A 115,343-nucleotide genomic window follows, 5' to 3' on the forward strand; every position below is an offset into this window, starting at 1 on the left:
ACCGCGTCTTCGGCGTGAACGCCTCCGGGTGCTGGCGCAGCGCGTGCCCGAGGTGGCCGACGGCCACCTCCCAGCTCGGCTGCGGCACCCCGACGTGCTCGGCCAGCGCCAGCGCGCACCGCAGGCTCTGGTGGACGCTGGAGCTGCCCGACAGCAGAGCCTCCCCGGTGGGGCCGGCTTCGCCGATGCCCCAGTCGATCTCGCCCCGCGGGTGCTGCGCGGTGAGCACGAAGTCGACGGCGTCGCGCACCACCGGCCACATCCGCTCGGCGAACGAGTCGTCACCGGTGATCAGCACGTGGTGCCACACGCCCACGGCCGGGTAGGCGCAGTAGTTGGTGTCGGCACCGGCGTCCTCCACGACGCCGTCGCGCACCTGCAGCGGCCAGGAACCGTCGGCGCGCTGGGTGCGGCGCAGCCACTCGTAGGCGCGTTCGGCTTCGGTGAGCTGGCCGACCACGGACAACGCCATCGCGCACTCGACGTGGTCCCACGGGTCGGTGTGACCGCCCGGGAACCACGGGATCTCCCCGGAAGGGAGCTGCACGGAGGCGATGGCCTTGCCGGTCTGGACGAGCGCTTCAGCGGAGACGACACCCGGCAGCTCAGGCGCGGGCACTGGCCGCTCCCGGCTTGCCCAGGTAGATCGCGATGCTCTTGCCCGCGACGGGGTTGAGCAGCTTCTCGGCGGTCCGCGAGATCCACGGCGCCTTCATCATGTCCCACACCAGGAACGCGTGGTAGGCCTTGGCCAACGGGTGGTCGTCGTTGTCGGTTCCCACCGCGCACTTGATCCACCAGTACGGCGAGTGCAGCGCGTGCGCGTAGTCGCGGAAGGCGTAGCGCAGCCCGGCGTCGGTGAGCTTGCCGATGAGCTCCTGGGCGGAGTAGATCCGCACGTGCCCGCCCTCGACCTGGTGGTACTCGTCCGACAGCGCCCAGCAGATCCGCTCCGGCCAGGCGCGCGGGACGGTGACCACGACGCGCCCGCCGGGCTTGACCACCCGGACGAGCTCGCGCATCGCCTTCTCGTCCTCGGGGATGTGCTCCAGGATCTCCGAGGCGATGACGACGTCGAACTCGCCGTCGGCGAACGGCAGGGCCAGCGCGTCACCGGAGACGGTCTGGGCCTTGGCGCCCTCGGGCACCTCGCCCTCGTCCTTCATGGCGGCGAACATCGCAGCCACGTTCTCCAGCTCCTCGACGTCCTGGTCGAAGGCGGTGACGTCGGTGCCGCGCCGGTACAGCTCGAAAGCGTGCCGACCGCCGCCGCAGCCGAGGTCCAGCACCCGCTGTCCCGGCCCCACACCGAGCCTGTCGAAGTCCACCGTCAGCAACGCGTTGCTCCCTTCCCAGCGCGCGAGCTGCGCGCGATCGCTTCGGCGTAGCAGTCGACGGTCGCCGCTGCCACGGATTTCCAGCTGTAGCGCGCGAGCACCCGCTCGCGCCCGTTGGCGCCGAGCCGCGCGCGGCGCTCCGGCGAGTCCAGCAGCCGCACCAGCGCGTCGGCCAGCGCTTCGGCATCACCTGGCGGCACCAGGTCGGCGCACTCCCCGTCCGGCCCGGCGACCTCGGGGATGGCTCCGGCACGGCTGGCGACCAGCGGGGTGCCGCAAGCCATCGCCTCCACCGTCGGGAGCGAGAACCCTTCGTAGAGCGAGGGAACGCAGGCGACCTCGGCGGACCCGAACAGCTCGGCCAGCTCCTCGTCGCTGATGCCCTTGACGGTGCGCACCACGTCGCCGATGGCCAGTTCCTCGATGCGCTGCTCGGTCGGTCCACCGGGGGTCAGCTTGCTGACGAGCACCAGCTCGACCTCGCGCTCGGTGCGCAGCTTCGCGACCGCCTCCAGCAGCGTCCCGACACCCTTCATCGGGGTGTCGGCGCTGGCCATGGCCACGATCCGGCCGGGAACCCGCGGCTTCGCGGGCGGGGTGAACACCTCGGCGTCCACGCCCAGCGGCACCACGCGCAGCTGCTCGGGGCTGACGCCGAAGTCGTCACGGATGTCGTCGGCGGAGTTCTGCGAGACCGTCAGCAGCTGCGGGATCTGCCGGGCGACCCTGGCCTGCATGCGGGTGAAGCCGTACCAGCGGCGCACGGTCAGCTTGCGCCACCCCGTGGCGTCGGCGAGGTCCACGCGGCGGTCGTGGGTGATCGGGTGGTGGACGGTCGCGACGAGTGGGACCCCGGCGCGCTGCAACGAGAGCAGGCCGGTGCCCAGGCACTGGTTGTCGTGGACGACGTCGAACTCGTGCGCCCGGGCCTTGAGCAGCCGCGCCGCGCGCATGCTGAAGGTCCTCGGCTCGGGGAAGCCCGCGGTCCACATGGTTCCGACCTCCAGCAGGTCGATGTGGTCGCGCAGCTCGCGCCAGTGCGGGGTGCGGAACGGGTCGTCGTCGTTGTAGAGGTCGAGGCTGTCGATCTTCGTGAGGTCGACCCCGGCGTCCAGGTCCGGGTAGGGCTGCCCGGAGAAGACCTCGACGTGGTGTCCCAGCTCGGCGAGGCCGCGGCTGAGGTAGCGCACGTAGACGCCCTGTCCACCGCAATGCGGTTTGCTCCGATAGGAAAGCAGCGCGATCCGCACGATTCACCTCACACTGCCCGGGGGCCGCGGGCTGGGTAGACTGGAACATGTTTCGGTCGAGGTAACCCGCTTACCTTAACCCGTGAGTAGCCCCGGACGAGGAGTCGCGTGGCGACGAACACGCTTCGCCGCCACCTGATGTCCGTCGAGTGTTCAAGGAGAGCCCGCCCCATGGATAGCCCGCAGAACGTGCTGGAGGCACTCCGGGGCAACGCCACCGGCACCACGGCGCAGGCGGAACGCCGCAAGCGCATCATCGACGCCACCCTCGCGCTGGCGAGCAAGGGCGGCTACGACGCCGTCCAGATGCGCGCGGTCGCGGAGAAGGCCGACGTCGCGCTGGGAACGTTGTACCGGTACTTCCCGTCGAAGATCCACCTGCTGGTGGTCGGCTTGGCGCGGGAGTTCGCCCGCGAGCAGGAGAAGCTGGACCGGTCGAAGATCCCGGGCGACACCGCCTACGAGCGGGTGCTGCACGTGCTCAACCGCACGACCCGCCAGCTGCAGCGCAACCCCGAGCTGACCGAGGCGATGACGAGGGCGTTCATGTTCGCCGACACCTCGGTGGCCAACGAGGTCGACACCGTGGCGCTGCTGATGGAGCACCTGTTCACCCGGGCCATGACGCCCGACGAACCCACCGAGGAGCAGAAGGCGATCGCCCGGGTGATCGGCGACGTCTGGCTGTCCAACCTGGTCGCGTGGGTGACCCGGCGGGCCTCGGCGAGCGACGTGTCCAACCGGCTCGAGCTGACCGTCCGGCTACTGCTGGCGTGAGTACTCCACCGCGTCGCCGTTCTGGGTGGCGGTGAGCTCGCCCCGCCGCACCAGCAGGTCGAGGTGCGCGCTGGTCTCGCCGACGGCCAGCACCTGGTTGAACAGGTCGAGCTCGGTGAAGTGCTTGCCGCGCCGGGTCCAGCTCAGCTTCAGCGCGGCTTCGTAGGCGGTTCCGGCGCCGTCGCGGACGACCTCGGCGGTCTGCATCAGGCGTTCCTCGTGGTGGTCCAGCAGTTCCGCGATGCGCTGGTGCGAGCTCCCGCCGACGGGCCCGTGCGCCGGCAGCAGGCGCAGGTCGGGGTAGGTCTGCATGAGCCGCAGCGAGTCCAGGAAGTCCCCGAGCGGCAGCTCCGGGCGGGCCGATTCGACGCCGATCGAGGGCGTGATGTGCGGCAGGACGTGGTCGCCGGAGAACAGCACCTGCGAGTCGGCGTCGACGAAGACGACGTGCCCGCGGGTGTGCCCGGGAGTGGGCACGGCCAGCAGGGTGCGGGAGCCGAGCGGGATCTCGACCTTGCCGTGCAGCCACTCGTCCGGCGGCTCGTAGGGGTTCTCGCCCCGGGGCTCCGGCGGTTTCCCGCCGTAGGCCTCGGCGAGCTTGCCGATCAGCTCGTCGGCGCCCCAGCGCTGCAATCGCCGCAGCTCGGCGAGTTCGGTGCCCCCGGCGAGGATCGCCTCCATCGTGGGCTGCTCGCCCGCCCCGAGGCTGATCTTGGAGCCGAAGGTGCGGCGCAGCTGCACGGCGAGCGTGTAGTGGTCGCGGTGCACGTGCGTGACCAGGAACCGCTGCACGTCGGCGAAGTCGTGGCCGATCTCGCCGAGCCCCTTCTCCAGTTGGGTGCGGGCCTCCTCCAGCGCCCACCCGGAGTCGATGAGCACCAGCCCGTCGGAGTCCTCGATGGCGTAGACGTTGACCGCGCGCAGCCCGTCGTTGGGCAGCGGCAGCGGGATCCGGTGCACGCCGAGACCTACCTGCTCGACCCCAGGCTCGATCCACGCGTGCCGATCGCTCACCGCTGTCCTCCGAGGCTCGACGTAACTCCGAAGAAGAGGTGTACCACCCCGCTCGATCAGGTGCCGTGCACGGGGTCCGGAACCGGAGCCTTGGCCAGCAGTTCGGAGACGACGGGTCCGAGTTCCCCGGCCTCCCACCGCCGGCCCGCGTCGCGGGAAGGCCCGCGGGTCCAGCCCGTGGCGAGGGTGATGTCCCCGCCGGCGACCTCGAAGACCCGGCCGGTGACCTCGCCGGACTCGACGCTGCCGAGCCAGGCGACCAGCGGCGACACGTTCTCCGGCGCCATCTCGTCGAAGCCCTGCTCGGGCTGGGCCATCATGTCGGCGAAGACGGTCTCGGTCATGCGGGTGCGCGCCGAGGGGGCGATGGCGTTGACGGTGACCCCGTAGCGGGCGAGTTCGGCGGCGGTGTTGAGGGTGAGCGCGATGATGCCCGCCTTGGCCGCCGCGTAGTTGCTCTGCCCGACGCTGCCCAGCAGCCCCGCCCCGGACGTCGTGTTGATGATCCGCGCCTGCACGGGCTCGCCCGCCTTCGACCGGTCCCGCCAGTGCTGCGCGGCGTGCCGCATCGTCGCGGCGTGGCCCTTCAGGTGCACCCGGATGACTTGGTCCCACTCCTCCTCGGCGAGGTTGACGAACATCCGGTCGCGCACGAACCCGGCGTTGTTCACCAGCACGTCGAGGCGGCCGAACCGCTGCACGGCGAACTGCACGAGCTCCTGCGCCTGCTCCCAGTCGGCGACGTCGGCGCCGTGCACCTCGGCCTGACCGCCCAGCTCCCGGATCTCGGCCGCGACCTCCGCGGCCGCGGACCCGTCGCCACCGCTGCCGTCCAGCTGCACCCCGATGTCGTTGACGACGACGGCCGCCCCTTGCCGCGCGAACTCCCACGCGTGCGCCCGCCCGAGCCCGCGCGCACCTCCGGTCACGATCACGACCCGGTCTTCACAAATCACGTGCTACCTCCTGGAAGTACTTGCGGACACCCGAGTCCGCTGGCCCCTGCACCCCCGGAACCCGAACCGCAGGCCATGACTCGGTTCGGAGCTCGATCACCGCGGTCTTCCGAGTCGCGTTGCGACTACCGGAGTTGTCCGGGCTCTCGGGTGAGGAACGGCAGGGGTGGCCGGGTGGACGTTCGATCACGAGCGGACTGCGTTGAGGTAAGCCGTTCGCTCGCCGCCACCGTCGACGGTGAGCGTCGAGCCGCTGACGTAGGACGCCAGTGGCGAGGCCAGGAAGAGGCTGGCGTTGCCCACGTCGGACGGTTCGGCCAAGCGCCCCAAGGGGACGATCGAGGACAGGTCGGCGTCGCCGTAGTGGTCGGCCTGGTCGTCCGAGCGCACCAGGCCGACGACGACGCCGTTGACGCGGACGTCCGGGGCGAACTCCTGGGCCAGCGTGGCGGTGAGGTTGTCCAACCCCGCCTTGGCCGCGCCGTAAGCCGCGGTGCCCGGTGAGGGACGGTGTCCGGAGACGCTGCTGATGTTGACGATCGAGCCGCGCGAGGCCGCCAGCGCTTCCCGCGCGTGCTGGGCCAGCAGCAGCGGCGCGAGTAGGTTGAGCTCGAGGACCTTGCGGTGCAACCGGATCGACGCGCTCGCCGTGTCGGCGACGGGCGTGCCGCCGGCGTTGTTGACCAGCACGTCCAGCCGCCCGGAACGCTGCAGGACACCACTGACGAGGTCGGCGACCTGGTCGTTCTCGCGGACGTCGACCTGCGTGAAGTGCGCCGTGGCCGGACCGTGCGCGGGCAGCACCTCGACCGATTTCCGGGCGCAGACGTGAACTTCCGCGCCTGCGCGCAGGAACGTCTCGGCGATGCCCGCGCCGATGCCGCGCGTTCCGCCGGTCACCAGCACGACCTTGCCGGTCAGGTCGATCTCGATGCCCATCCGCCGCTCCCTGCGTGTTCGCCCCTGGCGGGGTGTCCTGCGGTGTTGCTACGGTAACAACCCAACCAAACAAGTGCTAGGTTTGGCAGGTGGCATGGGCACGCACATCGAACGGCGGGGCGGCGGGATCGTCGTCCTCACCGTCGACCACCCCCCGGTGAACGCACTGCCGGTCGAGGGTTGGTTCGAGCTCGCCGAGGCGCTGCGCGACAGCGGTGCCGATCCGCAGACCCGGGTCGTGGTGCTGCGCGCCGAAGGGCGCGGCTTCAACGCGGGTGTCGACATCAAGGAACTGGCCGCCGATCCCGGCCACGACAAGCTCGTCGCCGTCAACAACGGTTGCTACGAGGCGTTCAAGGCCGTCTACGAGTGCCCGGTGCCGGTGATCAGCGCGGTGCACGGCTTCTGCGTCGGCGGCGGCATCGGGTTGGTCGGCAACTCCGACGTGATCGTCGCCAGCGACGACGCCACCTTCGGCCTGCCCGAGGTCGACCGGGGCGCGCTGGGGGCGGCCACGCACCTGTCCCGGCTGGTGCCGCAGCACATGATGCGCGCGATGTTCTACACCGGGCAGACCGCCACCGCGCAGCAGCTGGCCGAGTTCGGCTCGGTGCACGACGTCGTTGCGCGCGAAGGACTCCTGGACGCGGCGCTGGCGGTGGCCGCCGACATCGCGGCGAAGGACCCGCTGGTGATCCGCAAGGCCAAGGCCGCGCTCAACGGCATCGACCCGGTCGACGTCAACCGCAGCTACCGGTTCGAGCAGGGCTTCACCTTCGAGCTCAACCTCACCGGGGTGTCGGACGCGATCCGCGCCGAGTTCGGCCGCGAGAAGGAGGCGTAGGTGCAGGACAAGCAGCTGACCGTCGACGAGGTGGTCTCCCACCTGCGCGACGGCATGACGATCGGCATCGGTGGCTGGGGCTCCCGGCGCAAACCGATGGCCCTGGTGCGCGCGATCCTTCGCTCGGACGTGAAGGACCTGACGCTGGTGTCCTACGGCGGGCCCGACGTCGGACTGCTGTGCGCCGCGGGCAAGCTCCGCAAGCTCGTGCACGGGTTCGTCTCGCTCGACTCGGTCCCGCTCGACCCGCACTTCCGCGCGGCCCGCCAGCGGGGTGAGCTCGAGGTCGCCGAGTACGACGAGGGGATGGTGCTCGCCGGGTTGCGCGCCGCAGCGGCGCGCCTGCCGTTCCTGCCCACCCGCGCGGGGCTCGGTTCCGACGTGATGGCGCTCAACCCCGGTCTGCGCACCGTCCGATCCCCCTACGCCGACGGTGAAGAGCTGGTCGCGATGCCAGCGCTGCACCTCGACGTCGCGCTGGTGCACATGAACCGCGCGGACCGCTACGGCAACGGCCAGTACCTCGGGCCCGACCCGTTCTTCGACGACCTGATGTGCGCGGCCGCTGAGCGCAGCTTCCTCAGCTGCGAGCGGCTCGTGCCCACTGAAGAGCTCACCGAGACCGCTCCCCCGCAGTCGCTGCTGATCAACCGGCTCTACCCGCAGGGTGTGGTGGAAACGCCGAACGGCGCCCACTTCACCAGCTGCACGCCGGACTACGGCCGCGACGAGGCGTTCCAGCGCCACTACGTCGCCAGCGCGAAACCCGGCCAGTGGGACGCGTTCCGCGCCGAGTTCCTCGACGGCGACGAGGCGGACTACCAGGCGGCGGTCGAGAAGTTCCACGCGCGCGCGGAGGTGCCGGCATGACGATCACCAGGGCCGAGGTCTGCGCGGTGGCCTGCGCGGACAGCTTCGCCGACGCCGGGACGGTCATCGCCTCCCCGTTCGGCACGATCCCCTCGATCGGAGCCAGGCTGGCGAGGCTGACCAGCGCGCCGGAGCTGCTGCTCACCGACGGCGAAGCGATGCTCATGGCCGAAACCCCGCCGCTGGGCGAGGAATCCACCGCCACGGTCGAGGGATGGCTGCCCTACGGCAGGGTCCTCGACCTGCTCGCCGGTGGCAAGCGCCGGGTGATGATGGGCGCGTCGCAAGTGGACCGGTTCGGCAACCAGAACATCTCCCGCATCGGCGACTGGGCGCAGCCCAAGGTGCAGCTGATCGGCGTGCGCGGGGCGCCGGGCAACTCGGTCAACCACACCACGAACTACTGGATCCCCAACCACAGCACCAAGATCTTCGTGGAAACCGTCGACCTGGTGGCCGGTGTTGGCCACGACCGGGCGCGCCAGTCCGGAGCGAAGTACCACGACGTGCAGGTGGTGGTGACCGACCTGGCCGTGCTGGACTTCCAGGGGCCCGAGGGCGCGATGCGGCTGCGCTCGGTGCACCCGGGGGTGAGCGTGGCGGAGGTCCAGGAGAAGACCGGCTTCGAGCTCGTCGTCGAGGAGGTCGCCGAAACCCGGCTGCCCACCGACGAGGAACTGGCCCTGGTCCGCGACCGGATCGACCCGAAGTCGTTGCGGGACAAGGAGGTCCCGGCGTGATCGAGCAACAGCTGCGCACGCCGCTGTGCGACCTGACCGGCGTGCGCCACCCGGTCGTGCAGACCGGCATGGGCTGGGTCGCCGGGCCGAGCCTGGTCTCGGCGACCGCCAACGCGGGCGGGCTCGGTGTGCTCGCCTCGGCGACGATGACGCTGGAGCAGCTCACCGACGCGGTCCGCGAGGTCAAGGAGCGCACCGGCGAGCCGTTCGGGGTGAACCTGCGCGCCGACGCCGGTGACGCCGAGGAGCGTGTCGACCTGCTCATCCGCGAGGGCGTGAAGGTGGCCTCGTTCGCCCTGGCACCCTCGCAACGGCTGATCGGCAAGCTCAAGGACGCCGGAGTCGTGGTGGTGCCGTCCATCGGCGCTCGACGGCACGCCGAGAAGGTCGCCGCGTGGGGTGCCGACGCGGTGCTGGTGCAGGGCGGCGAGGGCGGTGGGCACACCGGGGCGGTAGCGACCACGTTGCTGGTCCCGCAGGTGGTGGACGCGGTGGACATCCCGGTGATCGCCGCGGGCGGCTTCTTCGACGGCCGCGGGCTGGCCGCCGCGCTGTGCTACGGCGCGGCCGGCGTGGCGATGGGCACCCGCTTCCTGCTCACCACCGACAGCCGCGTTCCCGACGAGGTCAAGCAGTCCTACCTGCGCGCGCAGGTCGGCGACACGGTCGTGACGTCCAAGGTGGACGGTCTTCCGCACCGGATGCTGCGCACCGAGCTCACCGAGTCCACCGAGTCCCAGGGCCTGCTCCGGCGGCTTCCCCAGGCGCTGCGGCGAGCGGTCGCGTTCAAGGCGCTCACCGGGATGAGCTGGCGGCAGCTCATCGCCGACGGCCTCGCCATGCGCAAGGCGCAGCAGCTCCCGCTCCACCGGGTCCTGCTGGCCGCCAACACCCCGATGCTCATCAAGTCGGCCCTCGTCGAAGGCCACCCCGAGGCGGGCGTCCTCCCGGCGGGCCAGGTCGTCGGCATGATCGACGAGCTCCCGAGCTGCGAGAAGCTCATCGACACCCTCGTCACCGAAGCCCGCGACACCCTCCGCAGAACAAGCTCCCTCACACCCTGACCCCAACTCCGCGCGAAGTCCGACCCCCGAGCCCCGAGCCCCCGGCCGAGAGGCGCGAGGTTTCGGGCCGGGGGCTCTCGGCCGGCTGCGAGGCGAGGCCCAGCCCCGCGACAAGGCCGGCCCGAGGCCCACCCGAGCACCAGGCTCGTCATGAAGGCGAGCACGCCGAGCCCGCTCGGAGGCACCTTCCCACTTCGCGCGAAGTTCAACGCTCGAGGTTCAGGCTCCCACTTCGCGCGAAGTTCGACGTGCGAAGTGGGGGCGTGGACTTCGGACTCGAACCTCGCGCGGAGTTCGAGGCACCCCCCGCCAGGGCGATCACGGAGCACACCCGCCCGACCGGAGCGGGCACAGCACGCTCGGGTGAAGAATTCGAACTTCGCGCGAGATTCGACCTCCGAAGTCTCCCCTCGAACCTCGCGCGACATGGGAACTCCTCCCACCCAGCCCGGCGAGTCGGGACTCCCGTCACCTGGGGGGAAGCGTCGGGGCTCTCCTCGCCTGGCGGCTCGGCGCGTCGGAACTGCCCCATGTCGCGGGGGCGAGCTGGGAGTCCCGCGGCCTCACCCGTTGAGTCGGAACTCCCCATGTGACCCGGGGTCTCGTTTCCGAGGCGGCCAGGTGCGTGTGGGACTGGTTCAGGTGAGCGGGTGTGCCCACGTGGTTCCCGAGGGGACGGGGTGGTGAACGCTTCAGGCGCCGGGTGCTCGTCGAACTCCCCGCCGCAGGCGGGGGCGGGTCAGCGGGTGACGATGCCGTCGCAGAGGATGTTGATGTACTGGTCCGCGATGGACTTGATGCTGAGCTTCCCGTTCGGGTTGTACCAGTGGACGGTCGTCCAGACCGTGTCGCGGATGAAGCGGTAGGTGAGCTTGAGGTTGAGGTCCTCGCGGAACACCCCGGTCTTCTGCCCTTCCTGCAGCACGCGCAACCACGTCTTCTCGAACTCGTCGGCCACGCCGGGCAGGTAGTCGAAGCGTTCGAACTGGGCCAGGTAGTTGGCCTCGTTCTGGAAGATCGCGATCGCGGCCGGGTGCTTGCGCAGTGCCGCGTACGAGCGCTTGATCAGTTCGGTGAGCGCGGTGCGCGGGTCCGGAGCCTCCTCGATGATCTTGGCGTTGGCCTGCCGCTGGTCGTCGAGGAACTCGCGCAGGATCTCGTCCACCATCGCCTCCTTGGAGTCGAAGTGGTGGTAGAGGCTGCCCGAGAGGATGCCGGCCGCCTCGGCGATGTCGCGGACCGTGGTCGCCAGGAACCCACGGGTGGCGAACAGCTCACCGGCGATGGCGAGCAGTTCGGCACGGCGTTCGGAGCCGTTCTCCCGCGGCGAGCGGGTGCGTGCGGACAAGCGCTTGGTCGAGACCACGGGGCCATCCTCTCAAAGCCGCTCCGGCGGCGCGCGCCGGAGGGTTCACGGGTGCTGGTTGGAGACCGAGATGACCTCGCCGGTGAGGTACGTCGAGTAGTCCGAGGCCAGGAAGACGATCACGTTGGCGATCTCCCACGGCTCGGCGGAGCGGCCGAACGCCTCGCGTTCGGTGAGGGTGGCCAGCAGGTCGTCGGAGGTGACCTTGGCCAGGTTCTCGTGCATCACCAGGCTCGGGGCCACGGCGTTGATCCGGACACCGAGCTCAGCGGCGTCCATCGCGGCGCACCGGGTCAACGCCATGACGCCGGCCTTGGCCGCGGCGTAGTGGGACTGCCCGGCCTGGGCCCGCCAGCCCACCACGGAGGCGTTGTTGACCACGACGCCCGGGTTGCCCTGCTCGCGGAAGAGCCGGGTGGCGGCGCGGGTGCAGCGGAAGGTGCCGCCGAGGGTGACGTCGACGACCTTGTCCCACTGCTCGTCGGTCATCTCCAAGATCGAGGCCGTGCCGCCCAGGCCCGCGTTATTGACCACCACGTCGACCTGACCGAAGGTGCTGGTGGCGGTGTCGAACATCCGCTGCACCTGGGACTCGTCGGTCACGTCGCAGGCCACCGAGGCGACCTCGGCACCGGGCAGCTCGGCGAGTTCGGCGCGGGTCTCGCCGAGCCGGCGCTCGTGCCGGTCGCTGATGAGCACCCGGGCGCCTTCCTCGAGCATCCGGCGCGCCACGGCGGAGCCGATCCCGGTTCCCGCGGCCGCGGTGACGACCGCGGTCTTGCCGTTGAGCAGTCCGTGCGCGGGCGGTGCCTGGGTCATCGGGAGCCCTCCTGGGGTCGGGGTTCGCGCGGCAGGCCGAGCACCCGCTCGGCGATGATGTTGCGCTGGATCTCGTTGGAGCCGCCGTAGATCGTGTCGGCGCGGGTGAACAGGAACAGCCGCTGCCGGCTGTCGAGGTCGTAGGGCTCGCCCTGGGCGACGAGGCCGTCGGCACCGGCCACCGCCATGGCGAGCTCGCCGAGGTCGCGGTGGAAGTTCGACCACAGCAGCTTGACCACGGAGGACTCGGGACCGGGCGGGCCGTCGGCGCCGAGCAGCCGGAAGACGGTGCAGCGCAGCGCTTCCAGGTCGGTCCACGCGCGGGCGATGCGATCGCGCAGCAGCGGGTCGTCGATCGCGCCGTTGGCGCGGGCCTGCTCGGTGATCTCGGCGAGTTCCCGGCGGAAGACGACCTGCTGGTCGACGGTGCCGATGCCGCGCTCGAAGCCGAGCGTGCCCATCGCGACCTTCCAGCCCTGCCCGACCTCACCGACGACGTGCCCGGTCGCGGTGCGGGCGTCGTCGAAGAACACCTCGTTGAACTCCGAGGTGCCGGTGAGCTGCGTGATCGGCCGCACCCGGACGCCGGGCTGGTCCATCGGCACCAGGAAGTAGGACAACCCCTGGTGGCGACGCTGGTCGGGGTCGGTGCGGGCGAGCACGAAGCACCAGTCGGCGACGTGCGCCATCGACGTCCACACCTTCTGCCCGTTGAGCACCCACTCGTCGCCCTCCAGGCGCGCGGTGGTGGCGACGTTGGCGAGGTCGGAACCGGCTCCGGGTTCGGAGTAGCCCTGGCACCACAGCTCGCGCGCGCCGACGATCTCGGGCAGGAACCGCTTCTGCTGCTCGGGAGTGCCGAACGCCATCAGGGTCGGCCCGAGCAGTTCCTCGCCGATGTGGCCGACCCGTACCGGGGCCTGGGCGCGGGCGTACTCCTCGTGGAAGACGACCTGCTGCTGGACGGAGGCGTCGCGCCCGCCGAACTCCGCAGGCCACCCGAGGCAGGTCCAGCCGTGCTCGGCGAGCAACCTGTCCCAGGCCAGCCGCACGTCGAAGCCCTCGTGCTCCCGTCCCGGCCCGCCGAGCCCCCGAGCTTCGGCGAACTCGCCGGTCAGGTGCTCGGACAACCACTGCCGGACTTCGCGGCGGAAGGCCGCTTCCTCGGCGCTGTCGGTGAGGTCCACAACCGCCTCCTCGGCGTCGTTCCCGCGCGCTCACTCTACCAAGCACTTGCTTGTTCGGCTAACCTCGACGTGCCGTGATCGCAAGGCCGAGCTAGGAGCGCCCGATGGCAGCAGAACGAGCGGTCGTCACCTACGAAGTCCAGGACCAGGTCGCCGTGGTGACGATGAACCGGCCCGACTACCGCAACGCCCAGAACTCGGTGATGACCTACGCGCTCGACGACGCGTTCTACCGCGCGTGCGAGGACGGCCAGGTCAAGGTCATCGTGCTGGCGGGCGAGGGCAAGCACTTCTCCGCCGGGCACGACATCGGCTCCCCCGAGCGCGACATCGACGTCAGCTACCCGCGCCGGGCGGGGTTGTGGTGGGACCACACCAAGCACGCCGGCGGCGAGTCCCGCTTCGCCCGCGAGCAGGAGGTCTACCTGGGCATGTGCCGCCGGTGGCGGGAGATGCCCAAGCCCGTGATCGCCTCGGTGCAGGGCGCCTGCGTGGCCGGTGGCCTGATGCTGGCCTGGGTGTGCGACCTGATCGTGGCCAGCGAGGACGCGTTCTTCGCCGACCCCGTGGTGAAGATGGGCATCCCGGGCGTGGAGTACTTCGCGCACCCGTGGGTGCTGGGTCCCCGCATCGCCAAGGAGTTCCTGTTCACCGGCAAGCGGATGAGCGCCCAGCGCGCCTACGAGATCGGCATGGTCAACCAGGTCGTGCCACGCGAGGACCTCTCCGAAGCCACCACGCAGCTGGCCCGCAGCGTGGCGGAGATGCCGCTGTTCGGGCTGTCGCTGACCAAGAAGGCCATCAACCAGGCCGAGGACCTGATGGGCATGCAGAGCGGGATGGATTCGGCTTTCGGCCTGCACCACTTCGCCCACGCCCACAACGCCGAGGTCGGGAAGGACTCGTTGGCGGGCATGGACGCACGCAGCATGAAGAAGTCCAACGAGGAGCGTGGGTGAGCCGTGGATCTGTCGTTCTCGGACTCCGACCTGGCCTTCCGCGACGAGGTGAGGGCGTGGCTGCGCGAGCACGTGCCCGCTGAACCGCTGCCGTCGCTGGAGACCGCGGAGGGTTTCGCCGCACACCGGGAGTGGGAGGCGCTGCTGCACTCGGCCGGGCTGTCGGTGGTGTCGTGGCCGGAGGAGTTCGGCGGTCGCGGTGCCTCGCTGCTGCAGTGGGTCCTCTTCGAGGAGGAGTACTACGCGGCCGGCGCACCGGGCCGGGTCAGCCAGAACGGCATCTTCCTGCTGGCACCCACGCTCTTCGAGCACGGCACGCCCGAGCAGAAGCAGCGCTACCTGCCGAGGATGGCCGCCGCCGAGGACATCTGGGCGCAGGCGTGGTCCGAACCCGAAGCGGGCAGCGACCTCGCGAGCATCCGCTCGACCGCGCGGCGGGTCGACGGCGGCTGGCTGCTCAGCGGGAACAAGACGTGGAGCTCGCGCGCGGCGTTCGCCGACCTCGCCTTCGGCCTGTTCCGCAGCGACCCCGACGCGCCCCGGCACAAGGGGCTGACCTACTTCCTGTTCCCGCTGGACGCGCCCGGTGTGACGGTGCGGCCGATCCAGCGCATCGACGGCAAACCGGCGTTCGCGGAGCTGTTCCTCGACGAGGTCTTCGTGCCCGACGAGGACGTGCTGGGCGGTGTCGGCGACGGCTGGCGGGTCGCGATGAGCACCGCCAGCAACGAACGCGGCCTCACGCTGCGCAGCCCCGGCCGCTTCCTGGCCACCGCACGGCGGCTCCTCGACGTCCCCGGGGCGCTGGAGGACGACCGGGTGGTGGACTCCTGGGTGTCCGCGCAGGCCTACCGGCTGGCGACCTTCGAGACGGTCACGAAGGTCCTCGACGGCGCAGGACTGGGCGCGGAGGCGAGCCTGAACAAGGTCTTCTGGTCCGAACTGGACACCACCCTGCACGAAACCGCTTGGGACCTGCTGGGCCCGGCGGCGGAGAGCAGTGCGTGGGTCGAGGGCTACTTGTTCTCGCTGGCCGGGCCGATCTACGCCGGGACCAACGAGATCCAGCGCAACATCGCCGCCGAGCGCGTGCTCGGCCTGCCGAGGGGGTCGCGATGAGGTTCGTCCTCGAAGCCGAGCAGCAGGACATGGCCGACACGCTGCGCTCGCTGCTCACCACCGCCGACGTGCCGGCCATCGCCCGCTCCTGGGTCGACGGCGACGGCGAGGAGTGGCGGAAGCTGTGGCAGAGCCTGGGCGACCTCGGCGTCACCGGCCTCACCCTGCCCGAGGAACGCGGCGGTCTCGGGCTCGGCACCGTGGAGCTGACCGTCTGCCTCCAGGAGTTCGGCTACGCCGGGCTGCCGGGTCCGGTGGTCGAGTCGCTCGCACTGCTGCCCGCGCTGCTGCCCGACCTCACCGCCGACACGGTGGTGCGCACGGCCGTGGTGGAGCCGCACGTGCCCTGCGCGCTCGACGCCGACCTCGCCGACGAGGTCTACGCCTGCGGGCCAGGGGCGAGCCGACGGCTCACCGGGCTCTCGTTGCAGCGCACGGACTCCTTCGACCCCGCGCGGCGGCTGTTCGAGGTGGCGGCCGCCGGAGGCGAAGACGTCCCCGGCGCAGACTTCGAGCGGGGCTTCGACCTCGCGGTGCTGGGATGCGCGGCGTACCTGCTCGGGCTCGGACACCGGATGCTCGACCTGGCCACCGAGCACGTCACGCACCGGCAGCAGTTCGGCCGACCGGTCGGTGAGTTCCAGGCGGTCAAGCACCACCTCGCCAACGCCCTGCTCAAGCTGGAGTTCGCGCGGCCCCTCATCCGGGGCGCGGCGCTGGCGGCCGACACCGCCCACGCCGGCCGGGACGCCTCGGCGGCCAAGCTCGCCGCGGGTGAAGCGGCCCACCTCACCGCCCGCACCGCGCTGCAGGTCCACGGCGCCATCGGCTACACCGCCGAGCACGACCTGCACCGCTTCTTGACCAAGACCGCCGCCCTGCGCCAGTCCTGGGGCACTCCCGCCTGGCACCGCCGGCGGATCGCGGCAGCCCTGTCCACCGACCCGGAGACGCCCATCGGAAGCCCCTGACCGCGCGCACGTCAACGGGTGGTACTTCGGCACTGGGAGGTTGTTGTGCGGTTCGCGTTCACCGAGGAGCAGGAAGAGCTCCGCAGCGTCGTGCGGCGGTTGGTCGATCGTCGCGGTGGGCCCGAGGTCCACGAGCCCGACGCCGTGCTGGAGGGGTTCGACCGGCAGGTGTGGTCGCAGCTCGCCGAGCAGGTGGGGGCGCACTCGCTGGGCATCCCCGAGGAGTGCGGCGGCGGCGGGTTCAGCCTGCTCGAGACGTTGATCGTGGTGGAGGAGCTCGGTCGGCGGCTGTCGGACATCCCCTTCCTGGGCAGCGTGGTCCTCGCCGCCGAGGCGGTGCTGGCCGCCGGCGACCGGGCGGCGTCCGAACGGCTCCTCCCGGGCATCGCCTCCGGCGAGCGGGTGGTCTCGCTCGCGTGGGCCGAGCCGGAGATCGGGTGGGAGTGCGGCGATCTGCGCACCACCGCCCGCCGCGACGGTGACGCGTGGTCGCTCAACGGCCGCAAGGTGCACGTGCTCGACGGCGCCCAGGCCGACGCGGTGCTGGTGCTGGCCACCGCGGAGGGGCGGCCAGCCCTGTTCGAGGTGGAGGCACCCGAGGTCGTCCCGGCCGCACCGCTGGACTTGACCCGGCGGATGGCCGAGGTCCGCCTGGACCGCACCCCCGCGCGGCTGCTGGGCACGCCGTCGGTGCAGCGCATCGTCGACGTCGCCGCGGCCGCGGTGGCGGCAGAGTCGGTGGGCGCCGCGCAGCGGTGGCTGCACGAGACGGTGGAGTACACCAAGGTGCGCACCCAGTTCGGCCGCCCGATCGGCTCGTTCCAAGCGCTCAAGCACCGGCTGGCCGACTGCTACGTGGCCGTGGAAGCCGCCCGCTCGCTGTCCTACGCCGCATCCTGGGCGGTGTCCACTCAGGACGAGCGGGCGAGCGGACTTGCGGCGATGGCGAAATCGGCGTGCACCGAGGCCTACCGCGCGATCGCCGCCGAAGGGATCCAGCTGCACGGTGGCATCGGGATCACCTGGGAGCACGAAGCGCACCTGCACCTCAAACGCGCCCACGCCAACACCCAGCTGTTCGGCACCCCCAGGAACCACCGCGCGACGCTCCTGACCGCCTAGGCAGCCGCTCCGCACGCAGCGGGGAACGAGCGGCACCTCGTGCACCGCTCGTGGCGCACGCCTAGCGCACGGCACCCCGAGTCACCCGATCAGGCGGGGGCTGACATGTCGCGCGACATGTCAGCCCCCGCCTGATCGGGTGAGAAGGCCGGCTGAACTCCCCTGCCGCACACGGCGCCGGATCCTGGGCTTTTTCCCTCGACAGCGCGGAAGAAGACGCAGCGGCGCAGCCGAGGTCCTGCGCGGGACCTCGCCTGCGCCGCTGGACGTCGACGAGCTCTAGGACAGCCTGACGACTGCCCTTGCTTGCGCCAGGACGTCTGCGCCGGCGGAGGTGGCCGAGAGTTCCACGACCGCGCGGTGGTCGTCGAGCTTCTCGGTGACCCGGCCGGCGACCTCGACCTCGACGCCGGTGTCGTCGTCAGGCACGACGACCGGTTTCGCGAACCGCACGCCGTACTCCTCGACCGCACCGGGGTCACCGACCCAGTCGGTGACCAGCCGAGCGGCTTCGGCCATGGTGAGCATGCCGTGCGCGATGACGTCCGGCAGCCCCGCGGACTTGGCGATCCGCTCGTTCCAGTGGATCTGGTTGAAATCGCCCGACGCCCCGCAGTAGCGCACCAGCGTCAAGCGCTGGATCGGATAGCGCTGCGCGGGGATCTCGGTGCCCACCTCGACCTGGTCGAACGCCACGCTCGCGGCCACGATCACTGCCCTCCCTCTGCGGTCCCGCGCGAGATGATCGTGTTCACCGCGGTCCCGACCAGGTCACCGTCGGCGTCGACGATCTCGGTCTCGATGCGCACCAGCTCGTTGCGCCCGGCGTCGCGGATCTCCACGATCCGGCCCTTGGTGCTGAGCACGTCCCCGGCGCGGATCGGGCGCCGGTAGCTGAACTTCTGCTCGCCGTGCACCACCATCCGGTAGTTCAGCCCGAAGTCCGGGCGCAGGATCGGGTTCTTCTCCGACGCGGCTCCGGTGGCCACGATGGCGAAGGTCGGCGGCGCGATCACGTCCGGGTGCCCGAGCTCGCGAGCCGCGGCCGGGTCCCGGTACGCGGGGTTCGGATCACCGACGGCGTCGGCGAACTCCCGGATCTTGCCGCGGCTGACCTCGTAGGCCTCGTCGGAGGTGAACTCGAAACCGGTGTAGTCCCTGTTGATCGCCACGTCGCCTCCACCTAGAGCCGCTCGATGATCGTCACGTTGGCGGTGCCGCCGCCTTCGCACATGGTCTGCAGGCCGTAACGGCCGCCGGTGCGCTCGAGCTCGTTGAGCATCGTGGTCATCAGCTTGGCTCCGGTGGCGCCCAGCGGGTGACCGAGGGCGATGGCGCCGCCGTTGGGGTTGACCCTGGCCGGGTCGATGTCGACCTCCTTCTGCCAGGACAGGACGACGCTGGCGAAGGCCTCGTTGATCTCCACGACGTCGATGTCGGAGGACTTGAGACCGGTCTTGTCCAAGGCGTGCTTGGTCGCAGGGATCGGCGCGGTCAGCATCTTCACCGGGTCGTCGCCGCGCACGCTCATGTGGTGCACGCGGGCGCGCGGCGTGAGGCCGAGCCGCTGGACCGCCTGCTCGGAGGCGACCAGCAGCGCCGCCGACCCGTCGGAGATCTGGCTGGCGACACCCGCGGTGAGCCGTCCGCCGTCGCTGAGCGTCTTGAGCGAGGCGAGCTTGTCCCTGTCGGTGTCGCGCCGCGGGCCTTCGTCGTGCTCAACGCCCGCGAGGGGCGCGACCTCCCGGTCGAAGTGCCCGCCGTCGATGGCGGCGATCGCGCGGAGGTGGCTGGCGAGCGCGAACTCCTCCATCTCGGCGCGGGAGATGTCCCACTGCTCGGCGATGAGCTCCGCTCCCCGGAACTGCGTGACGACCTCGTCGCCGTAGCGCTTGGCCCAGCCCTCCGATCCGCATCCCGGCCCGTAGGCGCGGGGGAACCCGAGGTCGTCGGAGCCGCGCAACGAGCTCCCGATCGGGATCGCGGACATGTTCTGCACGCCGCCGGCGACGACCAGGTCGTTGGTCCCGGACATCACCGCTTGGGCGGCGAAGTGCACGGCCTGCTGCGAAGAACCGCACTGCCGGTCCACGGTGACACCCGGGACGTGCTCGGGGTAGCCGGCGGCGAGCCAGCCGGTGCGGCCGATGTTGCCGGCTTGCCCGCCGACGGTGTCGACGCAGCCCCAGACCACGTCGTCGACCTCCGCCGGGTCGATTCCGGTGCGGTCCACCAGGTTCTGCAGCACGTGCGCGGACAGGTCCGCGGGGTGGATCCCGCTGAGCCCGCCGCCGCGCTTGCCGACCGGCGTGCGCACCGCGTCGATGATGTAAGCCTCCGCCATGAGGAGTCCCTTCCGTCGCCACCAGTGGCCGGTCCAGAGTAGTCCCGGCGGCAGGCCTGAAACAAGCAAGCGTTTGGTCAGATCGAGCCGAAAAACGTTCGCAGGGCGAACGCCTCATGCACTCACTCGCTGTGATCGACTGGTTGCTCTCCGCTGTGCTAAGGTCTGGCCCCTGCACGTGCAGGTGCCGATGATCTGCGACGGAAGAATCTGGGGGGCTGCAGATGCTCTCGTCAGAAAACGCGGGTGAACCCGACCCGAGCATGTGGCTGCGCAAGCTGGTGCTGCGGGGCTTCCAACTCATGCCGCCGGTGCGCGACGGCGCCGGTGAGCTGGAGGCGCTGATCTACGTGCGCCCGCACGGCGATGTCATCGACATCGTCGAAGTCCTGGCCGAGGACACCGTTCGCGCCGCGCGCGTTCCCCGCCGCGGCGAGATCCGCACCGACACGCACGCAGCCTACTGGCGCATCACCGGCGGCGTCATCGACGTCGTCGACCAGGTCCTGGCTCTGCCGGAGACCTTGATCCGAGCCTGAATCAGCGCGTTTCCCGGCTCACCACCGGAGTTTCGTCCGCGCGCAGCGCGTCGAGCCGGTAGTGCGCTCGGGCCGCGAGGTGGTCTTCGGCGCCCAGCACGCGTTCGTACGCCTGGCGGGCACCGGCGAGATCACCTCGCCGGTGCAGCGCCTCACCCAGCGACAGCACCGCCTCCGGGCCGGGTTCGGGCGCGCCGATCTCCACCGCGCAGCGCAGGTACACCAGCGCCGATTCCACGTCGTCCGCGGCCAGCAAGGCCGAACCCGCCTCCTGCGCCCACTCGGCGACGTGTTCCTCGGGCACCACCGCGGTCATCCGGCGCAGCGTGTCGGTGGCCTCCAGGTGATCGCCGTGACCGCGCTGCTCGTCGAGGACGACGCGCACGTTGTTCAGCGCGTCCTCCCCCAGCTCCTCTTCGGGCACGTGCCCGGCGGCCCTGACGAACGCGGACACCGCGCCTGGCAGGTCACCGGCTTCGTAGCGGATCAGGCCGATGCCGAACTCGCCGCGCGCGGCGATCCCCGGGTCCTCGCAGCTGCTCACCCGCTCGAAGTGGCGCCGCGCGGCGTCCTCGTCACCGTCCTCGAGCAACAGCTCGCCCAGTCGGCTGCGGGCGAAGTCGGAGCCCACCGGAACGCCCAGCTCGACCGCGCTCTCCAACCAGCGCACCCGCTCGGCGCGTTCCTCGGCCCGGTCGGCGAGCAGCAGGTACGCCTGGACCGCGGCCGAGGTGTCAGCCGATCCGGCCGCGCGCAGCAGCATGTCCGCTGACTCCGGTGCGTTCTCGCCGACCGCCCTGATCCGCCGCCACAACGCCGCGCCGAAGTCCTCGGCGGACCCGGCGGCCTGCTCCGTCTCGTCCCAGGTCTGCGCAGCCGCAGCGGCTTCGCCGATCCAGTGCTGCAGGTGCCCCAGCAGCACGCCGGCCTCCACCGCGGCGGGCCCGGCCCCCTCGACCCGGGCGTGGCGGGCGACGGCGATGGCGCCGTTGAGGTCGTGCACCCGGACCAGGAGCTGGGCCATGAGCACCCCGGCGCGCGCGGTGGCCGTCGGCTCGCCGGTGCGGATCGCACGGCGGTACCAGCTCAGAGCGAGGGCGTTCTCGCCTCGCTCGTCGGCGAGCTCGCCCAGCGCGGTCCGTGCCTCGGCCAGCGTGGTGCGGTGACCGTGGTCGGCGACCAGGCGGAAGAAGGCGGGTGCGTCCGGGCTGCCGGCGGCTCGTGCGCGGCGGCCGAACTCCAGGCCCAGCCGGGAGCAGGTCCGGGCGTCCTCCTCGGACGCACCGGTCAGCACGCGGGCGGCGACCGACAGGTCCGTCCAGGCCGCGACCCAGAAGTCGGCGACCGGCTCGGAGCAGTGGTGCTCGGCGATCACGGCCCGTGTGCCCTCGAGGTCGCCCTGGCGCAGCAACCGGTGCGCGCGCTCGTCGGGTGACTCCTCCTGCGCCGCAGGGGTTTCCTCCTCTGGCGCGGCGGGTCGGACCTCGGCGAGGCGGGCGGCGGCCCGCTCCGAGCTGCCGACTCCCGCAGCCGCGACCTCGGCGAAGAGCTCCGCCGCGTGCTCGGCACGGTCGAGGCGCAGCAGCAGCTCGGCTGTGCTGACCTTGGCGGTGGCGGCGTCCTCGGCATCGGCGCCCTCGGCCGCACCGCGCCAGGCCTCCAGCGCACCGTCGGTGTCACCGTGCTCCTCGCGCGTGGCCCCCAGGAGCAGCAGCCCCTGCTGGCGGAGTTCGGCGTGCCCGGCCTCGGCGACCAGCCGCAGCGCCCAGTCGGTGAACGCCGGGACTCCGCGCCGCAGGTAGCGGTGCGCGAGCGTGAGGCACAGCTGGGTGGCCGTGAAGTGGTCGTCGGCCTCGTCGGCCAGCAGCAGGAAGCTGGCGCGCGCCGGTTCGAGCTCCTGGCGCAGCGCGCGCATCGCGAACACCGCGACCGACGCGGCGCTCGACGACGATCCGGCCGCGCGGGTGAACAGCTCCAGAGCTTGGTCGAGGCGGTCCTCGTCGACGTGGTGCTCACCCAGCAAGAAGGCCGCCCGCGGCCCGTGCTCCGGGTGTCCGCTGGCAGCGGTGCGCTGGTAGAGGTCGATCAACGCCTCGTCGCGTCCGATCGTGCGGTAGATCAGCGAGAGCTTGCCGAAGACCTCGCCGACGACGGCCGGGTGCCGCGTGGCCAGCGCGGTCTCGTACGCGGCGATGGTCCCGTCCGGCTCCCCGCGCTCCATGAGCAGCTCGCCGATCCTGCAGGCGGTCCACGGCCGCAGCACGGGGTGGCCTTCCGCGACGACGCGCTGCAACAGCCTGCGCGCCTCCTCGGGCTCGTCGCGGCGCAGCAGGTCTTCGGCCAGTTCGGCGCGCGCGGCCGTGGCGACGAGGGAGTTCGGCGACTCGGCGAGCCGGGTGAGGTCGGCGGCCGGTGCTTGACCGGTGCGCACGGCGCGGGCGGCTTCGGCGAGTTCGCGCGCCGCGGGCTCGGCGCCGGCGAGCACCGCCTCCACTTCGGACTCGTCGTCGCGCTGCATCCGCAGCAGCACCGGCAGCGCGCCGCGCGCGGCCGGTTCGTCGAGCAGCGCGTCGAGGAACTGGGCGCAGCGGGCGTCCGGTCCGGCCTCGGCGGCAGTGCCGCGCAGCAGTTGCCGGGCGCGAGCGGGGTCGCCGAGCGCGGCCTCGGCGAGGGCGAGGGAGATCTGCGTGCGCGCGCGGGAGTCGGGTTCGGACTCGATGAGCGCCTGGTACGCCTCGCGCGTCACCGCGATGTCACCGGAGGCGGCGGCCTGCTGAGCGCGGCGCCGCAGTTCGTCGGGGTGGGGCGGTTCGGCCTGCTCGGCAGGTTCAGCGGGTGCGGCCGGTTCAGCGTGCTCGGGTTCGACGGGCTGAACGGACAGCTGCGCGGTGTCCTCCACGCCGGGCGCCTCGACGTCCATCGTGGACAGCGCTAACTCGGCCTCGTGCGCGACGTTGGTGTCTTCGGCCTGCGCGGCCAGCCGGAACGCCTCCGCGGCGGCGACTTGGTCGCCCTGCTCGTAGCGCAGGACGCCGACGTGGTAGGCGGCGCGCGGCGCCTTGTCGGGATGTCCGGAGCCCACCACCAGGCCGAACGTGGCGATCGCGGCCTCGACGTCACCGGTGTCGCGTTGCAGCTCGGCGAGCACGCCCAGCGCTTCCAGGCTGAAGCGCGGGTGGCGGCTGTCGATGACGCGTTGCAGCGTCGCGCGGGCCTGCGGGACCTGGTCCATCCGGCGCTGCTGCAGGCTCAGCTGGATGAGCGCGTGCAGCCGCACGCTGGGGCGCGGGTCCTGCGCGGCGCGCTCGTAGGCCTGCGCGGCCGCGGCCGGGTCGCCCAGCGCGACCTGGACGCCGCCGAAGAGCACGTGCCCCCAGGCGAGGTGCTCGGGGTGGCCCAGCTCGATGATCTGCTCGGCCAGGCTCCGGGTGACGTCGGTGTCGTCGATGTGCAGCGCGTAGAGCTTGCCCGCGCCGAGCGAGCCGTAGTGCGGGTGCCCGCTGTCGAGGAGCTTGCGCAGCAGCGGTTCGGCGTCGTGGTCGCGCCCCTGCTCCAGCATGGCCAGCGCTCGCTGGTAGGCGATCTGCAGGAACTCGGTGCCCTCGGTGCGCTCGGGCGGCAGGGTCAGCTGTTGCGCGGCTTCGACGACGGCGGGGTCGCCGCAGCTCAGCGCGCGGGTGCGGGCCTCGCGGGCGCCACCGGCGTCGCCGAGCTGCTGGAGCACCTGGGCCAGCAGGACGTCGGCGCGTCCGGCCTCGTCGGGTTCGGCGCCTTCGGTGGCGAAGCGCAGCAGCACCTGGGCGGTGGGCAGTTCCCCGGTGTTGAGCAGCAGGTGACCGAGGGCGAGGGCGGCGGCTTGGGCGTGCACGGGGTGACCGGAGTCGATCACCCGCTGGTAGACGTCGCGGGCCGCGACGAGGTCGTCGTTCTCGGTGAGGATCGCGCCGAGCATGAGGCCGGCCTGGGCGGCGGCTTCGTAGTCGCCTTCGTCCAGCACGGTGCGTAACAGCTGGGCCGCAGCATCGTGATCACTGTCGAGCAGCAACTGCCTCGCTCGGGTGACCTCTTGCTCCCACCGTGACATTCCGCTGCGCCCTCCGATCGGGTGATCGCCGACGACGAGAATATCGTCATCGAGGCGCGTGCAGACCGGCCGCGGCCACCTTTCCCCCGCACGCGCGAAGGAGCGGGCCGCCCATGCGATGGACGACCCGCTCCTCGAGGTGCAGCTCTCGGTCAGCTGGCGAGCTGCTTGAGGCGCTCGAAGCCTTCCCGGAACTGGTTGATGTCGGTGCTCCCGCTGATGCCGGGAACCTTGCCCTTGTCGGTGTACTGCCAGAAGTCCCAGTCCTGGAAGCCCTTGGGCACCGTGGGGCTGTCGACCTCGTAGGCGGCCAGCCACAGCTCGTGGTCCTTGAAGGCGTCAGTGCCGCCCATGCACTGCTTCCAGAAGGACGGGTTGGCGTAGATGATCGGGTCCTTGCCGGTCCGCTGCTTGACCGTGTCGTTGAACGACTTGGTCCACTGGTTCATCTCGTTGACGCTCTTGCCGTAGCAGCTACCGCCGCTGGGGTCGACCTCGAGGTCGAGGACCGGGGGCAGGGTCTTGCCGTCGTTCTTGTAGTCGATGATGTCCAGGAAGCGGTTGGCCTGGGTCGCGCCGTCCGACTCGTCGGGCCGTGCGAAGTGGTAGGCGCCGGCGATCAGACCCGCGTCCTTGGCACCGTGGTACTGCTCGGAGTACTTCGGGCTCTTGAAGTTGGTGCCGTCACTGGCCAGCACGAAGGTGAACTTCTTGCCGTCGGCGGCGACCTTCTTCCAGTCGACGTTGCCGTTGTGGTTGGACACATCGATGCCCTCGACGGGCGGGCCCACCGGAGCCTCCTGCTTCGGCTGCTCACCCTTGGCTTCGGTCTTGGTCTCCGCACGGGTCTGCGGCGGGTCGGCCTTCTTGTGCTCGCCCTGCGAGGCGGCCATCGGGGCGGCCACGGCGGCTTCCGCGACGTCGTGCTCGTCGTCACCGCCGGCGACGCCGCCGATGATCAGGCCGACGACGCCCACGGCGGCCAGCCCGGCACCCACCTGCACCGAGCGCTGCCGGGAGGCACTCCGGACGGACTCGGGGACGTGCGGCGCGACCCTCTCCCGGACGCGCCGAACCATCGGGGACAGCCACTGCTCGACACGCCCCGACGCCGTGCGGGGAGCGTCGGCCTGGGCGTGCCACCCACGCTCGGTGGACTCGTGCTTCGGGGTCGAGACGGAATCGTTGTTCTCGGGGAACTTGCTGTGGTCGGGGGTTTCGGGTTTCACGAGCCCCACACTCCGCGACGGAGCGTGCTCTGCCATCGAGGTTTATACGTAGGCGACTACCTAGTTTAACCCCATCGGGTATCGAGATCCTCATGTTCGCTCACGCAGCGTGAAACCACCCGGTGGCTCGGGGAATCCTAACGGCGCTTCCACGCCATCGTCACCGCCCCACTCCCCTGCTGGGCCGGAGCGGCCGCCCGCGTCAGGGCGTTCGCGCCGGTGCGCGGCTCCCCCGGCGACGCAGCGGAGCGGCGACGGCCAGCAGCAGCGCCACCACCGCCACGGACCAGAGGGTGGTGCTGAGCGGACCGGAGACGAGGATCGAGAGGTCGCCCTCGGAGATCGTCAGAGCGCGACGGAGCTGCTGCTCGGCGATCGGCCCGAGGATGAGCCCGACCACGGCCGGGGCCACCGGGATGTCCGCCTGGCGCATCAGCAGCCCCACCAGCCCCAGCACGCACAGGACCACCAGGTCTCCGGTCGTGCCGCCGGCGGCGTAGGTGCCCAGCGCCGCGAAGACCAGCACCCCGGCGTAGATGCTGTGCGCGGGCATCGTCAGCAGCTTGGCCCACATCCGCACCAGCGGGAGGTTGAGCACCAGCAGCACCAGGTTGCCGATGTAGAGGCTGGCGATGAGCGTCCACACCAGCGGCCCGGACTCCTCGAACAGCTCGGGGCCGGGCTGCAGCCCGTAGGACTGGAACGCCGTGAGGATGACCGCGGCCGTCGCCGAGGTCGGCAGGCCGAGGGTCAGCAGCGGCACCAGCACGCCCGCCGAGGCCGCGTTGTTGGCCGCCTCCGGCCCGGCGACCCCCTCGATCGCGCCGTGCCCGAACTCCTCCGGGTGCTTGGTGAGCTTGCGCTCGACGCTGTAGCTCAGGAACGTCGGCACCTCGGCCCCACCGGCGGGCAGGCTGCCGATCGGGAACCCCAGCAGCGTCCCCCGCAGCCACGCCGGCCAGGAGCGCCGCAGGTCGGAGCGCGAGAGCACGACGCGCTCGCGCAGCGGCTGCACGGTCGAGGCGCCGGTGCCACTGAGCAGGTGTCCGAAGGACTCGGTGAGCGCGAACAGCGCGATCACCACGATGACCACGTCGATGCCGTCCAGCAGCGAGTCCACGCCGAAGGTCAGCCGGGGCTGCCCCGTCTGCGAGTCGATGCCCACCAGACCGACGGCGACTCCGACCAGCAGGCTCGCGACACCTTTGAGCAGGTCGGGGCCGAGCAGGGCGCTGACGGTCACGAACGCCACCGCCATCAGCGCCACGTACTCGGGCGGACCGAAGCTGGTGGCGAAGCCGGCCACCACCGGCGCGAGGAACGTCAGCCCGAGCGTGCCGATGGTCCCGGCCACGAAGCTGCCGAGCGCTGCCGTGGCCAGGGCGGCCGCGGCCCGCCCCGCCCGCGCCATCTTGTTGCCCTCCAGCGCCGAGACCATCGAGGCGCTCTCACCAGGGGTGTTGAGCAGGATCGAGGTCGTCGACCCGCCGTACATGCCGCCGTAGTAGATGCCGGCGAACATGATCAGCGCGCTGGAAGCGTCCAGCCGGAAGGTGATCGGCAGCAGCAGCGCCACGGTCAGCGCGGGCCCGATGCCGGGCAGCACGCCGACGGCGGTGCCGATGGTCACGCCCACCAGCGCCCACAGCAGGTGGGCCGGCGTGAGGGCCGCGGCGAAGCCGTCGAGCAGCAGTCCTACCTGTTCCACTAGAAACCCCACGGTCCGCTGGGCAGGCTCAGCCCGATGAGCCGGTCGAAGACGAAGAACACCGCCGTGGCCAACGCCCACCCGTAGGCGAGCAGCACCCAGCGGCGAGGAGCGCCGAGCAGCAGCGCGGCCGCCACGAACAACCCGGTGGCGGTGGCGACGTAGCCGAGCAGCGGCAGCAGCACGGCGAAGGCCAGCAGGGCACCGACCAGCGCGGCCACCCGCCACGCGGCCCCGGAGCGCGGGACTGCCTCCGCTGTGCGGAGCCGGAGGCCGGACTGCACCAGCAGCCCGAGGCCGACCCCGCCGAGCAGCACGGCGACGAGCACCGGCATCACGGCGGGTCCCATCGCCGAGCCCAGGCCGGGCAACCGCATCGCGTCGGCGACGATCACCACCGCACCCAGCAGCATCAACGCCCCGAACAGCCCGGTGGCGAGCGCGGTTCGACGGTCGTGCACGGAGCTCACCCCAACCCGATCTTGCCGAGCACGTCGGACACCCGGTCCTGCTCGCGTCGCAGGAACGCCTCGAACTCCGGGCCGCCCGAGGTCGCGTCGCCCCAGCCCTGCTCGGCCAGGGTCTCCCGCCACTGGGGCGACCGGGTCATCTCCAGCAGTGCCTGCTCCAGAGCGCTCTCCTGCTCCGGGGAAATCCCGGCGGGAGCGACGACACCGCGCCAGTTGTCCAGCTCGACGTCGAGGCCGCTCTCCTCGAGCGTGGGCACCTCGGGCAGCGTCGGCGCCCGCTGCGCGCTGGAGACCGCCAGCGCCCGCATCTGCCCGGCGGTGATCTGCGGTTCGAGCTCGGAGACCCCGGAGATCGCGATGGTGGCCCGCCCGGACAGCGCGGTGCTGAGCAGTTCGCCGCCTCCGGAGTGCGCGACGTAGGAGAGCTGCGCGGGGTCGGCACCGACGGCTTGGGCGAGCAGCCCGGCCAGGATGTGCTCGGCGCCGCCGGCGGACCCACCGGCGATGGACACCGCGCGCAGGTCCTGCCGCATCCGGGCGTTGAGGTCCGAGAGCGAGCGGATCGGCGAATCCGCAGGCACCGCGATGACCTCGGCGTCGGTCGTCAACCGGATCAACGGGGTGGTGTCGTCGAGCGAGACCGGTGAGTCGTTCGCCCGGACAGCCCCGACCATGATCAGCCCGGTGACCATCAGCTGCGTCGGGTCACCCTGGTAGCGGACGAACTGGCTGAGCCCGATGGTCCCGCCGGCGCCGGTCACGTTGTAGACCTCGGTGCGCCCGGCCTTGTCCTGCAGCGCGTTCTGCATCTCGCGGGCGGTCTGGTCCCAGCCGCCGCCGGGCGCTGCCGGTGCCATCAGCCGCAGTTGCCGGTCGCCGAGCACCTGCGCGACCGGGCTGCCCTGCCGCTGGTCGTCGGGAGCGGTGGCGACGACGGCGCCCGTGAGCAGCACCGCCACCACCCAGGGGATCGCTTTCACCGGAGCACGCCGCATGGATCGCCTCGTTCCGCGCTGACGGACTGTCCACAGCTGTGTACAGTCCCGCACTCCGCTGAGACAAGGGTCACAGCGCCCCGAACTCGGCCCGCACCAACGGATCGCCGAGGCCCCCGGCCGCGCCGACACGCCGAGCCGACTGGCACGGTTGCGCTGGTGACCCGTCGGGCACAATGCTCGACCGGATCTGGCGAAGATCGCAGAGAAGGCGGAACCAGGAAACGTGACGACTGTTCATCAGAAGATCGCCGAGGAGCTCGGGGTCCGCGAAGGTCAGGTGGCCTCTGCCGTCGAGTTGCTCGACGGTGGGTCGACGGTGCCCTTCATCGCGCGCTACCGGAAGGAAGTGACCGGGGCTCTCGACGACGCCCAGCTGCGCACGCTCGAAGAACGGCTGCGCTACCTGCGCGAGCTGGAAGAGCGGCGCGCCACGGTGCTGGAGTCGATCCGCTCGCAGGGCAAGCTCACCGACGAGCTGGAAACCCAGATCCACGCCGCCGATTCCAAGGCGCGCCTGGAGGACATCTACCTCCCGTACAAGCCCAAGCGGCGCACCAAGGCCCAGATCGCCATCGAGGCCGGGCTGGAACCGCTCGCTGACCAGCTGCTCTCCGATCCCACCCACGATCCCCAGACGACCGCCGAAGGTTTCGTGGACACCGAGAAGGGCGTCGCCGACACCCAGGCCGCGCTGGAAGGCGCCCGCTCGATCCTCGTGGAGCGCTTCTCCGAGGACGCCGACCTCATCGGCGAGCTGCGCGAGCAGGTGTGGACGCGTGGCCGGGTGGTTTCCAAGGTCCGCGAGGGCAAGGAGGAGGACGGCGCGAAGTTCGCCGACTACTTCGAGTTCGACGAGCCCTTCACCGCGCTGCCCTCGCACCGGATCCTCGCGCTGTTCCGCGGTGAGAACGAAGAGGTCCTGGAGCTCTCGCTGGAGCCCGACGACGGCACCCCGGTCGAGGGCCCGACCTCCTACGAGCTGCGGATCGCCCAGCAGTTCGGCATCTCCGCGCAAGGCCGCCCGGCCGACAAGTGGCTGACCGACGTCGTCCGCTGGGCCTGGCGCACCCGCATCCTGACCCGGCTGAGCGTCGACCTGCGGCTGCGGCTGCGCCAGCACGCCGAGGACGAGGCCGTCCGGGTGTTCGCGGCGAACCTGCGCGACCTGCTGCTCGCCGCCCCGGCCGGATCGCGGGCCACCATGGGCCTGGACCCCGGCTACCGCACCGGTGTGAAGGTCGCGATCGTCGACGGCACCGGCAAGGTCGTGGCCACCGACACGATCTACCCGCACCAGCCGCAGCGCCAGTGGGACAAGGCCATCGCCACGTTGGCCACGCTCGCGCAGCAGCACCAGGTCGAGCTGGTCGCGATCGGCAACGGCACGGCCTCGCGCGAGACCGACAAGCTGGCCGCCGAGCTGATCAGCAAGCACCCGGAGCTCAAGCTCGACAAGGTCTCGGTCTCCGAGGCCGGCGCCTCGGTCTACTCCGCTTCCGCCTACGCCTCACGGGAACTGCCGGAGCTGGACGTGTCGCTGCGCGGCGCGGTGTCCATCGCTCGTCGGCTGCAGGACCCGCTGGCCGAACTGGTCAAGATCGACCCGAAGTCGATCGGTGTGGGCCAGTACCAGCACGACGTGTCGGAGTCGAAGCTGTCGCGCTCGCTGGACGCGGTGGTCGAGGACTGCGTCAACGCCGTCGGCGTGGACGTCAACACCGCCTCGGCGCCGCTGCTGACCAGGGTGTCGGGCATCAGCGAGTCGCTGGCCGAGAACATCGTGGGCCACCGCGACAGCAACGGCCCGTTCCGGAACCGCAGGACGCTCAAGGACGTCGCCCGGCTGGGACCGAAGGCCTTCGAGCAGTGCGCGGGCTTCCTGCGGATCCCCGACGGCGACGACCCGCTGGACTCCTCCGCGGTGCACCCCGAGGCTTACCCGGTCGTGCACCGGATCCTGCAGAGCACCCAGAGCGAGATCGACTCGCTGATCGGCAACGCGAAGCTGCTCGGGCAGTTGAACCCGCAGGACTTCGTGGGCGAGCGGTTCGGTCTGCCGACGGTCACCGACATCCTCGCCGAACTCGACAAGCCGGGCCGCGACCCGCGTCCGGAGTTCAAGACCGCGACCTTCGCCGAGGGCGTCGAGAAGATCGCCGACCTGCAGCAAGGCATGACGCTGGAAGGCGTGGTCACCAACGTCGCCGCGTTCGGCGCGTTCGTCGACGTGGGCGTGCACCAGGACGGCTTGGTGCACGTGTCGGCGATGTCGAAGAACTTCGTCAACGACCCGCACGACGTGGTGAAGTCCGGTGACATCGTCCGCGTGAAGGTCCTCGACGTCGACATCCCGCGCAAGCGGATCTCCCTCACGCTGCGGCTCGACGACGAGCCGGGCAAGGGCGGCAAGCCCGAGCGCGCCGAGCAGGGCGCCCGCGCCGGTGGCGGTCGTGGCGGTTCCGGCCGTGGTGGTGGCAACCGCGGCGGCGGCAACCGCGGTGGGGGCAAGCAGAACCGCGGCGGCGGGCGTCAGCGCAACGACGCTCCCACTGGTGCGATGGCAGAAGCCCTGCGCCGCGCCGGGTTCGGCAAGAACTGAGCTGAAGCAAGCGAAGGGCTCCTCCGGTTCACCCACCGGAGGAGCCCTTCGCGTTCCCTCACCGGTCGAACCGTCCGGTCTTGACCACAGCCACGAACGCCTGCCACTGCTCGGCGGAAGTGGTGATGCAGCTTCGACGGGACACGTCCCGCACGATGGCTCCGCTCCTCGAGGGGAGCACCTCGATGCGGGAACCCGACTCCCGAGACCGCGACGGGGTTCGCCCTCCGGCCGGTTCCGCTGTCATCTCCTCGCACCTCCTGGGTCTGGAGGACGTCCGCGAGCACTCTCGCCTCCAGGGACTGTCCAAAATCGGCGCACCGCATCCTCATCGACCGCGTGAGGCGCTGGCCCGCCGCGGGCTCTGAACGCTTTCGTGGCGAGTACGCCGGGACGCCGTGCACGGACATACATCGGAGCGGCGCACGGAGTCCACGGAGGCGCTGCGCTCGCCCGTCGGGAGTCTCCGCTACCCGCACCGCCAAGCGGATCGATCCTTCAGCAGCTCCTGGCAGACGACCACTCCTCCCGTCGGCCGGACGTCCTGCGGTTCAGCGCACTCCAGCACTCCCTCGCACCGGTCGACCCGGACCATGCTCGGAGGGAGAACGAGTGCCGGACAACGACTTCAGAGTGTGCTCCGCAGAGCAGGTTCCCTCCGGTCAACGAGCGAACACGTGCAGGCGCGCGTCCACACAGGACGGAGAAGAGTGACCTCCTTGCCGGTGCGCTCGGAGTGCTCCTCCGCGAGCTCGACGTAGATCAGCGCGTGCACGTCGATCAGGTCGGCAGTTCGACGAAGAGCGGCTGCACATCCCGTTCACCGAGCTCCGCACTGGCCGAGGTCCTCGGCGGTCGCCCATCACTGAGAACGCGAAGCCGGTTCGCAGCGGGGGTCCGGCTCAGCTGTTGGCCTTCTCCCGGCCGCCGTCCGGAGCCTCCCTCTGGGACATGACCTCTGCCATGCGCTCGCCGACGACCGAGGGGATGAGGCGTTCGGCGGAGCGGATCGCGGCCGCCTGCAACGCGTTGAACACCAGCGGACGCATCCGGTCGATGACGTCGGCCAGGAACGGGGTGACGTCCTCCGCGCACGAGGTGCGGGTGACCACGTGCTGCTTCACCAGGTCCGCGAGGTCGTCGCCGAGCGAGTCGACCTTCTGCAGCAGCTCTTCGGCGATCGTCAGCGTGTCGCTGAGCGGGATGCCGAGAGCGACCATCTCCACGGCCGCGTCGTAGAGCAGCGGAGACGTGGTCACGAAACCACGTCCGCGACGTTCCAGGACCCCCAGGTCGATGACGCGCTTGATCGTTCCCGGGGTGACCTGCGCGCCGAAGTTCTCCCGCAACTCCCCGAGCGTCACCGCGCGTGGGGATTCCACGGCCCACGTGCGGTCGGCGACGGTTTCCTCCAGACCGAGCACGTCCCCGAGGCTGCGGCCCGACTCCCAGGCACCGATCATCTCCTTGATCTGCGCGAACGCGTACCCGCGCTCCAACATGCTGATGATCAGCTTGAGCCGCGTCAGGTGCGCGTCGGAGTAGATCGCCGCACGGCCTTCCTTGCGCGGTGGCGGCAAGAGCTCGCGGTCCTGGTAGACGCGCACGTTGCGCACAGTCGTCCCCGCGGCCCGGGCAAGGTCGTCGATCCGGTAGTCCACCACTCGGAACAGTGTAGTTTCCCCGCGCAAGGCGCGCCGATCATGTGCGCTGCTCACGTTTTCGGCCCCGCAGCGCGAAAACGCCCGCCGCGCAGGGAAGCGGCCCGGTCGGACAGGGGCTTCGACCGGGCCGCTTCGACGGGTGGACGCTCCGGGGCTCAGGCGTCCACCCGCTCCCCCTCCTGGGGGTCTTCCTGCTCGGCCTTGCGGCCGCGCAGCAGCACGGCCAGCAGCGGCCACACCAGGATCAGCGCAACGACGCAGTACACGGTGAGGGAGAACGGCGTGTTGACCAGCCCGCTCAGACTGCCGTCGCTGATCTGCAGGGCGCGGCGCATCTGCTGCTCCGACGTCGGCCCGAGGATCACCGCGATGATCGCCGGCAGGATCGGCAACCCGTAGCGGCGCATGGCGAAACCGATGACGCCGATCACGAACAGCAGCACCAGGTCCAGCGGCTCACCGCCGACCGCGTACGCACCGACGCTGGCGAAGAACAGGATGCCCGCGTACAGGTACGGCCGCGGGATCTGCAGCAGCTTGGCCCACACCGGCGCCAGCGGCAGGTTCAGCACCAGCAGCAGCACCGAGCCGATGAACATGCTGGCGATCAACGCCCACACCATCTCGGACTCGCGCGCGAACAGCAGCGGACCGGGCTGGATGCCGTACTGCTGGAACGCCGCGAGCATCACCGCGGCGACCGCCGTGGTCGGCAGGCCCAGCGTCAGCATCGACACCATGGTGCCCGCTGCCGACGCGCTCGCCGCCGCCTCCGGGCCGGCCACGCCTTCGATGGCGCCCTTGCCGAACTCCTCGCGGTGCCGGGACAACCGGCGCTCGGTCACGTAGGACAGGAACGTGGGGATCTCCGCGCCACCGGCGGGAACCGCGCCGAAGGGGAATCCGATGAACGGCCCCCGCAGCCACGGCTTCCAGGTGCGGCGCACGTCGGACCCGCTCAACAGCGCGCGGCCGACCGGGATCGGCTCGGCCTTGCTGCGCCGCAGGTGCGCGGCGACCCACAGCGACTCGCCGATGGCGAAGAGCCCGACCGCCACGATGACGACGTCGACGCCGTCGGACAGGTGCAGCAGGCCGAACGTCAGCCGCTGCTGACCGGTCATCTCGTCCAGGCCGATGATCCCGATGGTCAGGCCGATCAGCAGCGAGGCGAAGCCGCGGACCCGGGACTTGCCGAGCACGGAGGTGATCGCGATGAACGCCAGGACGGTGATCGCCAGGTAGTCCGGCGCTCCGATGTCCACGGCCAGCGACGCCACCGTCGGCGCCAGCAGCACCAGCAGGGTCAACCCGATGATCGCGCCGATGAAGTGCCCGACCGCCGCGGTCGCCAGCGCCTGCGCGCCACGACCCTTGCGGGCCATCGGGTTCCCCTCCAGCGCGGCGATCACCGAGAAGCTCTCCCCCGGCGTGTTCAGCAGGATCGACGTCGTCGACCCGCCGAACATGCCGCCGAAGTAGATGCCGGCGAACATGATGAACGCGCTGGTGGGCTCGAGCGCGTAGGTGACGGGCAGCAGCAGTGCCACCGCCATCGCCGGCCCGATGCCGGGAAGCACGCCGATCGCGGTGCCCAGCAGCACGCCGAGCGCCGCCCACACCAGGTTCATCGGTGTCAGCGCGGTGGCGAAACCGTCGAGCAGCAGGTTCAGCGATTCCATCTGTTACAGCACCCCCATCAGCGGGCCGCCGGGCAGGGGGACACCGAGCAGGTTGTTGAACACGAAGTACGTCAGCACCGACAGCACCGCCGCCAGCAGCGGGTCCCGCACGGTGTGGCGGCTGCCCAGCGCGTAGGCGCAGCCCCAGAAGAGGATCATCCCGGACAGCGGGAACCCGACGATGCCGATGAGCACCGCGTTGGCCAGGAACGAGGCCGACAGCAGCAGCACCGTGCGCCAGTCGCTGGGTGCCGAGAGGTCGACGTCCTCGCCCGTCTCGGACTCACCGTGCCCGCCGCGCAGCACGTCGCGGGCCAGCAGCACCGAGACGAGCAGCAGCAGACCTCCCACGAGGAACGGCACGGTCTTGGGTCCGACCGGACCGCGCTGGGTGAAGTCGGTCGAGATCGCCGCGGCGTCGCTGAGCACCAAGACGCCCAGCAGCGCCAGCAGCGCGCAGATGCCGAGCTCGGAGTGCTCGCGCAGCCAACTGCGCTGGGGCTCGGGGTTTTCCGGCGCCCGTGTCGTGGTTTCGGTCATGCCAGCCCCAACTCCTCGAGAACCGTGGCCACGCGGTCGTTCTCCTGCGCCAGGAACTCACCGAACTGCGGACCCGGCTGGAACGCTTCGGTCCAGCCGTTGCGCTGCAGCGCTTCCCGCCACTCCGGGGAACCGTTGAGGCGCTCGAACAGCGACACGAGCTTGGCGCGGTCGCGCTCGTCCATCCCCGGCGGGGCGACGACGCCGCGCCAGTTGGTGAAGTTGACGTCCACACCGGACTCGAGCAGCGTCGGCGCGTCCACACCGGGCAGCCGCTCCGGACCGGTCACGGCCAGGACCCGCAGCTCCCCCGCCTCGATCTGGTCCCGGTACTCGCCGATGCCGGAGACGCCGAAGGCGACCTTGCCGCCGAGCACCGAGGCGAGCAGTTCGCCACCGCCGTCGAAGGGCACGTAGTTGACCTGCTTGGGCGAGAGCCCGATGGCCTTGGCCATGAGCATCGGTGCCAGGTGGTCGGGTCCGCCCGGGGAGGAACCGCCGCCGACCGGAACGTCACCGGGGCGGGCCTTCCAGTCGGCGATGAGCTGGTCGAGGTCCTGGTAGGGCGAATCCTTGCCGACCACGATGACGTCGGACTCCTCGACGAGCTTGGCGATCGGCGTGGTGTCCTGCAGGGAGACCGGCGAGTGGTTGGTGTAGACGCTGCCGACGACGCCCAGGCCCATCGACATGGCCAGCTTGCCGTTGCCGCGCTCGTTGACCACGCGTCCCAGGCCGACGGTGCCGCCGGCTCCGGGGAGGTTGAACACCTCGGTGCCGCTCTGCAGCCCGGCGTCCTCCATCGCCTTGACCGCGGTGCGCGCGGTGATGTCGTACCCGCCACCGGGCGAGTTGGGAACCAGCACCCGCAGGCCCCGGATCTGCGCTTCGGCACTGCTGTCACTGCTGGTGCTGATCAGTGGTGGCACCAGGAGCACCAGCAGCACGGCTGCGATCACAGCCATCGTGCTGCGTAGCCGCACGGGCGATCCCGCCTCTCCATCGTGGTCGGAACGTGAGCCGGCTCATGCTGCACTCCCGCACTGCGACGTGTCTCGCTTAGACACGTAACGACACTTCCGGAACTTCTGTAACCGGTGCCCCGTTCCGGGCCGAGGCGGGACGACCAGGTGCTTCACCGACGCGGGGCGGCTGCGGGTTAACGTTCCCGGCGAGGAGGTGCGCGGTGTTGCGTGTGCAGGGGAGCCTGTCGCGGCAGCTGCTGAGCTGGCAGCTGCTGATCATCCTCGTGCTCCTCGGCACGGTCGCCGTGTACTCGGTGGTGCAGAGCGACGCCGCGTTCCGCGCGACCGAGGGGCGCAAGGTGCTCTCGGTCGCCGAGGACCTCGCCGCCACCGAAACCGTGCGCGCGAACCTGCAGGACCCGTACCGGCGGGACGCGCTGCCGATCCTCGCCGAGAGCGCGCGCAGCCTCTCCGGTGCCGACCAGGTGATCATCGCTGACGCCCGGGGTGTCGTGCTGACCTCCCCCGACCCCGGGCAGCGGGGTCAACCGCTGCCGCTGGGCGACTCCACGGTGCTGCGCGGCAGGGCGTGGGTGGGTGAGGTCGACTCCGACGGCACCGACACGCTGGTCGCCCACGTGCCGGTGATCGCCAGCGACGCGCGGATCGTCGGCGTGGTCTCGGCCGGCCGCGACACCCCCGACCTGCTGCAGGGTCTGCGGGCCTCGCCGGAGAGCCCGCTGGCGTTGCTGGCCTTCGCCGCGTTCCTGGGCATCGCCGGGTCCGTGCTGCTGGCCCGCCGGGTCAAGCGCCAGACGCTGGGGCTGGAGCCGCAGGAGATCACGCGGCTCGTCGAGCACCGCGAGGCGCTGCTGCACGGGGTGCGCGAAGGCGTGGTCGGCGTCGACGAGCAGAACCGGATCACGCTGGTCAACGACCAGGCGATGCGGTTGTTGACGCTGCCGGAGGACTGCCTCGGCCGCGGTATCGACTCCCTCGAACTCGGTGACCGGCTGCGGGACGTGCTCACCGGCCGATCCGACGGGGTCGACCAGATCGTGCTGCGGCGCGGCCGCGTCGTCGTGCTCAACCGGATGCCGATCTCCTCGGTCGGCGCGGTGGTGACCATGCGCGACCGCACCGAGCTGGTCGACCTCCAGCGGGAGCTGGCGGTGCACCGCGACACCACCGACACGCTGCGCGCCCAGGCCCACGAGTTCTCCAACCGGCTGCACACCATCTCCGGGCTGGTGGAGCTGGGCGAGCACGAGGAGCTGCAGCGCTACGTGCAGCGCATCTCCCGGCACAGCGAGCAGTGGCACGCCGAGGTGACCGCGCGCGTGCACGACCCGGCCACGGCGGCGCTGCTGATCGCCAAGTCCAGCCTCGCGGCCGAGCGCGGTGTGGGGTTGCGGCTCGACGAAGGCGGTTCCCTCGGCGCTCTCGACGAGGAGGTCTCCGCCGACCTGGTGACGGTGCTGGGCAACCTCATCGACAACGCGCTGGACGCGCTGGAGTCCACGAAGGACGCGTGGATCGAGGTCGAGCTGCGGCACAGCGACGAGATCACCGTGGTGGTCCGCGATTCCGGCCCGGGCGTGGCGCCGGAGATCGTCGAGGAGGTCTTCCAGCACGGTTTCACCACCAAGGCCGCGCGCGGTGGTGAGCGCGGGCTCGGCCTGGCGTTGACCAGGCAGATCTGCCGCAGGCGCGGCGGATCGGTGGAGGTGCACAACGCCGACGGCGCGGTGTTCACCGCGCGGCTGCCGTGGGAGGGGGCATGATCCGAGTTCTGGTGGTCGACGACGACTTCATGGTCGCCAAGGTCCACAGCGGGTACGTCTCGCGGGTGGAGGGCTTCGAGGTCGTCGGTGTCGCGCACACCGGTGCCGACGCCGTGGTGGCCGTCGACGAGCTGCGACCGGACCTGGTGCTGCTCGACATCTACCTGCCCGACATCGACGGCCTGTCGGTGCTGCGGCAGCTGCGCGGCCGACCTGCGGCCGATCCGGACGTCATCGTCATCACCGCCGCGCGCGACCTGGACACCGTCCGAGGCGCGGTCCACGGCGGTGCGCTGCACTACCTGATCAAGCCGTTCACCTACGAGGCGCTGCGGGAGCGGCTGGAGAGCTTCCGCGCGGTCCACCGCGCCCTCGCCGAGATCCCGGGTGACGCCCCGACCGCCCAGCAGGACGTCGACCGGCTCTTCGGCACCCGCGCCCGAGGCATCGCTCCGCCGAAGGGCCTGTCGGCCGAAACCGCCCGCACCGTCGAGGAGACCGTGCGCGAGCACTCGAGCGACGGCGGCGACCTCTCCGCCGCCGAGTGCGCCGACGCCATCGAGATCTCCCGCGTCAGCGCCCGCAAGTACCTGGAGCACTTCGTCGAGTCCGGCAAGGCCGAGGTGCGCCTCCGCTACGGAGGCACCGGCCGCCCCGAACGCCGTTACCGCTGGCTCTGACGTCACGCGGAGGTGTTTCCACGGCAGGCGTTTCCGCGTGGTCAGTGCGGCGAGAAGGTGACCGGCAGCGAGGTGAGCCCGCGCATCAGCACCGAGGGACGCCAGGTGAGGTCCCCAGGCTCGACGTCCAAGGTGGTGTCGGGCAGCCGGTCCAGCAGGACTTCGATCCCCGTGGTGGTGATCGTCCTGGCGATCTCCTGAGCGGCGTGGGGACACCCGTGCTCGCCGTGGCTGAAGGCTAGGTGGGCGTGGTTGCCGGTGGCGCCCTCGTGTCCGCGCGGGCGGACCTGCGGGTCGGCGTTGGCCGCGGCCAAGCACAGGACCAGCAGGTCGCCCCGGCGGACGGTCTGTCCGCCGAGCTGGACGTCTCGGGTGGCCCAGCGACCCACGTGGTTCTGGGTCGGGGTGTCCTCCCACAGGACCTCGTTGAGCGCGTGCGCCACGCTGCTGCGGCCCCCCGCGAGGCCGAGCGCGAAGCGCGGTTCGGTGAGCATCAGCCGCAACGCGTTGCCCATCCAGTCCGATGTGGTCAGGTGCGCCCTGCCGAGGACGAGGAACAGGTCGGTGGCGACCTCCTCGTCGGCGAAGCCGACCGGGTGCTGCACCAGGTTCGACACCAGGTCTTCGGCGGGGTCCTCGCGGCGCTCGCGGACCAGGCGCAGCATGCGAGCGACGGTGCGCTCGTGCGCGCGCACCGCCTCCTCCCCCTCCTGCCCGGTCAGCGCCACGTCGTGGGTGAGCATCGGCGCGTCGTCGTCGGGAAGACCGTAGACCTGGGCCATCGCCAGCAGCGGGACCTGGTGGGTGTACTCGACGACCAAGTCGGCGGAGCCGCGTGCGGCGAACCGGTCGATGAGCGTGTCGCTGATCCGCTCCACCGCGGCGGCGAGCTCGACCAGGTCCACAGTGGCCAGTGCTTCGCGCACCACGTGACCGCGAGCGCGGTGGTCCTCCCCATCGGACAACAGCGCGGAGGGGCGGGGTTCGACGTAGGGGCGCAGCGACCAGCACTCCGGGACGCGGTGCCAGCGGTTCCACCGCCGCGGGTCGCGGCTGAACAACTCGGGGTTGCCGACCACGTGGTGCACCTCGCGGTAGCCCAGCACGCACCAGGCGGTGACGCCGCCTTCCAGCTGGACCGGGGCCACCGGACCGTGGTCGTGGCGCAACCGCCGGTAGACCGCGGCCGGGTCGCGGTGGAAGCGCTCGCCGAAGAACGGGGTCGCCCGCACCTGCGGGTCCATCACCGCCCCCGCGCCGAGGACATCGCGTGCAGGTGCTCCACCAGGCGCACCAGCACCGCCTTGCTGGACTCGCGGTCGCGGGCGTCGCAGTCGAGCACCGGCACCTCGTCGGACAGGTCCAGCGCCTTCCGCACCTGGGCCAAGCTGTGCCGGGGCACGCCGAAGTTGTTGCGCGCCACGACGAAGGGCGTGCCCTGCTCCTCGAGGCGGTCGAGGGCGTACCAGCAGTCGGTGATGCGACGCGAGTCCACCAGCACGACCGCGCCGAGGCAACCGGCGAAGAGCTGGTCCCAGAGGAACCAGAAGCGCTCCTGGCCCGGGGCGCCGAACAGGTACAGCACCATCCGGTCGTCGAGCGTGATGCGCCCGAAGTCGAAGGCCACCGTGGTCGTGGTCTTGCCCCCGACACCGGCGGTGGAGTCCACTCCCACACTGGCCGCGGTCATGGTCTCCTCGGTGTTCAGCGGTCGGATCTCGCTGACCGAGCCCACCAGGGTGGTCTTGCCGACCGCGAAGCCCCCGATGACGACGATCTTGAGGCCGTCGGAGGCGCTGTGGCGCAACGGGACCCGGTCAGATGTTGCGAAGTCCAACGAGCACCTGCTGAAGGAAGTCGGGAGTCGGGACCTCCGCCGGGTCCCGCCGGGCCGAGGGGGGCCTGGCGGTGATCTTGCCCCTCGCGTGGAGGTCGTCGAGCAGGACGCGCACCACGCTCACCGGGAGCCGCAGTGCGGCGGCGAGCTCCACCACGGAGACCGGTTCGCGACTGAGGCGCAGGATGACGGCGGGCTCGGACTGCATGCCCGGGCTCGGTTCCCCCTCGGCGACCACCAGGGTCACCGGGTCGAAGGTGTCGTCGGCGGGACGGGTGCGGCCGCCGGTGACGACGTAGAGCCGGTCCGGGTCCTCGTCGTCGAGCAGCCGCCGCGTCATGGGACTTCGACCCGGTGCGGACTGCGCAGGTGCTCGCCGATCTGCTCGACGAGCTCGTTCATGTTGTGGCCGACGACGCCCACGTCGGCCTCGTCGGAGGCCAGCACCGCCAGGTGCGCGCCGAACCCGGCCTCGACGATGCACAGCACACCGCCGTAGAACTCGGTCATCGACTGCCGCACTCCCCCGCTGCCGTCGCCGAACTCCACCGAGGCGCCGTAGGAGAGGCTCTGGATGCCGGAGGCGATCGCCGAGAGCTGGTCGGCCTGGTCGGACGTGAGGCCTGCGGTGTGGCAGAGCTTGAGGCCGTCCTTGGACAGCACCAGGGCATGTCTGCTGCCGGGGGTGCTCTGCAACAGGTTCTCCAGCATCCAGTCGAGTTCGCGGGTGTCGATGGTCATCGCGGCGTCGGGACGGCGGGCGGGGCGACCCGCGGTCCCACACCTCCAATCGGGGTCGTCGGGGGTTTCATCGGGTGTCGTCGTCCGACGTGGACGATCCGTCGCGACGGGACCGGGAGAAGGCGCCGAAGCGCGCTCCCGCGTCCGACCGCTCGTCGTCGGCCCGCCTGGGTGCGGGGGCCGAGCGCGCCGCGGTGAGGGTCCGGCCGCGGCGATGCCGGGGCAGTTCGCCGGGCTCGGCCTCCGAGGCGGGGTCGGTGTGCCGGTCCAGTGTCGGGCTGGCCGGTCCGCCCGGGGCGGGCGGTTCGGCCTCGGGACGCGGCTCGGTGATGAGCTTCTGCGGGACCACCACCTCCACACCGGTGCCGCCGCGCGCGGAAGCGCGGAAGGACACCGACAGCTCGTGCTTGCGGGCCAGGCACCCGACGACGGCGAGGCCGAGACGGGCACCGGAGACCTCGGCGAGGTCGAGCGGGGCGTCCGACACCGCTCGTTCCGCGCGAGCACGGGCCGCGTCGCTCAGCGCCAGCCCGCTGTCCTCGACGGTGATGACCACGCCGCTGTGCACCTCGTCGACGTGGACGTGCACCTCTTCGGTGGGTGGGGAGAACTTGGTGGCGTTGTCCATGACCTCGGCCAGGACGTGCATGACGCCTTCGGCCGCGTAGCCGACGACGGCGGCGGTGCTGGTGGAGTGCAGCCGGATCCGCTGGTAGGCGCTGATCCGGCCCATCGCGCCGCGCAGGACGCTCTCCACCACGATCGGCTTGGTCCAGCGGCGTCCGCTGCGCGCGCCGGTGAGCACCGCGATGCTGTCGGCGAGCCGCCCGGCCTGCGCGGTGGCGTGGTCGAGCTTGAGCAGGTCGGCCAGCACGTCCTCGGAGTCGTGGCGCGACTCCACCTCGCGGAGGTCGGCGAGCATGCCGGTGGTCAGCGCCTGGACCCGGCCGGCCGCGTGGGCGCAGGTGGACAGCGCCGCAGCGCGCCTCTTCTCGCTGGCGGCCAGCTCCCGGGACAGGACCTTGAGGACGCGCCGGTGCGGAACGCCGTAGTCGTGGGTGATCCCCTTCACCGCCTCCTCGGCGGTGGCGCCGCCGCGCAGCCGCTCGGCCAGGTCGGGCAGCGCGTCGTCGGCCAGCCGCACCACGTCGCTGTTCAGGCCGGCGGCGGCGGTGCGGTAGTGACGGGTCCACTGCACGCTGCGGACGACCGCGCCGACGGCGGCGGACAGGGCGAGCACGAGCAGCACTCCGACCCCGGTGATCGGGGCGCCGATCGGTGACCGCAGGAATGCCCAGGAAAGGAGCGCACCGGACAGGAGGAACGCGATCGCGGAACCGACGACCACCGGGTACCAGTCGGGGAACTCTCCGCGCCGTGGCACGTGGTCATCGCTCGACATCTACGGTTCCTCATCGCCGGACGGGGTGGGGCTCGCTCGGGTCACGCGAGGCAGATAGTAACGGAGAGCATACAGATGAATGCTCCCTTTTGGGTGATGCTCGCCTCACCGCGAGAACCCGCCACTCATTCGATCTTGAATCCGGAGTCGAGGCCACCAGATCCGGGCGGAGTTCTTTCGGTTTTTCACAGAACTGAAAACGCAATTTCCCCTCTCTCCCGGAGATCGCCGGGCCCGTTGGCAGATCTTCCGCGCTACTCCATCGAGGTGACGCTGCGTCACTGCGCTGCTGATTTTTCACCTGATCAGTACCGCTGACCATCACTACGCTTCGCAGCAGGAAAGTCACTCGCAGACACCTTGGCGGCCGACCGATGATCACCAGGAGCCTCGACCTGGACCGTCCGAGCGACGCTCGTGTTCACGACTACTTCCTCGGTGGCGGCAGCAACTTCGCCGCCGACCGCGCGCTGGCTCGTCGCGTCCTCTCCGCCGCACCCGACGCCCGGATCGAGACGCTGGCACACCGCGCCTGCCTGGGACGCATGATGCGCACCTGCCTCGACCTGGGTGTCCGCCAGTTCCTGGACCTCGGCTCGGGCATCCCGACCGCCGGCAGCCCGCACGAGATCGCCGCGGAGGCGGACCCGGCCGCGCGGGTGGTCCACGTCGACAACGACCAGATCGCCGCCACCCAGGGGCAGCTGGTGCTCGCCCGCTGCGACAACGCTGCGGTGCTGCACGCCGACGTGCGCGACCCGGACTCCGTGCTGGCCGCGGAGCAGACGCGACGGTTGCTCGACTTCCAGCAGCCGGTGGCGGTGCTGATGTTCGGCGTGCTGCACACCTTCGGGGAGCACCACGACCCGGCGCAGGTGATCCGCCGCTACACCGAGGCGGTGGCACCCGGATCGTTCCTCGCGCTGTCGCACTTCACCGGCGAGTTCGCCCCGGAGCGGGCGCGCGAGGTCCTCCGCGTGCTGGACGGCAGCTGCCCACGGCCCGCGCTGCGCGACCGCGAGACGGTGCGCTCCTTCCTGGACGGCCTCGACCTCGTCGATCCCGGCGCGGTCCCCGCGGCCGACTGGCGGCCCGGTCCGGCCGACGCCGACCTGCGCAGCCCGGAGCCGCTGGGCTTCGCGCTGCTGGCGCGCACCACGCCGGCGACCCGATCTCGGCCGGACGGCGCAAGCGCTTAGACTGTGCGCCAGGACCCCTCTCACCAGCAAGATCCCCGGCCACACGACCCCCGAGGTAGCGAGCGTGCACGACCTGTCCGCAACTCGCTCTGGCCGCGCTCCGCAGAAGAGGAGCACCCGGAAGGTCAGCTGGGACGCCGTGCGCGCCGGCTGCGTGGTGCTGGTGATGATCTACCACGCGACGCACATGAGCCGCGTGACGCACCCGGAGCTGACGCCACGACTGGTCGTCTTCCCGTTCCAGGTCGGCGCGAGCCTGCTGCTGGTGATCTCGGCGTACTTCGCCGCGGCCACCATCGGACGCGGCAGCCTCCGGCGCTACTGGTGGAAGCGCATGGCGCGGCTCGTGCCGCCCTTCGTCGGCGCGGTGGTGCTGATCTGGCTCGTCCTGCGGTTCCTGAGACCGCCTTCGTGGCAGGAACCGTCCGGGTGGGACCTCGCGCACCACCTGCTGATGCTGTGGAACTGGAAGCCGGCGGAGTACGCCTTCCTGGACGGGTCACATTGGACGGTCCCGCTGCAGCTGATGGGCTTCACCTTCGCCGCCGCCCTGTTCGCCACCCGGTGGGGGCACGGGAACAAGATCGTCTGGGTGCTGTGGGCGGCCGTGCTGCTGCCGCTGGCCCAGTGGCACCTGCGCATCACCGCAGCGCCGGAGACCTACCGGATGCTGGTGGACGGGTTCGGCGTGCACCGCTGGCACCTGTTCGTGGCCGGGGTGGCGATCTGGATGGTCTCCACCCGGCGCCTCGGTCGCGTCCACTTCGCGGTCCTGCTGGCGTCCTGCATGGCCGCCCAAGCGCTGCACAACTACGTCCGGCTGCCCGACGGGCAGCTCGACTGCGACTGGGGCTCCACCACCGCCGTGTGGATCGGCATGCTCGTGCTCACCTCAGTGGCCTGCGGACCGGACTGGAAGCTCCCGCCCGCGCTCGCGCGCGGCCTGACCTGGTTCGCGGGGATCTCCTACTGCGTGTTCCTCACCCACCAGACGGTCGGCTACATCCTGCTGCACTACCTCGACACCAACGGTGTGCCACCGGTGCTGCAGACCTTGGCGATGCTGACCACCGGCACGCTCCTCGGCTGGGCGCTGACCAGAGCGGTCGAGCGCCCGGCCCACGACTCGCTGCTGCGGCTCTACGACCGGCTGGCCGCACGTCGTCAGAGCGGGTGACGCTCCAGCGGCAGCTGGTCGAGGCGGGTCGTGCGCAGCGGCGGGACCTCGACGCCGGCCCAGCGGAGGACGGTGGCTTCGGCCTCGCCGCGCTGATCGACGGGCAACCCGGTGAGGGTCGCGCCGTGGTTGGCACCCGGCACCAGGTAGGAGTGCGAATCCCACCGGCTCGGCGCGAACGGCTCGGCGCTCCACGGGTCGTTCTCACCGTTGACGAACATCAGCTCTGAACCGCGGTTGCGGACCCAGGAGTCCACCCGGCGCATCGCGCCCGGCCCGAACTCCACCGGGATGTCGCGCGGCACCAGGTTGCGCGGCCGGCTCAGCTCGCGGTGGTGCAGCAGGTCGGCCAGGTGCTCGTCGGAGACGTCGGGCCAGCCCAGCTGGGTTCCGGCCTGGTAGTAGTACGGCGTGTAGGGCTCGATGCCCTGGTCGGTGTAGAAGGCGAACTCGACGGTCTCGTCGAGGAAGCGGTAGATCTCATCGGTGCTCGCCGTCGGAGCCGGGACCTGACCGCAGTCCTGCTGGCCCCGGTACTGCCAGAAGGCCCACGGCGCGTCGAGCACGACCAGCTCGAGACCTCGGTCGACGTCGCCGATGATCCGGTCGAAGGTCCGCCCCTGCGAGTCCGCGAAGGCTTGGAAGGCGGCGAGCATCTCCGGCCGGCGCAGCAACGCCTCCCGCTGCACCGCGGCCAGCGCCTCGCGGCAGGCTGGATCGGTACCGACCGACGAGAGGAACCCGTCGTAGGCGTCCCGTCCGTTGTCCACGTCGTTCGGTGCGACGTACGCAACGGTCCCGTCCACGTCGTCCGGGTAGAAGTGGCGGTGGTACACCGCCGTCATGCCGCCCTTGCTGGCACCGGTGGTGAGCCACCGCTGCTCGTAGACGCTCCGCAGCGCCGAGATCACCGCGTGCTCGTCGGTGGCGGCCTGCCAGATGTCGAGGTCGTTCCAGTCGGCGGGTTCGGGCCGCGACGGGGTGAAGAAGCGGTGCTCCAGGTCCACCTGGTTGCCGTCGACGAGCCGCGTGGGCTCGGCGCGGCTCGCCTGGGACGGCAGCCCGTACCCGGTGGTGCGGAGGACCGTCGGGCGGGACAGGTCGCGGTGCAGCAGGGTCAGCCGCTGCTCGAAGGAACCCGCTCCCGGGTGGCGGTGGTCGGCCGGCTGGGTGAAGGTCAGGTCGAACAGCCGGAAACCCGGTTCGGTGGGCCGCTCGCCCACCACGGTCAGCCCCGGCACCTCCGCCAACCGCTGCGCGACGTCCTCCTGCGGTGCCGCTCCCACGGGCATCCCGACCAGCGTCAACGCGCAGGTCACCGCGATGGTCGCCCATCCGCGCCAGTTCATCCGACCTCCTGGTGAGCACGACGGTCGGAGCAATCTAGCCAGACGGACGACCCACCGGACAGCGCGAGGCGAGTTCACGACACGTCCCCCACGCGCAGCAACGGGCCGCCCACCGCGCGTTCGGCGAGCGGCCTCGCGTCACCCGTGGTGCGCGACGTTGCGCACCCCGGGTGACACCGTTGCCTCAGACGGTGGCTTCGGCCTCCTGCGGCAGCGGCTCTTCGTCGCGCTGCTTCGGGACGTCGACGTCGGAGTCTCCCTTGTGGACGGTCCCGGCCACGTAGGCGTCCGAAGCCTCCGTGTCCGAACCGGTCTCGGTGGCCACCAGGAACGGCTCCGCGTTGCCCAGGATCCGCTGGGCGGTGCGCACCTGCTCGGCGAGCTGCTGACGGGTCGTGAGCATCGTCGCCGCGTACTCGTCGGAGCGCCGGACACGGCGCTCGCCCTCACGCGTGGCCTCGCGGACGCGGCGCTGCGCCTCCTCGCGGCTGGCCTGCTCGCGCTCGGCGAGGATGCGCATGGCCTCCTCGCGGCGGGCGGACATGGACACCTCGAAGTCGTGCTCGACCTGGACGCGGCGCTCTTCGGCCTCGGCGTCGAGCTGCCTGCGCTGCCGCTCGGCCTCCTTGGCCATCTCCTGCACCTCGGCACGGGTGCGGGCGATGAGCTCGTTGCGCTGCTGCTCGGACTGGCGACGCCACTCATCGGCCTCGGCGACCAGCTTCTCGTAGCGGTTGCGCAGTTCGGCGGCGGCCTGCTCGGAGCGGGCCCACTCGTGCTCGGAGGCGGCCTGGGCGCTGGCGACGATCTCGCGGGCCTCGTCCTGGGCCAACCGGACCATGCGACGCATCCGGTCGGACAGCGCGTCCATCGAGATGGGTTCCTGCGCCTGGGCGTCGAGCTCGCTCTTGAGCTCCTCGACCTGGGCACGGGCCTGGTCGAGCTGCGCGGACAGTTCGTTGACCTGGCTCAACGCCGAATCCCTGTCCTCGGTGACCAGCCGCAGCTCGGCCTCGGTCTGCTGGATGTAGAACTTCACCTGCGATCGGCGGTACCCGTACCAGACGGTGTCGAAATCGGCCTTCAGCGGTACCAGTTCGCGGTCTTCGTTGTGCCCCACGGTCTCACCCCACCTGAGTTGATCAATTTGCTGGGAGCGAGCCACGCCCCGACGCGGCAAGTCCGTGCCACCCCGGTGATTCCTCCGCCGATGCGCCCGTCGAGCCGAAACCGACAACTACGACATCACCGAACACCGGTGCCACGGATCGCTGTGCCTCCATCTTCCTCGCGGAAGCTGTTGAGATCAACTGCTTGGTTTCGGTGCGGTGCAACGGACATCCGATGTTGATCCACCGGACACCCTCGCTGAAATGCCTGTTGGAATCAGGTTTTCGCACCCGGTTGCAGCATCCGCCGAAAAGTCATCTCGATTTCGTCTCGGCTCGGCACCGATTCTCGGACGATGCCCTGGAGCAGCCAACCGCAGAACAGCACCGACAACGCGCGTCCCGTCTGCGCGTCGGTGTAGGAGGCGAACAGGTCGGCGAGCGCGGTGTCCCACTCCTGGCTCACCTGGCGCAACGCGGGCTTGTGCAGTGCGGCGATGTAGAGCTGGTGCTCGACGGCGGTCTGCGCGCGGGCGGGCCCGAGGTAGTGCAGCACCAGGTCGGTCAGCGCATCGGCGAGGTCGCGACCGGATTCCAGCTCGGCGGCCCACTGCCGCATGTGCTCGACGTCGTCCTCGGCGGCCTGCCGCAGGGCACTCGCGAGCAGGTCGTCGAGGGTGGAGAAGTAGTAGGTGGTCGACCCGAGCGGAACACCCGCTGCAGCCGCGACGCTGCGGTGCGTGAGCTTCTCGACACCGCGTTCGGCGACCACGTCGATCGCGGCGCGCGCGATGCGCTCCCGACGGTCGGGGTCCTTGCGGCGAGCGGGCGGCGCGGGCTGGGTGGTCGACATGCGCTCGGTGTTCCTCCCCTGTCACGGCGCGTGAGCGGATTCGGCATCCGGGTGGCGGGCGGGGGGCGATGGGCCCATCCGGAGATCCAGCATGCCAGGTCAAGGGCAGATCCCGATGCGGTCCACATCACCGGCCAGGCGTTTCGCCTGTTCACAGCGCATTTTTCGACGAGCTCCGGATGACGTCCTCGGCCGATGATGTACAGATGTACACGTGTGGTGTTAGGGTCCTCTCCCGGCACCGCAGCCAATGACCCTGCGCGATGGGATTTTCGTCGCGCGGAATTGGACCAAGAACGCGCCGCAGAGCCACCGAATGGACCACCAGGAGGTGAATTCGGAACCGGAGGTCGCCGAACAACGGCACCATTCGGCGAATTGCTCCGCATCACCCGGTGCGGATTCGCGTGGCGACGAATCGGCGTCCGCCGCATTCTGAACTCGCCGCCTCGGGTGAAGCGTGTTCATCGGGATCGCGGACGCGGACACACCAGCGATGGAAAACGGGGAAGATCCATGCCGCAAGCAGACAATTCGGCAGCCACGCTGCTCATCGACGGAGAATGGGTGCCGGCCGCCGACGGCCGCACCCGGCAGATCCACTGCCCCGCCGACGGACAGCTGGTCGCCACCGTCTCCGAGGGCGGTCGCGCCGATGCCGAGCGGGCCATCGCCGCCGCTCGACGCGCTTTCGACGAGGGCGGGTGGTCCACCAGCTCCGCGTGGGAACGCGGTGACCTGCTGCTGCGCGTCGCCGACATCCTCGTCCGCGACAAGGACGAGTTCGCCCGCGCCGAATCGCTCGACACCGGCAAGCGCCTGGTGGAGAGCGAGTACGACATGGACGACATCGCCGCCTGCTTCCGCTACTTCGGCAAGATCGCCGGCACGGACGCGGGCAAGCTCGTCGACACCGGTTCTCCGGACGCCATCAGCCGCGTGCAGTACGAGCCGGTCGGCGTCTGCGGCATGATCACACCCTGGAACTTCCCGCTGCTGCAGGTCGCGTGGAAGGTCGCTCCCGCCATCGCCGCGGGCGACACCTTCATCCTCAAGCCCAGCGAGCTGACCCCCTCCACCGCTGTCCTGCTGATGCGCGCGCTCGTGGAGGCTGGACTGCCCGCCGGTGTCGGAAACCTGGTGCTGGGCACCGGGTCCGAGGTCGGCTCGGTGCTCTCCGAGCACCCCGCCGTCGACCTCATCTCGTTCACCGGTGGGTTGCACACCGGCCGCACGATCTCCGCGATGGCAGCGCCGACGGTCAAGAAGGTCGCCCTGGAGCTGGGTGGCAAGAACCCCAACGTGGTCTTCGCCGACGCCGACTTCGACACCGCCGTGGACTTCGCGCTCACCGCGATCTTCCTGCACTCGGGCCAGGTCTGCTCCGCAGGCGCCCGGCTCGTCGTGCAGGACGAGGTGCACGACGCGCTGGTCGCCGAGATCGTGCGCCGCGCCGAGAAGATCCGCATCGGCGGCCCGTTCGACGAAGACGCCGAGACCGGTCCGCTGATCTCCGCCGCGCACCTGCAGAAGGTCGACGACTACGTCAAGGAGGCCGTCTCGGAGGGCGCGGTGCTGCGCACCGGCGGCAAGCGTCCCGAGGGCGAGCGCTACGCCACCGGGCACTACTACCTGCCCACGGTCCTCGACGAGGTGAAGCAGGGCAGCTACGCGGTGACCGAGGAGTCGTTCGGCCCGGTGCTGACCGTCGAGCGCTTCACCGACGAGGACGACGCCGTCCGCATCGCCAACGACACGCACTACGGCCTGGCGGGCGCGGTGTTCACCAGCGACCCGGCCAAGGCGCAGCGGGTGGCCAACCGGCTGCGGCACGGCACCGTCTGGATCAACGACTTCCACCCGTACCTCCCGCAAGCCGAGTGGGGCGGGTTCAAGCAGTCCGGCATCGGACGCGAGCTCGGCCGCGCCGGGCTCGGCGAGTACCAGGAGGCCAAGCACGTCTACCAGAACCTGCGGCCCGGTCCGCAGAACTGGTTCTCCGCGGAGTAAGGAGAGGAATCTTGTGTTCGGCGCGGCAGCCGGAGTGCGGCAGCGCCGCCCGCACGACATCGCGGGAAGCGGGATTTCGCGCTGAGCAAACAACCAACCCGCGTCGTCGCCCCTGCCACCCGGCGGAGGCGGTCGGCCGGGGAAGGAGTTCGGGGCATGAGCGCGCCCACCACGAGTCACGACGCCGGGCTCAACGAGTTCGGCTACACCAACAAACTGAAGAGGAGCCTCGGCAGCTTCCACACGTTCGCCGCAGGCATCAGCTACATCTCGGTGCTCACCGGCACCTTCCAACTGTCCTACTTCGGCATGGGGTTCGGCGGACCCGCCTACGTGTGGTCCTGGCCCATCGTGTTCGTCGGCCAGTTGCTGGTGGCGTTGAGTTTCGCCGAGCTGGCGTCGCGTTATCCGATCGCCGGTTCCGTCTACAACTGGGCCAAGAAGCTCGGTGGCCCGCACGTCGGCTGGTTGGCCGGCTGGATGATGCTGCTGGCATCGATCGTCTCCATCTCGGCCACCGCGCTGGCCTACCAGAACACCCTCCCGCAGATCTGGTCCGGCTTCCAGCTGATCGGTGACGGGTCCGACGCCACCGATTCCGCGGTGAACGCGGTGCTGCTGGCGCTGGTGTTGATCCTGTTCACCACGCTGGTCAACGCCTACGGCGTGAAGCTGATGGCGCAGATCAACTCCACGGGTGTGTTCATCGAGCTGGCCGCGGCGGTCCTGCTGATCATCGCGCTGCTGCTGGTCGTGGTGAACCCGCCGACGGTCGTCCTCGACACCAACGGCACCGAGGCCGCGTACGGCGGCAGCTACCTGAGCGCCTTCCTGGTGGCCGGCATCGCCTCCTCCTACGTCATGTACGGCTTCGACACCGCCGCCTCGCTGGGCGAGGAGTCGATCGACCCGCACAAGAACGCGCCGCGCGCCATCCTGCGCGCGCTGATCGCCTCGTTCGTCCTCGGTGGTCTCATCCTGCTGTTCGGCATGATGGCCACCCGCAACTTCGACGACCCGCAGCTGGCGGAGAACGGTCTGCAGTACGTCCTCAGCGACGCGCTCGGCCCGTTCGTCGGCCGCCTGTTCCTGCTGGCCATCTTCGTCGCGATCACCGTGTGCGTGCTGGCCGTGCACACCGCCGCGATCCGCATCATGTTCGCCATGGCTCGCGACAACGCGCTGCCCGCGGGCAAGTTGCTGGCCCGGGTGAGCCCGCGCTTCCAGACCCCGGTCCTTCCGGCGGTGTTCATCGGTGTCGTGGCGATCGTGCTGCTCCTGGTCAACATCGGACAGCCGCAGATCTTCACCGCGATCACCTCGCTGGCGATCATCCTGATCTACATCTCCTACCTGCTGGTGACCATCCCGATGCTGATCGCGCGCCTGCGCGGCAAGTGGAAGCCGGTCAAGGAGGAAGGCCGTTTCAGCCTGGGCAAGCTCGGCCTGCCGGTCAACGTCCTCGCGGTGCTGTGGGGCCTGGGCATGTCGGTGAACCTCGCGTGGCCGCGCCCCGAGGTCTACAACGCCGAGCCGCCGTACCACTGGTACCTGCAGTACAGCTCGGTGCTGTTCGTCGGCATCGCAGCCGCGGCGGGTTTCGCCTACTACTGGTTCGTGCAGCGGCACAAGGTGGGTGTGCTCTCCGACCACGCGGCGTCCGCAGTGGACTCCGCCCGCGACGAGAAGGCCCCCTCCGTCTGAGTTCTGAAAGGAATGACCATGACCGATCAGTTCGACTACGTCGTGGTGGGCGGTGGCAGCGCGGGTGCCGCGGTCGCGGCCCGGCTGTCGGAGGACCCCGACACCACCGTGTGCCTGCTCGAAGCCGGCCCCTCCGACGTCGGTGACAGCAACGTCCTCGAGCTCAAGAAGTGGATGGCGCTGCTGGAGTCCGGCTACGACTGGGACTACCTCATCGAGCCGCAGGAGAACGGCAACTCCTTCATGCGGCACGCCCGTGCCCGCGTGCTCGGCGGCTGCTCCTCGCACAACTCCTGCATCGCGTTCTGGGCTCCCGCCGAGGACCTCGACGAGTGGGAGTCGACGGGCCTGCCCGGCTGGGGCTCCAAGGACATGTTCCCGCTGTACAAGCGGCTGGAGACCAACGACGGCCCGGGTGACCACCACGGCCGCAGCGGCCCGGTGACCATCCGCTCGGTCCCGCCGAAGGACCCGACCGGCGTGGCGCTGCTGGAGGCTTGCGAGCAGCAGGGCATCCCGACCACCGAGTTCAACTCGGGCACGACCGTCACCCACGGCGCGAACTGGTTCCAGATCAACGCCAAGGAGGACGGCACCCGCTCCTCCTCGTCGGTCTCCTACCTGCACCCGGTCCTGGACCGGCCGAACCTGGAGATCCGCACCAACGCCTGGGCCAAGGAGGTCACCTTCGACGGGACCCGCGCCACCGGTGTGGAGTACCTCAGCGACGACCTGATCCACTCGCGGACGGTCACCGCCCGCAAGGAGGTCGTGCTGTCCACCGGCGCGATCGACACCCCGAAGCTGCTGATGCTCTCCGGCATCGGACCGGCCGAGCACCTGCGCGAGTTCGGCATCGACGTGCTGGTCGACTCCCCCGGCGTCGGCTCCACCCTGGAAGACCACCCCGAGGGCGTGATCAGCTGGGAGGCCAAGAAGCCGATGGTGCAGGACTCCACCCAGTGGTGGGAGATCGGCATCTTCACCCAGACCCAGGAGGGCCTGGACCGGCCGGACCTGATGTTCCACTACGGTTCGGTGCCCTTCGACATGCACACCGTGCGGCAGGGCTACCCGACCTCGGAAAACGCCTTCTGCCTGACCCCGAACGTCACCCGCGCGCGGTCCACCGGCACGGTCCGGTTGCGCAGCAAGGACTTCCGGGACAAGGCCAAGGTCGACCCGAAGTACTTCACCGACCCGGAAGGTCACGACATCCGCGTCATGACCGAGGGCATCAAGCTGGCCCGCAAGATCGTCTCGCAATCGCCGATGCAGGAGTGGGCCGGCACGGAGCTCTTCCCGGGCAAGGACGTGCAGACCGACGACGAGATCGCCGACTACATCAAGCGCACCCACAACACCGTCTACCACCCCGCGGGTTCGGTGAAGATGGGCGCCGTCGACGACGGGTCGAAGCCGCTCGACCCGCGGCTGCGCGTCAAGGGCGTGCAGGGCCTGCGCGTCGCCGACGCATCGGTGATGCCGTTCCTGGTCGCGGTGAACCCCAACATCACCACGATGGCCATCGGCGAGAAGTGCTCCGACATGCTCAAGCAGGACAACGCCTGAGCACGAGCTGAACGGCGGGTGTCCTCCCCCACGCCACGACGGGGACACCCGCCCCTGGACCCCTGACCGCCCCGAACGCGTCAGGGCGTTCGCCCCAGAAGAGCCCTCCGGTCCCCCGTCCCGGAGGGCTCTTCGCATGTCCTCACCCGATCGGGTGGGGGCTGACATTGCGCGCACCATGTCGGCCCCACCCGGTCGGGTGTCCAGGCGGTGTGTCGGGATCTGCCGTGGTTCTGCGTGGGCGGTGGGGGTTGGCAGTGCGGCGGTCGGCTGCGTGGCTGCCGTGGACATCGTTGCCACGCCGTGCGGAGGACTTGCCCGTTGTGGCTGGTCGACGCGGTGATGGGCCTGGTGGCCGGCGGATGGGGGCGCGGCTGCGGGGGTCCGGGAAGACGTGGTGCTCCGCCCCCGGAGTGGGGACGGAGCACCGTGGAGCCCGAGTGGCGGGGACATCGCCCCCGCCGAGGCCCGGTCAGCTGATCGTGGTCGTGGTGAGCGTGGGGTTGGGGTTCGGGAAGCAGGCCGACGGGACGTCGACGTCGCCGACCAGCGAGGACACGACCGCGGTGAAGGTCAGACCCGGGTCCTCGTAGCTGGTGCCGGCCAGCTTGGTCTCGATGGTGCCCGACTCACCGGCGGTCAGGTGCACGGTGATGGTGGGCAGCTCGAACTCGGCGCCCCCGGCGATCGGGCCGTCGAGGTGCAGCGTGGCCATGCCGTTCTCGACGTTGAGGGTCGGCGGGTTCGGGCCCAAGCCCGAACCACCGGCCAGGTCGGCCGAGACGTAGGTGGAGTTCGCCGGGATCGGGATCTTCAGGTCGAACCCGCCGACCTCCTTGACGGTGTTGCCGTTGACCTCACCGGGGATGGTGTTCACCGCCGGGTCCACGACGACGTCGAAAGCCGCTCCGGGGGCGACGGTTTCGGGTGCTGTGACGTCGGTGGTCTGCTGCAGGCTGAACTCCTGGGCTCCCAGCGGGGAGTCACCGGAGCAGTCGAAGTTGACGTCGAAAGGAGCCGCCACCGCCTGCGGGGCGACGGCGAGCGCTGCGGTTGCGGCGAAAGCGGCAGCGATAGCGGCGCGCTTTCCACTGAGGACGGACTTCATCGGCCTCTCCTGCGTGTTTTGAGGGATACGAGAAGTGCTGCCCGCGCGGCGATCTGAAAACTACCGACGAGTAAACAACTGGTCAACGGCGTTGTTTTTGCCGGACTTACCACCTGTGACGCACCGTCACCGCGCTGAGCCGACCGGGTCCGCACCACCGCCGTCCCAGCGAGAACCGCTCCGCCGGCCGCATCCGGACGATCCGGACGAACCCGGCGCACCGGCACCGATCGTGATCGCCCGGCCACCCGTTCGGCCGTCCCGACATCACCCCGGGCTCGTCCCCCTCCGGTTCCCGGAGTTGGGGCTAGCGCGACATACCGTCTAGTCGGTACGGTCCTGTCCATGGGTTCCAGTGCTGCCGGCCCGACCGTGCGCGCGGTCGTCTTCGACTACGGAGGTGTGCTCACCACGCCCACGCGCGACTCGATCAACGCGTGGCTGGCCGAAGAGCGGATCCGCCCCGAGCTGTTCTCCGCGACGCTCAAGGAGTGGCTCTCGCGCAACGCACCCGCGGGCACCCCCGTGCACCTGCTGGAGACCGGGGAGCTCGACGCCGACGGGTTCAACAAGGCCATGGCCGCCCGGTTGCGCACCGTCGACGACGAGCCCGTCGCCCCCGATGACCTGCTCGGACGGCTCTTCGGGCGGATGGGTCCGGAACCGGCCATGCTGACGCTGGTGCGGGACCTGCGCGAGCGCGGGATCCGCACCGCACTGCTGTCCAACAGCTGGGGGAACATCGACGCCTACCCGTGGGAGCAGCTGGCGGGGTTGTTCGACTCCACCGTCCTCTCCGGTGAGGTGGGGCTGCGCAAGCCGGACCCGCGCATCTACCAGATGAGCCTCAACGCGCTCGGCCTTCCCGCCGAGCAGACCGCCTTCGTCGACGACGGTGCGCCCAACGTCGACGCCGCCCGCGACCTGGGCATGCACGCCGTGCTGCACACCGGTCCGGCGGAGACCCGAACCCGGCTGGCCGAACTGCTGCCCGCCGGATCCGTACCGCAAGACGAGGAGACCAGGTGAACGCACCCGAGCCCGACGAGCTCCCCGGCCTCGACCTGCAACGGTTGCGGGCCTGCCTCGACGTCGAGATGCCCGGCATGGTCACCGGCGAACTCACCGGTCAGCTGGTGCAGGGCGGCCGCTCGAACCTGACCTACATCGTCAGCGACGGCACCGAGCAGTGGGTGGTGCGCCGTCCGCCGCTGGGTCACGTGCTGGCCACGGCGCACGACATGAGTCGCGAGCACCGGATGCTCACCGCCCTGGCGGGCACCCGCGTGCCGGTGCCGCGCGCGGAGCTGCTGTGCCAGGACGAGGAGGTCCTCGGCGCGCCGTTCTACGTCATGGAGTACGTGCCCGGCACCGTCTTCCGCACGCCCGAGCAGACCGAAGCGCTCACCGAGCAGCAGCGGTACGACCTCTCCTACCAGCTGATGGACGTGCTCGCCGACCTGCACTCGATCGAACCCGCCTCGGTGGGACTGGCCGAGTTCGGCCGCCCGGAAGGGTTCCTCGAGCGCCAGGTCCGCCGGTGGACCAAGCAGCTCAAGGCCTCCCACAGCCGCGAGGTCGAGGGCATCGACGAGCTCTCGCAGAAGCTGGCGGCCTCGGTCCCGACGGGTGGACCGGTCGGCATCGTGCACGGCGACTACCGCCTGGACAACGTCATCGTGGGCGCCGACCAGCAGATCAAGGCCGTGCTGGACTGGGAGATGGCCACCATCGGCGACCCGCTCACCGACCTCGGCCTGCTGGCCGTCTACTGGGAGGGCTTCAGCGGGCTGGACAACAACCCGATCGCCAAGGGCGTCGGCCCGGAGTTCGGTTTCCCCAGCGCCGAGCAGCTCTTCCAGCGCTACGCCGAGCGCAGCGAGCTGGACCTGTCCGACCTGGACTGGTACTTGGCCTTCGGCTACTTCAAGATCGCCGTGATCTTGGAGGGCATCCACTACCGCTTCATCCACGGCCAGACCGTCGGCGAGGGCTTCGAGCACGTCGGTGGTCTGGTGGCTCCGCTCGTCGCGCAGGGCCTGGCGACCCTCAAGGAGGCATGAGAGATGGATTTCGCGTTCGACGCCCAGACTCAGGAGCTGCAGGGCGAGCTGCTGGAGTTCATGGACTCGCACATCTACCCGGCCGAGCCGGTGTTCGCCCAGCAGCTCAACGAGGCGCCGGACCGCTGGTCGGCCCACCCACCGATCATGGAGGAGCTCAAGGCCGCGGCGCGCAAGCGCGGTCTGTGGAACCTCTTCCTGCCCGGTGACCACGGCGCGGGCCTGACCAACCTGCAGTACGCGCCGCTCGCGGAGATCATGGGCCGTTCCGGTGCGCTGGCCCCGGAAGCGACCAACTGCGCCGCACCGGACACCGGGAACATCGAGGTGCTGACCCAGTTCGGCACCGAGGCCCAGCAGAAGCAGTGGCTGCAGCCGCTGCTGGAGGGCGAGATCCGCTCGGCGTTCTGCATGACCGAGCCGGACGTCGCCTCCTCCGACGCGACCAACATCGGCACCCGGATCACCCGCGACGGCGACCACTACGTCATCAACGGCCGGAAGTGGTTCTCCTCGGGTGCGATGAGCCCGCGCTGCAAGGTCCTGATCGTGATGGGCAAGACCGACCCGTCCGCCGAGCGGCACCGCCAGCAGAGCCAGGTGCTGGTGCCCAAGGACACCCCGGGCATCGAGATCAAGCGCAGCATGAACGTCTTCGGCTACGACGACGCCGACCACGGCGGTCACGCCGAGATCGTGTTCAACGACGTGCGCGTTCCCGTCGAGAACGTCATCTCCGGTGAGGGCGAAGGTTTCGCGATCGCCCAGGCCCGGCTCGGGCCGGGCCGCATCCACCACTGCATGCGCGCCATCGGCATGGCCGAGCGGGCGCTGGAGCTGATGTGCCGGCGCACCACCGACCGCGTCGCCTTCGGCAAGCCGCTGGCCGAGCAGGGCGTGGTGCAGCACTGGATCGCCGAGTCCCGCGTCAAGATCGAGCAGGCCCGGCTGCTGGTGCTCAAGACGGCGTGGCTGATGGACACCGTCGGCAACCAGGGCGCGCACACCGAGATCCAGGCCATCAAGGTCGCGGTCCCGGAGATGACGACCTGGGTCATCGACCGCGCCATCCAGGCGCACGGCGGAGGCGGCGTCTCCCAGGAGTTCCCGCTGGCCTCGCTCTACGCCCACGCCCGCACGCTGCACCTGGTCGACGGGCCGGACGAGGTCCACCGCCGCTCCCTGGCGCGCCGCGAGCTCCGCAAGTACAAGACGAAGTAACCCACCACCGCCCTCCCCCGTTACCCCTGACGGAACCCCCGCCCCGGGTGCTCGGCCACCCGGGGCGGGGGAGGTTCACAAGCACAGAACAGCGAGGAGTTGTCCATGGCTGAGAGGCGTGTCGCGATCGTCACCGGTGCCGCTCGCGGGATCGGCGCCGCCACCGCGAAGAGGCTGGCAGAAGACGGCTTCGCCGTCGGTGTCGTCGACCTCGACGAGAAGCAGTGCGCTGAAACGGTTTCGGCGATCGAGTCCGGCGGCGGCAAGGCGCTGGCCGTGGGGGCCAACGTCGCCGACGCCGAGCAGGTGCAGGCCGCCGTCGACAGGATCGCCTCCGAGCTGGGCGCACCGACCGTGCTGGTCAACAACGCCGGCGTGCTGCGCGACAACATGCTGTTCAAGATGTCCGAGGACGACTGGGACACCGTGATGAACGTGCACCTGCGCGGCTCGTTCCTGATGGCCCGCGCGGTGCAGAAGCACATGGTCGAGGCCAAGTGGGGCCGGATCATCAACCTGTCGTCGACCTCGGCGCTGGGCAACCGCGGCCAGGCCAACTACTCCACCGCCAAGGCCGGTCTGCAGGGCCTGACCAAGACCCTCGCGATCGAGCTGGGCAAGTTCGGCATCACCGCCAACGCCATCGCCCCGGGCTTCATCGCCACCGACATGACCAAGGCGACCGCCGAGCGCGTCGGCATGTCCTTCGAGGACTTCACCACCGCCGCGATCTCCCAGATCCCGGTGGGACGGGCCGGCAAGCCCGAGGACATCGCCAACACGGTCTCCTTCTTCGTCGACGAGCGTTCCGGCTTCGTCTCCGGCCAGGTCGTCTACGTGGCCGGCGGACCGAAGGCGTGACCGCCGTGGACGCCACCGAGCTGCGCGGCCGGGTCCAGGAGTTCCTGGCCGCGCACGACCCGAAGAGCACCGACCGGCTGGAGTTCCTGCGCGCCCGGTTCGACGCCGGGCTCGCGTGGGTGCACTTCCCGGAGGGGCTGGGCGGCCTGGGCGCGGCCCGCGAGCTGCAGGCCGAGGTCGACGCCGCGTTCGCCGAGGCGGGCGCGCCCGACAACCAGCCGCAGACCAACGTCATCGGCCTGGGCATGGCCGCCCCGACGATCCTGCGGTTCGGCGACGACGAGCAGCGCCGCCGCTACCTCCGCCCGCTGTGGACCGGCGAGGAGATCTGGTGCCAGCTGTTCAGCGAGCCGGGCGCGGGCTCGGACCTCGCTGCGCTGTCCACCCGTGCGGTCCGGGACGGCGACGAGTGGGTCGTCGACGGGCAGAAGGTGTGGACCTCGCTGGCGCACAAGGCCCGCTGGGCGATCCTGGTGACCCGCTCGGACCCGGACCAGCCCAAGCACAAGGGGCTGACGTACTTCATCTGCGACATGACCGCCCCGGGCGTGGAAGTCCGCCCGCTGCGGCAGATCACGGGTGAGGCCGAGTTCAACGAGGTCTTCCTGAGCGGGGTGCGCATCCCCGACTCGCAGCGGCTCGGCGAGGTCGGCCAGGGCTGGTCGGTCGCGCTGGGCACGTTGATGAACGAGCGGGTCGCGATCGGTGGCCGCACTCCCCCGCGCGAGAGCGGTCTCATCGGCGCCGCCGCCGAGCAGTGGCGCGAGCACCCTGAGAAGCGCACTCCCGGCCTGCACGACCGGTTGCTGGAGCTGTGGGTGGAGGCCGAGGCCGTGCGGCTGTCCAGCATCCGGCTGCGCCAGCAGATGGCCGTCGGCGAACCCGGGCCGGAGGGGTCGGCGATCAAGTCGGCCTTCGCCGAGCTCAACCAGCGGATCACCGGCTACCAGCTGGAGCTGCTGGGCGAGGAGGGCCTGGAGTACGACGACTGGACGTTCCGCCAGCCCGAGTACACCGACTTCACCAAGCGGGGTCCCGGTTTCCGCTACCTGCGGGCCCGGGGCAACACGATCGAGGGCGGGACGACGGAGGTCCTGCGCAACGTCATCGCCGAGCGGGTCCTCGGGTTGCCACCGGAGATCCGGACCGACAAGGACAAGCCGTGGAAGGAGCTGCCGCGATGACGGACCTGCTCTACACCGAGGTCGAGGAGGACCTGCGCTCCGGCGTGCGCCGGGTGCTGCGGGACCGCTGCGACTGGACGGCCGTCCTAGCCCGCGTCGAGACCGACGAGCCCTACGACCTGGAGCTGTGGCGCTCGCTGGCCGGTGAGATGGGGCTGGCGGGCCTGCTGGTCCCGGAGGAGCTGGGCGGCGCCGGTGCCACGGCGCGGGAGCTGTCGGTGGTGGCCGAGGAGATCGGCCGCGCGGTCGCCCCGGTCCCGTTCCTGAGCACCGTGCTGGCGACCACCGCGTTGGCGGGCTGCGGGGAGACGTCCGTGCTCCCGCAGCTGGTGGAGGGCTCGAAGGTGGGCACGGTCGCCGTCGGCCTGACCACGGTCCCGCACGCGCCGTTCCCGCAAGCGGTGAAGGCCGAGGGCTCGGCGCTGACCGGCACGGTGTCGGCAGTGGTCGACCTCGAGGTGGCCGACCACGTGGTCGTCCCGGCCGTGGACACCGACGGCTCGGCACTGTACCTCGTGGAGGCCGCCGCGGCGACGCGCACGCCGACGACTCCGCTGGACCTGACCCGGCGCCTCGGCGTGCTGAGCCTCGACGGCACTCCCGGCGAGCGCATCGCCTCCGGCGCGGAGGCGGAGCGCGTTCTGCGCCGAGCGCTGGTCACGGCGGCGGGGACGCTGGCCGCCGAACAGGTCGGGCTCGCCCAGCACTGCCTGGACACCACCGTCGAGTACGGCAAGACCCGCTACCAGTTCGGCAGGCAGATCGGGTCGTTCCAGGCCGTCAAGCACCGCTTGGCCGACCTGTGGACGAAGATCAGCATGGCGCGTGCGGTCTCCCGCAACGCCTCCGACGCGCTGGCCTCGGGCAGCGAGGAGGAGCTGGCGGTGGCGCTGGCCCAGGCCTACACCTCCGACCTCGTGGTCCGCGCGGCCGAGGAGCACTTGCAGCTGCACGGTGGCATCGGCATGACCTGGGAGCACCCCGCGCACCTGTACCTCGGCCGCGCGAAGAGCTCCCAGCTCACCTTCGGCATCGCCGAGGCACACCGCGCCCGGATCGCCGAACTCGTCGACCTTCCCGGAGGAAGCGCATGAAGGTTTTCACCAGCAAGGAAGAGATCCTCGCCGCCAAGGGTGAGCAGCTGGGCACCAGCGAGTGGCTGACCATCACCCAGGAGCAGGTCAACACCTTCGCCGACGCGACCCACGACCACCAGTGGATCCACGTCGACGTCGAGAAGGCCCAGAGCGGTCCGTTCGGCGGGCCGATCGCCCACGGCTTCCTGACCTTGAGCCTGCTGCCCAAGCTGAACTCGGAGACCTTCCGGGTCGAGAACGTCAAGATGGGCATCAACTACGGTCTGAACAAGGTCCGGTTCCCCTCGCCGGTGCCGGTCGGTTCCCGGGTGCGCTCGACGACCGAGCTCGTCGACGCCACCGAGATCGAGGGCGGCCTCCAGCTCGCGGTGAAGTCCACTGTGGAGATCGAGGGTGCCGACAAGCCCGCCTGCGTCGCGGAGTTCCTGACCCGCGTCCTGCTCTGAGCGCAGGTCCCGTCGTTCCACCGAGGTGGGGAAGTTCCCGCGGGAACTTCCCCACCTCGTCTTCTCACGGCTGGACGTGGATACCCATGCCCGGACCGAGCGGGATGTCGGCGAAGTAGAAGACCGTCATGACCAGCGCCCACAGCAGCCAGAACGGGACCACGAAGGGCACCATCCGGGCCACCAGGGTGCCGATCCCGGCGTGCGGTTCGTAGCGGCGCAGGTAACCCAGGATGATGATCATGTACGGGTTCAGCGGCGTCATGATCTGGGTCGCGGAGTCACCGACGCGGAATGCCGCCTGCGCGAAGCCGGGTTCGAACCCCAGCAGCGCGAACATCGGCACGAACACCGCCGCCATCAACGTCCACAGGCTCGACCCGGAGATGATGAACAGGTTCAGCAGCGAGGCGAGCAGCATGAACCCGAGGAACGCCGGGTAGCCGTCCAGGTGCAGCGACTGCAGCAGGTCCGCCCCGGAAACCGCCACCAGCGCACCGAGGTTCGTCCAGTTGAACAGCGCGATGAACTGCCCGAGCATGAACGCCAGCACCAGGAACCCGGTCAGCTCGCGCAGCGACAGCGCCATCAGCCGGGGCACGTCGGCGGGCTTGGTGATCGACCCCGCCTTGGCGCCGTAGGCGATCGCCGGCACGGCGAAGCCGAGGAAGATCAGCGTGGTCACCGAGTCCATCAGCGGCGAGTCCGGCAGGAAACCGCCCTCGTCGTTGGCCAGCGGCGAGTCCGGCCAGAACACCAGCAGCAGCACCAGCGCGGTCGTGACCAGGAACGAGATCCCGGCCCACACCAGGCCCCGGCGCTCGGCCGGTTCCAGCGCGACCTTGAGGTCACCCTCCGGCTCGCCGTCGACGACCTCGCGCGCGACCCCGTTGCGGACCAGGCGCGGCTCGACGAGCCGGTCGATGAGGAACCCGGCCAGCAGCCCCAGCAGCACGGCCGAGACCGCGTTGAAGTAGTAGTTCGACACCGGGGTGACCAGCGTGCCCGGGTTCGGCAACGTCTCGGCCACCGTGTTGCTGATCCCGGAGAACAGCGCGTCCAGGCTGGTGACCACGATCGACGTCGAGTAGCCGGCTCCGGTCGCGGCGAAGCCGCCGAGCAGACCGGCGACCGGGTGCCGCCCAGCGGCTTTGAACACCAGCGCCGCCAGCGGCGGGATGATGATCATCGCCGAGTCGGCCATCACGCTGGCGCTGACCCCGACCAAGCCCACCGCGTAGGGCAGCACCGCGCCGCGCGCGCTGCCGAACGACGACCTGATCAGCGCGGTCAGCAGGCCGGTCCGCTCGGCGAGCCCGACCGCCAGCATGATCGTGACGACCGTTTCCAGCGGCGGGAACCCGATGAAGTTCTCCGCCATCTTCGTGAACAGGAACTCCAGGCCCTCACCGGTGAACGCGCCGCGGATCGGCGTCGCCTTCTCGGCACCGGGGAGGGTGACCGTGACCCCGAACGCCGAGATCGCCGTCGAGACGACGGCCACCACCAGGAACAGCAGTCCGAACAGGATGAACGGTTCGGGGAGCTTGTTGCCGATCCGCTCGATGAGGTTGAGGACGCGGTCCAGGCGCGGTGAACGCGCCACTTCGGTCTCGCTCAAAAGTCACTCCAACGGCCGCGTGACAGGGCAGCGGGTAGCTGAACCCGCCGCACGGGCCGTGCACAAGCCCCACAGCAAGAACGCAACCTGACGGAAACTGCGTACTCTCGGTACTGGCGGTGCTCGGGGGTGCGGGTGGCAGCCGCAGCTCCAGGTGCGGGAACACCGTCGCAGGTTCTGAGTGGCTTCGTGGCGAGTACGCCGTGACGCCGCGTGGGGAGACATGCTCGAGGAGCGGCGCACGGAGCCACGGATCCGCTCAGGTCCTGCCACCCGCACCGCCAAGCGGAGCACTGTGGCGACAGGCTCAGGGCCGCAGGGAGTCGAGCAGGAGGTCTGCGAAGTGCTCTCCTACTTCTTGGCCCGAGAGCTTGCCGTCTTCGCGGAACCAGGTGCCGAGGTGGTGCACAGCGCCGAAGAAGAAGTCCACCACCAGGTCCGCCGACTTGTCGGTGCGGAACACCCCGGTGGCCTGGCCCTCTTCGATCAGGCCGCGCACCCGCTCGTGGTACCGGCGCCGCTCGGCGCGCACCTCCGCCTGCTTGTCCGGGTGCAGCAGGTGCATCGACCGGAAGAAGATGATCGTGTCCTCGAGGTTGGCCGCAGTGGTGGCCACGACGTCGGAAGCCGCCGAGTGCAGCCGTTCCTGGACCGGGGAGTCGCTGTCGGCCGCGCTCTCCAGCCGCGCTTGCTGGTCCCGCAGCACCCGGGCGTAGATCTCGTAGAGCAGGTCGTCCTTGGAGCCGAAGTAGTGGTACATCGCGCCCTTGGTGACGCCCGCGGCGTCGACGATCTGCTGCACCGAGGTGGCTTCGAAGCCCTGCTCGGCGAACAACCGGGTGGCTACGGCCAGCAACCGCTGCGGAACCGGTTCGGTGCCCGCCTCCCCGTCGGTGGACGTGCGTGCGTTGGCCGACCGCGCCATCGTTCCTCCCTCGTCGATGCCCTCCCGCAAGCCTAGACGGGCCGTTGTTCGACCTTGCGCTGCAGCTTGCGCATGCCCGCCTGCCAGCGCTCCGGCTGGGCCGCCCGCAACGCGTAGTAGTCGGCGACCTCCGGGTGCGGCAGGATCAAGAACTCCTCGCCACCCAGTTTCTCCGCCACCGCTTCGGCGACGTCGGAGGGCTCGATGGCGCTGTCGGCCATGAGGAACTGACCGGTCTCGCCGGTGGACTCCAGCAGTTGGGTCCGCACGCCCTGCGGGCACAGCGCCTGAGCCGTGACGCCCTTGGCCGCGTAGGTGATGTTGAGGTACTCGGCGAAGGCCACCGCGGCGTGCTTGGTCACCGAGTACGGCGCGGACCCGAGCATCGTCAGCAGCCCGGCCGCCGAAGCGGTGCCGAGGAAGTGCCCCTGACCGCGCTCGAGCCAGTGCGGCAGCACCGCCCGGGCCGCGCGCACGTGGGACATCACGTTGACCTCCCACGACGCGGCCCAGGCGTCCTCGTCCGCTTCCGGTCCGCCGTCGCGGCCGATACCGGCGTTGGCGCAGAACACGTCGATCCGGCCGTGCTCACCCATCGCGGCGTCGACGAGCTCGGCCACGCCCTGCTCACTGGCGACGTCCCCGGGCACGGCGATGCCGCCGACCTCGCCGGCGACCCGGCGGACCGCGTCCGAATCGAGGTCGCCGAGCACGGTCTTGGCGCCGAGCGCGGCGAACTTGTGGGCCATCGCGGCACCGATGCCGTTGCCGGCACCGGTGATGATCACGACCGAATCGGCCAGGTTCACGTCACATACCGCCCTTCAGGGTCGAGCCGCCGTCGAGGACCAGGACCTGCCCGGTGATCCAGGAGGCCTCCTCGGAGAGCAGGAACGCCGCCGCACCGGAGATGTCCGACGGGATGCCCAAGCGCCCCAACGGGTACCCCGCGGCCACCTCGGCCTCGTTGTCGGCGTAGAGCGCGGTGGCGAACTTGGTCTTCACCACGGCCGGTGCGATCGCGTTGACCCGCACCTGCGGGGCCAGCTCCACCGCGAGCTCCTGGGTCATGTGCGCCAGCATCGCCTTGGTGGCGCCGTAGAAACCGATGCCGGGCGCGGGGTTCAGACCGGCCACAGAGGACACGTTGAGCACCGAACCGCCGTGCTCGGCCATCCCCGCGCGGAAGACCTGCTGAGTCCACGACAGCGCGGCGAGCACGTTGACCTGGAAGGTCTTCTGCGCCACGCCGTGGTCCAGCTCGATCATCGGCCCGAAGGCGGGGTTGATGCCGGTGTTGTTGACCAGCACGTCGACCCGGCCGAAGGCCTCGGTGGTCTTGGCGACGACCTCCGCCTGGTGGTCGACGTCGTCGGCCTTGCCCGCGATGCCCAGCGCGTTGTCCTTGCCGAGGCTCTCCACGGCTTCGGCCAGCGGTTCCGGCTTGCGGGCGGTGATGGTGACCTTGGCGCCCTCGGCGACGAGGCGCTCGGCGATGGCCAGTCCGATTCCCCGGCTGGCACCGGTCACGATCGCCACTCGCCCGTCGAAACGCTTGCTCACTGTTTCATCCTTCCGTGTCACTCGCCGGCTCGTGCTTCCTCGCGCAGTTGCCGGCGCAAGATCTTTCCGGTCGCGGTTTTCGGGAGTTCGTCGAGGACTTCGACGCTCCGCGGGTACTTGTAGGCGGCGAGCTGCTTCCTGCAGTGCTCGACGAGCTCCTCGCCGGTGGCGGTGCTGCCGTGGGAGAGGCTGATGAAGGCCTTCACGGTCTCACCGCGGTAGGCGTCGGGGACGCCGACGACGGCGGCTTCGCGCACCGCGGGGTGTCCGTAGAGGACGTCTTCGACCTCGCGCGGCCACACCTTGAAGCCCGAGGCGTTGATCATGTCCTTCTTCCGGTCCACGACGTAGAACCAGCCCTGCTCGTCCATGAACCCGACGTCGCCGGTGTGCAACCGCCCGTCGCGGATGGCCGCTTCGGTCTCCTCCGGCTTGTTCCAGTAGGACGGGACCACCATCGGGCCTTCGATGACGATCTCACCGATCTCGCCGACAGGCAGGTCGGCACCGTTCTCGTCGACCACCCGCAGCACGGTGTTGTAGGTGGGCACGCCGACGGCGAGGGTGCCGGAGGCGGCGTCGACCGGCGCTTCCGCGCCGAGCGGGACGGAGGTCGCGGTCGCGGTGGTCTCGGTGAGCCCGTAGCCGTTGCGGATGTAGAGGCCGAAGCGCTCGCGGAAGGCCTCGACCACCGCCGAGGGCAGCGGCGCTCCACCGGAGTGGACCATCCTCAGCGAGGCGAAGTGCTCCGGCGTGACCTCGGGGTGGTTCATCAGCGCCATGTAGGCGGTCGACGGGCCGACCATGAACGCGGGCCGGTGCTCGGCGAGCGCGTCGAGCACGACGCCGGGCTCGAAGCGGTAGGCCAGGTCCAGCTGCCGACCGGCGGCCAGCGCAGCGGCGAACTGCACGACGAGCCCCGTGATGTGGAACAGCGGCGCGAGCGCGAAGATCCCGCCCGGGGTGTCGTCGGTCAGCCGCAGGGCCGTTCCCTCGGCGTTGAACACGACGTTGCCGTGGGTGTTGGTGGCGCCCTTGGGGACGCCGCTGGTGCCCGAGGTGTAGACCAGCAGCGCGACGTCCGACGCGGCCGGTGAGACCGCGGGCGGGCACTCGCCGGCGTGCGCGCGGGCCACGGCGAGCAGGTCGGCGCACCCGGCGGCGGGACGGCGCTCGGTGCGGGCGAACAACCGCTGGTCGTGCCGGGTCTGCAGGTCGAGCTCGCTGGTGGTGATCGCGGTACCGATCTCCAGCGCCTGCGCGACGCCGCCCACGACCTCGTGCCAGCCCTGCTCGGAGGAGATCACGGCCGCCGGCCGGGCGTCGCCGAGGATCTTGGTGAGCTCGTGGGTGCGGTACATCGGGTTGAGCGGGACGACGATCGCGCCGGCCTTCCAGCCGGCGAGCACGGCGATGGCGAACTGCGGGACGTTCTGCAGGTAGACGGCGATCCGGTCGCCCTGCGCGACGCCGCTCTCCACCAGGTGGCAGGCCAGGCCGTTGCTGAGCTCGTCGAGCTCGGCGAAGGTCAGCCGCCCGTCGAAGTAGGTGAGCGCGATCTCGTCGGCGTGCTCCCGGACGGTCTCCGCGAACAGCTCGACCAGGTTGGCGTGCCGCGGCTCGATCTCGGCCGGGAGATCGCCCTCGTAGAGACCCAGCCACGGCCGTTCGTCGTACACGCTGCCCAACGCCCTACCTCCACTGTGAGACCGACCAGTCGGTACGGCCAGTCAACGATCGATCGGCGCTCCCGTCAAGAGGCGATCCGCCGACACTTCGAAGTCGTCGGCACCCGCCTGCCGGGCGACCGGGCACACGGACGCCGCAGGAGGAGGAATCCGGTCAGAGCAGCCACTCCGTCACCATCCGCAACATCGGTACTGCAGAGGGTGACTTCTCGTTGCCTCGCGCACGTTCGCGCACGCATTTCGTTCGCTCTGCGGTATCCTGGTCCCATGTCAGCCGCGCTGGAGACCGTGTTGGCCCGGGCCGGGTTGAAGGTCACCGCCAACGAGTTCCTCAACCTCGTCGAGGACGCAGCCAAGAAGCTCACCTCGCCACAGGTCGACCCGGCTGCGCACTTCTCCGAGGCGGAGCGCGACGCCCTCAGCGGCACCGGGCTGGACCTCCGCCCCCTGGGCGAGGGCGAGGGAGATCCCCGCGCCCGCACCGTCGCCGAGCAGACCGTGCTGCGCGACACCGCCCTCTCCGTCGGCCAGGCCGCCGCCCGCATCGGCGTCGACACCAGCCGCATCCGCCACCGCATCGGCGAACGCCGCCTGATCGGCTGGAAGGACCGCGGCGGCTGGCGGCTGCCCGCGTGGCAGTTCAGCGATGCCGACGCGCTCCCGGGCCTGGAGGTCGTGCTCGCCTGGATGCCCGTCGACCAACCGGCGCTCGTGCTGGCCAACTTCATGACCACCCCCCAGGAAGACCTGGAGATCCACGGCAGACCGGTGAGCCCGCGAGAGTGGCTGCTGGCAGGTGGTGACCCGCAGCGGGTCGCCGAGCTCGCCGCCTCCATCGGCACCCCCGCCTGACCAGCCCCGTCGCGACCACCACCGGGACCACCATTGGCACGGCTACCGCAGCCGCCTGCTCCTGCCGCGCTGCAGGCGATCCTCCGCCGCACCGAGGACGTGATCGCGGTGCCCGCGGGCACCCGGCTCGCGCGCGTGTTCACCTCCGGCGGCAACCACCCGCAGCAGTGGAACAGCTTCCGCTACGCCGGTCCGCTGCCGCACGCGCGGTTCGACCCGCACCTGCCCAACTCGCAGGGCGGGCCGACGATCACCCGTGAGCACGGGGTCCTCTACTTCTCGCTGTCGGTGCAGACGTGCATCGCCGAGGTCTTCCAGGCGACCTCCACAGTGGACCGACGCACCCGCAGTCCGCACCTGGTGCTGTTCCGCCCTCGCCGGACGCTGCGGCTGCTCGACCTCACCGGGCTCTGGCCCACCCGGGCCGGAGCCTCGCAAGCGATCAGCAGCGGGCCGAAGTCCCGCACCCAGGCGTGGGCGCGGGCGATCCGCGCGTCCTACCCGGAGCTCGACGGGCTCTGGTACCGGTCGGCGATGGACTCCGGCAAGCCGTCGGTGTGCCTCTGGGACCCGCCGGCGGACACGGCGCTGCCGGACACACCGGACGTGCTGCTGCCGTTGAGCCACCCCGGGCTCGACGTCCCCCTGGGACGCGTCTGCCAGGAGCTCAGCTACACGCTGCTGGACTGAACCGGGTGCACTGACCCGCACCCGGAAACGCGGAAGTCCCCTCCGGACCGGATCCGGAGGGGACTTCCGCGTTCAGAGGACGTCAGCCGCGGTTCGTCTCGGCCTCCGCCTCGGCGGCGTCCCGCTTGGACTTGGCGAGGCTCGCCCAAGTGGTGATCCCGAGGGTCAGGACGATGAAGCCCAGCGACATCCAGTTGTTGATCTCCGCCCACTCGGGCACCAGGTGGTACTCGTGGAAGGCGTGCAGGATCAGCTTCAGGCCGATGAAGCCGAGGATGACCGCCAGCCCGATCGACAGGTACACCAGCTTGTCCACCAGGCCACCGAGCAGGAAGTAGAGCTGCCGCAGACCCATCAGCGCGAACGCGTTGGCGGTGAACACCAGGAACGGGTCCTGGGTGATGCCGAAGATCGCCGGGATCGAGTCGACCGCGAACAGCAGGTCGGCACTGCCGATGGCCACGATGACCACGAACATCGGCGTGAGGTACCGCTTGCCGTCGACCTTCACGGTCGACTTGGCCTCGTGGTAGTCGTCGGTCACCGGGAAGAGCTTGCGGACCCAGCGGACGAGCGCGTTCTCCTTGTACTCCTCTTCCTCGTCCTTCTTGCGGACCATGCTGACCGCGGTCCAGATGAGGAACGCGCCGAAGATGAAGAAGATCCAGACGAACTGCGCGATCAGAGCCGCACCGATAGCGATGAAAGCGCCGCGCATCACCAGTGCGAGCAGGATGCCGATCAGCAGCACCTTGTGCTGGTGGATGGACGGCACCGCGAAGCTGGACATGATCACCATGAAGATGAACAGGTTGTCCACGCTCAGCGAGTACTCGGTGATGTAACCGGTGAAGTACTCGATGGCGAAGTGCTGATCACCGAAGATCCAGACACCGATGCCGAAGACGATCGCGCAGCCGATGTAGAAGGTGACCCACTTCGCGGCTTCGCCGGTGGTCACCTCGTGCGGCTTGCGGTCGACGATCACCAGGTCGAGCAGCAAGAGCAGGGCGAGTCCGCCCAGCGTGGCTGCCCACACCCACCAGTGCACGTTCATCGTGTCGACTGCGGGCTGCTGCGCAGGGACCGCGCGCAGCATCAGGTCGGCACCCATCAATCACCTCCGGTTCAGGGCGAACACGTCCGGGACCGGAGGTCTCTTCCACCGATCTGCTTCATCGGCCGACGGCACCGGGCTTGACCAGGCAAGTTCCGTGATGACGACACCGTCGCGAAGGAATACTCCCCTCCACCACTCGCCAAGATTGTCACGTATGCCGGGGTCATCGCACCAGGCGGGGTGACAGCTCGCATCGCACGTCACAGATCGAACCTAGGCGGCACCGCCGGACGGGGCAATGCGAGTGGCCGGTGCTGGGCGGACCGGAGGCGTTGATCCGCGCCCGCGGTGGTTACGATCACGGCGGCCCGACCACTCGGGCGCCGCACGCGGGGATGCGGCCGAGACCACACTTCAGCGGGCACGACGAGGTGTCCGATTGCGCTTTGGTCTCCAGTTCATAGCGTCTTGCCTTCCCCACGCGTCTGGATGAAACCGGTGCCGCTCCGTTCACCTACTGTCAAGGGCGTGTCCGCCTCCCCTCGTCGCCGCACCGGCCTCGCCCTGCTCGCGATCCCCTGCGTCCTGCTGGTCGTGGTGGGCGCGTTCCTGTGGTCCGGGCAGGTCCAACCGCTGCAGCCGGCAGCCCCACCCCCGGCGCCGCGCGAGGCCATGGTCGACGTGCTCGACGGTCCGGGCGGCACCGAACGCGTGCAGATCGACGTGACGCTGCACTCCCCGGTCGACACCCCGGCTCCCGCGGTCCTGCTGGCGCACGGCTTCGGCGGCAGCAAGGCCGACACCGAGGAGCAGGCCCGCGAACTCGTCCAGCGCGGCTTCACCGTGCTGACCTACTCGGCGCGCGGTTTCGGCCGCAGCACCGGGCAGATCGCGCTGAACTCGCCCGACTACGAGGTCAGCGACGCCCGGCAGCTGCTGGACTGGCTGGCCCGCCAGCCCGAGGTGCTGCGCGACCGCGACGGTGACCCGAGGGTCGGTGTCACCGGCGCCTCCTACGGCGGGGCCCTGTCGCTGATGCTGGCGGGCACCGACCCGCGGGTGGACGCTGTCTCGCCGGTGATGACCTACAACGACCTCGGCCAGGCCCTGCTGCCGAACAACGCCCGCCAGGAGCACATCGGCGGCACGACACCGGCGGCCGGCTCCGCCAACCCCGAGGGCGTGTTCAAGCAGGCCTGGACGGGACTGCTGTTCTCCGCAGGCGGCGCTCCGCGACCGGGCTCGTCTCCGACCTGCGGGAACTTCATCCCCGCGGTGTGCGCGGCCTACACCGAGGTGGCCCAGCACGGCCGGGCGAGCCAGCCGACGCTGGACCTGCTGGCCCGGTCCTCGCCCAAGACCTACAACTCGAAGGTCACCCAGCCGACACTGCTGGTGCAGGGCCAGCGCGACACGTTGTTCGGGCTGGACCAGGCCGACGCCAACGCGCGGCAGATCACCGCGGCCGGCGGTGAGGTCAAGACCATCTGGTTCGCCGGCGGCCACGACGGCAACCCGCCCGGTCCGGAGGTGCGCGGACGCATCGCCGACTGGTTCGCCTTCCACCTCGGCGGTGTGCCGCCGGTGCCCGACCCCGGCACGGGTTTCCAGTTCGACATCGCCGGACGGCCGCAACGGGACGGCGACATCCCGGTGCGCACGATGACCGCGCCGAGCTACCCGGGCCTGCAGGGCTCGCGGACCCCGCGCTTCTCGCTACCGCTGGAGGGGCCGCCCACGCCGGTGGTCAACCCGCCCGGCGGCTCGCCCGCGGCCACGACCTCGTTACCCGGAGCCGGGCAGGTGCTCGACGCGGCGGGCAGCCTCGGCGCGTCCTTGGAACGCGATCTGCCCGGCCAGGTGGCGGTGTTCCGCACCCAGCCGCTGGAGGAGCAGACGCTGATCTCGGGCACGCCGCGCACGCGGCTGGCGATCGCCTCGGTACCCGGGCAGCCGCAGCCGACCGAGGCGGTGCTGTTCGCCAAGCTCTACGACGTCGGACCGGACGGGCAGCGCCAGCTGCTCGGCAACGCCGTGTCGCCGATGCACCTGACCGACGTGCCGCCGGACGGCCGCCCGGTCGAGGTCGACGTGGCGCTGCCCGGCATCGTGCACCCGGTGGAGACCGGTCACCGCGTCGAACTCGCCGTGGCCACCACCGACCAGGCCTACTCGCTGCCTCGGGAACCGTCGGTGCACCTGGTGTCGCTGGCCGGCGACGGTGCCGTGTCGATCCCCTCGGTGCGCGCCACGTCCTCCAACGCCGGATCGGTGCCGGTCGGCCCGCTGGTGGGCATCGGCCTGGTGTTCGTGCTGTCGCTGCTGCTGTGGGGGATCTCGGCGGTCCGCCGGAAGTTCCACGACGCCCCGGACCCGCGGCTGGCCGACACTCCGCTGGTGATCTCCGGGCTGACCAAGTCCTACCCGGGCAAGAAGGCCGCGGTCGCGGACCTGACGACCCAGGTCGAACGCGGCCAGATCGTCGGCCTGCTCGGCCCCAACGGGGCGGGCAAGACCACGACGCTGCGCATGCTGCTGGGGTTGCTGCGGCCCACCCGCGGTGAGGTCCGGATCTTCGGGCACCGGCTGCACGCGGGCGCTCCGGTGCTCTCGCGGGTGGGTGCGCTGGTGGAGTCGCCGGGCTTCCTGCCGCACCTGTCCGGTCTGGACAACCTGCGGCACTACTGGGCCGCGACCGGCCGTCCGATGCTGCGGGCGCACCTGGACGAGGTGCTGCAGATCTCCGGCCTGGAGTCCTCGGCCAAGCGCAAGGTGCGCACCTACAGCCAGGGCATGAAGCAGCGGTTGGCGATCGCGCAGGCGATGCTGGGGCTTCCGGAGCTGTTGGTGCTCGACGAGCCGACCAACGGGCTCGACCCGCCGCAGATCCACCAGATGCGCGAGATCCTGCGCCGCTACGCCGCCACCGGCCGCGCGGTGCTGGTCTCCAGCCACCTGCTGGCCGAGGTCGAGCAGACCTGCACGCACGTGGTCGTGATGCACAACGGCGAGCTGGTGGCCGAGGGCAGCACCGCCGAGATCATGTCGGTCAACGGTGAAGCGACCTTCCGGGTCGACGACCCGCAAGCGGCCGCCGAGGCGCTGCGCACCATCGAAGGGCTCGGGCTCGTGGAGGTCGAGGGCGACCTGGTGCACGCCGACCTCGCGGGGCACACGGCGGCGGTCGCGGTGAACGTCCTCGTCGCTGCGGGGATCGCGGTGCACCAGGTGGGGCCGCGGCGTCGCCTGGAGGACGCCTTCCTGCAGCTCGTCGGAGAGGAACAGCGGTGAGCGACGACGACAACCCCACTTCCTCCGAGGTGGCCGTGCCGGAAGCGGAGACCGCGCTGGTGCGGACCCCGCAGCTCGGCGTGCCGCAGCCGGACGGCGCGGTCGAGGGCTACTCGGCCAAGCGCACCCTGCCGATGCGGGTGGAACTGGCCCGGCAGCTGCGGCGCGCGCGCACCCGGTTGACGCTGGCGTTCCTCGTGCTGCTGCCGCTGCTGCTGGTCGCAGCGTTCGAACTCGGCGACGACGACTCGCGCGGCGGGCGCACCTTCGCCGACATGGCCACCGCCAGCGGGCTGAACTTCGCGGTGTTCACGCTGTTCGCCTCGACCGGGTTCCTGCTGGTCGTGGTGGTGGCGTTGTTCTTCGGCGACACCATCGCCAGCGAGGCGTCCTGGTCGAGCCTGAAGTACCTGCTGGCCGCGCCGGTGCCGCGGATCCGGTTGCTGCGGCAGAAGGCGAAGGTCGCCGCGCTGCTGTCGGTGGTGGGCATCGTCCTGCTGGTGGGTGTGGCGCTGGCGGCTGGCGTGTTCTGGTTCGGCACCGGCAACCTCATCAGCACCACCGGCGAAGCCCTGACCTTCCCGCGCGGGGTGCTGACCCTGGCCGCCGCGACGCTCTACGTCGCGATCCACCTGAGCTGGATCGCCGGTCTGGCCCTGTTCCTCAGCGTCGGCACCGACGCCCCGCTGGGCGCGGTCGGCGGTGCCGTGCTGATCTCCATCCTCTCGGAGATCCTCGACCAGATCTCCGCGCTGGGCGACCTCCGCAACTACCTGCCCACCCACTTCTCCACGGCGTACGCCGACCTCCTCAGCGAGGACATCGACCCGTCGTCGATGATCACGGGGTGCTTCTCGGCCCTGTCCTACGCCGCGGTGTTCACCACCCTCGCCCTCTGGCGCTTCAACCGCAGGGACATCACCAGCTGACCTCGCGGATGCTTCGCCCGCACTGCCTTTCCGGTGATCAGGACTCCGGTCGTCGCGGTGGCCGGGAAGGTGTCGTGCGGTGGAGGACACGCTGCGGACGGCGTTCAGGACTGCGGTGACCGACGCCGGAACTCGCGGACGGGGGACGGCACGACCGGCGAGATGAGCAGACGAAGGTCCGAGTCGGCGTCGCCGTCAGTCCGGCGCACCGGTAGGCCGCGTTCCGGGAAGAACGGACGACTCGCGTCCGGCGGAGATCTTCACCACCGCCTGGCCGTGGAACGGGAACCGTTCGGCGGCAACGGAATCGTTCGAGGTGGTCACCCGGGTTCGGAGCGGACCGTCCCGCGGAAGTCCTGCGAGGCATCGTCGGCACGGTCACGTCTTCGGTGGAGACCAGCGCGGAGGGTGCTCCTGCCTGCGTCGTAGTGCGGGAGGAGTGAGGCCTGCACAGGGTCGAGGTCACCTGAAGAAGTGACCCGATCGGGTTCTTGCGCTCAAATCCTCTCGAATTCAACCAAAATTCCGCTCGGCTTCCCAGAATCGGCCGCTCGCCGAGATTTCCGAGGTCGGCGGCCCGCGACGTGGCTTCCGGCCGCATCGTCGCTCCGCTCAACGGAGTCATCGTTGGGCGGAAAGGCCCAATTCACCGGCCGGACGCACTATCATCACGCCGAGTGATACTTTTGATCATTAGTGGAGCACCAGTAGTCCCCGGTGACGCCCCCGACGCCTCGGCACTCCGGTGCCCGTCACCGACACCCCCGTACCAAGGACGCTGATGTCTGAAAGCCCCTTACCCGCGACCTACACCGACCGAGCCCCCGAAGCCCCACCCCACAACGATCTTCGGGCGAAGCTGCAGCGGCTGGTCGTGGTGTCCCTGGCCGTGACGGCGCTGCTCGGGACGGCCACGGCGGTCGTCCTGGCCTTCGTCCCGCCCCCTGGACTGCGCTACACCGCACTGGCAGTCGGCATCGTCGCCTGCATCGCCGTCGTGGTCGTCGGGTACGTGCGGGTCAACGCGCTGGCCGAGGAGGTCGACGACCGGATCCACGAATCCGGCCGCGAGGCGCAGGCCAAGCTGCAGGAATCCCTGCACCACGCCCACCAGTGGATCGAATCGCTGCGCGCCACCGTCGCGCAGGGCACCCGCGAGCTCCCCCAGCTGGTGGAGCAGATCCAGGCTGGTCAGCAACCCGCCCCCAAGTGGCCCACCGGTGAGCCCGTCACCGGCAACCCCTACGAACTGCTCGCGCACGAACTCCGGCAAGCCCAGATGGCCGTCGAGTTCGCTCTCGTGCGCATGCAGAGCGAGCCCTCGCAGCAGAGCACCGTCGAGCCCAGCGTCGCGGTCTTCGCCAACCTCGCGCGGCGCGTGCAGTCCCTGGCGCACCGCGCGATCCAGCGGCTCGACGAGCTCGAGCAGCAGGTCGAGGACCCGGACCTGCTCAAGGGCCTGTTCGCGGTGGACCACCTGGTCACCGGCGTGCGCAGGCAGGCCGAATCCCTCGCCGTGCTCGGTGGTTCGATGCCGCGGCGGCAGTGGAGCAAGCCGGTCGCGATGTACACGGTGCTGCGCTCGGCGGTCGCCGAGGTCGAGCACTACGCCCGCGTCAAGGTGATCCCGCCGGTGGACGGCACGCTGCACGGTCACGCCGTCGCCGACGTCATCCACCTCATCGCCGAGCTGGTGGAGAACGCCACCGCCTTCTCCGAGCCCGACACGCAGGTCACCATCAACAGCCAGGTCGTCACCGCCGGCCTGGCGATCGACATCCGCGACCGCGGCCTGGGCATCGACCAGCGCAGCCGGGTCACGCTCAACGGGTTGCTCAACAACCCCGACGAGGTCGACCGCGACGCCCAGCTGCGCGACGGCCGCATCGGCCTGTACGTGGTCGCCCAGCTGGCCAACCGGCACCACATCGGCGTGGAGCTGGAGAACAACATGTACGGCGGCACCGACGCGCACGTGGTCATCCCCAACAACCTGCTGGGCGAGACCGACGTCGAGCCCGACGTGAGCGCCGAGCAGAGCTCCTCGAGCGTGCTGTCCACCGTCGAACCGGGCAGCGGCGGCCACGACTCGCGCACCGCGATGATGCCCGCACCGCCGACGTTCAACAACGGTCACCACACCGGTCAGCAGCCCGCGTACTCCACCGGGCCGCAGCCCGCGGTCCACGAGGAGCGCCCGGCCCAGCAGCTGCCCCAGCGCGGACGGCACTCCGGCATCGCCAACAGCGCGCCCCCGGCGGCCTCCGGTCCCAGCGGCGCCGACAACGCCGAACGGCCCGCGCTCCCCCGTCGGGACCGCACCCGCAGCTACCTGGTCCCGCAGCTGGCCGACAGCTCCCCCACGCCCGAGGAGAAGCCGCAGGGCGGCCCGAGCCCGAGCCTGTACGCGTCCTTCCGCTCCGGTGTCGAGGGCGGAACCTCGGACGACAGACCAGGCCAGGGCTGACCTCGCCACCGCATCCACTCCCCCGCACAAGATCTGCCGCCGCGCAGTGAGAAGAGTCAGGAGACGTTCACCAAAATGGCCAATGACGCACCGGGCTCGTCGTCCGACCTGAGTTGGCTACTCGCCGACCTGCTCCGACGAGTCCCGCACACCCGCTGTGCCCTGCTCGCCTCCACGGACGGGATCAAGCGGTACTACCGCGGTCTGGACAACGACGAAGCCGACGCCCTCGCCGCCTGGGCCGCCGCGCAGTGCTCGCTGGCCCGCAACGGCGGTCGCCGCTTCGGCATGAACGGCGGCGGAGTCCGACAGGTCGTCGTGGAGTTCAACGACCTCGTCGTGTTCGTCTCGGCCGCCGGTAGCGGTGCCGTGCTCGTCGTGCTGGCCACCCCGGAGGCCGACGCCGCCGTGCTCGGCTACGAGATCGCCCAGCTCGTCAAGCGCGTCCCGAACCACCTGGCTACCCCCATGCGGCAGCCCACGGCCGCGCGGAGCGCCGGTGAGATGGGCAGGTGAGCATGCCCGGCTCGTCGGATGAACCGCTGCTGGATGGTGATGCAGGCCCGCTGCTGCGCCCGTACTCGCTGACCAACGGCCGGACCGAACCGAGCGAACCGCTGTCCTTGCAGTCGCTGGTCCGGTCCACGGGGCGGTTCTCACCAGAGCGGATCGAACCGGTTCACGCCAAGATGCTGAACCTGTGCCGGCACGCCACCTCGGTCGCCGAAGTCGCTGCTCACCTGCGGCAACCCGCCGTAGTCACCAAAGTCCTGCTCTCCGACCTCATCGATTGGGGAGCCCTCACCACCCACGCACCCGCCGACGTGCCGAAGCGCGATCAACTGGAGGCTTTGCTGAATGGGCTCCAACAGCTCTGAGCCATTCCCGACCTCGTTCAAGTTCCTCATAGCGGGTGGGTTCGGAGTCGGGAAGACCACGTTCATCCATTCGGTCAGCGAGATCGAGCCGCTGACCACGGAGGAGACGCTCACCGTCGCCAGCGTCGGGCACGACGACCTGACCGGCGTGGGTGACAAGACCACGACCACCGTGGCGATGGACTTCGGTCGCATCACGTTCAACCCGCAGAACATCGTGCTGTTCCTGTTCGGCACGCCGGGCCAGGACCGGTTCTGGTTCATGTGGGACGACCTCGTCGACGGCGCCCTCGGCGCGGTCGTGCTCGCCGACACGCGTCGGCTCGAGGACTGCTTCGCCGCCGTGGAGTTCTTCGAACGCCGCGGCATCGACTTCCTCGTCGCGGTCAACCAGTTCGAGAACAGCTTCCGCTACCAGCCCGAGGAGGTACGGCAAGCACTGGACATCAAACCGCACATCCCCGTCGTGCTCTGCGACGCACGCGATCGCCGCTCCTCCGCCTCGGTGCTGGTGCAGCTGATCGAGCACGTGCTGGAAACCCGCGCTCTCTGATCCCGTTCCGAATCCCCCACCGAAATCGGAGCTTCCCGTGACGACCTTCGATGCCGCCGGACACCGGCACCTCAACCCCGTCGACTCGCACGCGCACGAGCGCGCCGCGCGGCTGCGCCAGCTCGGCCTCGGCGACGCGGCCGACCCCGAGTTCGACGCGTTCGCGCAGCGCGTCGCTCAGACCCTCGGCGTGCCGAACGCCATGGTCAACTTCATCACCGACACCCACCAGTACCTGGGCGGCCTGTTCACCAAGGCCGCGGGGATGGAGGACCCGGCCTCCGACGTGGACCCGCGTTCGGCGCCGATGGAGACCGGCTACTGCCCGCACGTCATCGCCCGCCGGATGGCGCTGGTGCTCGAGGACGTGTGCGACTACCCGCGTTTCGCCGGCAACGACGTCGTGGACAAGATGAACGTGCGCTCCTACCTGGGCGCCCCGCTGATCGACCGCACCGGCATCGCGCTGGGCACCGTCTGCGTGATCGACAGCGAGGTGCGCCCGTGGGGCCGCGACGGCCTCAACGCCATCAAGGCCCTGGCCGGTGAAGGCGTCGAGCTCATCCACCGCCGCGAACGCGACCTCCAGGCGGGCTGACACCACCTGCGCCGAGGGGGCGGGACTGCGAGCGCGGTCCCGCCCCCTCGGCGTTGCAGGGCTCCCAACGCCCCGGTCGGAACTCAGCCTCGGCGCAGCAGGAGGTCGAGGTCGTGCTGGATCCCCGGCCGGCGTTGCTCGACGTTGCCGAGGCTGGTGTCGAAGTCGCCGATGTGACGGGCGAGTTCGTCCACGGTGGGCAGTTCGACGAACGGCCGGCTGTCCTCGGCGGTGCGCAGCTTGTCGAGGAGCTGCTGCTCGGTCCAGGACGCCGTGTGGGCGTACATCGAGGAGCGGTTGCGGCTGTCGGCCGCGAGGACCGCCAGGAGCGACCAGCACACGAGCTCACCGATCTGGGCGGCCAGGACGTGCTGCTGCTGAGCGCTGGTGGTCGTGGTGGTGGTGAGCTTGTCGATCCGGGCGATGTGCTCGGCGAGCTTCGGGTCCACGTCGAAGTCGTCGAAGATCGACAGGAAGTGCTGCGGCTGCTTGAGGACCATCGAGCCCAGGTAGACCGTGATGGCCTCGGTGGTGCCCTCGAAGATCCGGAACAGCCGGTAGTCGCGGTAGAACTGCCCGACGACGTTGGTGTCGACGAACCCGCGGGCACCGAGCAGCTGCACGCAGCGGTCGATGACCTCCCACATCAGCTCGCAACCGAGGATCTTCACCGCGAAGTAGAACGGTTCGGGCACGTCCCGGCCGGAGTCGAGCCGGTCGGTGATGTGCTCGATCAGCGTCTCCACCGCTTGGACGGCGGCCACCGACTCGGCGACGATCTGCTGGACCCGCCCGTTCTCGGCGAGGTTGCCGGTGGCGACCTCACGGCGGCGGGCGAAGCGCTGCGCCAGCTCCAGCGCCCGCATGGCCGCACCGAGCGCACCGGTGGCGAGCACGAGCCGGCCTCGGGTGAAGGCGGTCTTGGCCGCGGCCAAGCCCTTGCCCTCCTCGCCGAGCAGCCCCTCCGCGGGAACGTGCACGTTCTCCATGGCGAGGCTGTTCTGCGGAACGGCCTTGAGCCCGAGGGTGATGACCTCGGGACCGCGCACGAAACCGGGTGAGGAGGTGTCGACGAGGAAGCCGGTGATCCCGGCCTCCTGCCCGTTCTCGTCGGTCAGACGCGCGAAGACGTTGACGTAGTGGGCGTCGGCTCCCAGTGAGATCCACTGCTTGCCGCCATTGAGGACGTAGGACCCGTCGGGCTGCTTGGTCGCCGTGCTGGTGATCGACCGCACGTGCGAACCCATGCTGGGCTCGCTGATCGCGCTGGTCACCAGCCTGCGGCCCTGAGCGAGCTCGGGAAGCACGGCCGAGCGCACGTCCTCGCGGGCGAACTGCAGGACCGGCGGCACACCGAGGGTGTTGTGCACGGCCAGGTAGATGAGCAGGTTGCAGTCGATCGCGCCGGCCTGCCGCATCACCTTCGCGGTGTCGGAATGGGAAAGTTCTCGGCCCTGGTAGCGCTTGGGGACCTGCAAGCCGAGCAGTCCCGCGTGGGCGAGGTCGGGGATCAGCGACACGGGGAAACCGCGTCGTTCGTCCATGCGCCGGGAGTCGAGTTGCTCCCGGCTGTACTTGCGCAGGAAATCGAGCATCTCCGACGCCGCATCGGGGTGCGCGGAACTGCTGTTGGTCGACTCCATTCCGGTCGGTCCTTCCTGGAAAGACTCTCGCGAGGGGGGTTCGCGAGCGGGGCGGGCCTGGACACGTTCAGATCGGCGAACGGGCCGCACGCCGCGAATTCGGCGTGGGTGGATTGCCGCGTCCGCCCGCTGTTCGTGCCGCTGGGGGAAAGGGCGACCCCACCTTCAGACGTGCGCGGGGATCGGATCGAGCAGGGGGGACTCCGCGGCGCGCGACCGCGGCGATGCTCTACCGGGGAGAGGGAAGTGGCACGTCTTCAGCATTGGGGCTGTCGGGGTTGCCGTCGTCTGCTGCGTCCACGCGGGGGGTGCGGGCTGGCTATCGGCCGGTTCGCCGCAGATCCTCGGAGGGAACGAGGTCGTGACGATCGGCCGGGATCCATCGTGAGAACTCCGTTTCTCGCACAAGTCCGCAGCGTCCACATGAGGCAGCAGGAGAGTGAAATTACCTCAACCCATCATACCGAGGTACCACCTTTTCGGTGAGCACTATGACGGTCCGTAATCAGCGCTGGTCGCCCCGATTCAAGAAACGTGTGAGCAATGGAACGTAACGCCGGAACGGATTAGTCCAATAACCGTCCACCGTGGACCAGAATCGTAATTGTCCGAGGTCAGGACGAGAACTCGCCAGTAACGACGTACGCAGAACAGGAAGGTGCGATTTCCCTTCGAAGAGGAGGAGCGGAAGGCGAGACCTTGATCACCTTCCGCTCAGCCCTCACTCGATACCCGCGGCGTCCATCCCGCGGATCTCCTTCTTGAGGTCGGCGATCTCGTCGCGCAACCGGGCCGCCAGCTCGAACTGCAGCTCCCGCGCGGCGTTCATCATCTGGTCGTTGAGCTGCTGCACCAGGTCGGCCATCTCCGCCCGCGGCATCGACGAGATGTCGCGGTCCTCCAGCAGGCCCGCGCTGGCCACCGCCTCCCCCGTGGGCTTCTTGCCGCGCGAGGTGTTGCGGCCGGACCCACCGACCGCCACCGATTCCTCGGTGTCCTCGGCCTCGGTGTAAACGCGGTCGAGGATGTCGGCGATCTTCTTCCGCAACGGCTGCGGGTCGATGCCCCGCTCCTCGTTGTAGGCGATCTGCTTGGCGCGGCGCCGGTTGGTCTCGTCGATGGCGTGCTGCATCGAGTCGGTGACCGTGTCGGCGTACATGTGCACCTGGCCGGAGACGTTGCGCGCCGCACGCCCGATGGTCTGCACCAGCGAGGTCCCGGAACGCAGGAAGCCCTCCTTGTCGGCATCCAGGATGGACACCAGCGAGACCTCCGGGAGGTCCAGGCCCTCGCGCAGCAGGTTGATGCCGACCAGCACGTCGTACTCGCCGAGGCGCAGCTGCCGCAGCAGCTCCACCCGCCGCAGCGTGTCGACCTCGGAGTGCAGGTAGCGCACCCGGATCCCCAGCTCCAGCAGGTAGTCGGTGAGGTCCTCGGCCATCTTCTTGGTCAGCGTGGTCACCAGCACCCGCTCGTCGCGGTCGGCGCGCTCGCGGACCTCGTGCACCAGGTCGTCGATCTGGCCCTCGGTCGGCTTGACGACGACCTCGGGGTCGACCAGGCCGGTCGGGCGGATGACCTGCTCGACGAACTCGCCACCGGCCTGCGCCACCTCGTACGGGCCGGGCGTGGCCGACAGGTAGACGGTCTGGCCGATGCGGTCGGAGAACTCCTCGAAGGTCAGCGGCCGGTTGTCCAGGGCGCTGGGCAGCCGGAAGCCGTGCTCGACCAGTGTGCGCTTCCGCGACGCGTCGCCCTCGTACATGCCGCCGATCTGCGGGATGGTCTGGTGCGACTCGTCGACGACCAGCAGGAAGTCGTCCGGGAAGTAGTCGATCAAGGTCGCCGGGGCCGAACCCGCCTCGCGGCCGTCGATGTGCCGCGAGTAGTTCTCGATGCCGGAGCAGAAGCCGACCTGGCGCATCATCTCGATGTCGTACTGGGTCCGCATCCGCAGCCGCTGGGCCTCCAGCAGCTTGTTCTGCTTCTCCAGCCCCGCCAGCTGCTCCTCGAGCTCGCCCTCGATGGCCTGGATCGCCTTCTCCATCCGCTCCGGGCCGGCGACGTAGTGGGTGGCCGGGAAGATCCGCAGGTCCTGCACCTCGCGGACGACCTCGCCGGTGAGCGGGTGCAGGTAGTAGAGCCGGTCGATCTCGTCGCCGAAGAACTCCACCCGCACGGCCAGCTCCTCGTAGGCCGGGATGATCTCGACCGTGTCGCCGCGCACCCGGAAGGTGCCGCGGGCGAAGGCGAGGTCGTTGCGGGTGTACTGCACGTCCACCAGCGCGCGCAGGAACACGTCGCGGTCGATCTCGCCGCCGACCTCCAGCGGGATCGCGCGGTCGAGGTACGACTGCGGCGTGCCCAGGCCGTAGATGCAGGACACCGAGGAGACCACCACGCAGTCCCTGCGGGAGAGCAGGTTCGAGGTCGCGGAGTGGCGCAGCCGCTCGACGTCCTCGTTGATCGAGGAGTCCTTCTCGATGTAGGTGTCGGTCTGCGGGACGTAGGCCTCGGGTTGGTAGTAGTCGTAGTAGCTGACGAAGTACTCCACGGCGTTGTCCGGGAAGAACCCGCGCAGCTCGTTGGCCATCTGGGCGGCCAGCGTCTTGTTCGGCTCCAGAACCAGCGTGGGGCGCTGCACCTGTTCGATCAGCCACGCCGTGGTGGCCGACTTGCCGGTACCGGTGGCGCCGAGCAGCACCACGTCCTTCTCGCCGGAGTTGATCCGCCGTTCCAGGTCCTTGATGGCCTGCGGCTGGTCACCGGCCGGCTCGTAGTCGCTGACCACGCGGAAGCGGCCGTCGGCGCGCGGGATGTCACCGACCGGCCGGAACTCGGAGTGCGCCAGCAGGGAGTCGTCGAGTGCCTGTCGCTCAGTCGCAAATGCCACACGACCAGCGTACGAGCCACCACCGACATCATGTCGCGTCACGGGGTGCTTTCCGAGCCGCGAAGGCGGACAATGGTGTGCGTCACCGGCCCCGACCGATGGGAGGTGACCTGCGAACAGTGGTAGAGAAATAGCGGGCGCGGCGTGCTTCGAACGTCGCGCCCGCCTCATGCGCGCGCCTAGAGTGGCGACGTGACCACTCAGCGCGAGATCGCCGAGCGTCTAGGACTGCCCGTGCACCCGCCGAAGACGGAGGTCTTCGACCTGGTGGCGGGTACGAACACCGACCCCAAGGGCCACGTGCGCACCGTGAGCCGCTACCGCCGCGAGCCCTTCGGGCTCTACCTCGCCCGGCCGCTACCGGGGCAGCCCACGATCGCCGCGCTGGAGTCGTGGCTGCTGCCCTCGCTCGGGCTGCGGGTGACCCGCTGGTACTGGCGGCCCGGGCACGAGCGGGACCTGGACTTCTACCTCGACCTGGTGGACATCCGAACAGGTGACGCTCAGTGGCGGACCGAGGACCACTACCTCGACCTCGAAGTGCGCCAGGGCCGCGATGTGCACCTGCTCGACGTCGACGAGTTCGTGCTGGCGGTGCGATCGGCTCAGCTGGACTCGGACACCGCCGAGGGCGCGATGCGACGGGCCTGCGCGGCGCTCGAGGGGATCACCCGGTGCGGGTACGACCTCTCGAAGTGGTTGCGCGACAACGGCATCGAGCTGTCGTGGGAAGGACAACCGCTCCAAGGTCCCGTACCCGAGCCGCGTTCGCTACCGCCATCGGAGTGATCATCACGCGCTTTCCCGGCGCCGTTCTCGGCGGCGGCCGACCAGTGCGGAAAAGTTATGCGGAAAACCGTTGATGGTGATCACACCTCCGGTTTTCCCGACTACTCTCTGATGCTGTGAGCGCTGCGATTTCCCCCGCACTGATGGAAGTCATCGACGTCGTCAACTCGCAGCGCAGACAGCCCTCCGGGTACGTGCACCACTTGGAGGTCTGCCAGGTCGAGCGGTGGGGCCTGGCCGTGGAGTGCGCGACCCCGGACCACGAGCACGAGATCACCTGGCTGCTGGCCGACCTCGGGCTGCGGCTGACGAAGTTCCGGCCGCGCAACCGGCACGCCAGGCCGGGCCCGAGCACGCTCACCGCGGTCACCATCCACCGCGACACCCGCTCGTGGGCCACTACCGACCTGCTGCTGAGCCTGGAGGTCCCCGACGGCGGCCGTCCCCGCGTCACCAGGGCGGCCGAGTTCGCCTCGGCCGTGGCCTCCGGCGCCATCCGGCACAGCGAGGCCGACTACGCGTTCCGCACGGTGCACCGCACCCTCGACGAGATCAGCATGCACCGCTCGGTCAACCAGTGGCTCGCCTACCGGGGCGTCTTCGACCCCTGGTGACCACCGCGGCGGCCGTGGTGGGCGCTCGCCGAGCCGGACCCGGTCAGGGGGTCCAACCGGTGGAATCCGCCCAGGCGAGGGCGTTGGTGAGGTTGTCGGCGAACCAACGCTCCTCGGCCGTGGTGCAGGCCTCGTGGTCGGTGTGGGCCTCGGCGACCTGGCGCTTGTGGGCGAGGTAGTCCTGCCGGGCCTCCGCGTCGGCGCGGAGCCAGGCCGGGACGAGCAGCGCCACCCGCCACGCCGTCGTGCCCTCGACCCGGACGTGCAGGGTGGCGGGCCGCCCCGGGTCGGCGGAGACGTGCAGGCGCTTGGACCACTGCTCGGGCTCCGGCGCGACGTCGTGCGGGGTGTCGCGGTCAGCCCCGGGGACCACGGGGAAGCCGGCCTCGCCCAGCGGTTCCGCGAGCGCGTCGGCGTCGGCGAGGGTGCGGACTGTCAGCTGCAGGTCGATGACGTCCTCGGCCGGCATCGGCACCGCCGTGGAGCCGACGTGGTCGACTCGCACCGCGCGCTCCCCCGCCGCCCGCTCCACCCGGGCGATGAGCCGCCGCGCTTGCGCGGCCCACTGCGGGTCGGGGTCGACGATCTCCGGCGGCTTCGCGCCGGCGCTCCGCCCCAGCCTGAGGTTCTCCTCGAACGGCACGAGCCGCTCGTGCCACAGCTCGTCGACGCGCGCCAGCAGGTCCTCGACCGCACCGGCGTTGTCCAGCCACACGTCGGCGACCTCGCGGCGCTGCTCCTCGGTGGCCTGCGCGGCGATGCGCGCGCGGGCGTCCTGCTCGGCCAGGCCCCGCTCGACCAGCCGCTGCACCCGGACGTCCTCGTCGGCGTCCACGATGACCACCAGGTGGTAGTTCGGCGCGTAGCCCGCCTCCACCAGCAGCGGGATGTCGTGCACGAGCACCGAGTCGGCCGGCGCCTCGGCCATCCGCCGGGCGGTCAGCTCGGCGACCTTGGGGTGCACGATCGCGTTGAGGTCCAGCCGCGACTGCTCGTCGGCGAAGGCCAGCGCCGCCAGCGCGGGGCGGTCCAACGCCCCGCTCGCGTCCAGGACGCCCTGCCCGAACCGCTCCACGAGCTCCGCCAGCCCGGCGCTGCCGGGCTCCACCACTTCGCGCGACAGGGCGTCGGCGTCGATCACCACCGCGCCCAGCTCGGCCAGCCGCCGAGCCACCGTCGATTTGCCCGATCCGATGCCTCCGGTCAAACCCACCCGCAACATGCGCTTCATCCTGCCAGGCGCAGCGCCGCTTGTGAGGGGGCCGTTCGGCGTCCGCACCCGATCGGCCGCGGACGCGGAACGGCCCCGCATCCACGGGGGATGCGGGGCCGTTCCCGACGTCAGCCTTCAGGCGTCAGTGCTCACGCACCGCCGGAGAGCTTCTCGCGGAGGGCGGCCAGCTGGGCGTCGCTCGCGAGCGAGCCGCTGTCCTTCTGCTCCTCGTCGGAACCCGAGGAGTAGTTGCCGCCGCCGGACGGAGCCGGCTGCTCCTCGCCGCCACCGGCGGCCGCGGCAGCCGCAGCCTCGGCGTCGGCCTGGCGGGCCTTGGTGACCTGCGCGATGTGCTTCTCGTAGCGGGTGTGCGCCTCGGCGTACTGGCGCTCCCACTCCTCGCGCTGGGCGTCGTAGCCCTCCTGCCACTCCTGGGTCTCCGGGTCGAAGCCCTCGGGGTAGATGTAGTTGCCCTCGTTGTCGTACTCGGCAGCCATGCCGTACTGGGTCGGGTCGAACTCCGAGTCGGGGCTGAAGCCCTCGTTGGCCTGCTTCAGCGACAGGGAGATCCGGCGACGCTCGAGGTCGATGTCGATGACCTTGATCATCACCTCGTCGCCGACCTGGACGACCTGCTCCGGGATCTCGACGTGGCGCTCGGCCAGCTCGGAGATGTGGACCAGGCCCTCGATGCCCTCGTCGACGCGGACGAACGCACCGAACGGCACCAGCTTGGTGACCTTGCCCGGCACGATCTGGCCGATCGCGTGGGTGCGGGCGAACTGACGCCACGGGTCTTCCTGGGTGGCCTTCAGCGACAGCGACACGCGCTCGCGGTCCATGTCGACGTCGAGGACCTCGACGGTGACTTCCTGGCCGACCTCGACGACCTCGGACGGGTGGTCGATGTGCTTCCAGGACAGCTCGGAGACGTGGACCAGACCGTCGACCCCACCGAGGTCGACGAACGCACCGAAGTTGACGATGGAGGACACGACGCCCTTGCGGACCTGGCCCTTCTGCAGCTGGTTGAGGAACTCGCTGCGGACCTCGGACTGGGTCTGCTCCAGCCAGGCGCGACGGGACAGGACCACGTTGTTGCGGTTCTTGTCCAGCTCGATGATCTTGGCCTCGAGCTCGCGGCCGACGTAGGGCTGGAGGTCGCGGACGCGGCGCATCTCGACCAGGGACGCCGGCAGGAAGCCGCGCAGCCCGATGTCGAGGATGAGGCCGCCCTTGACGACCTCGATGACGGTGCCGCGCACGGGCTCGTCCTTCTCCTTGAGCTCCTCGATGGTGCCCCAGGCGCGCTCGTACTGGGCGCGCTTCTTGGAGAGGATCAGCCGGCCTTCCTTGTCCTCCTTCTGGAGAACAAGCGCTTCGACGAAGTCGCCAACGGTGACGACCTCGGCGGGGTCGACGTCGTGCTTGATCGACAGTTCCCGGGACGGGATGACGCCCTCGGTCTTGTAGCCGATGTCAAGCAGCACCTCGTCACGGTCGACCTTGACGATGGTGCCCTCAACGATGTCCCCATCGTTGAAGTACTTGATGGTCTGGTCGACGGCGGCGAGGAAGTCCTCCTCCGTCCCGACGTCGTTCACTGCGACCTGCGGCTTGGTGGCGGCTGCAGTCGGGACGGTGGTGGTGTCGGTGGACATCAGGTGGGTTGCTCCGGTACGGATAGGTTGGTCGCTGGTTCTACGTTTGTGCCGCGCCGAGGCCGGTTTCGTCCAGTCCGACTTGCAGCCGGACCTGCGGATTCCACCTGCCGAACGCCTTCGCCACCTCGGTGTGACCCGGGGCGCAGAAGCCGACGGGAAAAAGACCCACGGCGCGGGCGGTATCGTACGCGCTTTCTCGATCGCCAGGCAAACCGCGGTACCCCTCGACACCGGTCGGGTGTCGGACGCAGGACACAATCCCTTCACGTCCGCCACGTCCACCAGTCCCGGGGGAAGCCTTGACACGCTCCGACGAGCAGGAAAACGACAGGTCTCAGAATAGCTCGGCTGAGCGGGTGCTGGGCACCGTCGGGGTCCGCAAGCGCAGCGTGGACGCCGCGGAGTCGCGCGCGGCCAACCGGCTGTGGTGGGACGCCGACGCCGATGACTACCAGGCCGAGCACGGCGACTTCCTCGGCGACGACGACTTCGTGTGGTGCCCGGAGGGCCTGCGCGAGGAGCACGCCGGGCTGCTGGGCGACGTGCGCGGCAAGCGGGCGCTGGAGATCGGCTGCGGCGCGGCGTCCTGCGCGCGCTGGCTGGCCCGGCAGGGCGCGCAGGCCGTGGGCCTGGACATCTCCGCCGGGATGCTGCGGCACGCCGACGAGGCCGCGCGGCGCACCGGGACCTCGGTCCCGCTGGTCCAGGCCAGCGCGGACCTGCTGCCCTTCGCCACCGACAGCTTCGACCTCGCCTGCTCGGCGTTCGGCGGGGTGCCGTTCGTGGCCGACGTGGGGGCGGTCTTCCGCGAGGTGGCCCGCGTGGTGCGGCCCGGCGGACGGTGGGTCTTCGCCGTGACTCACCCGATGCGGTGGATCTTCCCCGACGACCCGGGACCCACGGGCCTGACCGCGACGCACTCGTACTTCGACCGCACCCCCTACCTGGAGGTCGACGGCGCGGGGCGCGCCACCTACGTGGAGCACCACCGGACGCTGGGTGACTTCGTGCGCGCCCTGGCCGGGGCCGGCCTGCACCTGACCGACCTGGTCGAGCCCGAGTGGCCGGAGGGCCACACCGAGACCTGGGGGCAGTGGAGCCCGCTCCGGGGACGCCTGTTCCCCGGCACAGCGATCTTCGTCTGCACGCTGTGACGACTGCTTGGAGTCTGCCCCGTTCAGCGGCGCGGGCAGCACAAGCCGCAGCGGCCACCACCCGCAGCAGCGCCGGCTCGCACCTGAAGCGGCGGCTCCCCGCGTGGACGCACAGCCGTTCCTCTCCACTTCCGGGTGAGGGGCTGACATCTCGCGCGAGATGTCAGCCCCTCGCCCGGAAGTGGGTTTGTCCGCCCGTTCACCCCCTCAGCTCTGCCGGTGGTGGATCTTCGGCGAACGGCTGGCTGCGGGTGCGGCGCCTGGTGTAATGCCGGTACGGGCGCCGCCGGGACTTCCTCAGCCACCCGCAGGAGGACCTGCGGCGGTGTGCCGGTTGATCAGGTGGTGAGGGGTGGAGCGGCGTCGCTCGCCCGCGGACGGATGTGAGGAGCTCCGGTGGCGACCGCGCAGGATCTGATGGCGGCCCAGTTCGCGCGGTTCGCCGCCCTGGACCCGCAATTACCGCAGGACCAGTTCGTGCCCTCGGACGCCGAGCCGATGGCGGCGCGGACCTCCGACGGACACCCGGTGGCCGGGCTGATCACGCACACCTCGAACCCGGACGGCTCAGCGCGCGGGCTGTGGCAGGCCGGCGAGGCCTTCGAACTGTTCCCGATCATCGGCGAGCACCCGCGCGAAGGACTGGACGCGCTGCTGCACGCGTGGCGGGTGTGGCTGGCCGACCGGGAGGACCCGGGGCCGAACTCCTCGGCGATGGTGGTCTGGCCGAGCCGGGACGTGCAGGGCACGCGGGCGTTGCTGGACCACGGTTTCCTGCCGCTGTCGGTGCTGGCGATCAGGCCGCCCACCCCCGCCCCAGATACGGAACTGTCTGGTACCGTAAGTGTGCGTCGCGCGGGACCGGCCGACTTGGACGCCGTCGTCGAGCTCACGCTCGCCGAGCTCGAGTACGCCGCCCTCGTCGGAACCGCCACGTACCGCTCCGATGCCGCGCAGCTGAAGCGGACCGCCGCCCGAGTGCGCCTGCACTCCGACGATCCGGTCTGGCTCGCGGAGCAGGACGGCACGCCCGTCGCGGTCGCGGAATGCGGCTGGATCGACACCGGCAAGTCCCCGCGGGCTTACCGGCTGCGCCACGGCTGGTGGGCCTACGTCAACTGCGTGTCGGTGGACGAGAAGGCGCGCGGCACCGGCATCGGCCGGCAGCTGATGGCGGTGGCGCACAACGAGTTCGTGCGCCGGGGTGTCATCGGCAGCTTCCTGTACTACAACCCGCCCAACCCGCTGTCCTCGGTGTTCTGGCCCCGCCAAGGGTACCGGCCACTGTGGACGATGTGGGAGGTGCGCCCGGCGACCGCGCTGCGCTGAGCCCGATCCGGGCCTGCGCGCAGGTCCAGAGGATCGAGGAGAAGGCGTGGAGATCGTCGCCACCGGCGTCGAGGTCATCGGCGCGCACGGGCCGCTGCTGGCACCCACCTCGCTGCGCGTCAGCGACGGCCAGGCGCTCCTGGTCACCGGCGACGCCGGAACCGGCAGGACCGCGCTCGCGCTGGCCCTGTCCGGGCGGCTCAAGCCCAGCGCCGGCAGCGTCCGGCTGGACGGCTCCGCCGATCCCGACCGGCTGCGCCGCACCGTGGCGGTCGTCGACGCCCCGCAGATCACCGAACCCGATGACGCCCTGCAGGTCCGCGACGTCGTCGCCGAAGGCCTCTCGCTGGCCGGACGCAGCTCCACGCGACGCAGGGTCCGCGCGTGGCTGGCCGAGCGCGAGCTGCCCGCCGACGTCCGGTTCGAGAACCTCGCCGCCCACCAGCGCACCAGGCTGCTGATCGACCTGGCCTGCGAGTCCCGCACCACCCGCGCACTGGTCCTCGACTGCCCCGACCGCCACGGCGACGACCCGCAGCACTGGTACTCCCAGGCGACCGCGCGCGCGGCGGCGGGCATGGCGGTCGTCGCGCTCTGCTCCACGCACTCCGCCGAGAAGCTCGACGTGCCCGCCGTCCGCATCAGCGCGGACGACACCGACAAGTCCACTTCGGCCGGTTGACACCTGAAGGTCCGTGATGACTACTTTCCGGCTCGCCGCAACGGAACTGCGACGGCTCACCTCGGGCAAGCTGCCCAAGCTCGCGCTGCTGGCGGTCACGCTGGTGCCACTGCTCTACGGCGCGATGTACATCTACGCCAACTGGGACCCCTACGAGAAGCTGGACTCGGTGCCCGCCGCGGTCGTCGTCGACGACACCGGCGCCGAGAAGGAGGACGGCCGGCCGCTCAACGCCGGCCAGGACGTCCACCGGGAGCTGGTCGACTCCGGCACCTTCTCCTGGACCCGCACCGACCTGCGGCGCGCCCAGGAAGGCGTGGCCAACGGCGACTACACCTTCGCGCTGGTGGTGCCCGCGGACTTCTCGAAAGCGCTGGTCTCCCCCGCCGACTTCACGCCGCGGCAGGCCAAGCTGCGGCTGATCACCAACGACGCCAACAACTACCTGGTGGGCACCATCGCCGACAAGCTCGCCGGTGAGATCCGCAAGGGCGTGGCGTCCCACGCCGGAGCGACCGCCGCCGAGCAGTTCCTGCTCGGGTTCTCCACGGTGCACGACAAGACCGTCGAGGCCGCCGACGGTGCGGGGCAGCTCGCCGACGGCGCCGGCCGGCTGCACGACGGCCTCGGCGAGGCGCAGCAGGGCGGAACGCAGCTCTCCGACGGAGCGCGTCAGCTGCTCGCCGGGCAGCAGCGGCTCGCCTCCGGCGCCAACCGGCTGGCCGACGGCACCGGCCAGCTGCACACCGGGCTGCAGCAGCTGCAGGACTCCACCGCCCCGCTGCCGGAGCAGACCGCGAAGCTGGCCGACGGCGCCGAGGAGGTCGCCCAGGGCAACGAGCAGCTGGCGCAGCGGGCGAACGTCGTCGGCAACCTCTCGCAGGACATCGTCGACAACCTCGACCAGACCAAGGCCCAGACCGCCCAGCAGCTGCGGCAGGCCGGGGTCGACGACGCCACCACGCAGAAGATCGTCGACGGCCTGGACCAGCTGAGCAGTCCCGCCACCAACGCCAACGCCAAGCTGCAGAACCAGGTCGGGCCGCTCAACGAGCTCGCCCGCGGAGCCCGCCAGGTCGCCGACGGCAACCGCGCGCTCGCCAACGCCACCCCCGAGCTGACCGACGGCATCGACCAGCTCGCCGACGGAGCCGAGCAGGTCGACGACGGCGCGGTGCAGCTGCGCGACGGCCAGCAGCAGGCGCTGTCGGGCACCAGCAGGCTCGCCGACGGCGCCGACCGGCTCGTCGGCGGCACCCGGCAGCTCTACGACGGGTCCGGGCAGCTCGCCGACGGGTCCAGCACGCTGGCCACCGAGCTCGGCAAGGGCGCCGACGACATCCCGCACCCCGACGACCCGACCCGGAAGGCCACCGCCGACACCATCGGGGACCCGGTCGCCGTCGACACCCAGGCGCAGGTCAAGGCCGACACCTACGGCGCTGGGCTGGCCCCCTACTTCATGGGTCTGGCGCTGTGGGTCGGCGGGTTCGTGCTGTTCCTGCTGATGCGGCCGATGTCCCACCGCGCGCTGGCCGCCGGTGTGGCGCCGTGGAAGGTCGCCCTGGGCGGCTGGCTGCCGGCCGCGCTGATCGGCCTGGCGCAGGCGGTCCTGCTGTTCGCGGTCGTGGTCTTCGCGATCGGCGTGCACCCCGCGCACCAGTGGGAGACGCTCGGGTTCCTGGTCCTGACCTCGTTCGCCTTCACCGCGGTGGTGCACTCGCTGAACGCGGCGTTCGGCCCGAAGGGCAAGTTCATCGCCCTCGTGATCCTGGTGCTGCAGCTGGTCACCGCCGGCGGCACGTTCCCGTGGCAGACCATCCCCGAGCCCCTGCACCCGCTGCACCAGGTGCTGCCGCTGGGCTACGTGGTGACCGGGCTGCGCCACCTCATCTACGGCGGCACCTCGGACGCGGTCGGCCAGGCCGCGGCGGTGCTGCTGTGCTACCTGGTGGCGGCGCTGCTGCTGACCACGATCGCCGCGTGGCGCCAGCGGGTGTGGACCCCCAGCCGGCTCAAGCCCGAGCTCTCCCTCTGATCACACGCGGAGCGGGCCCCGGAAAACGTCTTCCGGGGCCCGCTCCGCGCTGGTCAGGACTCGTCGTCGTAGCGCGCGATCTCGATCAGGTTTCCGTCGGGGTCGCGCAGGTAGATCGAGGTGATGGGGCCCTGGGAACCGGTGCGGCCGACCGGGCCCTCCTCGATGCGCACGTCGTGGTGACGCAGGTGTTCCTGCACGTCGGACAGCGCGTGGCCGGTGACGAAGCACAGGTTCGCCGAGCCCGGCACCGGGTGGGTCGCGGTGGGTTCGACGAGCTCAGCGGATTGGTGCAGCTTGATGGTCTGCTCGCCGAAGCGCACCGCGCGCCGCTCACCTGGGAACTCCACCGGCTCCATGCCGAGGACGTCCCGGTAGAACTCGACCGCCCGATCCACATCGGCGACGGTGAGGACCAGGTGGTCGACTCGGTCGATGCTGATCATGCTCCTCCTCGGGGTCGGCGCGGTCGGAGTTCCGGGGCCCGCGCCCTGGTGACGCCCCGCCCGGCCACGACGCCGCAGCGGCCGAGTCGGCCGGAACGCGTAGCGCAGGTTATCCGCACCGGTGTTCGGTGACCTCGCTCGGGCCCACCGGCGGTGACGTCCGCCATTGCACAACATGAGCCGCACGCACATCCCCGGACCGGCCGATCCGTGATCGACTCGAAATCCGCCGATCAGTGCGCGGCGGAATCCCACGACCGGCCGAAGCCCACCGAGACCTCCAGCGGGACGTCCAGCGGGTAGGCCGATCCCATCTGCTCGCGCACCAGCTTCTCGACCACGTCGCGCTCGCCCTCGGCAACCTCGATGATCAATTCGTCGTGCACCTGCAGCAGGGTCCGCGAGCGCAGGCCCTCGGCCTTGAGGGCGTTGTGCACGCCGAGCATGGCGACCTTGATGATGTCGGCCGCGCTGCCCTGGATGGGAGCGTTGAGCGCCATGCGCTCTGCCATCTCCCGACGCTGGCGGTTGTCGCTGAGCAGGTCCGGCAGGTAGCGGCGACGGCCCAGGATCGTCGAGGTGTAGCCGTCCTTGCGGGCCTGGTCGACGACCTCGCGCAGGTAGTCGCGGACCCGGCCGAAGCGGGAGAAGTAGGCGTCCATCTGCGCCTTGGCCTCCTCGGCGGAGATCCGCAGCTGCTGGCCGAGCCCGTAGGCCGACAGCCCGTAGGCCAGGCCGTAGGACATCGCCTTGACCCGCCGGCGCAGCTCCTGGGAGACCTCGCCGATCGGCACGTCGAAGGCCTGCGACGCGACGTAGTTGTGCAGGTCCTCGCCGGTGTTGAACGCCTCGATGAGCCCCGCGTCACCGGAGAGGTGCGCCATGATGCGCATCTCGATCTGGCTGTAGTCGGCGGTCATCAGCTCGGCGTAGCCCTCGCCGACCACGAACACCTCGCGGATCCGGCGGCCCTCTTCGGTGCGGATCGGGATGTTCTGCAGGTTCGGGTCGGTGGAGGACAACCGCCCGGTCGCGGCGATGGTCTGGTTGAAGGTGGTGTGGATCCGGCCGTCGTCCGAAATGGACTTCGCCAGGCCCTCCACTGTGGTCTTGAGCCGGGCGGCGTCGCGGTGCTCCAGCAGGTGCTGCAGGAACGGGTGCTCGGTCTTCTCGAACAGCGTCTGCAGCGCTTCGGCGTCGGTGGTGTACCCGGTCTTGGTGCGCTTGGTCTTCGGCATGTTCAGCTCGTCGAAGAGCACCACCTGCAGCTGCTTCGGCGAGCCGAGGTTGATCTCCTTGCCGATGACCGCGTAGGCCTCCTGCCCCGCCTGCTTGACCCGTGCGGCGAAGCGCGCACCGAGCTCGGCCAGCTGCTCGGCGTCCACCGCGATGCCGGCGCCCTCGAGCTCGGCGAGCACGAGCAGCAGCGGCAGTTCGAGGTCGGTGAGCAGCGTGGTGCTGTCGATGCGCGCGAGCTCGGCGTCCAGCGCGTCGGCGAGCTCGGCGACCGCGCGGGCCCGCAGCAGCTCGCCCTCGGCGGCCTTCGCCTTGCTCTCGGCCTCGTCCTCCAGCAGCGACAGCTGCCCGTCCTCGGCGCCGGTGTCGGCCCGCAGCTCGCGCTGCAGGTAGCGCACCACCAGGTCGGGAAGCTCGAAGGAGCGCTGACCGGGACGCACGAGGTAGGCGGCCAGGGCCGTGTCGCTGGTGAGCCCGGCGATGCTCCAGCCCCGGTCGCGGATGCCGTGCAGCGGTCCCTTGACGTCGTGCGCGGCCTTGGGCACCCCGGAGTCGGCCAGCCACGCGGCCAGCGCCTGCTCATCCTCGCCGGTCAGCTCCGTGGCGTCGACGAAAGCTCCGCTGCCGTCGGAGGTGGCCAGCGCGATGCCGGTCAGGTCACCGCGGCCGCGTGCCCAGGTGCCGGTGAACGACAGGCCCACCCGCTCGCCGCTGCGCGCGTGCTCGTCCAGCCACGCGGCCAGCTCGCCCGGGGCGACGACGCCACCGGAGATCTCGAAGCCCTCTTCGACCTCGGGTTCGGCGCTGGAGAGGGTGGCGAACAGGCGGTCGCGCAGCACCCGGAACTCCAGGTCGTCGAACAGGCGGTGCACGGCGTCCCGATCCCAGGCCCGCACCTCCAGGTCCTCCGGCCCGACCTCGAGGTCGATGTCGCGCACGAGCTCGGTGAGCTGCCGGTTGAGCATCACCGACGACAGGTGGGCGCGCAGGTTGTCGCCCGCCTTGCCCTTGACCTCGTCGACCCGGTCCACCAGCTCGGCCAGCGAGCCGAACTGCTGGATCCACTTGGTGACGGTCTTCTCCCCCACACCCGGGATCTTGGGCAGGTTGTCCGACGGGTCGCCGCGCAGCGCCGCGAAGTCCGGGTACTGCTCGGGGCTCAGCCCGTACTTGGCCTCCACGGCCTCCGGCGTGAAGCGGGTCAGCTCGGAGACGCCCTTGGTCGGGTAGAGCACCGTCACGTCGTCGGTGACCAGCTGCAACGCGTCGCGGTCGCCGGTGCAGATGGCGACCTTGAAACCGCGGGCGGTGGCCCGGGTGGCCAGGGTCGCGATGACGTCGTCGGCCTCGTAGTGGTCCTTGCTCAGCACCGGGATGTTCAGCGCGCCGAGGATGTCCTGGACGAGGCTGACCTGGCCCTTGAACTCGTCCGGGCTGGCGCCGCGGTTGGCCTTGTACTCGGTGAAGGTCTCGCTGCGGAAGGTCTTGCGGGAGACGTCGAAGGCGACCGCGAGGTGGGTGGGCTGCTCATCGCGCAACAGGTTGATCAGCATCGAGGTGAACCCGTACACCGCGTTGGTGTGCTGCCCGGTGCCGGTCTGGAAGTTCTCCTTCGGCAGGGCGTAGAAGGCGCGGTAGGCCATGGAGTGGCCGTCGATCAACAGCAGGCGTCGGTCCTCGGAGTGCGTCACAGCCGCGAGTTTAGGCTGAAGGCCTGACAGGCAGTACCGCAGGCGAGGGGAGGACCGGCAGTGCCCGCTACCGACAACGGTGAGGCCGTGACCAGCGGCGAGTCCGACCTCAACGCGCTGCTGAGCGCCACCGACGAGCAGCTGAGCGCGCGGATGGGCATCGAGATCGTCGAACACAGCCCCGATCGTGTGGTCGCGACCATGCCGGTCGCGGGCAACCGGCAGCCCTACGGCCTGCTGCACGGCGGAGCCAACGCGGTGCTCGCCGAACAGGCCGGCTCCATCGCGGCGGCGCTCAGCGCCGGCGAGGGACGGGTCGCGGTCGGCCTGGAGCTGACCTGCACGCACCACCGAGCGGCCACCGAGGGCACGGTCACCGCGGTGGCCACACCGCTGCACCGGGGGCGGTCGACGGCGACCTACGACGTGGAGATCACCGACGAGTCCGGCCGGCGCACCTGCTCGGCCCGGCTCACCTGCGTCATCCGGGACCAGCCGCCGGCGTGAACGGCGCGAAAAAGCGGGGTGCTCGTGAGCACCCCGCTTCCGTCGTCGTCGCTCAGGACAGGTTCTCCAGAACCGCCTGGGCGACCGCCTTCATCGTGGTGCGGCGATCCATCGCGGTTCGCTGCAGCCAGCGGAAGGACTCGGGCTCGGAGAGGTTGTGCTTGCTCATCAGCAGGCCCTTGGCCCGCTCGATGGTCTTGCGCGCCTCGAGGCGTTCGCTGAGGTCGTTGACCTCCGCCTCCAGGGCCTGCACCTCGGTGAACCGGGACACCGCCAGCTCGATGGCCGGCACCAGGTCGCGCTTGGCGAAGGGCTTGACCAGGTAGGCCATGGCCCCGGCGTCGCGCGCCCGCTCCACCAGATCGCGCTGGCTGAAAGCGGTCAGGATGACCACCGGCGCGATCCGGTCCCCAGCGATGTTGGAAGCGGCCTCGATGCCGTCCATCTTCGGCATCTTGATGTCCAGGATCACCAGATCAGGGCGAAGCTCCTCGGCGAGTCGGACGGCTTCCTGCCCGTCTCCGGCCTCACCGACGACCTGGTAGCCCTCTTCGCGGAGCATCTCCACCAGGTCAAGCCTGATCAACGCCTCGTCCTCGGCCACGAGTACGCGACGTTCGACGGGCTTGGCCTCGCGTGTGTCCTCGGCAGCCGGCGTCGTCACCGGGATCCTCCAGGAAAAATCGGGGTCCGCCGATGCGGTTTGCATCGGAAACCGCAGCTTACCGGTAGTGACTTCACCCCGAGGTTAATAGGCGGCGTGACCATTGCGACATCCCTGCGATCAGGCGTTCGAAGCCTTCCGGCGCACGAAGAGCAAGTAGATCGACAGGATCGCGGCGAGGCTGATGAGGCTCAGCACGAGCTGCGACCGGACATCCGCGACGAAAGCCATGGTGACGATCACGGTTCCGATGAGCGCCACCGTGATCCACGTCAGGTAGGGGAAGAACCACATCTTCAGCTTCAACGACTCCGGCGCCTCGACCTCCAGCCGACGCCGCATCCGCAGCTGGGACAGCGCGATCATGCCGTAGATGATGAGCGCCACGGCGCCCGCGCTGTTGATGATGAAGTAGAAGATGGTGTCAGGAGCGACGTAACTCGCCGCAACAGCGACGTAACCGACCAGTGTGGACAGCAGGATCGCCTTCCACGGAACGCCACGGCCGTTGAGGTCGCGCACCCAGGCGGGCGCGAACGACCGCCGCTGCAGCGCGAACAGCATCCGGGAGGCGGTGTAGAGCCCGGAGTTGAGCACCGAGATCACCGCGGTGAACACCACGACGTCGACCACGACTTCGGCCGCGGGAAGCCCGAACCGGGTGAACGCCGCCGCGTACGGGCTGCCTTCGGTCGGGATCTGGTCCCACGGGGTGATCATCACCAGCAGCGCCACCGAGCCCACGTAGAACAGCAGCACCCGCCACACGACCGCCTTGGTCGCCTTGGCCACCGCGCGTTCGGGCTCATCGGACTCGGCGGAGACGATGGTGACGATCTCGGTCCCGAAGTACGAGAAGATCACGATCACCACGCCGTGCAGCACGGAGAAGCCGCCGTGGGCGAAGAACCCGTCCTTGCCGATGTTGCCGACCGACATCTCGGCGCCCGGCCAGAGCCCCAGGGCGAACACGGTCCCGCACAGCAGGAAGATCACGATCGTGATGACCTTGATGGAGGCCAGCCAGAACTCGGTCTCGCCGAACGAGCGCACCGACACCAGGTTCGTCCCGGTCAGCACCAGCATGAGGGCGAGCGAGATCACCCACTGGGGCACCACCGGGATCAACGGGTTGATCAGCTCCGCCCCGGCGACCGCCTCGAAGGCGACCACGCCGACCCAGTAGTACCAGTACAGCCAGCCGAGGGTGAAGCCCGCCCAGTCCCCCAGCGAGGTCCGCGCGTACTCCATGAAGGAGCCCAACGTCGGTGCCGCCGTGGCCATCTCGCCGAGCATCCGCATGACGAGCACGACGATCAGCCCGCCGATCGCGTAGGACACCACAGCCGCGGGCCCGACGGTCGAGATCACCGCCCCGCTCCCGATGAACAGGCTCGCCCCGATGATCCCGCCGAGCGCGATCATCTGCAGGTGCCGGTTCTTCAGACTCCGGCGCAGCCCCGCTTCGCCCCGAACCACCTCATCGACCACAACGGCCTCCGCGTACCCCACACGTGATGAACGACCTCGCGAACCTAAACCCCCGTGATCACGCAGACCAGCCCCTCGAGGTGAACAACCTCGTCACACGGGAAAACGCCGCTGACCAGGGACGACACCCGCACCACCCTCCCGACCCCCGCTGATCAGCCGTGTCGTATGCTGACGACAAGACCAGCCCCCGTAGCCCAACGGCAGAGGCAGCGGACTCAAAATCCGTCCAGTGTGCGTTCGAATCGCACCGGGGGCACCAGCCTTCACCAGGCAAAACAACCGAATATGTGGATCATGGAAATGATCCTGGGTGCGGCCTTGGGTGCGAGTACACTCAAGGCCATGAGTCGTTCACACCCCGATGAACGTCAGCGCGGCCGCATCGAGGAGCGCAGCAAGACGCTCCGGGTAGTCGTCTTCGCCGGCAACGACCCCGTGACCGGTCGCCGCACCTACCTCCGCGAGACGATCAACGGCACGGACAAGGCCGCCTACAAGCGCGCCGAGAAGGCGCTCACCAAGCTGCTGGCACAGGTCGACAGCCAGCGTTCCACCCCGTCGACGGTGAGCCTGTCCTTCGCCCTGGACGAGTGGATGCGCACCAGCGAGATCGAGGACAGCACCCGGCACACCTACAGCGGCTACATCGACCGCTCGATCAAGCCCGCTCTCGGCGAGACTGCGGTGAACAAGATTTCCGCGAGGATGCTCGAGGGCTTCTACACCGAGCTTCGACGCTGCCGCGCTCGCTGCGACGGCAAGCCCTACATCGAGAAGCACAAGAAGCCAGGCGAGCACGACTGCGTCGCCGAGGAATGCCGTCCACACGCGTGCAAGCCGATGGCTACCTCAACAGTCCGCCAAATCCACGCAATCATCAGCGGCACCCTCGACGCCGCAGAACGCTGGGACTGGATCAGCTCCAACCCAGCCCGCGTCGCACGGAAACCGCGCCAGAAACGCCCAGAACCCGACCCGCCGACTCCCGCCGAGGCAGCGCGGCTGTCCGAGGAAGCGTTCCGGATGGACGAGGACTGGGGCACGCTCGTCTGGCTCGCCATGACCACCGGCATGCGCCGCGGAGAACTCGTCGGTCTGCGCTTCTCCCGCGTCGACCTCGATGAGGAAGTCATCGACCTTCGCCGTAACTGGGTCCGCGGCAAGGAGAAGGACACCAAGACCCACCAGAACCGCCGCATCGCCCTCGACTCGGAAACGGTCACCCTGCTCCGCGAACACCGCGACCGCGTCGCCGACCGAGTCCGAGACCTAGGCGGCAAGTTCAACGACGACCTCTACGTTTTCGCCGGCACCCAACACCCCGACCACACCCAGCCCTACTCCCCCAACGCCATAACCCAGCGCTACAAGGACATGGCCGACCGGCTGGGCATCAAAACCCACCTCCACGCCCTACGCCACTACTCCGCCACCGAACTCCTCACCGCAGGCATCGACCTCCCCACAGTCTCCGGCCGTCTCGGACATGGCGGCGGAGGCGCCACCACGCTCCGCGTCTACGCGGCCTGGGTCGCAGCCTCGGATCGCAAAGCAGCGGAGATCTTGGGGAGTCGCATGCCGAGGCGAAGATGATGAGCCACTCCCAAAAGATCCACCGCCCCCTCTAACCGTTGTCTAGTTTGCTGCTGCACGCCCAATCACGATTAACGCTCCTACCCATGAAGAGAATCTACTAACACCTCCCGGGAGGCGAGCCCGTAAGCTCCTCTGAGTATCTCCCGTATCCGCCCAAAACTGCCCCACCTCCCGTAGGTTATTGTGATTTTTATGCGCTATAAAATTTCGGACAGTCTGCAGTTCAGGTATAGGATTGGCGATATCAATCCCATTCTCCGAACGTATGGAAGAAATCGTGACGGCGCCAACCACAGCCGGACTATTTCCAAGCTGTAGCACCCTGCAAAGATCGGGGACTGCGTCAATCGAATACCATGGAGGCTCACCCTTTACAACGTTTGCGCGAATATTCTTCTTCTTTTTCTCGAGTTGAATCTGCAAGAGCGAGTCAGATTCGCTGCGCGACTGCATTGGCCGGTAAACCCGTCCAGACAATCCTTCGCATGGCCCTTTGGCGGACGACAACAAGAGAGAACGCATGAAGCGGTTCCACGCGTCCCACACTGAAATAACGCACCCGTCTTCAACGGCGCCGTATCGGATGGAGAAGCCGCTTACACAATCATGCCCATCAGCCTCTTCGAATACTTTCTCTATCTCGCGAAGTTCGCGTTCAAACTCATCGACCACTTCTCGCAAGGAACTCACAAGTACACATCACCTTGCACTCAACGCCTGATAGAAGTACTCAAATCGAACTTGCCTGCTTTTCATGCGTTGCGTAGATGATCGCGCAGCCTCAACAAAGTGGATATAGGGATTATTCCCGTCCTCGTCCTCTGAGTTTCCTTGGAGCGCTGCGTTCAGTTTCGAGATTTGGTCAACAGTCGCCATTTCGTCTAGCGGAGCATTCGGAACTGGCGGAAAGTCGCTCGAATCTATCCGCCCTGGCGCCACGTCGCCGCGCATATACGCCAACGTCGCCAGAAGGATAAGGAAATGGGGTCGCTGGACAATTCGTTCCGATTTGAATTGCCCAAGAAGATCGACCACCTCGCTGATATAGCCTTCAACCTTCTTCTGGTCAGGCAGTTCAGATGCGGTAGCCGATTTCATCCGCTCGTAGAATTTCGTGATTCGAGACTCTCCTCCGTCACCGATCCCATCAACAAAGAATATGTAAATTTCAGCAATGAGGGAGTGGTCGTTCATCCGCACACGATCCCGCTGAGAAACCGGATTCAGAGACCAAAGCGACTTAGCGTTGGATACTGTGGATTTAACGAGGCCAGCGAACTCGGTATCAAATCGAGCATTCCTCAACTCAGGCTCATTGACGGGGACAGTGTAAGAATTGATTCGGGCGAATACTTCCAGTACGTCATCGTCTGATGCATTCATTAGCTGCTCCGAAGTCAACCTATAGCTAAGGAAGCGGTCCTGCAGCTCCTCACTCAAATCGGCATAGCGACAACCAGCGAATTCACCAGCCTTTCCCCCAAGGGGGAATTTCCCATTTGCGAAATCAATAATTGTCCGCAGTCGCTGTTGGCCGTCGACCACATCCCGTATAGTTCGCTTTAGTTCCCTGTCGATTCGTGTCCGCATAAGAATCTTCGGTATGGGATAACCGCGCAAAATCGAATCGATAAGATATGTACGCGCAGCCGAAACCCACACTGAGCCGCGCTGAAACTTCGGGTTCAGCTCAAGCTCTTTGTCATGCGCCCACTTAAGAAAGTCAGCGATAGGGTAGTGCTCCGGGTTGCTACCTTCCACATTTCCTCCAAAACCTTCACTTTTGATCAATCATACCTCGACACACGCCGACGTAGTCATCTTTCAGTAAGAGTGCTACGCGACCTCCAAAGCGCCCTCGGCATTAGAGTCCATTGCTCACGAGCTTCTCGCTTGCAAGAGTCCAGCTCTCGCCCCGTAGGCTGCGCGTGTGAGCACTGAGCGCGGAGCTTGGAAGACGTACGGGGAACGGCTGGTCTACGACAACCGGTGGGTTCGGTTGGGGTTGGCTGACGTGGAGGCGCCGAACGGTGAGCGGTGGGAGTACCACGTCGTTCACCTGGCTCGGATCGCGATCGCTCTGATCGTGGACGAGCAGGACCGGGCGCTGATGCTGTGGCGCTACCGGTTCCCGACCCAGCAGTGGGGTTACGAACTGCTTGGTGGCTTGGTCGACGACGGTGACGACTCAGCTGGAACCGCCGCTCGCGAAGCCGCTGAGGAGAGCGGTTGGGAGCCGGTCGGCGAGGGTCAGCACCTGGTGACCTTCGAGCCTCTGCCTGGACAGGTCACCGCCCCGGTGGACGTCTACTTGTGGCGTGGGGCGAAGCACATCGGTGATCCGACCGACACCGAGGAAGTCGGCCAGGTCGAGTGGGTTCCGCTATCTCGGGTTACCGAACTGGCGCAGCGGCAGGAGCTGCTCGGTTCGGGAACCCTGGTGGCGCTGCTGTACTTCCTCGCTTCACGCAACATCCTCGGTGGAACCGGGCAAGATCAGCCCGCCGAGCCGGCGTAGGTGTCGGTCTGACTTGATCTGAGAAGCCAGCCGCCGCGCTTGCCTGGAGTGGTCAAGCGCGGCGTCGCGGTCTCCGGCGGCAGCGAACGCCAGAGCCAGGTCGACGAGAAGCCCTGTGCGCGCCCGCACGAACTGCGCAGGTACGCACGGTAGCGCTTCGACGAGCTGGTCGATCGCCTCTGGCTCGCCTAGCTTGCTCAGGGCGTTGCCGCGCCAGCGGTCGAGGTGCGAGCCACCCAGGAAAAGGAACGGCAGCGCGGCGTCGACCGGCTCGGATGGCAACAACGCATCTGCCACGTCGAACGCCCGCAATGCACCGTCGCGGTCGCCAACGGCGGCCAGTCCCTCTCCGTGAGCCGCGGACAGCCATGCTCGCAGCAGCGGCGGTGCCGACCCCTCCGCGACCTCACAGGCGTACGCGAGCTGCTCGACGGCCGAGGCGGTCTCGCCGACGTCGATCAAGACGAACGCCTGCTCCGCCGCGGCGTGTGCCAGCAAGGCCGGAGCCATGGCCTCGCGGGCCGCTGATTTCGCGCGTTCGTAGTGCTCCCACGCCTGCCCGAGAGCGTTCCGGTCCAGCGCTTCCCAGCCCGCCAATGTGGACGCCTCGGTGAGCGCACCGGCGAGCCTTTCCCGTTGGCTGCCAATGGTGTTGTAGCTGAGCAGGTCTTCGACCTGCTTGATGGTGCTGCGGAGCTGGTCGAGCAGTGTGATCCCGCCGAAGCGGCGGTCGACGTGTCTCGCATCGTTGATCTGCCGCAGGAAGACCTCGACCGTGTCCGCGTCCACGGTCTTCGCCATCGCCAGCCTCGACCGCAGCTCCGCGGCGTCGCTGTCCTCGGCCTCCGGAGGAAAGCCGAGTTCTTCGTTGGTGCGGCCGTAGATGTCGCGGAACAGCCGCTGATAGGTCTCGCTAACGGCTTCGTGCCCGTTCTCCCAGCGGGAGAGCTTCGTCTTCAGGCTCGCCGCCGTCATCACCGGGACGCCGAGGGTGTCGGCGCGTTTGAGAAGCATGCGAATGACAGCCTCGGCCGAGTAACCGAGCTGCTTGCGGACCGCCTGAAGTCGCTTCTCCTCCATCACCGCCCCCACCTTGAATAACGGTCCTGACCTGCGAAGTTAATTGCGGTTAATGGATTCGCGGTTAACCCGCGCCATCTGCAAAAACTTCCGCGGATGCCGTTTCTTGGTGGCATGCGCAGCACGAACGCAACCACCAGCCCGCCACTGCGGCGGGCCGTCGAGGACCAGAGCCGGCTACCCCGCCCGCTCGCCGTCACTTCCGGTTCCAGCGCGCAGTCGAGCGTTCATCTCGTCGAGTTGGCGGGTGATCTGGCCAAGCTGGCGCTCGATGGCCGAGAGCCTGGAGGGCACGTCGTCCTCTTTGAACACCGGCTCGCCGGCCAGGGGCGGCTCACGCCCTCCCAGCACTGCCAACAGATGTTCCGGGTGCCAGCCGAGCGCGAGCGACAGCGCTTCCAAAGTTCGCGCGCTGCGGCGTCGCTGCACCGTGTTGCGCTGCAACTCGCGCACCGTCGCCTGCGACACGTGCGAGCGCCGCGACAGCTCCCGCTGACGCATGCCCAGCTCGCTCGTGCGCTGATTGATCGCGCGCGCGACCGCAGCCCAGTCTTCCGTCACGTGTTCCTCCGCGCTCCGCCTCAGCGCCGAGATTAGCGCGCAGTAGCGAATCCGAAAGGCAGACCCGGCTCACGAATCGCCGGGCTTCGACCAATCTGCGCAATTAGCGCTGAAATTGGCGTTTGAATGCGCCGAAACAATCTCTTTCCTCTTCAATCGAAGGGCATACCGCCATGGAAACAAGCGCTGAAAACGCGCGGCCGACCTTCTACACGGTCCGTGAAGCCGCGCAGATCATGCGATGCAATCCCTCGACCCTCTACCGAGCCATCCGCGAAGGTGCGTTCCCCTCAGTTCGGGTCCGCACTCGCTACGTCGTCCCCGCCGCAGCGGTGGACAAGCTCGCCAACGAGGCCAGCACCTCGGGCGGCTGCGTTGACGTCGCCCAGATGGCCGCTGAGCACCGCACCGCTCAGGAGATCGCTCGGCTGACGGGTGGTGCGCGATGAACCACCTCGACATCGAACGACTCCAGCGAATCGCCGCACAGCTGGATCGCTTGCGGCACGTCCCCACCGATGTGCTCGCCGAGGTCGTCGTGCGCGACGGCAGGTGCATGCAAATCACAACAGACGAGGAACCGCCGGAATCTGCCAGCGCGGACCCGGATCGGCAGCTCGCGGCCGATCTGTGCACGGGCTGCACCGTCCAGGACGCATGCCTGGAGCTCGAATTCCGGTTGCACGGCGGACGAACGCTCGGCGTGTGGGGAGCAATGCCCGATCAGGACCGACGAGCGCTCTACCCGATCTGGTTGGCGCATCGACAGCACGGACCAACGAGCAACGAGGAGGTGACCGGCGATGAGGGTGCAACTGACGCCCGTTGAAGTGCTGATCGGCCTGGGCATCGTCGTCGCCTTGTTCGCCGTGTGGCGCGCGAGTGCGCGTGCTGCGCACCGGGCTTCCGAGGCGACGCGGGCTGGAGCCCGACTCATGTCGCTCACCGGGCGGGTGCTCCTGACGGCGGCGACCATCGTCGGGGTTCAGTGGATCGTAATAGTCAATCCCGGCAACACGGTGCTGCTGCTCGCGGTGCTCGCGGTGCCGGCGCTGCTCGCGTCGTACACGCTCACTCGAGCTCTGACCGTGACCACGCTCGACACTCCGCAGCGAAGGAGTCGGCGGCGATGATCGGGCAGGTTCCGCCTCCGGCGAAGGGTGGGCGGCAGCTGCCGCCCACCCGGGCCGAGGCCGAGCACGTCGAACAGGTTCGCAAGCAGGTCGACCGCTTGTGCTGGACGGGCATCCTGCTCGGCCTGGCCTTCACGATGACCTACGTCCAGCAGTTCGCCGCCGCTGACTCGCCACCGTTGTCGCTGGTGTGGTTGGCGGCGTGGCTGCTCGACCCGATGGTGTCGCTGGTGCTCTTGGCGATCCTGCGCGCCGAGCAGGTCACCGCGAGGTACGGCATCCGCACCGGTGGCTGGGTGCGTGCTGCGAAGTGGTTCACGCTCGCGGCCACGTACGTCATGAACACCTGGGCCGCATACGCGGCCGGCGAGGCCGACTCGGTGGTTCTGCACTCCGTGCCTCCACTGGTCGTGTTCGTCGCGGCCGAGGCCGTGACCGATCTGCGGGACAAGCTCAGCGAGGCCGTCCGGACAGCGTTCACGAACGCAGCGGCTGGCTCGCCCGACCAAGCTCCCCATGACCGCGAGCGGCCGACGCCCCAATCAAGCGTCAAGCGACGGACGTCGTTCGAGGAGTACCTGGAGCGGGCGCGCAGCGCGTGGAGCCCGGACGTGACGGTGTCGCCGTCGTGGATTCGGGAGGCAACTGGCTGCTCGCGTGGACTCTCGTCGCGGTTGGCCGCCGCGCTCGCAGCTGAAGTGGACGGGGGAGGTGGTCCGCGATGAACGAGCAGGGCGAACCGCTCCCGGTACCACGGCCATCGAGCGAAGTTGAATCCGCGATCTTCGACGCTGAGCTCGTGGACGATGCGGCGTCGGTCCCGAAGCTGACGCGATGGCAGCGGTTCATGAACTGGTGGCAGCGTTCACCACGCGTGCCTACCGCACTCAAGTCACGAAAGGCCGCCAAGCAGGCCCTCCTGGATCTCCTTCTGTTCGTCGTACACCTCCCGTGGCGGTTCGTCAGCGCTGCCGGCCGCGGGACGGTCGCCGCGGTGCGTGCTTGGCGTCGGTGGGTCCGGGTTCACGACTACCGGGACGCCGCGGAGCAGTCCGAGAAGCTCGTGGACAAGTTCATCGAGATCCGAGAGCTGACCCTGTTCCGGTGGAAGGTGACCGGAACAGCCGGGTTGGCTTCCGCCGCCGTCCTGGTGGTCGCGTACGTCCTGTACGGCGCACCAGCTCTGTGGGCTGCGGGAGGCCTGGCGGCCGCGTCCTTGGCAATCTTCGGACGCCGCAAGGAGGGATCACCGGGCCGGAAGCCCGTGCTGTCCGGCCCCCGCAGTCTGACCTGGACGATGGATCCGCAAGTCCTGGTCGAAGCGTTCCGCGATGCCAAGCTGATCGGCAAGGACGAGTCCCTGCGCCTGGTCGAAAGGGCTGCGCACGACGGCTCGGGCTGGGCGGTCACCGTCGACCTGCCAGCGACGCGCAAGGCAGCGGACGTCATCAAGCACAGGGAAGCTCTCGCATCAGCGCTTGCAGTCGATGAGTTGCAGCTCATCATCGAACGAGTTCGAGGCTGCGGCGGGCACGCCGGTCGTGTCTTCCTGTGGGTCGCCGACGCCGACCCGTACGCAGGGCCTCCGATGCGATTCCCGCTCCTAGACGTCGAGCAGTGGGACGCGTGGCGAGCGATCCCGTTCGGGCGCGATGCTCGCAACCGCCGCGTCGACCTGCAGCTCGTGTGGACATCGTTGCTGATCGGCGCGATTCCCCGGCAGGGCAAAACCTTCTCGACCCGACTGCCTGCTGCAGGGTTGATCCTCGACCCGCACGCAAGGCTGTACGTCTTCGACGGCAAGGGAGGTAAGGACTGGGAAGCCGCGGAGGCCGTCGCGCACCGGTTCGTCTGCGGTGACGAGATCGAACACGTCGAGGCCGTTCGCGATCACCTCGTGGAGCTGGTGGCAGAAGTCCAATCCCGCTACGCGCGGATGTCCAGGCTTGATGACGACATCTGCCCGGAATCGAAGATCACCCCGGCAATCTCCCGGGACACCGACCTCGACATGCCGATCACGGCCGTGGTCATCGACGAGGTGCAGGTGTACCTGGAGAACCCTGCCCGCGAAGACATCGGCGGCAAGAAGAGCACCATCGGCGCCTACATCGCAGACCTGCTCACCTACCTCACGAGGAAAGGTCCGGCCGTGGGCATCGTGGTCATCCTCGCCACCCAGCGCCCCGACTCGAACACGATCCCGTCCCGGTTGCGCGCGGTGCTCGGTTCGCGATTCGCCTTGCGGGTCATGGACTGGCGTGATTCCAACATCGTGCTCGGCGAGCAGATGAACACCCGGGGTTTTGATGCCTCGACGCTGCTCCCGAGCCACAAAGGGGTCGGCATCTTGCGACCGGACAGCGAAACCGGCGCGGACACCATCGCCACGTTGGTCCGCACGTTCTTCATGCCGAACCCAGAATGGCGAACCATCTGCGGCCGCGGAAGAGCTCTGCGCGAGGCAGCCGGAACGTTGACCGGCCATGCCGCTGGTGATGACCTGCAACGGGCAGTCGACCCAACGGCAGTGGCCAAGGCGCTCGGCAGCAGCTCCGAGGTTCTGGACGACCGCTCAGCACTGCCAGAACCTCTGTCGTCGGTCGTCGACTACCTGGGAGACGACATCGACCGGCGCGATTTCGTACCGACGGCCGAGCTCATCGACGCACTCGACTCCGAACCGACCTTGTTCGGCCGGCAGATGGGCGAGCTCGGCTGTCAGCCAAGACGCGCCCGCGTCGCTTCCGAAGACGGCACCGTGCGCCAGGTCCGCGGCTACTACACCGCGGACCTCCGGAAAGCAGTGGACGAGGCCCACACGGCCCAGGAGAAGGAAGGCGAATAGGCGTCCCATGACAGCCGCGAACCCGTCCCAACTGTGACCACCACACCCGCACCCGTCCCACGCGACGGGACGCGATCAAGTAGCCGTTGACCAGGCAATACCTTCCTTTGGGACGGCTGGGACGGGTGTGCGTGCACCCGTCCCAGCCGTCCCGGAATCGGCCTCATCTCACCTTCGTGCGCCGCACGACCGCAGCCTGTCCCACGCGGTTTCTCACTTGGCGCCCGCGCCTGGAGGCTTCTACCTCACCGTCTCCGGCCGTGATTGGTGACAAGTCGCGCTGGTTCCACAGCAGCGTCGCAATGCCGTCCTGTACGACGGACTCACGGAGCAAACCAAATGAGTGCGATAGCTCACTGGCGTCTGTTCGGGTGATGAGTAGAAGCCCTCTGCAAGCGATCAGATAGTTCGGATACGGTCGCCCGTGCTTCACATTCAGTAGCCATGGGGAGGAACTGCGAGTGAGCAGCGGAGGCGACCGCCCGAGCGTGCTCGATCCGGACGAGACGTGGCACATGCCAGCGCAGGTTTACCTGGCAGCCCGGCCGGACGGAAACTCCGGCACCTTGATGTTCGAGCTTCGGGAGTGGAACAACCAGTCCGTGGTGCTGGCCTACTCGTCCTTGGATCGGTTCCTTGATAGCTGCGGCGCAGATCAGCCTTGGGTGCTGCTGCCGTCCGAACGGCTTGCTGAGCTCTCTCGCGGTGAGCACGGCGTCGCGTTCAGCGTGTTGCTCGACGTGCCGCTCTCTTCTGAGCTTCGCGGCACTGCCGGCGGGATGGCCGAGGACGAACCTTCATGGCAGGAATCTGACTCGCCGGACTGGGCCATGACCTACATCGCCTCGAAGCCGTTCGCCGCTGGTCAAGAGCAGGCGTTGTTGGAACTTCAACCGATGCCGGGCCGCCGTCTCGCGATCATGGCGTACAGCTCGTTGCAGTCGTTGGAGAGCGCCTGCGGACCGAATCAACCATGGGTCACCATTCCTGCGGGCTTGGTCGCCGAGGCCCGGCGCCAATCCGGAGCGGACACGATTTGCCTGGACACACCGTTGCCGACGTACCTGCGTCACGGCGCAGAGGAGGGGTAAAGGGATGGGGAACGACGGCATCAAGGCCGACCCTGACGGGATTCGGCAAATGGCCAGTGAACTCCGGGACAGCACCTCCGGGCTGGAAGGCGCTGCGAAGTCGGTGCCACCGATGCCGGAGGTCACGATCTCCAACCAGAACGTCGGCTACACGCTCTCGGAGATCACCAAGGCAGCGGCTGCTGTCGCGGCGGGTGTCGAGGACATCGCCAACAAGATCGACGCGAGCGACGGCAGCTACGCGGAAGTGGACAACCGCAACGCCGAAGACTTGTACGGGGTACCGAAGTTCACGCGCTGAGCGTCGAGTGAAAGAACGACTCTCCTGGGGAGAGCAGGGCTATGGCGGGAGAGCTGAACACTGAGGTGCGTGACGATCCGGCATCGTGCCGGAGCGTGGCCGATTGGTTGGGGCAGCTTGCTCCGGGAGTAGGCCAGCTCGGCGACTCGGTCTATCGGCAACGAGGTGAATCGGAGTCGTTCTGGGAGGGCACTGCTGGTCAGGCATGTCGCGGCGAGCTGACGAGGCAAGGTGAAGACGGGGACACGCTCGAGCAGCTCGTCACGAAAGCTCGCCAAGCACTGACGGACTTTGCAGGCAAGATCGATTCGGTGAAGGCCCAGTTCGAGCAGGCTCGCTCCGTGGCACGAACCGGCGAGCTCGTCGTCACGGCAACGGCGATCCTGCCACCAGGCCCTGCTCCAGGACCTGTCCCCCAGCCACCGACCGGCCCTGCATCGCCCCAAGCTCAAGCGCAGCACAATGCCGCTAGTCAGGCCCACGCCGCGGCGTCAGCGCAGTACGAGCGCAAGCGACGGGCCTTCGAGGAAGCCTCCGGCATCGCCGACCGCGCTCGAAACCAGCAGGCCGATGCTCACGTGGCCCTGGACAAGGCGATGAAAGACCCGCAAGAGTCGGTCAAGAAGCTCAAGACGTACGCGATGTACGCCGTCGGCAACGGCCTGAGCTGGGTCAAGACAACTCAGACCACAGCGAACGACCTGCTCGAAAGCTCCAAAAAGATGGAAAGTGCCGCCAGCACCATGCAGGCGCGAGCCGCAACGATGACCCACTCCCCTGCCATGCGTGAGCTTGCAGAGCGGGCCGCTGCACGCGGTACAGACATGGCTGCGGACATCAAGGGGCAATACGCGCAGGTCCAGCGGATGAACAGCGCGATCCCCGAGAAAGCCAGGACCGCGATCGAGCAGAACCCTGGCAACTTGGTCAAGAGTGGCTCCACCGTGGGCAAGGTCAGCAAGAACGTCCTCCGCGGCTTGCCGTACGTCGGCACCGGCCTGACCCTCGCCTCCGGCGGAGCTGACGTAGCAATGGGCAAGGACCCATGGAATGCCACAGCAGACACCGCCGCGAGCCTGGGTGGCAGTATCGCCGGTGGAATGGCCACAGGAGCCGCCGTGGGTACGGTCTTTCCCGGGGCCGGAACCGTGGTCGGCGGCGTAGTGGGAGGCATCGCCGGCGGCTTGGTCGCCACCGGAGTTGTCGACTGGCTCCAAGGCGACTGACTCGGCCACACAGCACCGACAGGGACACGGATGGACACGAACTTGTTCTGCACAGCGGCCGAGTTGCCACCCAAGCCGGATGCGACCACCGGGTTGCCGCGACCTCCCCGAGCACCTGGTTTCCACAAGGAGGACAAGCCCCCGAAGGAACACGACCGCGACCGCGTGCAGGACCCGTCCAAGGCACCGTCGCCCCCAGACGGCGAAGGGCCGGTGTTGGAGTGGTACCGAAGCTCCCGCCGAAACGCCGTGCTCACCGGCGCCGTCGCCTTCGTGATCATGGTGCTGGGACTGACACTGATCCGAGGCGGCGAACTCGCCTGGATGCAGTTCTGGTTCGTGTGGGCGATCCTCGTGCTCGCCTCGCTGGGCGTCTACGCGTCCTCGCGGGCCACAGAATGCGCTGTGGGAGCTGAGTGGCTCAAGGTCGGCAAGACGTGGGTTCGGCTCTACGAGCTCACATCGATCAAAGCACGTGTGCGTAGCAATGCCATCCACATCGATTTGAAGGACGGCGCGGGACGCGAAGTCAAGGTCAGCACCAGTGCACTGCAAGAGGACCGCGACATCTGGGACCTGGTCTACAACGGCATCCTGCACTCCGTCGTCGCCGGTCACGCCACCACCAACGGAATGGTCCACAGCGCTCTGCAAGTACCCCGACCAGCTCCGGCCCAATGACCCGCTTCCACAGGAAGGACCGACCCGTGACGCTTGAATTGCCCAACGCCGTTCCGGCAATTGACGGCGAAGTCGTCGGCTCGCGTCGTTGGGCCAACCGGACCCAGCACTCGGCTCGAGCTGTAGGCGGTCGGCTCTACCTGACCAACCTGCGCGTGGTCTTCTGCCCGCACGCCGTCGACGCAGCGCTGGCAGGCGAATTCTGGTGGGCTCCTCTCCAGGACATCGCCGAGGTCGGCAAGGAGAAGAGGAACTTCAGGCAGATCTACGGTGGTGGGCTGCGCAACCGCATGAAGATCACGCTACGCGACGGCACCGCCGAGCTCTTCGTGGTCAACAAGCTCGATCACGCCATCGAGGAAATCCGAACTACCGCGAACCTCGTCTGATCCCCTCCACTTCGCCCTACTTCTCACGGGCTTCGGGGGGCTCGTGATCGCTCTCCGAACCTGAGCGCCCCGACCAGTCGATGGGCGCAATGCTGATCGCGCGGGTTACAGCCGGCCCAGTGGAGGCCACGACAGCGCCTAGCTCGCCCCATTCGAGCCGTGGCCCTTCTGTCGGCGATGCCTGTTGAGGCCGCTTCCTGAAGTCTCGCGTAGCTGTCAGATCGGCGTCGTGCTCTTGGCCAACGCCGTGCTTGCCCGGCTTGTTGCGAAGAACCTGTGCAATGCCTTCCAGGACGCCTGCTACCTGGTGCAAATCGATCGCTTCCGACCTGCCCGCGGCGACTTCGTACGCGACGTCGTCGAGGAGCCACTGGGCTTTTCTCAGCAGGACCGCCAGTGCGGCTGCATCACTGGTCATCGTTCCGCCCCTGACTCGGCCAAGGCGTGCGCTTCGCTGTTGCACTCAGCGCAGGTCGGCCACAGCCACGCGACTTCTGTGCTCTTGGCGACGGTCACCTTGCGCGCACAAAGCGCAACGATCGTCTCCCCTGTTGCGTACGCCCCTGCAAGACGTACATCCGCCGTGGCATGGCGTCCACCGTCAGCAGGCACCCATCGAAAAGGGTGCATCTCCGAGACCTCCCAGCTCTGACACAAACCGTCCAGTAGCGCGAGGCGAGAGCTGGTGGGGGTCGGGGCCGCCAGCTCTCGCCTCATTCCGACCCGACGACAGCGTGAGAGCGCGGAGTGGCGCTGCCGCCGGGCGGAAGTGTGACCGCGAGTAGTCAACGCGTGCCACACTGAAATAAGCTTCGTAGGCGAGCGATATCAGCGCCACGACCTGAGCACGACATAGGGACGACTTGGAACCCGCGCGCGGACGGGGAGGAACACCGTGCGACCACCACGCACAGTGCTTGAACAGAAGATTCGAGAGCGACGTCAGACCCTCGAAGAGTTCGCCGAGTCAGCCGAGCGGTTCGCTCGCGAACACGGTGAAGCCGGCACTCTCGGGGTACGACACCTGCAGCGACTCGTATCCGGCCGTGGCCCGAAGGGGCGACCTCTCGGCCCGGTACGGCCAGCTACTGCTCGTCTACTCGAGCACATGCTCGGGTCGAGCATCGATGAGCTACTTGCTCCTGCGCCTGTCACTGCCGAGCCGGTAGACGAGGGCACCGTAGAGCTGCGGCAAAGGCTGCACGCCTCGCTCCAGGTCGATGATGCAGCCCTCACGTTGTTGCGGGACCAGCTCAGCTCTATCCGCCGTCTCGACCGCCAGCTCGGGGCTGTCATTGCGCACGAAGAGGTGTGCGTCAAAACAAACCAGGTCAGCGCACTGCTCGACCACAGCCTCCCCGGCCGGACACGCGAACAGCTCGCATCGCTGCTTTCCGAACTCCACACGCTCGCCGGCTGGCAAGCTCTCGACCTCGGCAAGACCGTCCAGTCCTGGCAGCACTACGAGCAGGCCAAGCGCGCCGCCCGCGAATCCGGCATCGAACCTTTCGAGATCCACACGACCGCAGAACAAGCATTCGTCCTAATTGACATCGGCGAAACCCGGTCCGCTGTCGATGTTCTCGCTGCAACCCGCCGACGAGCTCAGGCAAAGTCCCCGAAACTGCTACGCGCTTGGCTCGCTGCCGCCCACGGAGAGGCACTCGCCGCAGACGACCAGCGCGATGAATCGCTGCGTGCCTTCGACGCTGCCTTCCAATCCCTACCAACAGATCCGTATCTCGAGGACGGCCCCTACGTGGCCTTGGACAACATCCACCTAGCCCGCTGGCGCGGACACGGTCTCGCCCGTACCGCAGACCCCGCAGCAATCGCCACCCTGACCTCTGCCCTTCAGGACCTGCACCCCACATTCACCCGTGCTGAAGTAGCGCTACGGGTTGACCTGGCCACCGCCTACGCATCCGCCCACGACCGCGACGCCAGCCAGGAAGAAGCTAGTAAGGCTTCCTTCCGAGCGAAGTCAATCGGCTCAATCCGCCAGCAGCGTCGCATCGAAGGCATGCTCCGAGCTGGTTCGACGTAACGATGTTGAGGCACAGGCGTCGCCAGCTGGACGATCGCCAAACCCGACAAGCAGGGATGACCTCCACTGAGCCAGGCAAGAGACACACGCACATCGAACGGCAACCTCCACAGTCAGCCGACGTGCAAAATGCTGGTCTGTCTGTAGCTGACTTTGAGGGGTACCGGTAATGACCCGAGCAGCCGACGGTGGTGGTCAGCCAACAATGAAGGCAGCCAACGGGGAGCTCATCGCACCCAAGCAACGGTGGGCATACCGCAAAGGCTCACAGGGGCCTGTGACCTCTGTCGATGTCATACGACTGGGCTCTGCACGCCCTGCGCGAGTGCGGGTGCGTTTCGTCGAAGACGCATACGAGGGCTGCGAGGATTGGGTACCGCCAAACCGGCTAAAGGTCCGCTGGGAGGACGTCGCAGCATGGCAAGAGCGAGACGAGCACTGGAACGCCATTCGTGACGCCTCAGCGGAGGCGCGTGACACCACAGAACACGCAGCCGCAGGGTGGATCTTCGATTTCGCGCCTGACCATGATTGTGCAAGGCAACTGTCGGGCCGGGGCGAAGGTGCGCTGGAGATCATGGACGTCGACGCCTTGGCAGCGCACCTCGGAATTGACCGAAGCAGGATCATCGACGATCCCGTGGCCTTCACCGAAGAGAACGGCTCACTGATCGTGCCCTGGCGGGTGATGCGTGAGCTTGCCCAACTGTTGGCGAAGAGGTACGCGGACCACTACATAGCCGAGATCACGAAGGACGAACGCAGGGCTGAGCACGAGAACCGCTGGGGCTACATGCACGGTGACCACCACATCAGCGCGGAGATCTGCGCCGAGGTTGATGAAGAGCACGGTCGCCCACTCCGTGACCTCATCCGTCAATGGTGCGGAGCCGAAGCCACGGCACGACGAGACGAACTCGACGCGCTGCGGACTGAGGTTAAACGACTTGGTGACCTTGTTGAGCGCGCAATCGATGCCGTACGCAACGCAGGCGACAGCAGGTCCGCCCGCGAACTCGAACGCGATCTGGGGATACCAGTCGAGCTGCTGCGGCAGGCCAACCGCGAGAATCAGCATCCATCAGGTCCGTACGGACTCCATCGTCCGAGGTAAGGGCGCAAATCTTCGGGGCCAGGTTCAACGTCC

The 115,343-nt window shown here is 69.4% G+C and carries 105 protein-coding genes and 1 tRNA gene (2 of these 106 cut by a window edge); 56 read left to right on the forward strand and 50 right to left on the reverse strand.

Translation table 11 applies throughout. From position 1 onward, the window contains the following. The 3 genes in view from EIL87_RS09735 to EIL87_RS09745 are tightly spaced (at most 2 nt apart) and all read right to left on the reverse strand, a layout consistent with a single transcriptional unit that may run on beyond the window. On the reverse strand, positions 1-619 hold the 5' portion of the coding sequence (locus EIL87_RS09735) for a prenyltransferase/squalene oxidase repeat-containing protein (RefSeq protein ID WP_125089892.1). 446 nt of this gene lie to the left of the window's left edge; 619 of the gene's 1,065 nt are visible here — the first part of the coding sequence; the start codon lies at positions 617-619; its stop codon lies off the left edge, out of view. Then, a complete protein-coding gene (locus EIL87_RS09740; protein ID WP_233576152.1) occupies positions 606-1,328 on the reverse strand; it encodes a class I SAM-dependent methyltransferase in 723 nt (240 codons plus the stop codon). Before EIL87_RS09740 ends, EIL87_RS09735 begins: the two co-directional genes overlap by 14 nt. 2 nt (positions 1,329-1,330) lie before the next feature. After that, the gene (locus EIL87_RS09745) at positions 1,331-2,587 is read right to left on the reverse strand and encodes a glycosyltransferase family 4 protein (protein ID WP_125089894.1); all 1,257 of its coding nucleotides are present in this window, start codon (positions 2,585-2,587) and stop codon (positions 1,331-1,333) included. Positions 2,588-2,758: 171 nt separating this feature from the next. Here EIL87_RS09745 and kstR point away from each other — a divergent pair, with 171 nt between their 5' ends. After that, positions 2,759-3,364, forward strand: coding sequence for a cholesterol catabolism transcriptional regulator KstR (gene kstR / locus EIL87_RS09750; protein ID WP_125089895.1), 606 nt, complete (start codon positions 2,759-2,761; stop codon positions 3,362-3,364). Here the strand turns inward: kstR and EIL87_RS09755 are convergent. The 3 genes from EIL87_RS09755 to EIL87_RS09765 form a co-directional block, all read right to left on the reverse strand. Beyond that, positions 3,350-4,378: an MBL fold metallo-hydrolase gene (locus EIL87_RS09755; RefSeq protein ID WP_125089896.1), complete on the reverse strand. Its 1,029-nt coding sequence runs from the start codon at positions 4,376-4,378 to the stop codon at positions 3,350-3,352. The genes kstR and EIL87_RS09755 overlap by 15 nt on opposite strands. A 56-nt stretch (positions 4,379-4,434) precedes the next feature. Beyond that, positions 4,435-5,331, reverse strand: coding sequence for an SDR family oxidoreductase (locus EIL87_RS09760; RefSeq protein ID WP_199740346.1), 897 nt, complete (start codon positions 5,329-5,331; stop codon positions 4,435-4,437). 189 nt (positions 5,332-5,520) lie between these two features. Next, positions 5,521-6,273, reverse strand: coding sequence for an SDR family oxidoreductase (locus EIL87_RS09765; RefSeq protein WP_125089898.1), 753 nt, complete (start codon positions 6,271-6,273; stop codon positions 5,521-5,523). A 94-nt stretch (positions 6,274-6,367) separates the two neighbouring features. Here EIL87_RS09765 and EIL87_RS09770 point away from each other — a divergent pair, with 94 nt between their 5' ends. Genes EIL87_RS09770 through EIL87_RS09785 form a run of 4 tightly spaced genes read left to right on the forward strand, consistent with a single transcriptional unit; the run spans position 6,368 to position 9,791 of the window. Beyond that, entirely contained in the window at positions 6,368-7,117 is a 750-nt protein-coding gene (locus EIL87_RS09770; protein ID WP_125089899.1) for an enoyl-CoA hydratase family protein, read from the forward strand. Then, positions 7,118-7,987: a CoA transferase subunit A gene (locus EIL87_RS09775; RefSeq protein ID WP_125089900.1), complete on the forward strand. Its 870-nt coding sequence runs from the start codon at positions 7,118-7,120 to the stop codon at positions 7,985-7,987. After that, positions 7,984-8,727 carry a CoA-transferase subunit beta gene (locus EIL87_RS09780; RefSeq protein WP_125089901.1) on the forward strand — a complete coding sequence of 248 codons (744 nt, stop codon included), beginning with the start codon at positions 7,984-7,986 and terminating at the stop codon, positions 8,725-8,727. Before EIL87_RS09775 ends, EIL87_RS09780 begins: the two co-directional genes overlap by 4 nt. Positions 8,728-8,738: 11 nt before the next feature. Continuing rightward, on the forward strand, positions 8,739-9,791 hold the full coding sequence (locus EIL87_RS09785) for an NAD(P)H-dependent flavin oxidoreductase (protein WP_199740347.1): 1,053 nt from the start codon (positions 8,739-8,741) through the stop codon (positions 9,789-9,791). A gap of 739 nt (positions 9,792-10,530) precedes the next feature. Here the strand turns inward: EIL87_RS09785 and EIL87_RS09790 are convergent. From EIL87_RS09790 to EIL87_RS09800, 3 genes are read right to left on the reverse strand one after another with little or no spacing between them, the layout of a single operon-like run. Then, a complete protein-coding gene (locus EIL87_RS09790; RefSeq protein ID WP_125089902.1) occupies positions 10,531-11,157 on the reverse strand; it encodes a TetR/AcrR family transcriptional regulator in 627 nt (208 codons plus the stop codon). 45 nt (positions 11,158-11,202) lie between these two features. Continuing rightward, positions 11,203-11,976, reverse strand: coding sequence for an SDR family oxidoreductase (locus EIL87_RS09795; RefSeq protein ID WP_125089903.1), 774 nt, complete (start codon positions 11,974-11,976; stop codon positions 11,203-11,205). Next, complete coding sequence (locus EIL87_RS09800; RefSeq protein WP_125089904.1) at positions 11,973-13,163, reverse strand: acyl-CoA dehydrogenase family protein; 1,191 nt, start codon at positions 13,161-13,163, stop codon at positions 11,973-11,975. The genes EIL87_RS09795 and EIL87_RS09800 overlap by 4 nt, the downstream gene beginning before the upstream one ends. A gap of 104 nt (positions 13,164-13,267) precedes the next feature. Between EIL87_RS09800 and EIL87_RS09805 the strand changes: the two genes are divergently transcribed. From EIL87_RS09805 to EIL87_RS09820, 4 genes are read left to right on the forward strand one after another with little or no spacing between them, the layout of a single operon-like run. Beyond that, on the forward strand, positions 13,268-14,122 hold the full coding sequence (locus EIL87_RS09805; protein ID WP_125089905.1) for an enoyl-CoA hydratase: 855 nt from the start codon (positions 13,268-13,270) through the stop codon (positions 14,120-14,122). Positions 14,123-14,125: 3 nt separating this feature from the next. Beyond that, positions 14,126-15,241 carry an acyl-CoA dehydrogenase family protein gene (locus EIL87_RS09810; RefSeq protein ID WP_125089906.1) on the forward strand — a complete coding sequence of 372 codons (1,116 nt, stop codon included), beginning with the start codon at positions 14,126-14,128 and terminating at the stop codon, positions 15,239-15,241. Further along, complete coding sequence (locus EIL87_RS09815) at positions 15,238-16,212, forward strand: acyl-CoA dehydrogenase family protein (RefSeq protein ID WP_125089907.1); 975 nt, start codon at positions 15,238-15,240, stop codon at positions 16,210-16,212. Before EIL87_RS09810 ends, EIL87_RS09815 begins: the two co-directional genes overlap by 4 nt. 45 nt (positions 16,213-16,257) lie before the next feature. Next, complete coding sequence (locus tag EIL87_RS09820; protein ID WP_125089908.1) at positions 16,258-17,334, forward strand: acyl-CoA dehydrogenase family protein; 1,077 nt, start codon at positions 16,258-16,260, stop codon at positions 17,332-17,334. A gap of 279 nt (positions 17,335-17,613) precedes the next feature. Here EIL87_RS09820 and EIL87_RS09825 read toward each other — a convergent pair whose 3' ends face one another. The 3 genes from EIL87_RS09825 to EIL87_RS09835 are packed head-to-tail and all read right to left on the reverse strand — an operon-like array spanning position 17,614 to position 19,678. Continuing rightward, positions 17,614-18,042: a MaoC family dehydratase gene (locus EIL87_RS09825; RefSeq protein WP_125089909.1), complete on the reverse strand. Its 429-nt coding sequence runs from the start codon at positions 18,040-18,042 to the stop codon at positions 17,614-17,616. Positions 18,043-18,044: 2 nt separating this feature from the next. Next, positions 18,045-18,506 (reverse strand): MaoC family dehydratase N-terminal domain-containing protein, encoded by a 462-nt coding sequence (locus EIL87_RS09830; RefSeq protein WP_125089910.1) that lies wholly within the window; start codon positions 18,504-18,506, stop codon positions 18,045-18,047. A gap of 11 nt (positions 18,507-18,517) precedes the next feature. Beyond that, positions 18,518-19,678: an acetyl-CoA C-acetyltransferase gene (locus tag EIL87_RS09835; RefSeq protein ID WP_125089911.1), complete on the reverse strand. Its 1,161-nt coding sequence runs from the start codon at positions 19,676-19,678 to the stop codon at positions 18,518-18,520. A 224-nt stretch (positions 19,679-19,902) separates the two neighbouring features. Between EIL87_RS09835 and EIL87_RS09840 the strand changes: the two genes are divergently transcribed. After that, on the forward strand, positions 19,903-20,217 hold the full coding sequence (locus EIL87_RS09840; RefSeq protein WP_125089912.1) for a hypothetical protein: 315 nt from the start codon (positions 19,903-19,905) through the stop codon (positions 20,215-20,217). 1 nt (position 20,218) lies between these two features. On the opposite strand, the gene EIL87_RS09845 is transcribed toward EIL87_RS09840, so the two are convergent. From EIL87_RS09845 to EIL87_RS09865, 5 genes are all read right to left on the reverse strand, one after another. Beyond that, positions 20,219-24,301: a tetratricopeptide repeat protein gene (locus EIL87_RS09845; RefSeq protein WP_407690527.1), complete on the reverse strand. Its 4,083-nt coding sequence runs from the start codon at positions 24,299-24,301 to the stop codon at positions 20,219-20,221. Between the two features lie 152 nt (positions 24,302-24,453). Continuing rightward, on the reverse strand, positions 24,454-25,530 hold the full coding sequence (locus EIL87_RS09850) for a lysozyme (RefSeq protein WP_233576136.1): 1,077 nt from the start codon (positions 25,528-25,530) through the stop codon (positions 24,454-24,456). A 202-nt stretch (positions 25,531-25,732) separates the two neighbouring features. Then, complete coding sequence (locus EIL87_RS09855) at positions 25,733-27,238, reverse strand: tripartite tricarboxylate transporter permease (RefSeq protein WP_125089915.1); 1,506 nt, start codon at positions 27,236-27,238, stop codon at positions 25,733-25,735. Further along, entirely contained in the window at positions 27,238-27,699 is a 462-nt protein-coding gene (locus EIL87_RS09860) for a tripartite tricarboxylate transporter TctB family protein (protein WP_125089916.1), read from the reverse strand. The genes EIL87_RS09855 and EIL87_RS09860 overlap by 1 nt, the downstream gene beginning before the upstream one ends. 5 nt (positions 27,700-27,704) lie before the next feature. Beyond that, positions 27,705-28,688: a Bug family tripartite tricarboxylate transporter substrate binding protein gene (locus tag EIL87_RS09865; RefSeq protein ID WP_199740334.1), complete on the reverse strand. Its 984-nt coding sequence runs from the start codon at positions 28,686-28,688 to the stop codon at positions 27,705-27,707. Between the two features lie 241 nt (positions 28,689-28,929). Between EIL87_RS09865 and EIL87_RS09870 the strand changes: the two genes are divergently transcribed. Continuing rightward, on the forward strand, positions 28,930-31,305 hold the full coding sequence (locus EIL87_RS09870; protein WP_125089918.1) for a Tex family protein: 2,376 nt from the start codon (positions 28,930-28,932) through the stop codon (positions 31,303-31,305). 902 nt (positions 31,306-32,207) lie between these two features. Here EIL87_RS09870 and EIL87_RS09880 read toward each other — a convergent pair. From EIL87_RS09880 to EIL87_RS09895, 4 genes are all read right to left on the reverse strand, one after another. Next, a complete protein-coding gene (locus EIL87_RS09880) occupies positions 32,208-32,969 on the reverse strand; it encodes a MerR family transcriptional regulator (protein ID WP_125089920.1) in 762 nt (253 codons plus the stop codon). 155 nt (positions 32,970-33,124) lie between these two features. Further along, the gene (locus EIL87_RS09885; RefSeq protein ID WP_125089921.1) at positions 33,125-34,651 is read right to left on the reverse strand and encodes a tripartite tricarboxylate transporter permease; all 1,527 of its coding nucleotides are present in this window, start codon (positions 34,649-34,651) and stop codon (positions 33,125-33,127) included. Positions 34,652-34,654: 3 nt separating this feature from the next. Continuing rightward, on the reverse strand, positions 34,655-35,191 hold the full coding sequence (locus EIL87_RS09890) for a tripartite tricarboxylate transporter TctB family protein (RefSeq protein ID WP_125089922.1): 537 nt from the start codon (positions 35,189-35,191) through the stop codon (positions 34,655-34,657). Continuing rightward, the gene (locus EIL87_RS09895; RefSeq protein WP_199740335.1) at positions 35,188-36,156 is read right to left on the reverse strand and encodes a tripartite tricarboxylate transporter substrate binding protein; all 969 of its coding nucleotides are present in this window, start codon (positions 36,154-36,156) and stop codon (positions 35,188-35,190) included. The genes EIL87_RS09890 and EIL87_RS09895 overlap by 4 nt, the downstream gene beginning before the upstream one ends. 221 nt (positions 36,157-36,377) lie before the next feature. Here EIL87_RS09895 and EIL87_RS09900 point away from each other — a divergent pair, with 221 nt between their 5' ends. Together EIL87_RS09900 and EIL87_RS09905 are read left to right on the forward strand one after the other, a co-directional pair. Next, positions 36,378-37,940, forward strand: coding sequence for a sensor histidine kinase (locus EIL87_RS09900; RefSeq protein ID WP_407690528.1), 1,563 nt, complete (start codon positions 36,378-36,380; stop codon positions 37,938-37,940). After that, positions 37,937-38,620: a response regulator gene (locus tag EIL87_RS09905; protein ID WP_125089924.1), complete on the forward strand. Its 684-nt coding sequence runs from the start codon at positions 37,937-37,939 to the stop codon at positions 38,618-38,620. Before EIL87_RS09900 ends, EIL87_RS09905 begins: the two co-directional genes overlap by 4 nt. Positions 38,621-38,661: 41 nt before the next feature. Here the strand turns inward: EIL87_RS09905 and EIL87_RS09910 are convergent, their stop codons facing one another. The 5 genes from EIL87_RS09910 to EIL87_RS09930 form a co-directional block, all read right to left on the reverse strand. Then, on the reverse strand, positions 38,662-39,864 hold the full coding sequence (locus tag EIL87_RS09910; RefSeq protein WP_125089925.1) for a cytochrome P450: 1,203 nt from the start codon (positions 39,862-39,864) through the stop codon (positions 38,662-38,664). Next, entirely contained in the window at positions 39,864-40,457 is a 594-nt protein-coding gene (locus EIL87_RS09915; protein WP_125089926.1) for a GTP-binding protein, read from the reverse strand. Before EIL87_RS09915 ends, EIL87_RS09910 begins: the two co-directional genes overlap by 1 nt. Then, complete coding sequence (locus tag EIL87_RS09920; protein WP_125089927.1) at positions 40,438-40,797, reverse strand: DUF742 domain-containing protein; 360 nt, start codon at positions 40,795-40,797, stop codon at positions 40,438-40,440. The genes EIL87_RS09915 and EIL87_RS09920 overlap by 20 nt, the downstream gene beginning before the upstream one ends. After that, a complete protein-coding gene (locus EIL87_RS09925; protein ID WP_125089928.1) occupies positions 40,794-41,198 on the reverse strand; it encodes a roadblock/LC7 domain-containing protein in 405 nt (134 codons plus the stop codon). The genes EIL87_RS09920 and EIL87_RS09925 overlap by 4 nt, the downstream gene beginning before the upstream one ends. Before the next feature lie 67 nt (positions 41,199-41,265). Next, positions 41,266-42,600 (reverse strand): ATP-binding protein, encoded by a 1,335-nt coding sequence (locus EIL87_RS09930; RefSeq protein WP_125089929.1) that lies wholly within the window; start codon positions 42,598-42,600, stop codon positions 41,266-41,268. A 374-nt stretch (positions 42,601-42,974) separates the two neighbouring features. Between EIL87_RS09930 and EIL87_RS09935 the strand changes: the two genes are divergently transcribed. Together EIL87_RS09935 and EIL87_RS09940 are read left to right on the forward strand one after the other, a co-directional pair. Continuing rightward, on the forward strand, positions 42,975-43,799 hold the full coding sequence (locus tag EIL87_RS09935; RefSeq protein ID WP_125089930.1) for an SAM-dependent methyltransferase: 825 nt from the start codon (positions 42,975-42,977) through the stop codon (positions 43,797-43,799). Between the two features lie 64 nt (positions 43,800-43,863). Next, positions 43,864-44,976 (forward strand): acyltransferase family protein, encoded by a 1,113-nt coding sequence (locus EIL87_RS09940; RefSeq protein WP_233576137.1) that lies wholly within the window; start codon positions 43,864-43,866, stop codon positions 44,974-44,976. Here the strand turns inward: EIL87_RS09940 and EIL87_RS09945 are convergent. The 3 genes from EIL87_RS09945 to EIL87_RS09955 all read right to left on the reverse strand — a co-directional run bounded on the left by EIL87_RS09945 (position 44,964) and on the right by EIL87_RS09955 (position 48,287). Beyond that, a complete protein-coding gene (locus EIL87_RS09945; protein WP_125089932.1) occupies positions 44,964-46,325 on the reverse strand; it encodes a S28 family serine protease in 1,362 nt (453 codons plus the stop codon). The genes EIL87_RS09940 and EIL87_RS09945 overlap by 13 nt on opposite strands. 184 nt (positions 46,326-46,509) lie before the next feature. Continuing rightward, a complete protein-coding gene (locus tag EIL87_RS09950) occupies positions 46,510-47,445 on the reverse strand; it encodes a coiled-coil domain-containing protein (protein ID WP_199740336.1) in 936 nt (311 codons plus the stop codon). A gap of 266 nt (positions 47,446-47,711) precedes the next feature. Continuing rightward, positions 47,712-48,287, reverse strand: coding sequence for a TetR/AcrR family transcriptional regulator (locus tag EIL87_RS09955; protein WP_125089933.1), 576 nt, complete (start codon positions 48,285-48,287; stop codon positions 47,712-47,714). A 516-nt stretch (positions 48,288-48,803) separates the two neighbouring features. Between EIL87_RS09955 and EIL87_RS09960 the strand changes: the two genes are divergently transcribed. The 3 genes from EIL87_RS09960 to EIL87_RS09970 all read left to right on the forward strand — a co-directional run bounded on the left by EIL87_RS09960 (position 48,804) and on the right by EIL87_RS09970 (position 53,573). Continuing rightward, positions 48,804-50,297: an aldehyde dehydrogenase family protein gene (locus tag EIL87_RS09960; protein WP_125089934.1), complete on the forward strand. Its 1,494-nt coding sequence runs from the start codon at positions 48,804-48,806 to the stop codon at positions 50,295-50,297. 156 nt (positions 50,298-50,453) lie between these two features. Then, a complete protein-coding gene (locus EIL87_RS09965) occupies positions 50,454-52,001 on the forward strand; it encodes an APC family permease (RefSeq protein WP_125089935.1) in 1,548 nt (515 codons plus the stop codon). Positions 52,002-52,019: 18 nt separating this feature from the next. Continuing rightward, the gene (locus tag EIL87_RS09970; protein WP_125089936.1) at positions 52,020-53,573 is read left to right on the forward strand and encodes a GMC family oxidoreductase; all 1,554 of its coding nucleotides are present in this window, start codon (positions 52,020-52,022) and stop codon (positions 53,571-53,573) included. Positions 53,574-54,045: 472 nt separating this feature from the next. Here EIL87_RS09970 and EIL87_RS09975 read toward each other — a convergent pair whose 3' ends face one another. Further along, positions 54,046-54,681, reverse strand: coding sequence for a cyclase (locus tag EIL87_RS09975; protein WP_125089937.1), 636 nt, complete (start codon positions 54,679-54,681; stop codon positions 54,046-54,048). A gap of 345 nt (positions 54,682-55,026) precedes the next feature. On the opposite strand from EIL87_RS09975, the gene EIL87_RS09980 reads away from it, so the two are divergent. The 7 genes from EIL87_RS09980 to EIL87_RS10010 all read left to right on the forward strand — a co-directional run bounded on the left by EIL87_RS09980 (position 55,027) and on the right by EIL87_RS10010 (position 61,553). After that, positions 55,027-55,710, forward strand: coding sequence for an HAD family hydrolase (locus EIL87_RS09980; RefSeq protein WP_125089938.1), 684 nt, complete (start codon positions 55,027-55,029; stop codon positions 55,708-55,710). A gap of 68 nt (positions 55,711-55,778) precedes the next feature. After that, entirely contained in the window at positions 55,779-56,744 is a 966-nt protein-coding gene (locus EIL87_RS09985) for a phosphotransferase family protein (RefSeq protein ID WP_125090013.1), read from the forward strand. A 3-nt stretch (positions 56,745-56,747) separates the two neighbouring features. Then, positions 56,748-57,965 (forward strand): acyl-CoA dehydrogenase family protein, encoded by a 1,218-nt coding sequence (locus tag EIL87_RS09990; RefSeq protein WP_125089939.1) that lies wholly within the window; start codon positions 56,748-56,750, stop codon positions 57,963-57,965. Between the two features lie 105 nt (positions 57,966-58,070). Further along, positions 58,071-58,826 (forward strand): 3-oxoacyl-ACP reductase FabG, encoded by a 756-nt coding sequence (gene fabG, locus EIL87_RS09995; protein ID WP_125089940.1) that lies wholly within the window; start codon positions 58,071-58,073, stop codon positions 58,824-58,826. A 5-nt stretch (positions 58,827-58,831) separates the two neighbouring features. After that, on the forward strand, positions 58,832-60,010 hold the full coding sequence (locus EIL87_RS10000; protein WP_125090014.1) for an acyl-CoA dehydrogenase family protein: 1,179 nt from the start codon (positions 58,832-58,834) through the stop codon (positions 60,008-60,010). Further along, positions 60,007-61,104 carry an acyl-CoA dehydrogenase family protein gene (locus EIL87_RS10005; protein WP_125089941.1) on the forward strand — a complete coding sequence of 366 codons (1,098 nt, stop codon included), beginning with the start codon at positions 60,007-60,009 and terminating at the stop codon, positions 61,102-61,104. Before EIL87_RS10000 ends, EIL87_RS10005 begins: the two co-directional genes overlap by 4 nt. Continuing rightward, positions 61,101-61,553: a MaoC family dehydratase gene (locus EIL87_RS10010; protein WP_125089942.1), complete on the forward strand. Its 453-nt coding sequence runs from the start codon at positions 61,101-61,103 to the stop codon at positions 61,551-61,553. The genes EIL87_RS10005 and EIL87_RS10010 overlap by 4 nt, the downstream gene beginning before the upstream one ends. A gap of 64 nt (positions 61,554-61,617) precedes the next feature. Here EIL87_RS10010 and EIL87_RS10015 read toward each other — a convergent pair whose 3' ends face one another. From EIL87_RS10015 to EIL87_RS10035, 5 genes are all read right to left on the reverse strand, one after another. Next, entirely contained in the window at positions 61,618-63,174 is a 1,557-nt protein-coding gene (locus EIL87_RS10015; RefSeq protein WP_125089943.1) for an AbgT family transporter, read from the reverse strand. Between the two features lie 307 nt (positions 63,175-63,481). Then, positions 63,482-64,099, reverse strand: coding sequence for a TetR/AcrR family transcriptional regulator (locus tag EIL87_RS10020; protein WP_125089944.1), 618 nt, complete (start codon positions 64,097-64,099; stop codon positions 63,482-63,484). A gap of 32 nt (positions 64,100-64,131) precedes the next feature. Continuing rightward, on the reverse strand, positions 64,132-64,908 hold the full coding sequence (locus EIL87_RS10025; protein ID WP_267898836.1) for an SDR family oxidoreductase: 777 nt from the start codon (positions 64,906-64,908) through the stop codon (positions 64,132-64,134). A gap of 1 nt (position 64,909) precedes the next feature. Continuing rightward, complete coding sequence (locus EIL87_RS10030; protein WP_125089945.1) at positions 64,910-65,662, reverse strand: SDR family oxidoreductase; 753 nt, start codon at positions 65,660-65,662, stop codon at positions 64,910-64,912. Between the two features lie 17 nt (positions 65,663-65,679). Beyond that, positions 65,680-67,350, reverse strand: a complete 1,671-nt coding sequence (locus tag EIL87_RS10035) for a class I adenylate-forming enzyme family protein (RefSeq protein ID WP_125089946.1) — start codon at positions 67,348-67,350, stop codon at positions 65,680-65,682. A gap of 267 nt (positions 67,351-67,617) precedes the next feature. Here EIL87_RS10035 and EIL87_RS10040 point away from each other — a divergent pair, with 267 nt between their 5' ends. Together EIL87_RS10040 and EIL87_RS10045 are read left to right on the forward strand one after the other, a co-directional pair. Further along, positions 67,618-68,202, forward strand: coding sequence for a DNA-binding protein (locus EIL87_RS10040; protein ID WP_125089947.1), 585 nt, complete (start codon positions 67,618-67,620; stop codon positions 68,200-68,202). A gap of 33 nt (positions 68,203-68,235) precedes the next feature. Continuing rightward, positions 68,236-68,892 carry an RES family NAD+ phosphorylase gene (locus EIL87_RS10045; RefSeq protein WP_199740339.1) on the forward strand — a complete coding sequence of 219 codons (657 nt, stop codon included), beginning with the start codon at positions 68,236-68,238 and terminating at the stop codon, positions 68,890-68,892. 82 nt (positions 68,893-68,974) lie between these two features. Here EIL87_RS10045 and EIL87_RS10050 read toward each other — a convergent pair whose 3' ends face one another. After that, a complete protein-coding gene (locus EIL87_RS10050; RefSeq protein WP_199740350.1) occupies positions 68,975-69,949 on the reverse strand; it encodes a TerC family protein in 975 nt (324 codons plus the stop codon). Between the two features lie 675 nt (positions 69,950-70,624). Between EIL87_RS10050 and EIL87_RS10055 the strand changes: the two genes are divergently transcribed. The 7 genes from EIL87_RS10055 to EIL87_RS10085 all read left to right on the forward strand — a co-directional run bounded on the left by EIL87_RS10055 (position 70,625) and on the right by EIL87_RS10085 (position 78,668). Next, a complete protein-coding gene (locus EIL87_RS10055; protein ID WP_233576155.1) occupies positions 70,625-73,243 on the forward strand; it encodes an alpha/beta fold hydrolase in 2,619 nt (872 codons plus the stop codon). A 35-nt stretch (positions 73,244-73,278) separates the two neighbouring features. Next, positions 73,279-74,172 (forward strand): ABC transporter permease, encoded by an 894-nt coding sequence (locus EIL87_RS10060; RefSeq protein ID WP_233576156.1) that lies wholly within the window; start codon positions 73,279-73,281, stop codon positions 74,170-74,172. A gap of 781 nt (positions 74,173-74,953) precedes the next feature. Next, a complete protein-coding gene (locus tag EIL87_RS10065; RefSeq protein ID WP_125089950.1) occupies positions 74,954-76,639 on the forward strand; it encodes a sensor histidine kinase in 1,686 nt (561 codons plus the stop codon). Positions 76,640-76,714: 75 nt separating this feature from the next. Beyond that, positions 76,715-77,155: a roadblock/LC7 domain-containing protein gene (locus EIL87_RS10070; protein ID WP_125089951.1), complete on the forward strand. Its 441-nt coding sequence runs from the start codon at positions 76,715-76,717 to the stop codon at positions 77,153-77,155. A gap of 2 nt (positions 77,156-77,157) precedes the next feature. After that, on the forward strand, positions 77,158-77,517 hold the full coding sequence (locus tag EIL87_RS10075; RefSeq protein ID WP_125090018.1) for a DUF742 domain-containing protein: 360 nt from the start codon (positions 77,158-77,160) through the stop codon (positions 77,515-77,517). Continuing rightward, positions 77,498-78,070 (forward strand): GTP-binding protein, encoded by a 573-nt coding sequence (locus EIL87_RS10080; protein ID WP_093416016.1) that lies wholly within the window; start codon positions 77,498-77,500, stop codon positions 78,068-78,070. Before EIL87_RS10075 ends, EIL87_RS10080 begins: the two co-directional genes overlap by 20 nt. A gap of 37 nt (positions 78,071-78,107) precedes the next feature. After that, positions 78,108-78,668 carry a GAF domain-containing protein gene (locus EIL87_RS10085; protein WP_125089952.1) on the forward strand — a complete coding sequence of 187 codons (561 nt, stop codon included), beginning with the start codon at positions 78,108-78,110 and terminating at the stop codon, positions 78,666-78,668. Positions 78,669-78,751: 83 nt separating this feature from the next. On the opposite strand, the gene EIL87_RS10090 is transcribed toward EIL87_RS10085, so the two are convergent. Both EIL87_RS10090 and uvrB read right to left on the reverse strand, forming a co-directional pair. Continuing rightward, positions 78,752-80,311 (reverse strand): acyl-CoA dehydrogenase family protein, encoded by a 1,560-nt coding sequence (locus EIL87_RS10090; protein ID WP_233576138.1) that lies wholly within the window; start codon positions 80,309-80,311, stop codon positions 78,752-78,754. A gap of 721 nt (positions 80,312-81,032) precedes the next feature. After that, entirely contained in the window at positions 81,033-83,204 is a 2,172-nt protein-coding gene (gene uvrB / locus EIL87_RS10095) for an excinuclease ABC subunit UvrB (protein WP_125089953.1), read from the reverse strand. 192 nt (positions 83,205-83,396) lie between these two features. On the opposite strand from uvrB, the gene EIL87_RS10100 reads away from it, so the two are divergent. Both EIL87_RS10100 and EIL87_RS10105 read left to right on the forward strand, forming a co-directional pair. Continuing rightward, positions 83,397-83,993, forward strand: a complete 597-nt coding sequence (locus EIL87_RS10100; protein ID WP_125089954.1) for a DUF402 domain-containing protein — start codon at positions 83,397-83,399, stop codon at positions 83,991-83,993. Positions 83,994-84,109: 116 nt separating this feature from the next. Beyond that, on the forward strand, positions 84,110-84,607 hold the full coding sequence (locus EIL87_RS10105; protein WP_233576139.1) for a DUF402 domain-containing protein: 498 nt from the start codon (positions 84,110-84,112) through the stop codon (positions 84,605-84,607). A 43-nt stretch (positions 84,608-84,650) separates the two neighbouring features. Here the strand turns inward: EIL87_RS10105 and coaE are convergent, their stop codons facing one another. Together coaE and rpsA are read right to left on the reverse strand one after the other, a co-directional pair. Then, positions 84,651-85,829: a dephospho-CoA kinase gene (gene coaE, locus EIL87_RS10110; protein WP_125089955.1), complete on the reverse strand. Its 1,179-nt coding sequence runs from the start codon at positions 85,827-85,829 to the stop codon at positions 84,651-84,653. Positions 85,830-85,969: 140 nt separating this feature from the next. Further along, positions 85,970-87,481, reverse strand: coding sequence for a 30S ribosomal protein S1 (rpsA, locus tag EIL87_RS10115; protein ID WP_125089956.1), 1,512 nt, complete (start codon positions 87,479-87,481; stop codon positions 85,970-85,972). Between the two features lie 302 nt (positions 87,482-87,783). On the opposite strand from rpsA, the gene EIL87_RS10120 reads away from it, so the two are divergent. The 4 genes from EIL87_RS10120 (at position 87,784) to EIL87_RS10135 (ending at position 92,687) form a co-directional block, all read left to right on the forward strand. Beyond that, entirely contained in the window at positions 87,784-88,638 is an 855-nt protein-coding gene (locus tag EIL87_RS10120; RefSeq protein WP_125089957.1) for a class I SAM-dependent methyltransferase, read from the forward strand. A gap of 396 nt (positions 88,639-89,034) precedes the next feature. Continuing rightward, complete coding sequence (locus EIL87_RS10125; RefSeq protein WP_125089958.1) at positions 89,035-89,967, forward strand: GNAT family N-acetyltransferase; 933 nt, start codon at positions 89,035-89,037, stop codon at positions 89,965-89,967. Between the two features lie 46 nt (positions 89,968-90,013). Continuing rightward, entirely contained in the window at positions 90,014-90,649 is a 636-nt protein-coding gene (locus EIL87_RS10130) for an ATP-binding cassette domain-containing protein (protein WP_125089959.1), read from the forward strand. 16 nt (positions 90,650-90,665) lie between these two features. Continuing rightward, entirely contained in the window at positions 90,666-92,687 is a 2,022-nt protein-coding gene (locus tag EIL87_RS10135; RefSeq protein ID WP_125089960.1) for a YhgE/Pip domain-containing protein, read from the forward strand. Between the two features lie 53 nt (positions 92,688-92,740). On the opposite strand, the gene EIL87_RS10140 is transcribed toward EIL87_RS10135, so the two are convergent. Together EIL87_RS10140 and polA are read right to left on the reverse strand one after the other, a co-directional pair. Next, the gene (locus EIL87_RS10140; RefSeq protein ID WP_125089961.1) at positions 92,741-93,133 is read right to left on the reverse strand and encodes a VOC family protein; all 393 of its coding nucleotides are present in this window, start codon (positions 93,131-93,133) and stop codon (positions 92,741-92,743) included. Between the two features lie 233 nt (positions 93,134-93,366). After that, positions 93,367-96,060, reverse strand: a complete 2,694-nt coding sequence (gene polA, locus EIL87_RS10145) for a DNA polymerase I (protein WP_125089962.1) — start codon at positions 96,058-96,060, stop codon at positions 93,367-93,369. An 87-nt stretch (positions 96,061-96,147) separates the two neighbouring features. Here polA and EIL87_RS10150 point away from each other — a divergent pair, with 87 nt between their 5' ends. Next, the gene (locus tag EIL87_RS10150; RefSeq protein WP_233576158.1) at positions 96,148-96,567 is read left to right on the forward strand and encodes a PaaI family thioesterase; all 420 of its coding nucleotides are present in this window, start codon (positions 96,148-96,150) and stop codon (positions 96,565-96,567) included. 52 nt (positions 96,568-96,619) lie between these two features. Here EIL87_RS10150 and EIL87_RS10155 read toward each other — a convergent pair whose 3' ends face one another. Together EIL87_RS10155 and EIL87_RS10160 are read right to left on the reverse strand one after the other, a co-directional pair. Then, a complete protein-coding gene (locus EIL87_RS10155) occupies positions 96,620-97,231 on the reverse strand; it encodes an ANTAR domain-containing response regulator (protein WP_125089963.1) in 612 nt (203 codons plus the stop codon). Positions 97,232-97,351: 120 nt separating this feature from the next. Further along, the gene (locus EIL87_RS10160) at positions 97,352-98,656 is read right to left on the reverse strand and encodes an amino acid permease (RefSeq protein ID WP_125090022.1); all 1,305 of its coding nucleotides are present in this window, start codon (positions 98,654-98,656) and stop codon (positions 97,352-97,354) included. Positions 98,657-98,908: 252 nt separating this feature from the next. On the opposite strand from EIL87_RS10160, the gene EIL87_RS10165 reads away from it, so the two are divergent. After that, a tRNA-Leu gene (locus EIL87_RS10165) sits at positions 98,909-98,984 on the forward strand. Then, positions 98,957-100,318, forward strand: a complete 1,362-nt coding sequence (locus EIL87_RS10170) for a site-specific integrase (protein WP_325049435.1) — start codon at positions 98,957-98,959, stop codon at positions 100,316-100,318. Before EIL87_RS10165 ends, EIL87_RS10170 begins: the two co-directional genes overlap by 28 nt. Positions 100,319-101,020: 702 nt before the next feature. Here EIL87_RS10170 and EIL87_RS10175 read toward each other — a convergent pair. Then, positions 101,021-102,112: a DUF262 domain-containing protein gene (locus EIL87_RS10175; protein WP_125089964.1), complete on the reverse strand. Its 1,092-nt coding sequence runs from the start codon at positions 102,110-102,112 to the stop codon at positions 101,021-101,023. Between the two features lie 139 nt (positions 102,113-102,251). On the opposite strand from EIL87_RS10175, the gene EIL87_RS10180 reads away from it, so the two are divergent. Beyond that, a complete protein-coding gene (locus EIL87_RS10180) occupies positions 102,252-102,839 on the forward strand; it encodes an NUDIX hydrolase (protein WP_125089965.1) in 588 nt (195 codons plus the stop codon). Here EIL87_RS10180 and EIL87_RS10185 read toward each other — a convergent pair. Together EIL87_RS10185 and EIL87_RS10190 are read right to left on the reverse strand one after the other, a co-directional pair. Beyond that, positions 102,786-103,919, reverse strand: coding sequence for a protein kinase family protein (locus EIL87_RS10185; RefSeq protein WP_125090024.1), 1,134 nt, complete (start codon positions 103,917-103,919; stop codon positions 102,786-102,788). The genes EIL87_RS10180 and EIL87_RS10185 overlap by 54 nt on opposite strands. Before the next feature lie 177 nt (positions 103,920-104,096). Beyond that, positions 104,097-104,480 (reverse strand): helix-turn-helix domain-containing protein, encoded by a 384-nt coding sequence (locus tag EIL87_RS10190; RefSeq protein ID WP_125089966.1) that lies wholly within the window; start codon positions 104,478-104,480, stop codon positions 104,097-104,099. A gap of 173 nt (positions 104,481-104,653) precedes the next feature. On the opposite strand from EIL87_RS10190, the gene EIL87_RS10195 reads away from it, so the two are divergent. From EIL87_RS10195 to EIL87_RS10240, 10 genes are all read left to right on the forward strand, one after another. Then, positions 104,654-104,929 (forward strand): helix-turn-helix domain-containing protein, encoded by a 276-nt coding sequence (locus tag EIL87_RS10195; protein ID WP_125089967.1) that lies wholly within the window; start codon positions 104,654-104,656, stop codon positions 104,927-104,929. Further along, the gene (locus tag EIL87_RS10200) at positions 104,926-105,309 is read left to right on the forward strand and encodes a WhiB family transcriptional regulator (protein WP_125089968.1); all 384 of its coding nucleotides are present in this window, start codon (positions 104,926-104,928) and stop codon (positions 105,307-105,309) included. Before EIL87_RS10195 ends, EIL87_RS10200 begins: the two co-directional genes overlap by 4 nt. Next, a complete protein-coding gene (locus EIL87_RS10205) occupies positions 105,284-105,613 on the forward strand; it encodes a hypothetical protein (RefSeq protein ID WP_125089969.1) in 330 nt (109 codons plus the stop codon). The genes EIL87_RS10200 and EIL87_RS10205 overlap by 26 nt, the downstream gene beginning before the upstream one ends. Continuing rightward, positions 105,610-106,338 carry a hypothetical protein gene (locus tag EIL87_RS10210; protein WP_233576141.1) on the forward strand — a complete coding sequence of 243 codons (729 nt, stop codon included), beginning with the start codon at positions 105,610-105,612 and terminating at the stop codon, positions 106,336-106,338. The genes EIL87_RS10205 and EIL87_RS10210 overlap by 4 nt, the downstream gene beginning before the upstream one ends. After that, the gene (locus EIL87_RS10215; RefSeq protein WP_125089970.1) at positions 106,335-108,461 is read left to right on the forward strand and encodes an FtsK/SpoIIIE domain-containing protein; all 2,127 of its coding nucleotides are present in this window, start codon (positions 106,335-106,337) and stop codon (positions 108,459-108,461) included. The genes EIL87_RS10210 and EIL87_RS10215 overlap by 4 nt, the downstream gene beginning before the upstream one ends. A 461-nt stretch (positions 108,462-108,922) precedes the next feature. Then, positions 108,923-109,552, forward strand: a complete 630-nt coding sequence (locus EIL87_RS10220; protein ID WP_125089971.1) for an SAV_915 family protein — start codon at positions 108,923-108,925, stop codon at positions 109,550-109,552. A gap of 49 nt (positions 109,553-109,601) precedes the next feature. Next, on the forward strand, positions 109,602-109,853 hold the full coding sequence (locus tag EIL87_RS10225) for a hypothetical protein (RefSeq protein WP_125089972.1): 252 nt from the start codon (positions 109,602-109,604) through the stop codon (positions 109,851-109,853). Between the two features lie 41 nt (positions 109,854-109,894). Next, entirely contained in the window at positions 109,895-111,079 is a 1,185-nt protein-coding gene (locus tag EIL87_RS10230) for a hypothetical protein (RefSeq protein WP_125089973.1), read from the forward strand. A 30-nt stretch (positions 111,080-111,109) separates the two neighbouring features. Further along, positions 111,110-111,760: a hypothetical protein gene (locus EIL87_RS10235; RefSeq protein ID WP_199740340.1), complete on the forward strand. Its 651-nt coding sequence runs from the start codon at positions 111,110-111,112 to the stop codon at positions 111,758-111,760. Between the two features lie 26 nt (positions 111,761-111,786). Next, positions 111,787-112,149: a hypothetical protein gene (locus EIL87_RS10240; protein WP_125089974.1), complete on the forward strand. Its 363-nt coding sequence runs from the start codon at positions 111,787-111,789 to the stop codon at positions 112,147-112,149. A 16-nt stretch (positions 112,150-112,165) separates the two neighbouring features. Here EIL87_RS10240 and EIL87_RS10245 read toward each other — a convergent pair whose 3' ends face one another. Both EIL87_RS10245 and EIL87_RS10250 read right to left on the reverse strand, forming a co-directional pair. Continuing rightward, positions 112,166-112,567 (reverse strand): hypothetical protein, encoded by a 402-nt coding sequence (locus EIL87_RS10245; protein WP_125089975.1) that lies wholly within the window; start codon positions 112,565-112,567, stop codon positions 112,166-112,168. Further along, positions 112,564-112,866 (reverse strand): zinc finger protein, encoded by a 303-nt coding sequence (locus tag EIL87_RS10250; RefSeq protein WP_325049437.1) that lies wholly within the window; start codon positions 112,864-112,866, stop codon positions 112,564-112,566. Before EIL87_RS10250 ends, EIL87_RS10245 begins: the two co-directional genes overlap by 4 nt. Before the next feature lie 391 nt (positions 112,867-113,257). Between EIL87_RS10250 and EIL87_RS10255 the strand changes: the two genes are divergently transcribed. Together EIL87_RS10255 and EIL87_RS10260 are read left to right on the forward strand one after the other, a co-directional pair. Further along, positions 113,258-114,196, forward strand: a complete 939-nt coding sequence (locus tag EIL87_RS10255) for a hypothetical protein (protein WP_233576142.1) — start codon at positions 113,258-113,260, stop codon at positions 114,194-114,196. A 331-nt stretch (positions 114,197-114,527) separates the two neighbouring features. Continuing rightward, on the forward strand, positions 114,528-115,310 hold the full coding sequence (locus EIL87_RS10260; protein ID WP_125089978.1) for a hypothetical protein: 783 nt from the start codon (positions 114,528-114,530) through the stop codon (positions 115,308-115,310). Here the strand turns inward: EIL87_RS10260 and EIL87_RS10265 are convergent. Beyond that, positions 115,268-115,343: the end of a hypothetical protein gene (locus tag EIL87_RS10265; RefSeq protein ID WP_125089979.1), read on the reverse strand. It continues 1,160 nt past the right edge of the window; 76 of the gene's 1,236 nt are visible here — the last part of the coding sequence; the start codon falls outside the window, past its right edge — the gene reads right to left on this strand; the stop codon is at positions 115,268-115,270. The two genes, EIL87_RS10260 and EIL87_RS10265, sit on opposite strands and share 43 nt — an antisense overlap.

Source organism: Saccharopolyspora rhizosphaerae, from assembly GCF_003931915.1.
GTDB lineage: Bacteria > Actinomycetota > Actinomycetes > Mycobacteriales > Pseudonocardiaceae > Saccharopolyspora > Saccharopolyspora rhizosphaerae.

Coding starts and splice junctions, on each gene's coding strand:
- kstR (WP_125089895.1), top strand. CDS start 2,759: ATGGATAGCCCGCAGAACGTGCTGGAGGCACTCCGGGGCAACGCCACC.
- EIL87_RS09765 (WP_125089898.1), bottom strand. CDS start 6,273: ATGGGCATCGAGATCGACCTGACCGGCAAGGTCGTGCTGGTGACCGGC.
- EIL87_RS09770 (WP_125089899.1), top strand. CDS start 6,368: ATGGGCACGCACATCGAACGGCGGGGCGGCGGGATCGTCGTCCTCACC.
- EIL87_RS09780 (WP_125089901.1), top strand. CDS start 7,984: ATGACGATCACCAGGGCCGAGGTCTGCGCGGTGGCCTGCGCGGACAGC.
- EIL87_RS09795 (WP_125089903.1), bottom strand. CDS start 11,976: ATGACCCAGGCACCGCCCGCGCACGGACTGCTCAACGGCAAGACCGCG.
- EIL87_RS09805 (WP_125089905.1), top strand. CDS start 13,268: ATGGCAGCAGAACGAGCGGTCGTCACCTACGAAGTCCAGGACCAGGTC.
- EIL87_RS09815 (WP_125089907.1), top strand. CDS start 15,238: ATGAGGTTCGTCCTCGAAGCCGAGCAGCAGGACATGGCCGACACGCTG.
- EIL87_RS09835 (WP_125089911.1), bottom strand. CDS start 19,678: ATGGCGGAGGCTTACATCATCGACGCGGTGCGCACGCCGGTCGGCAAG.
- EIL87_RS09840 (WP_125089912.1), top strand. CDS start 19,903: ATGCTCTCGTCAGAAAACGCGGGTGAACCCGACCCGAGCATGTGGCTG.
- EIL87_RS09845 (WP_407690527.1), bottom strand. CDS start 24,301: ATGTCACGGTGGGAGCAAGAGGTCACCCGAGCGAGGCAGTTGCTGCTC.
- EIL87_RS09885 (WP_125089921.1), bottom strand. CDS start 34,651: ATGGAATCGCTGAACCTGCTGCTCGACGGTTTCGCCACCGCGCTGACA.
- EIL87_RS09890 (WP_125089922.1), bottom strand. CDS start 35,191: ATGACCGAAACCACGACACGGGCGCCGGAAAACCCCGAGCCCCAGCGC.
- EIL87_RS09895 (WP_199740335.1), bottom strand. CDS start 36,156: ATGGCTGTGATCGCAGCCGTGCTGCTGGTGCTCCTGGTGCCACCACTG.
- EIL87_RS09905 (WP_125089924.1), top strand. CDS start 37,937: ATGATCCGAGTTCTGGTGGTCGACGACGACTTCATGGTCGCCAAGGTC.
- EIL87_RS09910 (WP_125089925.1), bottom strand. CDS start 39,864: ATGGACCCGCAGGTGCGGGCGACCCCGTTCTTCGGCGAGCGCTTCCAC.
- EIL87_RS09920 (WP_125089927.1), bottom strand. CDS start 40,797: ATGACGCGGCGGCTGCTCGACGACGAGGACCCGGACCGGCTCTACGTC.
- EIL87_RS09925 (WP_125089928.1), bottom strand. CDS start 41,198: ATGACCATCGACACCCGCGAACTCGACTGGATGCTGGAGAACCTGTTG.
- EIL87_RS09930 (WP_125089929.1), bottom strand. CDS start 42,600: ATGTCGAGCGATGACCACGTGCCACGGCGCGGAGAGTTCCCCGACTGG.
- EIL87_RS09935 (WP_125089930.1), top strand. CDS start 42,975: ATGATCACCAGGAGCCTCGACCTGGACCGTCCGAGCGACGCTCGTGTT.
- EIL87_RS09945 (WP_125089932.1), bottom strand. CDS start 46,325: ATGAACTGGCGCGGATGGGCGACCATCGCGGTGACCTGCGCGTTGACG.
- EIL87_RS09955 (WP_125089933.1), bottom strand. CDS start 48,287: ATGTCGACCACCCAGCCCGCGCCGCCCGCTCGCCGCAAGGACCCCGAC.
- EIL87_RS09960 (WP_125089934.1), top strand. CDS start 48,804: ATGCCGCAAGCAGACAATTCGGCAGCCACGCTGCTCATCGACGGAGAA.
- EIL87_RS09965 (WP_125089935.1), top strand. CDS start 50,454: ATGAGCGCGCCCACCACGAGTCACGACGCCGGGCTCAACGAGTTCGGC.
- EIL87_RS09970 (WP_125089936.1), top strand. CDS start 52,020: ATGACCGATCAGTTCGACTACGTCGTGGTGGGCGGTGGCAGCGCGGGT.
- EIL87_RS09975 (WP_125089937.1), bottom strand. CDS start 54,681: ATGAAGTCCGTCCTCAGTGGAAAGCGCGCCGCTATCGCTGCCGCTTTC.
- EIL87_RS09980 (WP_125089938.1), top strand. CDS start 55,027: ATGGGTTCCAGTGCTGCCGGCCCGACCGTGCGCGCGGTCGTCTTCGAC.
- EIL87_RS09985 (WP_125090013.1), top strand. CDS start 55,779: ATGCCCGGCATGGTCACCGGCGAACTCACCGGTCAGCTGGTGCAGGGC.
- EIL87_RS09990 (WP_125089939.1), top strand. CDS start 56,748: ATGGATTTCGCGTTCGACGCCCAGACTCAGGAGCTGCAGGGCGAGCTG.
- fabG (WP_125089940.1), top strand. CDS start 58,071: ATGGCTGAGAGGCGTGTCGCGATCGTCACCGGTGCCGCTCGCGGGATC.
- EIL87_RS10005 (WP_125089941.1), top strand. CDS start 60,007: ATGACGGACCTGCTCTACACCGAGGTCGAGGAGGACCTGCGCTCCGGC.
- EIL87_RS10010 (WP_125089942.1), top strand. CDS start 61,101: ATGAAGGTTTTCACCAGCAAGGAAGAGATCCTCGCCGCCAAGGGTGAG.
- EIL87_RS10020 (WP_125089944.1), bottom strand. CDS start 64,099: ATGGCGCGGTCGGCCAACGCACGCACGTCCACCGACGGGGAGGCGGGC.
- EIL87_RS10040 (WP_125089947.1), top strand. CDS start 67,618: ATGTCAGCCGCGCTGGAGACCGTGTTGGCCCGGGCCGGGTTGAAGGTC.
- EIL87_RS10050 (WP_199740350.1), bottom strand. CDS start 69,949: ATGAACGTGCACTGGTGGGTGTGGGCAGCCACGCTGGGCGGACTCGCC.
- EIL87_RS10055 (WP_233576155.1), top strand. CDS start 70,625: ATGGTCGACGTGCTCGACGGTCCGGGCGGCACCGAACGCGTGCAGATC.
- EIL87_RS10065 (WP_125089950.1), top strand. CDS start 74,954: ATGTCTGAAAGCCCCTTACCCGCGACCTACACCGACCGAGCCCCCGAA.
- EIL87_RS10070 (WP_125089951.1), top strand. CDS start 76,715: ATGGCCAATGACGCACCGGGCTCGTCGTCCGACCTGAGTTGGCTACTC.
- EIL87_RS10075 (WP_125090018.1), top strand. CDS start 77,158: ATGCCCGGCTCGTCGGATGAACCGCTGCTGGATGGTGATGCAGGCCCG.
- EIL87_RS10080 (WP_093416016.1), top strand. CDS start 77,498: ATGGGCTCCAACAGCTCTGAGCCATTCCCGACCTCGTTCAAGTTCCTC.
- EIL87_RS10090 (WP_233576138.1), bottom strand. CDS start 80,311: ATGGAGTCGACCAACAGCAGTTCCGCGCACCCCGATGCGGCGTCGGAG.
- coaE (WP_125089955.1), bottom strand. CDS start 85,829: ATGTTGCGGGTGGGTTTGACCGGAGGCATCGGATCGGGCAAATCGACG.
- rpsA (WP_125089956.1), bottom strand. CDS start 87,481: ATGTCCACCGACACCACCACCGTCCCGACTGCAGCCGCCACCAAGCCG.
- EIL87_RS10135 (WP_125089960.1), top strand. CDS start 90,666: ATGACTACTTTCCGGCTCGCCGCAACGGAACTGCGACGGCTCACCTCG.
- EIL87_RS10140 (WP_125089961.1), bottom strand. CDS start 93,133: ATGATCAGCATCGACCGAGTCGACCACCTGGTCCTCACCGTCGCCGAT.
- EIL87_RS10160 (WP_125090022.1), bottom strand. CDS start 98,656: ATGATCGCGCTCGGCGGGATCATCGGGGCGAGCCTGTTCATCGGGAGC.
- EIL87_RS10185 (WP_125090024.1), bottom strand. CDS start 103,919: ATGGAGGAGAAGCGACTTCAGGCGGTCCGCAAGCAGCTCGGTTACTCG.
- EIL87_RS10195 (WP_125089967.1), top strand. CDS start 104,654: ATGGAAACAAGCGCTGAAAACGCGCGGCCGACCTTCTACACGGTCCGT.
- EIL87_RS10200 (WP_125089968.1), top strand. CDS start 104,926: ATGAACCACCTCGACATCGAACGACTCCAGCGAATCGCCGCACAGCTG.
- EIL87_RS10205 (WP_125089969.1), top strand. CDS start 105,284: ATGAGGGTGCAACTGACGCCCGTTGAAGTGCTGATCGGCCTGGGCATC.
- EIL87_RS10210 (WP_233576141.1), top strand. CDS start 105,610: ATGATCGGGCAGGTTCCGCCTCCGGCGAAGGGTGGGCGGCAGCTGCCG.
- EIL87_RS10215 (WP_125089970.1), top strand. CDS start 106,335: ATGAACGAGCAGGGCGAACCGCTCCCGGTACCACGGCCATCGAGCGAA.
- EIL87_RS10225 (WP_125089972.1), top strand. CDS start 109,602: ATGGCCAGTGAACTCCGGGACAGCACCTCCGGGCTGGAAGGCGCTGCG.
- EIL87_RS10230 (WP_125089973.1), top strand. CDS start 109,895: ATGGCGGGAGAGCTGAACACTGAGGTGCGTGACGATCCGGCATCGTGC.
- EIL87_RS10235 (WP_199740340.1), top strand. CDS start 111,110: ATGGACACGAACTTGTTCTGCACAGCGGCCGAGTTGCCACCCAAGCCG.
- EIL87_RS10245 (WP_125089975.1), bottom strand. CDS start 112,567: ATGACCAGTGATGCAGCCGCACTGGCGGTCCTGCTGAGAAAAGCCCAG.
- EIL87_RS10250 (WP_325049437.1), bottom strand. CDS start 112,866: ATGAGGCGAGAGCTGGCGGCCCCGACCCCCACCAGCTCTCGCCTCGCG.
- EIL87_RS10255 (WP_233576142.1), top strand. CDS start 113,258: ATGCTCGGGTCGAGCATCGATGAGCTACTTGCTCCTGCGCCTGTCACT.